The sequence below is a fragment of the Flavobacterium cerinum genome, assembly GCF_024496085.1.
Taxonomy (GTDB): domain Bacteria; phylum Bacteroidota; class Bacteroidia; order Flavobacteriales; family Flavobacteriaceae; genus Flavobacterium; species Flavobacterium cerinum_A.
Map to the genome: position 1 here is coordinate 2,939,962 of NZ_CP101751.1, position 115,343 is coordinate 3,055,304.

At 37.2% G+C, this 115,343-nt stretch carries 93 protein-coding genes, 1 pseudogene and 1 riboswitch (1 of these 95 running past the window's edge); of the genes and pseudogenes, 44 read left to right on the top strand and 50 right to left on the bottom strand.

The genetic code is table 11. The features are described 5' to 3' along the window. Nucleotides 1-102: 102 nt before the first annotated feature. Entirely contained in the window at nucleotides 103-792 is a 690-nt protein-coding gene (locus tag NOX80_RS13190) for an IclR family transcriptional regulator (protein WP_256550263.1), read from the bottom strand. 101 nt (nucleotides 793-893) lie between these two features. Here NOX80_RS13190 and NOX80_RS13195 point away from each other — a divergent pair, with 101 nt between their 5' ends. The 5 genes from NOX80_RS13195 to NOX80_RS13215 all read left to right on the top strand — a co-directional run bounded on the left by NOX80_RS13195 (nucleotide 894) and on the right by NOX80_RS13215 (nucleotide 6,394). Then, on the top strand, nucleotides 894-2,069 hold the full coding sequence (locus NOX80_RS13195; RefSeq protein ID WP_256550264.1) for an MFS transporter: 1,176 nt from the start codon (nucleotides 894-896) through the stop codon (nucleotides 2,067-2,069). 4 nt (nucleotides 2,070-2,073) lie between these two features. Next, nucleotides 2,074-2,796 (top strand): 3-ketoacyl-ACP reductase, encoded by a 723-nt coding sequence (locus NOX80_RS13200; protein ID WP_256550265.1) that lies wholly within the window; start codon nucleotides 2,074-2,076, stop codon nucleotides 2,794-2,796. A 138-nt stretch (nucleotides 2,797-2,934) separates the two neighbouring features. After that, nucleotides 2,935-3,801: a GRP family sugar transporter gene (locus tag NOX80_RS13205; protein WP_256550267.1), complete on the top strand. Its 867-nt coding sequence runs from the start codon at nucleotides 2,935-2,937 to the stop codon at nucleotides 3,799-3,801. Between the two features lie 60 nt (nucleotides 3,802-3,861). Next, the gene (locus NOX80_RS13210; protein WP_256550268.1) at nucleotides 3,862-5,784 is read left to right on the top strand and encodes a DUF294 nucleotidyltransferase-like domain-containing protein; all 1,923 of its coding nucleotides are present in this window, start codon (nucleotides 3,862-3,864) and stop codon (nucleotides 5,782-5,784) included. A gap of 4 nt (nucleotides 5,785-5,788) precedes the next feature. Then, nucleotides 5,789-6,394, top strand: coding sequence for a 3'-5' exonuclease (locus NOX80_RS13215; RefSeq protein WP_256550269.1), 606 nt, complete (start codon nucleotides 5,789-5,791; stop codon nucleotides 6,392-6,394). Nucleotides 6,395-6,427: 33 nt separating this feature from the next. On the opposite strand, the gene NOX80_RS13220 is transcribed toward NOX80_RS13215, so the two are convergent. The 12 genes from NOX80_RS13220 to NOX80_RS13275 all read right to left on the bottom strand — a co-directional run bounded on the left by NOX80_RS13220 (nucleotide 6,428) and on the right by NOX80_RS13275 (nucleotide 23,471). Then, nucleotides 6,428-9,802 carry an SMEK domain-containing protein gene (locus NOX80_RS13220; RefSeq protein WP_256550270.1) on the bottom strand — a complete coding sequence of 1,125 codons (3,375 nt, stop codon included), beginning with the start codon at nucleotides 9,800-9,802 and terminating at the stop codon, nucleotides 6,428-6,430. A gap of 1,449 nt (nucleotides 9,803-11,251) precedes the next feature. Next, a complete protein-coding gene (locus tag NOX80_RS13225) occupies nucleotides 11,252-11,911 on the bottom strand; it encodes an ATP-binding protein (protein WP_256550271.1) in 660 nt (219 codons plus the stop codon). A gap of 10 nt (nucleotides 11,912-11,921) precedes the next feature. Next, the gene (locus NOX80_RS13230; RefSeq protein ID WP_256550272.1) at nucleotides 11,922-12,377 is read right to left on the bottom strand and encodes a hypothetical protein; all 456 of its coding nucleotides are present in this window, start codon (nucleotides 12,375-12,377) and stop codon (nucleotides 11,922-11,924) included. Between the two features lie 253 nt (nucleotides 12,378-12,630). Beyond that, on the bottom strand, nucleotides 12,631-14,538 hold the full coding sequence (gene acs / locus NOX80_RS13235; RefSeq protein ID WP_256550273.1) for an acetate--CoA ligase: 1,908 nt from the start codon (nucleotides 14,536-14,538) through the stop codon (nucleotides 12,631-12,633). A 21-nt stretch (nucleotides 14,539-14,559) separates the two neighbouring features. Continuing rightward, nucleotides 14,560-16,455 carry an acetate--CoA ligase gene (locus tag NOX80_RS13240; protein ID WP_305880316.1) on the bottom strand — a complete coding sequence of 632 codons (1,896 nt, stop codon included), beginning with the start codon at nucleotides 16,453-16,455 and terminating at the stop codon, nucleotides 14,560-14,562. A gap of 22 nt (nucleotides 16,456-16,477) precedes the next feature. Beyond that, on the bottom strand, nucleotides 16,478-16,843 hold the full coding sequence (locus tag NOX80_RS13245) for a response regulator transcription factor (RefSeq protein WP_256550274.1): 366 nt from the start codon (nucleotides 16,841-16,843) through the stop codon (nucleotides 16,478-16,480). A gap of 1 nt (nucleotide 16,844) precedes the next feature. Further along, entirely contained in the window at nucleotides 16,845-19,544 is a 2,700-nt protein-coding gene (locus NOX80_RS13250) for an ATP-binding protein (RefSeq protein WP_256550275.1), read from the bottom strand. After that, nucleotides 19,537-19,731 carry a hypothetical protein gene (locus tag NOX80_RS13255; RefSeq protein WP_256550276.1) on the bottom strand — a complete coding sequence of 65 codons (195 nt, stop codon included), beginning with the start codon at nucleotides 19,729-19,731 and terminating at the stop codon, nucleotides 19,537-19,539. The genes NOX80_RS13250 and NOX80_RS13255 overlap by 8 nt, the downstream gene beginning before the upstream one ends. A gap of 73 nt (nucleotides 19,732-19,804) precedes the next feature. Next, complete coding sequence (locus NOX80_RS13260; protein ID WP_256550277.1) at nucleotides 19,805-20,029, bottom strand: DUF6814 family protein; 225 nt, start codon at nucleotides 20,027-20,029, stop codon at nucleotides 19,805-19,807. Between the two features lie 11 nt (nucleotides 20,030-20,040). Then, nucleotides 20,041-21,576, bottom strand: coding sequence for an MFS transporter (locus NOX80_RS13265; protein WP_256550278.1), 1,536 nt, complete (start codon nucleotides 21,574-21,576; stop codon nucleotides 20,041-20,043). A gap of 21 nt (nucleotides 21,577-21,597) precedes the next feature. Beyond that, nucleotides 21,598-22,947, bottom strand: a complete 1,350-nt coding sequence (locus tag NOX80_RS13270; RefSeq protein ID WP_256550279.1) for a porin — start codon at nucleotides 22,945-22,947, stop codon at nucleotides 21,598-21,600. Between the two features lie 104 nt (nucleotides 22,948-23,051). After that, nucleotides 23,052-23,471, bottom strand: coding sequence for an IS1/IS1595 family N-terminal zinc-binding domain-containing protein (locus tag NOX80_RS13275; RefSeq protein ID WP_256550280.1), 420 nt, complete (start codon nucleotides 23,469-23,471; stop codon nucleotides 23,052-23,054). A gap of 163 nt (nucleotides 23,472-23,634) precedes the next feature. Between NOX80_RS13275 and NOX80_RS13280 the strand changes: the two genes are divergently transcribed. The 16 genes from NOX80_RS13280 to NOX80_RS13355 all read left to right on the top strand — a co-directional run bounded on the left by NOX80_RS13280 (nucleotide 23,635) and on the right by NOX80_RS13355 (nucleotide 45,150). Continuing rightward, nucleotides 23,635-24,246, top strand: coding sequence for a hypothetical protein (locus NOX80_RS13280; protein ID WP_256550281.1), 612 nt, complete (start codon nucleotides 23,635-23,637; stop codon nucleotides 24,244-24,246). Nucleotides 24,247-24,396: 150 nt separating this feature from the next. Beyond that, the gene (locus NOX80_RS13285) at nucleotides 24,397-25,002 is read left to right on the top strand and encodes a flavin reductase family protein (protein ID WP_256550282.1); all 606 of its coding nucleotides are present in this window, start codon (nucleotides 24,397-24,399) and stop codon (nucleotides 25,000-25,002) included. A 3-nt stretch (nucleotides 25,003-25,005) separates the two neighbouring features. Further along, nucleotides 25,006-27,303 carry an oxidoreductase gene (locus NOX80_RS13290; protein ID WP_256550283.1) on the top strand — a complete coding sequence of 766 codons (2,298 nt, stop codon included), beginning with the start codon at nucleotides 25,006-25,008 and terminating at the stop codon, nucleotides 27,301-27,303. A 31-nt stretch (nucleotides 27,304-27,334) separates the two neighbouring features. Beyond that, nucleotides 27,335-28,939 carry an AMP-binding protein gene (locus tag NOX80_RS13295; protein ID WP_256550284.1) on the top strand — a complete coding sequence of 535 codons (1,605 nt, stop codon included), beginning with the start codon at nucleotides 27,335-27,337 and terminating at the stop codon, nucleotides 28,937-28,939. Nucleotides 28,940-28,943: 4 nt separating this feature from the next. Continuing rightward, the gene (locus NOX80_RS13300; protein ID WP_256550285.1) at nucleotides 28,944-30,527 is read left to right on the top strand and encodes an FMN-binding glutamate synthase family protein; all 1,584 of its coding nucleotides are present in this window, start codon (nucleotides 28,944-28,946) and stop codon (nucleotides 30,525-30,527) included. Nucleotides 30,528-30,540: 13 nt separating this feature from the next. Next, nucleotides 30,541-30,972, top strand: coding sequence for an acyl-CoA thioesterase (locus NOX80_RS13305; protein ID WP_256550286.1), 432 nt, complete (start codon nucleotides 30,541-30,543; stop codon nucleotides 30,970-30,972). Nucleotides 30,973-30,998: 26 nt separating this feature from the next. Further along, nucleotides 30,999-31,979: a carbon-nitrogen hydrolase family protein gene (locus NOX80_RS13310; protein WP_256550287.1), complete on the top strand. Its 981-nt coding sequence runs from the start codon at nucleotides 30,999-31,001 to the stop codon at nucleotides 31,977-31,979. Between the two features lie 2 nt (nucleotides 31,980-31,981). Next, on the top strand, nucleotides 31,982-33,091 hold the full coding sequence (locus NOX80_RS13315; protein WP_256550288.1) for a cupin domain-containing protein: 1,110 nt from the start codon (nucleotides 31,982-31,984) through the stop codon (nucleotides 33,089-33,091). 7 nt (nucleotides 33,092-33,098) lie between these two features. Beyond that, on the top strand, nucleotides 33,099-34,007 hold the full coding sequence (locus tag NOX80_RS13320; protein ID WP_256550289.1) for a fumarylacetoacetate hydrolase family protein: 909 nt from the start codon (nucleotides 33,099-33,101) through the stop codon (nucleotides 34,005-34,007). Between the two features lie 24 nt (nucleotides 34,008-34,031). Next, entirely contained in the window at nucleotides 34,032-34,781 is a 750-nt protein-coding gene (locus NOX80_RS13325; protein ID WP_305880317.1) for a maleate cis-trans isomerase family protein, read from the top strand. Between the two features lie 496 nt (nucleotides 34,782-35,277). Beyond that, on the top strand, nucleotides 35,278-37,479 hold the full coding sequence (locus NOX80_RS13330) for a tetratricopeptide repeat-containing hybrid sensor histidine kinase/response regulator (protein WP_256550290.1): 2,202 nt from the start codon (nucleotides 35,278-35,280) through the stop codon (nucleotides 37,477-37,479). A gap of 84 nt (nucleotides 37,480-37,563) precedes the next feature. Further along, the gene (locus NOX80_RS13335) at nucleotides 37,564-38,244 is read left to right on the top strand and encodes a response regulator transcription factor (RefSeq protein ID WP_256550291.1); all 681 of its coding nucleotides are present in this window, start codon (nucleotides 37,564-37,566) and stop codon (nucleotides 38,242-38,244) included. Between the two features lies 1 nt (nucleotide 38,245). Continuing rightward, a complete protein-coding gene (locus tag NOX80_RS13340) occupies nucleotides 38,246-39,607 on the top strand; it encodes a HAMP domain-containing sensor histidine kinase (RefSeq protein ID WP_256550292.1) in 1,362 nt (453 codons plus the stop codon). A 110-nt stretch (nucleotides 39,608-39,717) separates the two neighbouring features. Further along, entirely contained in the window at nucleotides 39,718-40,962 is a 1,245-nt protein-coding gene (locus tag NOX80_RS13345; RefSeq protein WP_256550293.1) for a TolC family protein, read from the top strand. Between the two features lies 1 nt (nucleotide 40,963). Next, nucleotides 40,964-42,046: an efflux RND transporter periplasmic adaptor subunit gene (locus tag NOX80_RS13350; protein ID WP_256550294.1), complete on the top strand. Its 1,083-nt coding sequence runs from the start codon at nucleotides 40,964-40,966 to the stop codon at nucleotides 42,044-42,046. A 2-nt stretch (nucleotides 42,047-42,048) separates the two neighbouring features. Further along, entirely contained in the window at nucleotides 42,049-45,150 is a 3,102-nt protein-coding gene (locus tag NOX80_RS13355; protein ID WP_256550295.1) for an efflux RND transporter permease subunit, read from the top strand. Nucleotides 45,151-45,209: 59 nt separating this feature from the next. Here NOX80_RS13355 and thiD read toward each other — a convergent pair whose 3' ends face one another. The 7 genes and pseudogenes from thiD to NOX80_RS13385 form a co-directional block, all read right to left on the bottom strand. Beyond that, complete coding sequence (gene thiD / locus NOX80_RS13360) at nucleotides 45,210-46,049, bottom strand: bifunctional hydroxymethylpyrimidine kinase/phosphomethylpyrimidine kinase (RefSeq protein WP_256550296.1); 840 nt, start codon at nucleotides 46,047-46,049, stop codon at nucleotides 45,210-45,212. 7 nt (nucleotides 46,050-46,056) lie between these two features. After that, nucleotides 46,057-46,305: a hypothetical protein gene (locus tag NOX80_RS18625; protein WP_371926038.1), complete on the bottom strand. Its 249-nt coding sequence runs from the start codon at nucleotides 46,303-46,305 to the stop codon at nucleotides 46,057-46,059. Nucleotides 46,306-46,325: 20 nt separating this feature from the next. Then, nucleotides 46,326-46,472 (bottom strand): hypothetical protein, encoded by a 147-nt coding sequence (locus NOX80_RS18630; protein WP_371926039.1) that lies wholly within the window; start codon nucleotides 46,470-46,472, stop codon nucleotides 46,326-46,328. Nucleotides 46,473-46,578: 106 nt separating this feature from the next. Continuing rightward, a pseudogene (locus NOX80_RS13370) lies at nucleotides 46,579-46,794 on the bottom strand (transposase); the annotation flags it as partial. A 117-nt stretch (nucleotides 46,795-46,911) separates the two neighbouring features. After that, complete coding sequence (locus tag NOX80_RS13375; RefSeq protein ID WP_256550298.1) at nucleotides 46,912-47,610, bottom strand: hypothetical protein; 699 nt, start codon at nucleotides 47,608-47,610, stop codon at nucleotides 46,912-46,914. 375 nt (nucleotides 47,611-47,985) lie between these two features. After that, nucleotides 47,986-48,294 (bottom strand): hypothetical protein, encoded by a 309-nt coding sequence (locus tag NOX80_RS13380; RefSeq protein ID WP_256550299.1) that lies wholly within the window; start codon nucleotides 48,292-48,294, stop codon nucleotides 47,986-47,988. Between the two features lie 54 nt (nucleotides 48,295-48,348). After that, the gene (locus tag NOX80_RS13385; protein WP_256550300.1) at nucleotides 48,349-49,410 is read right to left on the bottom strand and encodes a protein-glutamine glutaminase; all 1,062 of its coding nucleotides are present in this window, start codon (nucleotides 49,408-49,410) and stop codon (nucleotides 48,349-48,351) included. A gap of 196 nt (nucleotides 49,411-49,606) precedes the next feature. Between NOX80_RS13385 and NOX80_RS18635 the strand changes: the two genes are divergently transcribed. Further along, nucleotides 49,607-49,825 carry a helix-turn-helix domain-containing protein gene (locus NOX80_RS18635; protein ID WP_371926040.1) on the top strand — a complete coding sequence of 73 codons (219 nt, stop codon included), beginning with the start codon at nucleotides 49,607-49,609 and terminating at the stop codon, nucleotides 49,823-49,825. Between the two features lie 77 nt (nucleotides 49,826-49,902). Here the strand turns inward: NOX80_RS18635 and NOX80_RS13390 are convergent, their stop codons facing one another. Together NOX80_RS13390 and NOX80_RS13395 are read right to left on the bottom strand one after the other, a co-directional pair. Further along, entirely contained in the window at nucleotides 49,903-50,865 is a 963-nt protein-coding gene (locus NOX80_RS13390) for a protein-glutamine glutaminase (protein WP_256550301.1), read from the bottom strand. Nucleotides 50,866-51,145: 280 nt separating this feature from the next. Further along, on the bottom strand, nucleotides 51,146-51,730 hold the full coding sequence (locus NOX80_RS13395; RefSeq protein WP_256550302.1) for a hypothetical protein: 585 nt from the start codon (nucleotides 51,728-51,730) through the stop codon (nucleotides 51,146-51,148). Nucleotides 51,731-51,917: 187 nt separating this feature from the next. On the opposite strand from NOX80_RS13395, the gene NOX80_RS13400 reads away from it, so the two are divergent. Continuing rightward, nucleotides 51,918-52,316 (top strand): DUF6232 family protein, encoded by a 399-nt coding sequence (locus NOX80_RS13400; protein ID WP_256550303.1) that lies wholly within the window; start codon nucleotides 51,918-51,920, stop codon nucleotides 52,314-52,316. A 119-nt stretch (nucleotides 52,317-52,435) separates the two neighbouring features. Here the strand turns inward: NOX80_RS13400 and NOX80_RS13405 are convergent, their stop codons facing one another. From NOX80_RS13405 to NOX80_RS13415, 3 genes are all read right to left on the bottom strand, one after another. Next, a complete protein-coding gene (locus NOX80_RS13405; protein WP_256550304.1) occupies nucleotides 52,436-52,606 on the bottom strand; it encodes a hypothetical protein in 171 nt (56 codons plus the stop codon). 27 nt (nucleotides 52,607-52,633) lie between these two features. Continuing rightward, the gene (locus NOX80_RS13410) at nucleotides 52,634-53,173 is read right to left on the bottom strand and encodes a DUF6934 family protein (protein WP_256550305.1); all 540 of its coding nucleotides are present in this window, start codon (nucleotides 53,171-53,173) and stop codon (nucleotides 52,634-52,636) included. 128 nt (nucleotides 53,174-53,301) lie between these two features. Beyond that, complete coding sequence (locus NOX80_RS13415; RefSeq protein WP_256550306.1) at nucleotides 53,302-54,477, bottom strand: proline dehydrogenase family protein; 1,176 nt, start codon at nucleotides 54,475-54,477, stop codon at nucleotides 53,302-53,304. 96 nt (nucleotides 54,478-54,573) lie between these two features. On the opposite strand from NOX80_RS13415, the gene aroB reads away from it, so the two are divergent. The 4 genes from aroB to NOX80_RS13435 all read left to right on the top strand — a co-directional run bounded on the left by aroB (nucleotide 54,574) and on the right by NOX80_RS13435 (nucleotide 58,924). After that, nucleotides 54,574-55,641, top strand: a complete 1,068-nt coding sequence (gene aroB / locus NOX80_RS13420) for a 3-dehydroquinate synthase (RefSeq protein ID WP_256550307.1) — start codon at nucleotides 54,574-54,576, stop codon at nucleotides 55,639-55,641. Nucleotides 55,642-55,949: 308 nt separating this feature from the next. Next, nucleotides 55,950-57,356 carry an arginine decarboxylase gene (locus NOX80_RS13425; RefSeq protein WP_256550308.1) on the top strand — a complete coding sequence of 469 codons (1,407 nt, stop codon included), beginning with the start codon at nucleotides 55,950-55,952 and terminating at the stop codon, nucleotides 57,354-57,356. Between the two features lie 55 nt (nucleotides 57,357-57,411). Then, nucleotides 57,412-58,383 (top strand): deoxyhypusine synthase family protein, encoded by a 972-nt coding sequence (locus tag NOX80_RS13430; protein ID WP_136401406.1) that lies wholly within the window; start codon nucleotides 57,412-57,414, stop codon nucleotides 58,381-58,383. A gap of 97 nt (nucleotides 58,384-58,480) precedes the next feature. Further along, on the top strand, nucleotides 58,481-58,924 hold the full coding sequence (locus tag NOX80_RS13435; RefSeq protein ID WP_256550309.1) for a DNA primase: 444 nt from the start codon (nucleotides 58,481-58,483) through the stop codon (nucleotides 58,922-58,924). A 319-nt stretch (nucleotides 58,925-59,243) separates the two neighbouring features. Here the strand turns inward: NOX80_RS13435 and NOX80_RS13440 are convergent, their stop codons facing one another. The 3 genes from NOX80_RS13440 to NOX80_RS13450 form a co-directional block, all read right to left on the bottom strand. Further along, entirely contained in the window at nucleotides 59,244-61,271 is a 2,028-nt protein-coding gene (locus NOX80_RS13440; protein ID WP_256550310.1) for a hypothetical protein, read from the bottom strand. A 60-nt stretch (nucleotides 61,272-61,331) separates the two neighbouring features. After that, nucleotides 61,332-62,078, bottom strand: coding sequence for a 3-oxoacyl-[acyl-carrier-protein] reductase (fabG, locus tag NOX80_RS13445; RefSeq protein ID WP_256550311.1), 747 nt, complete (start codon nucleotides 62,076-62,078; stop codon nucleotides 61,332-61,334). 75 nt (nucleotides 62,079-62,153) lie between these two features. Then, complete coding sequence (locus NOX80_RS13450; protein ID WP_371926042.1) at nucleotides 62,154-63,476, bottom strand: Na+/H+ antiporter NhaC family protein; 1,323 nt, start codon at nucleotides 63,474-63,476, stop codon at nucleotides 62,154-62,156. A gap of 61 nt (nucleotides 63,477-63,537) precedes the next feature. Beyond that, nucleotides 63,538-63,633, bottom strand: a riboswitch (SAM-I-IV-variant riboswitch). 132 nt (nucleotides 63,634-63,765) lie between these two features. Between NOX80_RS13450 and NOX80_RS13455 the strand changes: the two genes are divergently transcribed. After that, nucleotides 63,766-64,302 carry a Crp/Fnr family transcriptional regulator gene (locus NOX80_RS13455; protein WP_256550312.1) on the top strand — a complete coding sequence of 179 codons (537 nt, stop codon included), beginning with the start codon at nucleotides 63,766-63,768 and terminating at the stop codon, nucleotides 64,300-64,302. A gap of 58 nt (nucleotides 64,303-64,360) precedes the next feature. After that, nucleotides 64,361-64,897: a DinB family protein gene (locus NOX80_RS13460; protein ID WP_256550313.1), complete on the top strand. Its 537-nt coding sequence runs from the start codon at nucleotides 64,361-64,363 to the stop codon at nucleotides 64,895-64,897. A 200-nt stretch (nucleotides 64,898-65,097) separates the two neighbouring features. On the opposite strand, the gene sucD is transcribed toward NOX80_RS13460, so the two are convergent. From sucD to NOX80_RS13500, 8 genes are all read right to left on the bottom strand, one after another. Beyond that, the gene (sucD, locus tag NOX80_RS13465; RefSeq protein ID WP_136401399.1) at nucleotides 65,098-65,970 is read right to left on the bottom strand and encodes a succinate--CoA ligase subunit alpha; all 873 of its coding nucleotides are present in this window, start codon (nucleotides 65,968-65,970) and stop codon (nucleotides 65,098-65,100) included. Between the two features lie 109 nt (nucleotides 65,971-66,079). Beyond that, nucleotides 66,080-66,439: a nuclear transport factor 2 family protein gene (locus NOX80_RS13470; protein ID WP_256550314.1), complete on the bottom strand. Its 360-nt coding sequence runs from the start codon at nucleotides 66,437-66,439 to the stop codon at nucleotides 66,080-66,082. Beyond that, the gene (locus tag NOX80_RS13475) at nucleotides 66,432-67,370 is read right to left on the bottom strand and encodes a UDP-3-O-(3-hydroxymyristoyl)glucosamine N-acyltransferase (RefSeq protein WP_256550315.1); all 939 of its coding nucleotides are present in this window, start codon (nucleotides 67,368-67,370) and stop codon (nucleotides 66,432-66,434) included. Before NOX80_RS13475 ends, NOX80_RS13470 begins: the two co-directional genes overlap by 8 nt. Nucleotides 67,371-67,425: 55 nt before the next feature. After that, a complete protein-coding gene (gene efp, locus NOX80_RS13480; protein WP_256550316.1) occupies nucleotides 67,426-67,992 on the bottom strand; it encodes an elongation factor P in 567 nt (188 codons plus the stop codon). Nucleotides 67,993-68,034: 42 nt separating this feature from the next. After that, nucleotides 68,035-68,820: an acyl-ACP--UDP-N-acetylglucosamine O-acyltransferase gene (gene lpxA, locus NOX80_RS13485; RefSeq protein WP_256550317.1), complete on the bottom strand. Its 786-nt coding sequence runs from the start codon at nucleotides 68,818-68,820 to the stop codon at nucleotides 68,035-68,037. Nucleotides 68,821-68,831: 11 nt separating this feature from the next. Beyond that, nucleotides 68,832-70,220 (bottom strand): bifunctional UDP-3-O-[3-hydroxymyristoyl] N-acetylglucosamine deacetylase/3-hydroxyacyl-ACP dehydratase, encoded by a 1,389-nt coding sequence (locus NOX80_RS13490; protein ID WP_256550318.1) that lies wholly within the window; start codon nucleotides 70,218-70,220, stop codon nucleotides 68,832-68,834. 19 nt (nucleotides 70,221-70,239) lie between these two features. Beyond that, nucleotides 70,240-71,262 carry a UDP-3-O-(3-hydroxymyristoyl)glucosamine N-acyltransferase gene (lpxD, locus tag NOX80_RS13495; protein WP_256550319.1) on the bottom strand — a complete coding sequence of 341 codons (1,023 nt, stop codon included), beginning with the start codon at nucleotides 71,260-71,262 and terminating at the stop codon, nucleotides 70,240-70,242. A gap of 24 nt (nucleotides 71,263-71,286) precedes the next feature. After that, on the bottom strand, nucleotides 71,287-72,528 hold the full coding sequence (locus NOX80_RS13500) for an HD domain-containing protein (protein ID WP_256550320.1): 1,242 nt from the start codon (nucleotides 72,526-72,528) through the stop codon (nucleotides 71,287-71,289). 273 nt (nucleotides 72,529-72,801) lie between these two features. Here NOX80_RS13500 and NOX80_RS13505 point away from each other — a divergent pair, with 273 nt between their 5' ends. Together NOX80_RS13505 and NOX80_RS13510 are read left to right on the top strand one after the other, a co-directional pair. Then, a complete protein-coding gene (locus NOX80_RS13505; protein WP_256550321.1) occupies nucleotides 72,802-73,923 on the top strand; it encodes a hypothetical protein in 1,122 nt (373 codons plus the stop codon). Between the two features lie 355 nt (nucleotides 73,924-74,278). Continuing rightward, a complete protein-coding gene (locus tag NOX80_RS13510) occupies nucleotides 74,279-74,917 on the top strand; it encodes a helix-turn-helix domain-containing protein (protein WP_256550322.1) in 639 nt (212 codons plus the stop codon). A 47-nt stretch (nucleotides 74,918-74,964) separates the two neighbouring features. Here the strand turns inward: NOX80_RS13510 and NOX80_RS13515 are convergent, their stop codons facing one another. The 3 genes from NOX80_RS13515 to NOX80_RS13525 are packed head-to-tail and all read right to left on the bottom strand — an operon-like array spanning nucleotide 74,965 to nucleotide 86,393. Then, nucleotides 74,965-76,902: an OmpA family protein gene (locus tag NOX80_RS13515; protein ID WP_256550323.1), complete on the bottom strand. Its 1,938-nt coding sequence runs from the start codon at nucleotides 76,900-76,902 to the stop codon at nucleotides 74,965-74,967. Nucleotides 76,903-76,913: 11 nt separating this feature from the next. After that, entirely contained in the window at nucleotides 76,914-77,843 is a 930-nt protein-coding gene (locus NOX80_RS13520; protein ID WP_256550324.1) for a PorP/SprF family type IX secretion system membrane protein, read from the bottom strand. Between the two features lie 48 nt (nucleotides 77,844-77,891). Continuing rightward, on the bottom strand, nucleotides 77,892-86,393 hold the full coding sequence (locus tag NOX80_RS13525; RefSeq protein ID WP_256550325.1) for an Ig-like domain-containing protein: 8,502 nt from the start codon (nucleotides 86,391-86,393) through the stop codon (nucleotides 77,892-77,894). Nucleotides 86,394-87,022: 629 nt separating this feature from the next. Between NOX80_RS13525 and NOX80_RS13530 the strand changes: the two genes are divergently transcribed. The 8 genes from NOX80_RS13530 (at nucleotide 87,023) to NOX80_RS13565 (ending at nucleotide 95,676) form a co-directional block, all read left to right on the top strand. Further along, nucleotides 87,023-87,781, top strand: a complete 759-nt coding sequence (locus NOX80_RS13530; RefSeq protein WP_256550326.1) for a Rossmann-like and DUF2520 domain-containing protein — start codon at nucleotides 87,023-87,025, stop codon at nucleotides 87,779-87,781. Continuing rightward, nucleotides 87,774-88,301: a KdsC family phosphatase gene (locus NOX80_RS13535; protein WP_256550327.1), complete on the top strand. Its 528-nt coding sequence runs from the start codon at nucleotides 87,774-87,776 to the stop codon at nucleotides 88,299-88,301. Before NOX80_RS13530 ends, NOX80_RS13535 begins: the two co-directional genes overlap by 8 nt. 17 nt (nucleotides 88,302-88,318) lie before the next feature. Then, complete coding sequence (locus NOX80_RS13540) at nucleotides 88,319-89,245, top strand: geranylgeranylglycerol-phosphate geranylgeranyltransferase (protein WP_371926047.1); 927 nt, start codon at nucleotides 88,319-88,321, stop codon at nucleotides 89,243-89,245. Next, nucleotides 89,238-89,825, top strand: a complete 588-nt coding sequence (locus tag NOX80_RS13545; RefSeq protein WP_256550328.1) for a Maf-like protein — start codon at nucleotides 89,238-89,240, stop codon at nucleotides 89,823-89,825. The genes NOX80_RS13540 and NOX80_RS13545 overlap by 8 nt, the downstream gene beginning before the upstream one ends. Nucleotides 89,826-89,837: 12 nt before the next feature. After that, nucleotides 89,838-90,365 (top strand): mechanosensitive ion channel domain-containing protein, encoded by a 528-nt coding sequence (locus NOX80_RS13550; protein WP_256550329.1) that lies wholly within the window; start codon nucleotides 89,838-89,840, stop codon nucleotides 90,363-90,365. A 152-nt stretch (nucleotides 90,366-90,517) separates the two neighbouring features. Beyond that, the gene (locus tag NOX80_RS13555; RefSeq protein ID WP_256550330.1) at nucleotides 90,518-91,174 is read left to right on the top strand and encodes a hypothetical protein; all 657 of its coding nucleotides are present in this window, start codon (nucleotides 90,518-90,520) and stop codon (nucleotides 91,172-91,174) included. A gap of 101 nt (nucleotides 91,175-91,275) precedes the next feature. Then, entirely contained in the window at nucleotides 91,276-93,774 is a 2,499-nt protein-coding gene (locus tag NOX80_RS13560; RefSeq protein WP_256550331.1) for a PIG-L family deacetylase, read from the top strand. Nucleotides 93,775-93,981: 207 nt separating this feature from the next. Further along, entirely contained in the window at nucleotides 93,982-95,676 is a 1,695-nt protein-coding gene (locus NOX80_RS13565) for a sodium:solute symporter family transporter (protein WP_256550332.1), read from the top strand. Nucleotides 95,677-95,754: 78 nt separating this feature from the next. On the opposite strand, the gene NOX80_RS13570 is transcribed toward NOX80_RS13565, so the two are convergent. The 3 genes from NOX80_RS13570 to NOX80_RS13580 all read right to left on the bottom strand — a co-directional run bounded on the left by NOX80_RS13570 (nucleotide 95,755) and on the right by NOX80_RS13580 (nucleotide 98,789). After that, entirely contained in the window at nucleotides 95,755-97,257 is a 1,503-nt protein-coding gene (locus NOX80_RS13570; RefSeq protein ID WP_256550333.1) for a hypothetical protein, read from the bottom strand. 140 nt (nucleotides 97,258-97,397) lie between these two features. Further along, nucleotides 97,398-98,378, bottom strand: coding sequence for a hypothetical protein (locus NOX80_RS13575; protein WP_256550334.1), 981 nt, complete (start codon nucleotides 98,376-98,378; stop codon nucleotides 97,398-97,400). A 3-nt stretch (nucleotides 98,379-98,381) separates the two neighbouring features. After that, a complete protein-coding gene (locus tag NOX80_RS13580) occupies nucleotides 98,382-98,789 on the bottom strand; it encodes a 5-fold beta-flower protein (protein ID WP_256550335.1) in 408 nt (135 codons plus the stop codon). Nucleotides 98,790-99,041: 252 nt separating this feature from the next. Here NOX80_RS13580 and NOX80_RS13585 point away from each other — a divergent pair, with 252 nt between their 5' ends. Further along, a complete protein-coding gene (locus NOX80_RS13585; RefSeq protein ID WP_256550336.1) occupies nucleotides 99,042-99,806 on the top strand; it encodes a cyclase family protein in 765 nt (254 codons plus the stop codon). Nucleotides 99,807-99,862: 56 nt separating this feature from the next. On the opposite strand, the gene NOX80_RS13590 is transcribed toward NOX80_RS13585, so the two are convergent. Next, nucleotides 99,863-103,165 (bottom strand): T9SS type B sorting domain-containing protein, encoded by a 3,303-nt coding sequence (locus NOX80_RS13590; protein WP_256550337.1) that lies wholly within the window; start codon nucleotides 103,163-103,165, stop codon nucleotides 99,863-99,865. Nucleotides 103,166-103,358: 193 nt separating this feature from the next. Between NOX80_RS13590 and NOX80_RS13595 the strand changes: the two genes are divergently transcribed. Continuing rightward, nucleotides 103,359-103,568, top strand: coding sequence for a hypothetical protein (locus tag NOX80_RS13595; protein WP_256550338.1), 210 nt, complete (start codon nucleotides 103,359-103,361; stop codon nucleotides 103,566-103,568). Here NOX80_RS13595 and NOX80_RS13600 read toward each other — a convergent pair whose 3' ends face one another. The 6 genes from NOX80_RS13600 to NOX80_RS13625 all read right to left on the bottom strand — a co-directional run bounded on the left by NOX80_RS13600 (nucleotide 103,569) and on the right by NOX80_RS13625 (nucleotide 109,396). Next, nucleotides 103,569-104,627: an o-succinylbenzoate synthase gene (locus NOX80_RS13600; RefSeq protein ID WP_256550339.1), complete on the bottom strand. Its 1,059-nt coding sequence runs from the start codon at nucleotides 104,625-104,627 to the stop codon at nucleotides 103,569-103,571. A 115-nt stretch (nucleotides 104,628-104,742) separates the two neighbouring features. Next, on the bottom strand, nucleotides 104,743-105,420 hold the full coding sequence (locus NOX80_RS13605; protein WP_256550340.1) for a metal-dependent hydrolase: 678 nt from the start codon (nucleotides 105,418-105,420) through the stop codon (nucleotides 104,743-104,745). A 10-nt stretch (nucleotides 105,421-105,430) separates the two neighbouring features. After that, entirely contained in the window at nucleotides 105,431-106,339 is a 909-nt protein-coding gene (locus NOX80_RS13610) for a 1,4-dihydroxy-2-naphthoate polyprenyltransferase (protein ID WP_256550341.1), read from the bottom strand. Nucleotides 106,340-106,370: 31 nt separating this feature from the next. After that, on the bottom strand, nucleotides 106,371-107,852 hold the full coding sequence (locus NOX80_RS13615; RefSeq protein WP_256550342.1) for a PH domain-containing protein: 1,482 nt from the start codon (nucleotides 107,850-107,852) through the stop codon (nucleotides 106,371-106,373). Next, on the bottom strand, nucleotides 107,842-108,423 hold the full coding sequence (locus NOX80_RS13620; protein WP_256550343.1) for a PH domain-containing protein: 582 nt from the start codon (nucleotides 108,421-108,423) through the stop codon (nucleotides 107,842-107,844). Before NOX80_RS13620 ends, NOX80_RS13615 begins: the two co-directional genes overlap by 11 nt. A gap of 133 nt (nucleotides 108,424-108,556) precedes the next feature. Continuing rightward, nucleotides 108,557-109,396 (bottom strand): 1,4-dihydroxy-2-naphthoyl-CoA synthase, encoded by an 840-nt coding sequence (locus NOX80_RS13625; RefSeq protein ID WP_256550344.1) that lies wholly within the window; start codon nucleotides 109,394-109,396, stop codon nucleotides 108,557-108,559. A 70-nt stretch (nucleotides 109,397-109,466) separates the two neighbouring features. On the opposite strand from NOX80_RS13625, the gene NOX80_RS13630 reads away from it, so the two are divergent. Both NOX80_RS13630 and NOX80_RS13635 read left to right on the top strand, forming a co-directional pair. Continuing rightward, nucleotides 109,467-110,585: a C1 family peptidase gene (locus tag NOX80_RS13630; RefSeq protein WP_256550345.1), complete on the top strand. Its 1,119-nt coding sequence runs from the start codon at nucleotides 109,467-109,469 to the stop codon at nucleotides 110,583-110,585. A 171-nt stretch (nucleotides 110,586-110,756) separates the two neighbouring features. Then, nucleotides 110,757-111,947, top strand: a complete 1,191-nt coding sequence (locus tag NOX80_RS13635; protein WP_256550346.1) for a serine hydrolase domain-containing protein — start codon at nucleotides 110,757-110,759, stop codon at nucleotides 111,945-111,947. Between the two features lie 34 nt (nucleotides 111,948-111,981). Here NOX80_RS13635 and ygiD read toward each other — a convergent pair whose 3' ends face one another. Beyond that, nucleotides 111,982-112,860 (bottom strand): 4,5-DOPA dioxygenase extradiol, encoded by an 879-nt coding sequence (gene ygiD / locus NOX80_RS13640; RefSeq protein ID WP_371926048.1) that lies wholly within the window; start codon nucleotides 112,858-112,860, stop codon nucleotides 111,982-111,984. Between the two features lie 293 nt (nucleotides 112,861-113,153). On the opposite strand from ygiD, the gene NOX80_RS13645 reads away from it, so the two are divergent. After that, on the top strand, nucleotides 113,154-115,343 hold the 5' portion of the coding sequence (locus NOX80_RS13645; protein WP_256550348.1) for a TonB-dependent receptor. It continues 540 nt past the right edge of the window; the window shows 2,190 of its 2,730 coding nt (coding positions 1-2,190); its start codon is at nucleotides 113,154-113,156; its stop codon lies off the right edge, out of view.

Sequence of the window (115,343 nt, forward strand, 5' to 3'; positions counted from 1 at the left end):
CATATTCTAAATTCTTCAAATAATTCCATAATAAATAATAAGACTCACTAAAATAACACTTTTACCTAACAAAAGAATGCTAATAGTCTCATTCCCTAAATTTTACTTCAAACTATTCATAATTTCTATCGCTTTTATCATTTCGGGTAATCGGTAGCGAAAAGCCGGTCCCGAGACACATAACACTGCTACTACCCGATTTCCCTGATAATACGGAATTGCAGCGCAGTTTAGATCCGGTTCGTATTCTTCTAAATCTAAGGCATACCCGTTTTTTAAAATTTCACTTAATTCCAATTGCAGCTTTTTTTGTACCGGTTCATCCAGGTTTTTTAACAGCGTGTTTTGCAGATGTTCCGAATGCGCCATAAATACTTTCCCGATCGCAGTTCGTGTCATTTCGTAATCCTTGTTTAACTCTAACGAGATTTTTACCGAACGCTCCGGCTCGGATATCAGTTCATGACGGAAATAAGTCCCCATTTGTACGGATAAATAGGATGTTTCATTCGTCAGTTCCGTTATTTTTTCCAATGTCGGGCGCAATGTGTTTTTTAAAACCGATACAGATACCGGCGGCGGATACAAACATTGCATCTTTGTGGTCACCCGGTAACGCGGACTCAATTCGTCTTGTTCCACATAGCCCAGCTCTTTTAGCGTGTGAAGTAAATTGTGTACCGTTGTATTTTGTAACTCCAATGCATTCGCAATATCATTAAGCCGTACCAGGTTTCCGTTCTGTGTGATGTATTCCAGTATGTCGAATGCTTTTTTTACCGATTGTATCATAAAATTCAATAATGATGAATAAAAAGGCTTTTTAAATTTAATTTCACTTATAAGTTTCAAAATTAGCAGATTTTTGTATCCCAAACAACTGTTTTAATTATATGCAAAAAGGACTTATTGCGCTGGCTATCGGAGCGTTTACTATCGGAATGACGGAATTTGTAATGATGGGAATTCTCCCTGATCTCGCCGCTTCGTTAAAAATTACCATTCCGGAAGCCGGGCATTTTATATCGGCGTATGCGCTGGGTGTCGTAGTCGGCGCCCCGTTTTTAACCGTTTTTCTTCAAAATAAACCGCCAAAAACGGCTTTGATCATTCTGGCTGCCTGGATTATGGTTTTTAATAGCTTATCGGCTGTAGCCAATGATTATTGGTCTTTATTGATCATGCGATTTTTATCGGGATTGCCACACGGTACTTTCTTTGGGATCGGGGCTGTAGTAGCCGGAAAACTGGCCAAAGAAGGCAAAACAGCGCAAGCAATTGCCGTAATGTTTTCAGGATTGACAATCGCTAATGTAATTGGTGTTCCTTTAGGGACTTATATCGGACATTATATTAATTGGCGTATTACGTTTTGTATCGTCGGTGTAATCGGATTAGCAACAATCGTGAGTATTATTTATTGGCTTCCGAAATTTCAGGCGAATGAAAATTCCAGCTTTAAAAAGGATTTGGCTATTTTTAAACGTGTCGATTTATGGTTGGTATTATTAATTGCGATCATCGGTACAGGAGGATTTTTTAGCTGGTATAGTTATATTGCACCTTTATTTACTGAAGTGTCCAAATTTGATGCCGGTATGGTAACCTATTTAATGGTCGTGGCCGGATTGGGAATGACCTTCGGAAATTTCCTCGGCGGAAAATTATCGGATACCTACTCCCCGCTTTTTGCAACAATCGGTTTGTTAATCGGAATGTGTTTGGTATTGATGTTGCTGACATTTGTAGCAGATAATCAAATCACGGTAACAATCATGACTTTTGTAATCGGTGCAGTGGCTTTTGCGATTGTTGCTCCGGTTCAGATTATGATGATGCAATCGGCTAAAGGAGCTGAAATTCTGGGATCATCGATTAGTCCGGCAGCAATGAACGCCGGAAACGCATTAGGTGCTTATCTGGCGGGAATTCCGCTTACGATGGGTTACGATTATACATCACCCGACTGGGTTGGTTTTGGATTAGCTTTTATTGGAATTCTGATCGCAATGGTATTATTTTTTCATCGAAAACAAAAAGAAAACACTTTAATCACGTGTAAAGTATAAAAATATGGAACAATTAAAAGGAAAAACCGCTCTGATTACCGGTGCGGGAAAAGGATTAGGTAAAGCGGTTGCATTGGCTTTTGCAGCTGAAGGTATTAATTTGGCTTTACTGGCCAGAACCGAATCGGATCTGGTAGCATTGATGGCAGAAATCAATAAAGATTATCCGGATGTTACTGTAGCTTACGAAACGGCTGATGTATCGGATTTTAATTCGGTTTCAACGTCGATTGCCAATCTGAAAAATAAAATCGGTGCAATTGATATCTTAATCAACAATGCCGGTATCGGAAAATTCGGCAAATTCATGGATTATGAAGTGAGCGAATGGGAAAACATCATTAAAGTTAATCTTTTAGGCGCTTATTATGTGATTCGTGCGGTTTTACCGGAAATGTTAGAACGTCAGACCGGCGATATCGTAAATGTAGCATCAAGTGCGGGCTTACGAGCATCGGCTTTAACCAGTGCTTATAGTGCTTCTAAATTCGGTTTAAACGGATTATCAGAAGCTTTGATGCAGGAAGTTCGTAAATCGAATATCCGTGTCTTTACAATGAACCCAAGTACAATTGCTACTGATTTATCGGTAAACCTAAACCTAACTGACGGTAATCCGGAAAGTGTATTACAACCGGAAGATTTTGCCGAATTATTAGTATCCCATTTAAAACTTAACCGTAGAGCTTTTGTTAAGGATGTAGGACTTTGGTCGACCAATCCATAGTATAATCTACTCTAATATAACCTACGCTAATTCTAAAAATCCTGTACTTCTTTTACAGGATTTTTTTATCCGGATGAATGATTTCCCAAATAAGATTATAGTGTACCTTTACCGTTATTTTTAATTTTAAATTGTAAAATGCTTTTCTTACTCTTCAGTATACTTTGCAGTGTTTCCGTCGGAATCCTCTTTAAAATAGCCAAACGTTATCCCGTTTCTTTTCAGCAAATCATCAATTATAATTATGTAATCGCCATACTCCTTTGTTATAGTGCCTATCAGCCGGATATAAAAGTAGTCAATTCAAATGCACCCTGGATCGTTTATGGCGCACTGTCAGTATTATTGCCTACGGTTTTTCTGGTATTGGCCGCTTCCGTTCAGCATATCGGTATTGTTAAAACGGATATAGCACAGCGTTTTTCATTGATCATTTCTATCATGGCGGCTTTTTTGGTTTTTCATGAAACGATAAGTCCGATAAAATGGTTAGGACTGGCGATCGGTTTAATCGCAATTTTTCTGATTCTGTACCGAAAAGAAAGCAATCCGAATGATCAAAATAATTGGAAGTATCCGGTTGTTGTATTGTTAGGCTTCGGAATTATTGATATTTGCTTTAAATTAATAGCGACACATAACGAAATTCCGTATACTACTTCCCTGTTTCTGGTTTTCTGCGGTGCGCTTGTAATTGCGACTGTTATTACTGTTTTCCGGTTAATTTCCAAAAAAGAAAAACTAAACGGTGTCAGTCTTTTGTTCGGCGTTATATTGGGATTATTAAATTTCGGAAATATTCTCTTTTACCTGAAAGCCCACAAAGCGCTGAGCGATAATCCTTCAACGGTTTTTGCATCGATGAATTTTGGTGTTATTATTTTAGGCACCCTGATTGGCATTCTTGTTTTCAAAGAAAAAGTATCCCGTTTGAACTATTTGGGAATATTTTTGGCTGTTTTGGCCATAATTGTCATCACTATCTCTCAGTTATACACCTTTTAAGTCTACTTTATATTTTGAAGTTCTGTAAAATTTAGTATTTTTAAGAATTAATTTCCGATTATGAAAAACCCCATTGCAGAAAGAATTGCGGATTTTTTAAAGCATTATCCACCTTTTACCAGTTTAAATTACCAGGAATTAGTTACAATTTCTGAACATATCAGTGTAAAATATCTGGAAAAGCATCAAATCCTGTTTAAAGTCGGTGATGTTACTCATACCGATTTTTATGTGGTAGCAAACGGCGCAATTGGTCTTTCTGTAATTTCGGATGCGGAAGAATTTCTGATCGATAAATGTGACGAAGGTGATATTCTGGGTTTACGTCCGTTTTTTGCTAAGAACAATTATCTGATGACAGCAAAAGCACGTGAAGAAAGTATCGTATATGCGATTCCGATTAGCGTTTTCCAACCTTATGTTCAGAATAACATTAATGTTCAGAATTTCCTGTTGGAGAGTTTTGCTTCCAATACCCGTAATCCGTATGATAAAGATCATAGAGGAAAATTAATATCGGAAAATATCATTTTTGATGAGCAAAGTGCTACGGATATCCAGTATTTCCAACCGATAAAATATACTAAAAACCCGATTACAGCGAGTTCCAGCGATATTATTAAATACATTGCACAAACGATGTCGAATAGTCAGATCGGAAGTGTTATTATACACGATAACCAATTACCGATCGGGATTATAACGGATAAAGACCTTCGTTCCAAAATTGCTACCGGTTTGTTCCCGATTGATACACAAGCTGATAAAATAATGTCGTCACCGGTAATTACCGTACCGGAAAACATTTCAATTGCCGAAGCACAAATGATGTTGTTAAAACACAATGTAGGTCATTTATGTGTGACGCGTGACGGAACTCCGAAAAGTCCGGTATCCGGGATTATAACCGAACATGATATTGTAGCGGCTCAGGCCAATAATCCGGGGATTTTATTAAAGTTGACACGTCGGGCGACCCGTTCAAAAGAATTAAAAGTGGTTCGGGATAAATTAACCGATCTGATTCAAAATTCAATCGATAAAAATATTCCGATTACTCATATTACCAGTGTGGCTGCCGAGATAAATATTGCGCTAACGAAAAGAGCTATTGATCTGGCTATCGATAAAATGGAAACGCCTCCGCCTACCCGATTTGCCTGGTTTAATCTGGGAAGTCAAGGTCGAAAAGAACAACTGTTATTGACGGATATCGACAATATTCTGATCTTTGAAGATGTGGAAGCGGAACGCTATGACGATGTTAAACAATACTTTTTACAGTTGGCTGAAAAAGTAATTGAAACACTGGAGAAAGTCGGATATGAACCTTGTCCGCAAAACCTAATGGCTAACAATGAACTTTGGTGTAAATCTCTGACTGACTGGATAAAACAATACAATACCTGGATTAATACTCCAGGTGAAAAAGGGATTAATCTTAGTACTATTTTCTTTGATTATGATTTAATTTACGGTGATGTTTCGTTCGAAAATTCATTGACAGAAAGTATTTTCAACAGTGCTGATAACAATCAATTGTTCTATGCTTTTTTAGGAACGAATGCAATAAAAAAACCGGCACCGTTAGGTTTCTTCCGACAGTTTCTTTTGGAACAGGACGAGGAACATAAAGATGCTTTCGACATAAAAAACCGGGCGATTATGCCTTTGGTTGATGCCGCAAGAGTATTAACAATTAGTCGTGGTATTAAAGGAATAACCAATACCTACCAACGTTATAAGAAACTGGCGGATATTGAACCGCAAAATGCCGATTTATATCTGGAATGCGCAGAAGCTTTTAATACATTGACCTGGTTCCGCACCGATGAAGGTTTACAAAACAGCTCAAACGGAAGTTACATCAATATGCAGGAACTTTCAAAAGTGGATAAAGTAAAATTAAAAAACTGCTTCCAACCGATTAATGATATACAGGATTTAATTAAAAATCGTTTTCAACTGACCTATTTCACTTAATATTATGGTATTAGACTGGCTTACGGGTAAAGATATCCCGCAATTCTGGAAACAATATATGGCCCATTTTGACAAAGAAGAACAAAATGGTACCAAACGCTATGTTATTTTCGATACCGAAACAACCGGTTTGGACTGGAAAGATGATGTGATTCTTTCTATCGGTGCTATTTCGGTGATCAATGATGAAATAAAAGTGGGCGATTTTTTTGAAGTATTCCTAAAACAAGAAGTTTTTAATCCTGAAAATGCGATTCTAACCGGGATCTTAAAAGAAGGCAAAGAAGAAAAAATTATTGAAGCGGAAGCTATTATCCGTTTTATCGATTTTATAAAAGACGCCACTCTTGTCGGTCACAACATCAATTTTGATGTAGAGATGATCAATCAAGCTTTAAAGCGCTTGAATCTCGGAAAACTAAAAAACATCATGTTGGACGTTGATGTCATGTACCAGAAATTTAAAAACCTTCCGGAAGACAAACATCATAGTCTCGATGAATTGTGTGATCTCTTTAAAATAAAGAAAAGTGACCGTCATACCGCATCCGGAGACGCTTATATTACGGCATTATTGTTTTTAAAACTAAAACGAAAATTAAAGTTGTAATCTGAATTATAAAACACAATTTAACTTTATAAATCAAGCATTTACGCTAATCATCAGTTCGTTTATTTCTCTTATACTTTTATTCAATTCAGGAAAAATAATACTTTGATTTAAAAACTTCAAAATCTTATTTTTCATGTCACTATTTAATAGTACTTCCTCTTTATTATAGGAAACAATAATCTTATTATCTAATAAGATTTCATTAAGATCTGTAATCGTTAAGTTCATTTTTCTTTCAAAATGAATACTATTAGCCATAATTTTATAATTCAATTTATTACCTTTCAAAAACGATCTGAAATACTTTTTGAGTTGATTTGTAACCGATTCACCTCCATTTTCCTTTAAAGAGATTATTGAATACAGAGAATTATCGTTGGATAGAATTCTATCATCAAAATTCTTTTTACTCAAAGTCGTCTTATTCAGATCAATTCCCCTGTAAGTTACATTACTAATATTACAGTTATGATCAAAAAATGTTGATTCGGCAAAAGTGCAGTTTAAAAAGTTTTGGTAATTTTCAATATGGCAATTTCTAAAATACATATCCGTAAAGTCGATTAATAATTGCGATGTCGTCAATACATCAATAAAATAGAAATCCTTTATGGTTACAATACTTGTCTTATTTTGCTCTTCATCATCACTAAACAGAAATTTGATGATTTCGGCATTGGTCACTTTTTCTTTATTAATGGAAAGTAAGAAGACGACCAGATTACTAATTGCCATTTTTTTCTGGAAAACATTCCCCTGATTCTTGTCCTCTTTTTTATAATTATTGATTTCAAGAATTACTTTTTTTATTTTCGCTTTGTAAAAATCAACCTGGTTGCTAGTCGCTTTCAGTTTATTTCTTAATCCGTTAAAAATAAGTGAATTATATTTAAAATCATTAGAAAGCATATGGATGAATGCATCCGACAGAAAAAAGGATTCTTCCAATATTATTTCTAAATAAATCGCATTATATTTAAATAGCGAATTATAAAAATCAAAACGGAAAATATAATTATTATTTCTGTCCAGTCCGAAAAAAGGATTGTCCCGAAGACTATTTTTTACTTTTTCTGATTTTAAATCGATATTTATTCTTCTTAAAAAAGTAATAAAATCGGTATCGTTAAAGTTCCCGTTTTTCTCAATAGCGATAAGACACAATAATTTTATATAATCATCTACAGGAGGAACAAAACCATTACTTTCTTTTTTAGCGATCTCGCGTTGACAAATTTTATAAATTAAATAGTCGTTGCTGTTTTCCTTTAATAAAATTTTCGAATCAAATAAATACTCAATCTGCTGATAATCAAAATCATTTTCAACAATCAAGGCAATAATTTCCAGTACAAATGGTGAATAGGTAAAAATTTCATTACCGATATCTTCATAAAACTCACCCAATACTTTCTTACATTCTGCAACTTTTTTCAGATTATATCCCGATTGATATTCAAAATGCTTTTCAAAGTACTGCTGTGCTAAAGCTTGATCAAATTTTAATAAATGAAATATTCTGTAGTTTTTTTCAAAATCATCATCATCACTAAGAAGCTCTTTCATATAAATGTCTCTGCAATTTATAATTAGCTTCCCTCTTCCTATTTGTTCCTTTAAAGTATTGAAATCTTCAATAAAATCTTTTAGATTAAAATTAGGTAACGTTGAAATAATTTCATCAATCCCATCTATAATGACCGTTATGTTACCTAATGCAAAATTTGACTTTATCGTTGTCAAATCAATTTTACCGGCTTGCTCATTACATATTTCAAATATTGTATTTAAGTCAAAATTCCAGTTATCAATCCGTTCCCGATTCTTGATTTCTGTAATATAGGATTGAGCATCAAGAAAAAAGACAATATTTTTATCAAAGTCCTGAATAATATCATCATGAATTTTTTGACAGACTGTTGTTTTTCCATCACCTCCGGCTCCGATAATAAAGGCTACAGAACAATTAGAATCATTTTTTAGCCAATCAAGTATATCATTAATTCGCTCTTTACTTCCATTGATCTCAAATAATGGATCAATAAAGAAATCAGTACTTAATTGTTGTGTTTGTTGTATCGTTGCCAAACTATTATCATATAAATACTCATCCAGATACTGAACCGTATTATTAGGGAATTTATCCTTAATATATTTGATTCTTAATTCGGTTATCTGATTATAATCTTTAGGTATTAGTATTATTAAATTATTCAGATATTTACTATTCTTATACTTTTTATTAAAGTCATCTATTACCTCATTTCTTTTATATTCATGACTGAAAATCAGATAATTTAAGCCGACATTAATATCTTCTTTTTTAAAATTGTAAAAGCAATAATGTTTTTCTTCTTCCAGAATATTAATCGAGAAAACCGGATATAACTTTATTAATGTATCTTTTATATCATCAAAATTATACTTGGAAGATGGTTTTTCTACAAAAATAGCATTGATCAGATCTTCAATTTTTTTAGGATTCTCAATACTTAATGTTTTAGGATTTTTAAACCTTTTATCATCGATTCTATTTAAAAACGGTGAAAAAGTAACCAGCTGAAAAGTATTACCCTGGTCACAGCAACTTAAAAAAAGCGGGCATATAGCATCCGATGCATTAATATTTTTCCTTATATAACTGTTAGAGACAATAAAAATATATTTCGAAATAAAATCTTTTTTCTGATCCGGAAGCAGCATTATTAAATAATCATAATAACGGGATCTTTCATTTTTAAAATTTTCATAAATCTTTTTAGAACTTACAACGACATTAATACCGGATTTAATAATCGTTTCAATGAGTACAACCGCATTATCAAAATCTTCATCATCAAAAGAAACGCCGATGCAATCCAGGCCGGAAAGTTTACTTTGTGGGATATTATATAAAAACTCGTCTATGATTTTTTTTACCTCTAATGCTTTTCCGATATCCTGCTGATTTGCTATTACCCGGTAAATATCATTTATATCAATAAGGCAATCCTCTAAATCAACCGTAAATTTGCCTTTTGTCAGGGTATTTATCTTTTCTTTGAATGGAGCACTTAACTTCTTCTTGTTTTTCAAAAAAAGAAAATATAATTGATCAAAATCCTGATCCATTCCTTTATCGATAATCTGATTGATCGTATGCTCTATCTTTTCATTAGAGAATGTCGCTGTAATTTGCACAAAAACTCTTTTGTCTTTATCCAAACCATCAATTGCAGGGAAATTTTTAGAAATTAAATTGGTATTGACTAAATCATAATCAAATAAAACATTAAGTATCTTTAAGAAAATCGTTTCTATCTGAACATTAATACTATTTTCATTATTTGAATTTTCAATTTCAATTTTATTTTTTAGTGTGCCTAAACCGGTACTGATCCGATCAAGAAGTCCTCTTGTATTCATAAAACAGCATTATTTTTACATCTTTTCATACTATCCTGTGATAACAAATTATCATTTGTTATAAAATTAGTAGTAAAAAAGTTACGTAAAAATAAGTTATACACTCCTATAAACAATACGTATTTTCACTAATTTTTAACTTACTTTTTTTTAAATCTTCCGGAACTATCACTTTTACTATACAAATAAAAAAAGTAATTATCTTATTTTAAGAGAATCCGACAATGCGCTTTTGTAACCTGTTTTTGCTTTTAAAGATTAGATAATACGATAACACGGATTTGTAATCCGTGTTTGCGATTACAAACGAGTTACCACTTTTGATAAGAAATTGAGAAAAAAAATTCAGGGGACACTTATAATACGTTCGATAACGCGGATTTGCAATCCGTGTTTACAATTACATAAGGTCTTATTGTTTTCAAAAATTAAAGATCAGACCGAAGCGGGACGACTCGTAAAAAATTCCGGATTTCGGTATAGTTTTGAAGGTTATACTGACTAACTTTTATTTTAATCTTCGGATTGCTTTTATCGGTTATAACAAAGTAGCGGAGTGAAAAATAGCGCGGTAACTTTACATACTCCCTACTACATACGACATTGCTTTGATGTATAAAACAAGACTTTCTAAAGACTCTTTTTATTTTTATCACATCACCGGTTATTTCAACTTTTAGCTTACATCGAAAAAAGGATGGTAACATAATTAAAGTTGAAATAAAATAACCGGTATAGATTAATACGGTTAAAAATACATTCTCCAGTATTTCAAGCTTAAAATTATATTCCTGTTCGCTGTTCCTCATTATCTTACTAAATATGATCATTGTTTACTTTCAAAAATGAAAAAAGACACGATCGGCAACAAGGAAATGATTGAAAAGTACAGAAAAAAGGATTTTTTTAGCTGATAAAACCCATTTTTAATCCGTGTATACTTTACACTACAAAAAAAGAGTTGTGTTGTTAGAAGTAATTTTTTAATCCGGAATTACAAAGAAAAATAATTCCGAATCTGATTATAATTTCGAATATAATATTCCGATATTTTTATCTTGGTTTTCGGATTACTTTTATCTTCTATTACAAAATATTTATTTGGCATAGAATATTGTGAAAAGCTTTCTTTTTCGCTTGAACAAATAATATTTTTTTTAGAGATTATTCTGCTTTTAAAAAATAAGATTACAAACCGAACCTCTTTATCCGTTACGGTTAAGCGTACAAAATGATTCGCTATAAAATAAGGTACTAAAAAACAACATATTAATAAAATAAGGCTAATCATAGTATCCAATAGATTACTTTTTATCACTAACGGCGACAAAAATTGGCCATTATGAATAATTTCCCAAGCGTATTTTAGTGTAAAAAGTACTAGAATCAAATACCAAGCAACCGGTATAATGATTCTATAACTATATTTTGATTTGAGCATACTATTTATTAATTAGTATTTTGAGAATCATATATTGCTATACCAACAGAAATCCCTGTTGCGATGAGTCCTATTGGCCCCGGAATAAAACCTGCGGCTCCTAATAATGTCAATCCTAAATTTGTCCAATCTTCGTTGGTAATCTCACCATCAGAAAATGCAACTATAGTACTAATCCCTTGTAAAACAGTACCAACAGCCGCAATTTTACCTAAAGGATCTTTTAAAATATACTTAGCATCTGTAGTCAATTCTCCTCCTAAAGAGCTAACTAACTTTTCAACAGCAACAGCATTTAATCCTTTTATTCCATTAACCAACTCCAGACCATCCATTTTTTCCTTTAATAAGCTGTTATTGTATTGAGTAAAAAATGAATAGTTTTGAATTACGAACGATGGTAATCCATCTGAATTCCCATTGCCAAATCCGGGATTTGTCGATCCGTTTATCGAAATTGCCCCTGTCGGACAAATTTCAACACATTCCCAACAACTATGGCAAATGATATGATTGATAGCTATATTAGCACCAATATAAAAATAATCCTGTTCCCAACCTCCTGAAATATATTTTCTTCCTACTTTAATTGCATTAACATCGCAAACAGGTTCACATAATGTACATTCAGTACATAAATCACTATTAACTTTTATAAATCGACTCATTCAAACTCTACTATAATGTATATTGAACTATTTCAAAATTTTTGTACAATACATTATATTCCGAAATACATACAAGTTTATGTTTAGTATTATTTTCAGATATTTTAACTTCAGCTGGTCTATTATATTCTATAATCGAATGTGTATCAGTATATCTTTTAACTCTTAAATTTGGATTATTAATCATGTTTTGGGTTACACATGCTGTATTAATAATATGTCCAACTACTATTATTGATCGAGATGTTCCGAGGGTATTTTTATAATATAATTTATTATTTACCTTTTTTTCATTATTACTACTAACTATAAAAATTTTATTTTTTCTAATACTTTTAGTTATTAATTCAAAGTCAGTACTATCTATATTATAATCCGAATCCGTAGAACATGATACATAGGTTCCTCCAATTCCGATTAAAACAGAACTCAAGACTGTTTTTTTTATAAATTTTCGTCTATTCATTAATTTGTCTTTTTATAAGCCACACAAAATACAACTTCACCTGTTTTAAATAAATATAACAAAAAGTTATAAAAAACACAAATAAATAACAAAAAATCATTGAGAATACAATCAAACAACAATACTTAGAAGTCAAAGCATCAAAATTGTACTATCTTAAATACCTCAAAAAAAAGAGTTGCTCCTTTTGAAACAACTCCTTTTGATTCTATATTTTTAAAAAGATTATATATTATAAATCGATAATTGAAATTTATAATCTTTCATTTTTGATTTCTTCTACGATTTCAGGATTCAATAAGGTTGTAATATCTCCGAAGTTAGAGAAATCTCCTTCTGCAATTTTACGTAAAATTCTACGCATAATTTTTCCGGAACGGGTTTTCGGTAATCCCGATACAAACTGAATTTTATCCAATTTCGCAATCGGACCAATATGACTGGCCACATGCTCATTGATTTCTTTTCTTAAATTGTCACGATCACGATATTCTCCTATTTCTTTCAAAATAATAAAACCGTATAACGCATTGCCTTTAATATCATGCGGGAAACCTACAATTGCCGATTCTGCTACAGCCGGATGTTCGTTAATTGCATCTTCAATCGGCGCCGTACCCAGATTATGTCCGGATACAATTACCACATCATCAACCCGACCTGTAATACGGTAATATCCAACTTCATCGCGTAAAGCTCCGTCACCGGTAAAATATTTACCCGGGAAAGCTGAGAAATACGTTTCTTTATACCGTTGATGATCACCCCAAATAGTTCGGGCAATTGACGGCCACGGAAACTTGATACACAAGCTACCCACAACCTGATTTCCTTCAATTTCATTTCGCTTTTCATCCATCAATACCGGTTGAATTCCCGGTAATGGTAAAGTCGCATATGTCGGCTTGGTTGGTGTTACAAACGGAACCGGTGAAATCATAATACCTCCGGTTTCGGTTTGCCACCAGGTATCTACAATCGGACATTTTTTCTTTCCGACATGATCATTATACCAGTGCCATGCTTCCTCATTAATCGGCTCTCCTACCGATCCGATTACTTTTAAACTTGACAGATCATGTTTATCAACCCATTCCGTGCTTTCTTTAGCCAAAGAACGAATAGCCGTCGGTGCCGTGTAAAACTGACTCACTTTGTGTTTGTCGATTACTTCCCAAAAACGTCCGAAATCCGGATAAGAAGGAACACCTTCAAAAATAACCGTTGTCGCTCCGTTTAAAAGCGGTCCGTATAATATATAGGAATGGCCGGTAATCCAACCGATATCGGCTGTACACCAGTAAATATCATTTTCCTCGTAATTAAAAATATTTTTAAACGTATACGCGGTATAAACCATATATCCGGCTGTTGTATGCAACATTCCTTTCGGTTTTCCGGTTGAACCGGACGTATATAAAATAAACAACGGATCTTCTGCATCCATGATTTCCGCTACGTTATTCGGAATTGCTTCATCCAATAACGGTTGTAGCCATAAATCACGTCCTTCTTTCATTTTTACTTCGGTATTCGTTCTTTTGGCAACCAAAACCGTAGTTACCGTAGGACATTTTTCCAAAGCTTCATCTACAATCGACTTTAGATCAATGGTTTTGTTCCCTCTGTAAGCTCCGTCTGAAGTAATCACCATTTTGCATTCGCAATCGATGATACGGGATGCAATAGCAGATGCCGAAAAACCGGCAAATACCACCGAGTGAATCGCTCCGATTCGGGCACAAGCTAAAACTGCTACGGCCAGTTCCGGAATCATCGGCAGATAAATACAAATACGATCTCCTTTTTTAATGCCTTGTTCGCGTAATACATTCGCCATTTTGGCTACACGATCATACAACTCATTATAGGTGATATACTGCGCCGCTTCTTTCGGATCATTCGGTTCAAAAATAATCGCATTTTTGTTTCCTCTTTTGGCCAAATGACGGTCAATACAGTTTTTCGTAATGTTTACTTTGGCATTCGTAAACCATTTAATATCGGCTTCTGCCATATCAAATTCCATTACTTTATCCCATGTCTGGTACCATGTAAAATTTTCTTCTGCAACTTTTCCCCAGAATTTACGAGGCTCCCGGATTGATTTTTTATAATGTTTGAAGTATTCTTCTAAGTTGTTTATTTTATAATAACTCATGACTTGTTAATTTTTTCATATTCATTTAAATACCCCGATACCATAGTTTTTAAAGGCTTCGGTTACTTCCCCTATAATAGTTTCATCGTCGATAGTGGACGGGATCTGGTATTTTTCACCATCAACAATATTTCGCAGTAATTTACGAAGGATTTTTCCGGAACGGGTTTTCGGTAAACGCTGTACAATCACAACATTTCGCAATGAAGCTACAGCTCCGATTTTTTCCCGTACCAATTGAACGACTTCGTATTCCAACTGAAAGTGTTCGGTATCATCACCTGATTTAATTACAGCCAATGCCAACGGAATCTGACCTTTTAAAGCATCGTTGATTCCAATAACGGCACATTCGGCCACGGCATTGTGTGACGCTACAATTTCTTCCATTTCGGCAGTTGAAAGACGATGTCCGGCTACATTAATCACATCGTCCACACGACCTGTGATGTAAATATAATCATCTTTGTCTTTATACCCGCCGTCACCGGAGAAATAATACCCCGGGAAACGCGTTAAATATCCGGCTTTAAAGCGGATTTCATCTTCCCATAAACCCAACATGGTTCCCGGTGGCAAAGGTAGTTTTATTACCACATATCCTTCTTCGTTTGGCGGTAATTCTTTCCCGTTTTCATCAAAAATAACGATTTGATAACCGGTAACTGCTTTCCCTGCTGAACCCGGTTTTACTGGAAGATATTCCACTCCCATCATATTTGCAATCATCGGCCAACCGGATTCGGTCTGCCACCAATGATCAATAACCGGAACCGGTACGTGATCGCGATACCATTCCAAAGTCGCCACATCACAACGTTCTCCGGCTAAAAACTGAATTCTCAGATTACTCAGGTCGTAGTTTTTGATAAACAGACCTTCCGGATCTTCTTTTTTAATCGCCCGAATGGCAGTTGGCGCTGTAAACATTACACTCACTTTATGATCGGCCATAACCCGCCAATACGTACTCGCATCCGGAGTTCGGATCGGTTTTCCTTCAAAAATAACAGTTGTATTGCGATTTAATAACGGTCCGTATAAAATATAACTATGTCCGACAGCCCATCCCATATCGGATGCCGCCCAAAACGTTTCGCCTTCTTTTACATCATAAATATGCTGCATTGAAAATTTAAGTGCGGTGGCATAACCTCCTGTATCTCTTACAATTCCTTTTGGCTTTCCGGTTGTCCCTGATGTGTATAAAATATACAACGGATGCGTCGACTGTAAGGGCACACAAGGCACTTCTTCCGACTGGCTGACTAATTTTTCATAATCAACATCATATTCCTGAAACGGGATTTTAGCTCCCAGTTTACGATTAAAGATGATCACTTTTTCCGGTTTATATGCTGCCATAGCTATAGCTTCATCAACTAACGGTTTATAAGCAATTAGTCGGTCGACTTCAATTCCGGAAGATGCGGTAATAATGGCTTTTGGTCGGGAATCATCAATTCGAATTGCTAATTCATGTGGTGCAAATCCGCCGAAAACAACAGAATGTGTAACACCTAAACGCGCACAGGCCAACATGGCAAAAGCAACCTGCGGGATCATCGGCATATAAATTACAGCGGTATCCCCTTTTGTTATACCTAAAGAAGTTAAACCGCCGGCCAGTTTAGCGACTTCCGTTTTTACCTCATTAAAAGTATATTTTCGGATCGTTTGGGTTACCGGCGAATCATAGATAAAAGCGATTTGATCACCATAACCGTCCTGAATGTGTTTATCGATCGTCAGGTAACAAATATTAAGCTCTCCGTCTGCAAACCATTGCGGATAGCCGTTTTGATCCTCAGAAAGTATTGTCTTCGGAGGAATATACCATTCCAAAGCATTCGTCTGTTCCTTCCAGAAACCTTCCGGATCGACTATACTTCTTTTATAAAATGCATCATAACTCATAGTTGTTATTTGTTGTTTGTTTTTAATCCGTTAGCAGTTCATTGGTTTGCTCTACCAGTTTTTTAACCGAGAAGGGTTTTGTCATGTACAAATCGGCCCCAAGAGAAAGTCCTTTTTCAATGTCTTTTTCTTTGTTTTTAGCCGACAAAAACACCACTTTACAATGTTGTAAACGCTCGTCTTTTTTAATTTGTTCCAACGTGGCATATCCGTCAACCATAGGCATCATCACGTCCAAGATAATAATGTCAGGCAGTTGAACTTTCAGTATATCCAAAGCTTCCTGACCGTCGCGGGCTATAAAAACCTCATAATTATTCTTTTTAAACGTGTATTCCAGCGACATTACGATATTCGGCTCGTCATCGACAATTAAAATTTTCCGCATTTTATTCATTTTCTGTAGTATTATGTTTGGGCAATGTAAAATAGAAAACGGCTCCGTTATCATTATTTTCCGCCCATATTTTCCCTTTATGATGTTCGATAATCTGTTTACAGATCGCTAATCCCAATCCGCTACCCACCGGTTTTTTAATATTTTGGTTGGTTGACTGATAAAATTTATCAAAAATCGCATCCAGATCTTCAGGTGCGATACCTTTTCCGTTATCTTTTACACTAGTTTGGATTTCATTTCCGGTATCGGTTATCGTTATCGCAATCTGACCGTTTTTTTCCGGACAAAATTTAACTGCATTCGAAACCAGATTCGTTACCACCTGAATAATCCGTTCTTCGTCATACCAGGCTTCAGCTGTTGTTTCAGTTAAAAAATGAACGGCAATATTTTTATTTCGTATCAGTTGTTGTAACGGTTCCAATGCTGTTACTATTGTATGATCAAGACTATTTTTTACCAGTTGGATCTGCTGTTTTCCGGTTTCAAATTTTTCCAGGTCTAAAATCTTATTGATCAACCTATTTAAACGATCCGATTCGGATATAATATTCTTTAAAAATTGTTTGCGTAAATCCTCCGGAATATCATCATCTTCATATAAAATCTCGCTGGATGCTTTGATTGCGGTAATCGGTGTGCGTAATTCATGTGTAACCGTATCGAGAAATTCATCTTTCTGAGCATCTTTTAAAACCAATTGATCATTAGCATCTTGTAATTGCGCCGTAATCTGTTTGAGTTCATTTGAGGTTTCCGTCAGCTTTTTATTAATGATAATATTTTCTCTGGATTCTTCCAGAATATGCAGTACTTCCTGAAGGGATACTTTTTCCTCTTTTACCACACTGGAAATTAGGATTCTGGCCGAAGCTGTCCCGATATGTCCTGTAAGTAGATTTTCAGCAAATTTCACTAGTCGGGCATCCGCCTGTTCCTGATTTTTATCAACATTATACTTCAAATTAAAAATAGTAAGCGCTCTTTTAGTTCGTTCTTCTCCTAAAAAACGCTTTAATACTTTTTCAATATCACGCGTATACGCAGTTCCTTTCCATACAAAAGCATTTTCGTGTAGCGTACTGTATTTATAGATATCAATAAACATTTCGGCATAATTCCGTTCGCGGTAATTTCCTTTAAAGCTTACGGAAACCGACAAATAAATCATGGTATTAAATAACAAACTCCAGAAAAGCGCATGCGGAATCGGTGTCAGATAATCCAGTCCGAAAAGCTGAAACGGCTTTAAAAGCGTAATTGCGAAAGGTCCTTCTGCTATAAAACTATCCGTACTGTTACTGATTCCCATAGCATACGGAATCAATAATGTGTAAATACAAATCAGAAAGCCGACAATCATTCCTGAGATTGCTCCCAATCGAGATCCGCGACGCCACAACAGCGCACCGAAAAAAGCCGGTGCCAATTGCGCCATAATCACAAAAGAAACGAGTCCGATTGAAAACAGATTGTAATCCAATACATAAAAACGATAAATCAGATAAGCTACAATGATCAATAAAAAGATACACACTTTACGAATATTCACAATTCGTTTACTGTTTACATCCTGTGCTTCGCTTTGTAATGTTCCCAGAAAACCATACGGAATCAACAGGTTGTTACTCAGCATTATTGACAGACCAATGGAAGCCACTACAATCATCGATATCGAAGCGGAAAAACCACCCAGAAAGACCAGAACGGTTATAGTAGTATTGTCAAAATATTGCGGAATTAAAAGCGAATAGGTATCTGCATTACCAGTATTATCCGGGAAAAGGATATTTCCGCCCCAGGCAATCGGATATACAAAAACATTAAACAATAATAAATACAGCGGAAATAGCCAGATAGCAGTTTTGATATGACTTTCTCGGTTATTTTCGACTACAGCCATCTGAAACTGACGCGGTAGCAAAAACATCGCAAACAACGATAACAAACATAAGAAAAACCAATTTAAAGCTTGCGGAACACCACCTATCGTGTTTTTTTCACGGAATCCGTTGATCAGACTGGCTTTGCTATAAATATCATCAAAACCGTCAAATACAAAATAGGTTACATAGACACCAACAAGTATAAAGAAAAACAATTTTAAAACCGATTCCATAGCAACGGCTGTTACAATTCCTTTTCTTTTTTCGGAGGCATCTACATAACGGGTACCATAATAGGAAGCAAAAAGGGCCAATGCAATGGCGACATATGTTGTTGTATCATTAAAAACATTTGAGCTTAATGATGTTTGTGTTACGATAGTAAATGTTTCGGCAATTGCTTTGAGTTGCAGTGCGATATACGGTATAATTCCGATTACACTGATAACCGTAACCAATGCGCCGAGAAAACGACTGTTTCCGTAGCGTAGGGAAATAAAATCGGCCAGACTGGAAATTTTATTGACTCTGGAAATCCGAATAATCTTTCTTAGAATCACCATCCAGGCCGGAATCACAATTACCGGACCGAGGTAAACGGTCAGATAACTTAACCCTGAATGTGCCGCTACTCCTATACTTCCGTAATACGTCCACGCCGAACAGTATACTGCGAGTGAAAAAGTATAGACATACGGATTATTAGTCCACTTGCTGTTTGCTTTTTTTTCAGCCCAATGGGCCACAAAAAACAAAATGCTCAGATAAAGCAATAATATGATCAGTAAACTTAAACTATTCATAATAGCGCTTAACAACTAATAATGAAACCAATATTGAAAATATCCATACGGAAAAAAAGTAAAAATAGATAACCGGCATTCCTAAGACAGCATCTGCTTTATCAAACAGCAATACCAACGGCAAATTAAAAGCCAGTAAAAGCGTTAAGGATAAGATGATTAATTTCTGTTCGTGTCGTTTTTTCATTGCAATCTCAAACTAAAGGTTCCGGCTCCCCGAAAGAAACCGGATTCCCATTAGTAACCAGGTAGTTATAAGGTTATTTTTCAGTATCGTATTCTCCAATCAGGGCATAATAACCAAAAGTTCCGAGACCCAAAACAATCAAAGGGGTCAGTATAAACAGGATAATGATTCCAAAAACGAGATCGTCCTGTTTTCCCGTTGTAAACTTTGGCAAGCCGAATATAAAGATACAAAAATAGGCAGCAGCCAATGCTAATAATAGCCAAACAATTCCGAGAATTCTTTTTATTTTGTCCATAAATATCCTTGTTATTCGTTAGTATTTTGATTTTTTCCGTTAATATAAAATATTCCTATCACAAAGCTGATCGCCGCAATGATAATCGGATACCATAATCCTTCCAGATAAAAGGTCGGGTTTCCGTTATCTTTAGCCACTGTAACCAGGTAGGTTGAAATAGCCGGCAATAGTCCTCCGAAAATTCCGTTTCCGACATGGTACGGTAATGACATCGAAGTATAGCGAATCTTAACCGGGAACATTTCCACCAAAAAGGCTGCAATCGGACCGTAAACCATCGTCACAAAGATCACCTGAATAAAAACCAGGAAGATCAGCATCCATCGGTCGGAACTATTGATATGCACCGTTGTTTTCGTATCGGTTTTCGCTTTGCCTTCTACTAAAATCGGCTTACCGTCTTCCAGATGTACGGTTTTAATTTGCTCCCATTTTGTCCCGTCTGTAAATTCTTTTGTTGTTGTATAAACCGAATCAATTGTTTGATGTGTATTTTCTTTAGTGATAGCCAACACTTTTGTTTTTTCCACTATCTCCGTTTTCAGACTGACATCGGTGGTTTCATACATCGTCTTATAAATCGGACGGTATAAAAATATAGCCAGCAACATCCCTGTCATCATAATACTTTTTCGTCCTACTTTATCACTTAGCCAACCAAACACAACGAAAAACGGTGTTCCGACTAATAATGCGATTCCCAATAAGGTATCAACCTGAGTCGAGTCGACATTCATAACCGTTTTCAGGAAGTTCATTGCATAAAACTGTCCGGTATACCAAACAACACCCTGACCCATTGCCGCACCAAATAATGCCAGTAACACAAACTTCAGATTATATCGGTTTCCGAAACTTTCTTTTAACGGATTCGTACTGGTTTTTCCTTCTGCTTTCGCTTTGGCAAATACCGGTGATTCGTGCATGTTTTTACGGATCAGATACGAAACCAATACCATCAATATCGATACCCAAAACGGTACTCGCCATCCCCATTCGTCGAATGCAGCATCCGATAAAGTTGTTTTTGTCAACAAGATGACCATTAAAGATACAAATAGTCCGGCAGTTGCGGTGGTTTGTATCCACGAAGTCCAATATCCTCTTTGTCCGACCGGCGCGTGTTCGGCAACATAAGTGGCCGCACCGCCATATTCACCGCCTAAAGCTAATCCTTGTAATAATCGAAGAACAAGTACTAATAGCGGCGCCAAAAAGCCAATCGTTTCATAACTCGGAATACATCCGATTAAAAAGGTAGCTCCTCCCATTAAAAGTAAGGTTACCATAAATGTATATTTTCTTCCGATGATATCACCTAAACGTCCGAAAAACAAGGCTCCGAACGGGCGAACTACAAATCCGGCTGCAAAAGTTGCCAGGGTTGATAAAAAAGCCGCTGTGGGATTATCGGCCGGGAAGAATTTAGTGGAAATCACAACGGCCAAACTTCCGAAAATATAGAAGTCATACCATTCGATTAGTGTTCCTACAGATGAAGCGGTAATTACGCTCCAGATTCCTTTTGTTCCTTTATTACTCATAAATGTTTTAGCAGTGTTGGTTTATAAATAGATTTGCAACTGTACCAGAAAATCCCCTTTCATCCCATCGACGTTATCTTTAGCGATATAGACCGGTCGTGTTGAATATTGTGTAGTGATTTTTGCATGGTGTCCGTCAAGAAAAAAGTTGGCACCGATGTCAAACTGGGAACTGGATTTTTCAAGTGCTTCAAATTTTTTATAGGTATACGCTCCAAACGGTTGAATTCGGACGGTTGGTTTTTCTGCTTTACAAGGCAATAAAAAACCGGCCTGTGTATACCATATTGTTCCGGTACCGATCATCGGTTGGGTATTACCGGCTCCTGCCAGTGCTCTGTCGCCTGTAAATCCGGGATCAGCGACACCGACATTCATGATTCCTATATTTCGAAGGTAGTTGGGACCAAAATCATAATTATAAAGTACGGAATAAGCCGTAAGTGCCATTTTCTTTTCTTTTACGCCCAATGGCATATCAAGGAAGGCATCGGCAGCAAATAGCTTCATATCGTGTTTTTCGACAATACCGTTAACCGACGTTCGGGTAGCTTCCGGAGCGGTATAAAATCCGGCGCCCAGATTAAAGACTTTTTTAGTACCCAGATAAGAACCTACTTTATACGGTAGTAAATTTGATTCCTGTTCTAAGAATTGATATTCAAAATATCCGGCTTTCGACCATCGGGTATTACCGCTGTTATCTACTGCTACAGCATTATCCGCATTGGTCACATCAACAGGCGTTGAATTAGTCGCAAAAGGTTTATTAATACTCATACGATATTCTAACTTCCCGTATTTTCCTTTAGCAAAAATCCCGACTTGTCTTGCAAACTGATCGGCATTGTCAATTAACGGCCAGTTAAAAATAGGAGCATCAATAGTTAAAAAGTTTAAGGTCGATGCCATTGTCATTCGGGATAATCCCATGTAGTAATGCAATCCTCCTCCAATCGACAGGCTGAATTTTTTATCCGCTTCCGGTAAAACGACAGCATATTCATTCCAGGCATCGTGAAAGAACATTCCCGGCTTTTTTGTCGATCCCGCCGGACTGGTAAACGTTTGATTGTTAATTCCAAAATGGGTTACAATCATATACCTTTTGGAGATTTGGGCATAAGCCAGCATTCGTAAACGACGGTTACCAATATCCGTATTATTGGTGGCCGGTTCATCGGCTATCATCGTTCCGGGATTCATTTCAGAAGAGCGAAACCAGATTTGATTCCAGGCTATAAAACGCATGTATTTTGAGCCGTCTTCGTTGAAATTTACTTTTAATCCCGAACCATAATCCGTCGAACCCTGGGAATAGCCTTCCGCTGATAAAAACAGCAATCCGGCCAGTAAAAAGATTCGTTTCATAATGTACAGTAATTTGGTTGTTTTTTGTTTATTTTGCTTCACCAAATTCTAAAATTGAAACGGAACAAAAATTTTTGTATATATATTTTTGTAAAGCACTATAGCTAATCTTTAAAACGCTCCCATTTTATCAGCATAAACTTATCGCCCAACTCGGTAATAATCATTCCTGCTCCCGACAATTGTTCTTTGTTTTTCAGGTATTCAATCAGCTCCAAATGACTAAAAATCTTATATGTCGGATGATAGTCTCCCTGATTTAACCGTTTAACTCTAAATTCTTTTACCCAATTGCCTACCGTAACGTGGGAAACCCCCAAAATACGCTCTATTTCGCGATAACTCAACCCTTCCAGATAGAGCTGTAATGCTTTGGTAACATAGTAATCATCGATCTTTTTACCCAATTTGTTAACGGTAAAATAATAATTGCATTTTTTACATAAGTACCTCTGTTTTTGATTAATAACACCACTTTTAACAATTGCGTTGTTTTTGCATTTCGGACAGGCTAAAATCTCCATGTATAATTATTTTGCATAAATATATTATTTTAGCAAATATACACCTAATGATTATTTATTTTTTTAAAGAAAAATTTACATTTAACACATATTTAAAGATATATATTTGAATTTAAATCAATAAATATCCTGTTTTAAAATTTCAGCCCACAACTATCTCAATATGAATTCTTTCTTAAAATCTTTATTCCTGATTCCGTTTTTATTGCTATCCTGTCAACAACACATAAAAAAATCAAATGATCAATCTTTAAAAACAGTCGACAGCACTAAAACAACTTCCTTTGACTCAATCGAGGCTGCTATTGAAACCGAAAAGCTTTTCTATACCACTATTATCCGTCTGCATCCGAATGATAGCGCTTTTATCTATATAGATGCTGATTATGTCGATGACAAAACCGCTAAATTGCTATTCCAAAACACTGATTATCTGACACCGGAAAATCGAGAAGCTTTCTATCAAAAAATCATAGCGTCATTACCAAAAGAAGACCTGCATATACATGACTTGATCTGGTCTTTAAAAGAAGTTCGCGGACAAATAAGCGGAAATGGCGGATTCCATACGTTGTTAACCTGGATGACGCAAAAACCAACTAAAGCAGATCCGTTTTATTATATCGAGGTACGCCGACTCTATCCGGAACGTTTAGGCACTTGTACCGCTATCGGATTCGTTAAGATTAAAGCAAAAACCAACGAAATCTTTGTTATGGACGAAGAAGGCATCTATTACCCGTTAACCAAGTGGCGTCAACTTAAAAAGTTATAACAAAGCATACTAACTTTGTTATACTTTTTCCTTTAAAAATACACAATCCTCAAAGAATAAAGAATATAAATACATAGTGTCTATTTTTATCTTTTTAAAAATATCAATTACAAAAAAAAAGGTTTAATTTGCGATAAAACAAACAACACTATGCATTTTGACCCGTCTATATTAGACCAATCGGCAGTTTACAAACTACTGACCGGGACTGTTATTCCCCGTCCTATCGGATGGATTTCCTCGATAAGCAAAGAAGGCAATATAAATCTGGCTCCGTTTTCTTTTTTTAATGCAGTTGGAGAAGATCCGCCTCATGTTATGTTTTCCACAGTACGTCCAAACGATTCCAATAAAGATACCTTAAATAATGTATTGGAAACCGGTGAATTTGTAGTCAACCTGGTTACAGAAGATCTGGTTGAAAAAATGAATCTGACTTCCGCCAGTTTACCTCCGGATCAAAATGAATTCGAACTGGCAGAACTAACTCAGGCACCTTGCTTAATTGTAAAAGCACCGCGTGTATTGGAAAGTCCGGTTGCCATGGAATGTAAAGTTGTACATCATTATTCCCTTGAAGATCACAAACACGGCGGCGCAACAATTGTTATCGGGCGAGTTGTTATGTTTCATATTGATGAAACCATATTATCCGACAACTACCGTATCAACATGGAGACTTATAAACCCGTTGCGCGTCTGGCCGGATCAAATTATTCAAAATTAGGAGAGATTTTCTCCATTAAAAGAGCTTAAAAAATGAAGATTACAGTTATAGGTGGCGGGCCCGGCGGTTTATATTTTTCTATTTTAACCAAAAAGGCACTACCCGATTGTCAGATTGATTTATACGAACGCAACAAAGCAGATGACAGTTTCGGTTTTGGTGTCGTTTTTTCTGATGAAACATTAAGTGAATTCCTTACTAAGGATCCTAAATCATATGAATTAATCCGCAGTCGTTTTGCTTATTGGGACGATCTTGATGTTGCCCGCGATGGAGATGTCGTACGTATTACCGGAAACGGATTTTGCGGTTGTTCCCGAAAAACATTATTGGAATTATTACAGCAACGCTGTCGCGAAGAAGGTGTAAACCTCCATTTTGAAACCAATATTACTGATCTTAATCAATTTCAGGATAGCGATGTAATAGTTGTATCGGATGGAATTAACAGTGTTTTCCGCGATCAGATGACTTCCGATTTCGGCACTGAAAAAGTATTGAAAAACAACCGTTTTGTCTGGATGGGTTCAACAAGACCTCTGGATGCATTTACTTATTTTTTCCGATCTACACCATACGGAACCTTTGTCGCACACACCTATCAATATGAAGCCGGTCGCAGTACCTGGATTTTTGAATGTTCGGATGCAACCTGGCAAAAAGCCGGTTTTCAAGAAACGGATGAAGCCGATACCATTCAAAAACTGGAAGCAATATTTAAAGATGAATTAGACGGCCATACTCTGATTTCAAACCGTTCGCACTGGCGTCAGTTTCCTGCCATTACAAATGCCAACTGGCATAAAGACAATATTGTTTTATTGGGCGATGCCAAAGCAACCGCACACTACTCTATCGGTTCCGGAACAAAACTGGCAATGGAATGCGCTATCGCATTATCAGAAGCAGTTAGCAAACATCCGAATGATACAAAATCTGCATTTGATCAATATGAGAAAGTACGTCGTAACCGGGTCGAAATGATTCAGCACGCCGCTAATGTTTCTCTGGATTGGTTTGAACATATGGACCGACACATGCAACATGATTTTATGCAATTTGCATTCGGTGTTATGACCCGTTCTAAAAAAGTAACTTTTGAAAACATGGCACTTCGGGATACCTCTTTTACACAAAAAGTATTGACCGATTTTAATATTCGCAATAAAAACCTACCGGAAACTCCGGCTGCATTTACGCCTTTTCAACTGCGGGAAATGACGCTGAAAAACCGAATCGTAATGAGTCCGATGGGCCAATATTCCGCTGAAAACGGATTGGTTTCCGACTGGCATTTTATGCATTACGGAGCACGTGCTACAGGTGGTGTCGGCTTGATTTTAACCGAAATGACTGCTATTTCCGAAACCGGACGTATCACTTTAGGTTGTCCCGGAATATATACTGAAGAACAAATAGTTAACTGGAAAAGAATTACTGATTTTATCCATCAGAATACCGCCTCTAAAATCGGAATTCAACTAGGCCATTCCGGACGGAAAGGCGCCGTAAAAAAACCGTGGGAAGGTAATCATGAACCGATTGAAAATCCATGGGATTTAATTGCTGCTTCTGCGATTCCTTTTAATGAAAAAGCCGCAACACCAAAAGCAATTGATTTGCAGGATATGGAACAACTGATCAATGAATTTGCCCAAGCAGCCCGAAATGCTGATAAAGCCGGTTTTGACATGATCGAATTACAAGCGCATCACGGTTTCTTATTGGCTTCCTTTTTATCACCATTAACTAATAAAAGACAGGATAGTTTTGGCGGAAGCATTGAAAATCGTTTAAAATTCCCATTATTAGTGTTTACAGCTATACGCAATGCTTTTCCGATCGAAAAACCGATATCGGTACGCATTTCGGCATCCGACTGGGCCGAAAACGGAATCACAGAAGAAGATTGCATTTTGATTTCCCGCGCTTTTAAAAATGCCGGTGCTGACATCATTAATGTTTCTACCGGAAATACGGTTAGTACACAACAGCCATTAATCGGCCGAATGTGGCAAACTCCTTTTTCAGATACGATTCGCAACACTGTAGCAATACCAACAATTACAACGGGTTATATTCAAGATATTGATCAAATCAACACAATCCTTTTAAACGGTCGCGCTGATTTAGTGGCTTTAGGTCGTCCTTTATTACTGGATCCGAATTTTGTACGAAACGCACAGGCTTACGAACAATTTAAAACAGACGACATTCCGCAACCGTATCAAGCCGGTATATCCCACCTTTATCCGCTAAAAGGCTCCGAACGCAAAGCCGTTGAAGGAATGAAAAAGCTATTAAAACCGGAAAGTCATAAAAAAAACTAACGCAACACTACCAACGTTTAACTACCCCAGAATGAACCATTATCTCGATAATTTCGCACATGAAAATCTTCCGGCAACAAAATGGCAACCGGAATATCATTTTAATCATCCGGACTTTGACTTTCCTGAAGACCTGAATTGTGTCGAACAACTATTGGATCTTCATATTAAAGAAGGACGCGGCCATCATATCGCAATCCGTACATTCGACGCTATCTGGACCTACCAGGATTTATATGATAAAGCGAATCAGATTGCCAATTTTCTTATTGCCGATACCGGATTTGTAAGCGGAAACCGGGTTTTAATTCGCTCTGCAAATAATCCCATGTTTGTTGCTTGTTGGTTTGCCATACTAAAAGCCGGCGGAATTGTTGTTGCTACAATGCCTTTGTTACGCGAAAAAGAACTATCCGTTATGGTCGAAAGCGCCCGGATTAGTCATGTTTTCTGCGATTATCGTTTAAAAGACGAAATGGAACTGGTACAAGAACCGGATCTTAAAAAAGTGATTTATTTTGATGGTTCCGAACAAAGTGAACAGGAACTTGAACTAGCGATATCCGGAAAATCCAAAACGTTTGACAACTATCCTACCCGATCCGATTCGGTATCCCTGATCGGTTTTACTTCCGGCACAACCGGAAAACCTAAAATGACAGCTCATTTTCACCGGGATGTGCTATTAATCTGCGAAGCTTTTCCTAAATATTCATTGCAACCCAAACCGGAAGATCTTTTTACCGGAAGCCCGCCATTAGGCTTTACTTTTGGTTTAGGCGGACTGGTATTGTTTCCGTTTTATTACGGAGCTGCTACTTTTTTAATTGAAAAACCAACACCTGAATTACTACTACAAGCTATTCAGGAACACAAAATAACAGTATGCTTTACCGCACCGACGGCCTGGCGTATTCTGACCACAAAAGTTAAAGATTACGACATTTCTTCGTTACGAAAGTGTATATCTGCCGGAGAAACATTACCTTTAAAGGTCTGGGAAGACTGGTACAATGCTACCGGGCTCAAGATCATTGACGGTATTGGTGCTACAGAAATGCTTCATATTTTCATTTCGTCTAACGAAACAAATATGAAAAAAGGCGCAACAGGTTTACCGATTCACGGTTATGAAGCCAAAATTGTGGACAAAAAAGGAAACGAACTAGGAATCAATGAACCCGGAAGACTTGCTGTCAGAGGAATTACCGGTTGTCGCTATTTAAATCGAATCGACAAACAAAAAGAGTACGTTCAAAACGGGTGGAATCTGACCGGTGATATTTTTAGAAAAGATGAAGAAGGTTATTTCTGGTTTGTCGCCCGCGGAGACGATATGATTATTTCCTCCGGGTATAATATTGCCGCAATTGAAGTAGAAAATGTATTGCTCACACACCCGGAAATTGCAGAATGTGCTGTTGTCGGACTTCCGGATGAAGAACGCGGCATGCTTGTCTGTTCTTATATTGTTTTAAAAGACAAAACTAAAGCCGGCCCTGATTTTGGAAAATCCATTCAAAATTGGTTTAAAGAAGTTGCCGCACCGTATAAATATCCGAGAGAAGTTCGTTTTATGGAAAGTTTACCCAAAACCGAAACCGGAAAAATACAACGTTATAAACTAAAACAGTAATATTATGAGAAAAGCATTTGTGGTTTTTAGCATAACCGTTTTATCCATTACGGCTATACTAATTTATGTCAATTGGAAATTCAGTTTTTTACTACTGATTTTTATCCCGTTGGTTTTAATGGGATTGCACGATATGTATCAATCCAAACAAACCATAAAGCGAAATTTTCCATTATTAGGTCGTATGCGGTATCTTTTAGAGTCAATCGGACCTGAAATGCGTCAGTATTTTATTGAAACAGATACCGATGGTAAACCTTTTAACCGTTTACAGCGTAGTTTAGTCTACCAACGCAGTAAAAAAGAAACCGATTCCATGCCTTTCGGAACACAGTTAAATGTATACGAACCCGGCTATAAATGGATCAATCACAGTATTAAAGCCATTCCTTTTTCTGAAGTTGATTCCGATCCAAAAATCAAAATCGGATCTTCTCAATGCGAAAAGCCACATATGGCCAGCTTGTTTAACATTAGTGCGATGAGCTACGGCTCATTAAGCAAAAACGCAATTCTGGCATTAAACTCCGGTGCCAAACAAGGCGGATTTTACCATAATACCGGCGAAGGAGGCCTTTCTCCTTACCATCTTCAAAACGGCGGTGATATTGTATGGAATATCGGAACCGGATATTTTAGCTGTCGCGACAATAACGGTCGGTTTTCATACGAAGAATTCACCAAAAGAGCCACGCTGGACAATGTCAAAATGATTGAAATCAAATTCTCTCAGGGCGCTAAACCCGGTCACGGCGGAATTTTACCGAAACAAAAAGTGACCGATGAAATTGCTGCAATTCGTTTAGTTCAGAAAGGACAGGATATTATTTCACCGCCAAGACATTCTGCTTTCAGCACTCCTTTAGAATTAATGGATTTCATTAAAACACTTCGAAAAGGTTCCGGCGGAAAACCAATCGGGATGAAAATCTGTATCGGTAATAAATCGGAATTTATTGCAATCTGTAAAGCGATGGTCGAAACTAAAACCTATTTTGATTTTATAACAGTCGACGGTGGCGAAGGCGGAACCGGAGCAGCTCCTCAGGAATATTCCGATCACGTTGGTATGCCGTTGCGCGAAGCATTAGCTTTTGTGTATGACTGTTTAAATGGTTTTGCTATCAAAAATGAAATCAAAATTATTGCCAGCGGTAAAGTTGTAACCGGTTTTGATATAATAAAATGCCTTTCAATCGGTGCCGATGTCTGTAATTCGGCACGCGGAATGATGTTCGCTCTTGGTTGTATTCAGGCATTGGAATGTCATGCCAACACGTGTCCGACCGGAGTTGCCACTCAGGATCCGAAACTTGTAAAAGGACTTGTTCCGGAAGAAAAAAGTGTACGCGTAGCCCGTTTTCAACATGAAACCGTAAAAAGCGCCATGGAGTTAATGGCTTCAGCCGGAATCGAACATCCGGACGATGTAGATCGTACCGTAATCAGTGCCCGGGTAAGCGGTACCAAAATAGAAACCTATTATGAAATGTATCCTGAGATCGAAAAAGGCTGTTTATTGAACGAAAATACTGTTCCTGCACCCTTTTTATTTTTCTGGAAAAAAGCCAAAGCCGAAAGTTTTTAATCTTATATAAAAAATGAACCAAATCTTTATAAAAACTGAAAAAGTACGTTTCCAGCATGTTGATTATGCCGGTATTGTTTTTTATCCCCGTTTTCTTGAAATGCTAAACTGCCTTGTAGAAGACTGGTTTGAAGAAGCTTTAGAACGTCCTTTTTTCAAAATGCATGAAACCAACGGCATTCCTACAGTTGACCTAAAAGTACAATTTAAAAAAGCCGCCCGACTTGGTGAAATACTAACCAAAAAATTATGGGTAAAAAATATAGGCGGTGCTTCCCTGCTTTGCGGTTTCCGTTTTGAAGATGAAAACGAAAATACCTGTCTCGAAGGAGAAGTAACTCTTGTAAATGTGGCTTTTAATCCCGACCGCGATAGTATCAAGGCCGAAGCTTTTGACGATACAATGAAACACAAAATAAACCAATACCTGCTGGTTACCTTGTAGCCGTAGTGTTTAACCTGATAAACAAAATGGAATTCTCAAAATTCAAAGCGGCAACTGTCCAAACGGCACCGGTTTTTCTGAATGTAGAAAAAACGGTCGATAAGACAATCAATATTATCAAAGAAGCCGCCGCCAACGGAGCCGAACTAATCGCTTTCCCCGAAGTATTTATTGCCGGATATCCGTATTGGAACTGGATCATGACGCCGGTTCAAGGAAGCAAATGGTACGAAAGACTTTATAAAAATGCTGTTGCTGCCGATGATCCGGAAATAAAACGAATCGAACAGGCCGCTCGCGAAAACAATATACATGTCGTAATCGGTATTAACGAACGCGGCACAAGTTACGGTGAAATTTACAACACTAATCTTATTATAGACAATACCGGACAATTGATCGGAAAACACCGAAAATTGGTTCCTACCTGGGCCGAAAAACTGACCTGGACTTCCGGTGACGGTTCTTCATTAAAAGTATACCCGACAAAAGTAGGTCCGATCGGAACTTTGGCGTGTGGCGAAAACACCAATACACTGGCTCGTTTCACTTTATTATCACAAGGAGAACTGATTCATATTGCCAATTATATTTCATTACCGGTCGCACCACCCGATTATAATATGGCAGAGGCTATTAAAATACGGGCAGCAGCGCACTCTTTTGAAGGAAAACTATTCACTATTGTGTCCTGTTCTACGATTTCGCAGGAAATCATGGATATTTTAAAAGAAGATGTTCCGGATGCTGAAACACTTTTAACCCGTAAGAACTCCGCTTTTTCCGGTTTTATCGGTCCGAATGGTGCTGTAATCGGCGAACCGATCATTGATGATGAAGGAATCTCTTACGCAGAAATCGACTTATCCAAATGCATTCAACCTAAACAAATGCACGATATATTAGGGCATTACAATCGATTTGACATTTTTGATCTTAGAGTCAACATCGCTCCGACCCGAAAAATTACTTTTATTAATTCACACGAAGAGTTTAACGCAAAATAATCATGAAAGAACCATTTAATGATGATGTAATCGGAAGAGCCCGTGTAAAAGACACACCGGAACTCGAAGCCTATTATAAAGAACTGGAAACACTTGGTGCCGGAGCTTTGTGGACCGTTGCCAACGATATTGAACCCTGGGAACCGCGAACTTCATCCGTTCCGATGCTTTGGAAATATGAAAATTTGCGTGAACTGGTTTTAAAATCGTCTGAGCTGGTAACGCCTGAACAAGCCGGACGTCGTGTTGTTTATCTTGTAAATGACAAACGAAAAGACGTTAGTGCTGCTGTAGGATGGTTGTATACCGGTATTCAGGTAACACGTCCCGGAGAAAGCACTTCAGCCCATCGTCATAAAGCTTCAGCCCTTCGTTTTATCATGGAAGGTTCCGGTGGTTATACTGTAGTCGACGGTAATAAAATCATGCTTGAGGTTAACGATTTTGTTATTACACCTAACTCAACCTGGCACGAACACGGAGTAGAAGAAAACGGAAAAACCTGTATCTGGCAGGACGGACTGGATATTCCGTTAGTCAATGCTCTTGAAGCCAACGATTATGCTGTATTTGACGGTAAACAGCCGTTAGAAGCACCACTTAATTATTCTCCGCTAACTTATGGAGGAGCCGGTTTAATTCCGGCGGATAAAGTTTGGGATAAACCCTATTCTCCGCTTTTTAAATATTCCTGGAAATCCGTTTACCCGGCTTTACTGGAAGCAGCAAAAGTAAATGAAGGTTCCCCTTATGACGGCATCATCATGGATTATACCAATCCGCTTACCGGCGGTCCTGTAATGCAAACTATGGGCGCTTCCATGCAGTTATTACGTGCCGGCGAACACACCAAAGCCCATAAACATACCGGATCTATAGTATATCAATGTGCTAAAGGTCATGGTTACTCCGTAATCGGTGGCAAACGCTACGATTGGAAAGAACGGGATATTTTCTGTGTTCCGTCTTGGGTGTATCACGAACATGTTAATCTTTCCGAAACGGAAGACGCCTGCTTATTTTCATTTAATGATTTACCAGTAATCAAATCATTGGGATTGTATCAGGAAAAAGCATATTTAGAAAACAACGGTTACCAAAAAATAAATTAATACAATAATGAAACTTGCTACCTACAGAATTAATCATACCACTCCCCGTTTAGGTGTTGTAAAGGACAATCATATGGTTGACCTTGAAGATGTGGCTAAAATTAAAAATATAACCCTTCCGGAAACAATGCTGGATCTTATTGACGCCGGACTGGAAGAAGTTGACCGAATCCAACACATTCTGGACAGCCTTACAGCAGAAGAAAAAAGCAACTGTTATTATCCGCTATCCAATGTTACGTTTCTGGCACCGATCCCGAAACCTCGTAAAAACATTATCGGAATCGGACTTAATTATACCGAACACGTTGCCGAAAGTGCGCGTACACTGGATACTTCCAATGAATTGCCGCAACAACCGGTTATCTTCTCAAAACCGCCTACTGCCGTAATCGGAACAGATGATTATATTATTCATAATCCGAAATTGACGCAACAATTGGACTGGGAAGTGGAATTAGCTGTTATCATCGGAAAAAAAGGAAAATATGTTCCGAAAGAAGAAGCATTGGATTATGTTTTCGGTTATACGGTAATTAACGATATCAGCGCGCGGGATTGTCGTCGTTCCGGACAATGGATCGTTTCAAAAGGACAAGATACTTTTGCTCCTATGGGCCCTGTTTTGGTTACAAAAGATGAAATTCCGGATCCGTATAATCTTGATCTTTCTCTTAAATTAAACGGTGTTGAAAAACAAAACTCGAATACCAAATTTATGTTGTTTAACATCAACGAACTGATCGAAGATTTAAGTATCGTTTTCACATTGGAACCGGGTGATATTATTGCAACCGGAACACCGGCCGGTGTAGGTGCCGGAAGAACACCACAGGAATGGATGTGGGACGGAGATATAGTTGAAGCAACTGTTGACAAGATCGGAACTATAACCAATACAATCAAATCTTTATAAAATAAAAAGAATACAAAATAACCCATGAAAAAATATAGAATCGGCCAGATTGTTCCCAGCTCAAATGTCACAATGGAGACTGAAATTCCGGCTATTTTTCGTTCCAGAGAAACCGTACTTCCGGAACGTTTTACCTTTCATTCCAGTCGGATGCGAATGAAAAAAGTAACCAAAGAAGAACTGGAAGCCATGGATGCCATGAGTCTAAAATGTGCACAGGAATTATCTGATGCTCATGTCGATGTAATGGGCTATGCCTGCCTTGTAGCCATCATGAGTATGGGACGTGGTTATCACTGCGTATCTGAAGTTAACCTCCATCAGGAAACGATTAAAAATGACTTCCCTACTCCAATTGTAACCAGCGCCGGCGCCTTAATTAACGGGTTAAAAGTTTTAGGAGCCAAAAAAGTAGCGGTTATCACACCTTATATGCGTCCGTTAACCGATTTAGTTGTCGATTATATTGAGCATCAAGGTTTTGAAGTTGTTGATTCCATTGCTTTAGAAATCCCTGACAACCTTGAAGTGGCAGCACAGGATCCGATGAATCTTCTGGACATCTACAAGCGATTAAACTTAGAAGGTGTAGACGTTTTAGTTGCTTCTGCCTGCGTACAAATGCCTTCTCTGGAAGCCATCGATCTGATCCAAAAGGAAATTGGAATTCCGGTTACTTCAGCGGCAGTCTGCACGACCTATGAGATGATGAAAAAATTAGGTTTGGAAGCAAAAGCTCCGATCGGAGGCGCATTATTAAGCGGTAAATATTAACATCCTCAATAACATTTCGTTAAAATCCTGTAAAAAATACAGGATTTTTTTTTGTCCTCTTCATTTTTAATTATTTCCCACTTAAAAAAAGGGGACATTTTGCTCTAAAAAAGATGCTTTTTTAATTTATTATTTTAAATATCAGTCGAATAAAGAAGATAAAAAATCATTTTATGTCAGCTATAATTGCTTTATTCTCTACATATTGACACATAAACAAATAATCACAAATCAAATAACTAACTTAATTAAAATAAAACTGTTAATTTTTTTTAAATAATAGAAGTTCAACATAAACATTTAAAAACTTTTTAACAAAAAACAATTTTAGTCTTAAAAAAAGTGAGAAAACTTTAATTCTCACATAATGAGAACAATTTAATTCTCAAAACATTCTCTTTATAGTATTTTTGTACTAATATTGTTATGCCAAATAATTACAATTTTAATACAGCCCGGATCCGTGTAATTATAACAGTAGTTTTTCAAGTAATCAATGACTAATAAGCCATTACGTACATTTTTATTAGTATTGTTGTCTTCTCAGTTTGTTTATGCCCAAACAGAAGAGATGACCCGAAAAGAGATTTCTAAAATGATTGCTAAAGCCAGCGGTCATATGCTAAATCTGGAATGTGAAAAATCACTTATTGCCGCTAAAAACGCATTGAATGAGGCCTACCGGATTAACGATAAATCACTGATTGCCAAAGCCTACAATATCATCGGCTTAAACCACGAAGAATTTTCCGATTTTAAAAAAGCCATTCAGTATTATGAAAAAGGCCTGCGTTATGCTAATCAAACCGACAACGATACGATAAAAGACTGGCTTCACAACAATCTCGGCAGTGCTTACTGTTTTCATAAACTCGACTTCAATAAAGGCATTCAACATTATAAAATCGGATTACACTACTCTGAAAAACTAAAAGACAGTAGTGAAATTATTTATACCCGGTTAAACATTGCCAGTGCGTATTTTGAAACCAAAAAATACAACGAAGGCATTAAATATCTGACCGGACTGGAGAAATACATACAAAATAAAGGCGAACTGGAAGCTCAGATTTCACTCAATTCCTTGCTTGGCTCCTATTATACTCATTCCAATAACTTTGAAAAAGCAGAAGCTTTCTACAAAGAAGCTTTAGACCTTTGCAAAAAAAACAAAGTCGAGTTTCTTCAAACCAACGCCTGTGATCTTTATAAAGATTTTGCCCAATACTATTTTAAGATTAAGGACTTCGAGAATGCGTATTTTTACCTTGACAAATACACTACTACTAAAGATCAGATTTATAATGAGGAGCGTATCAGCGAGGTAAAAAAGGCCGGAAGCCAAATTGAACTGGACGAATATAAAAGGCTGGTAACGCGAATTGAAAACGAAAAACAGCTTCAAGCCAGAAGTTTACAACAGTCCCGTATTATTGTGGTATTATTTATTATCACCCTGCTATTTTTATTGCTATTTCTTTTCTCTTTATACAAGAACAACGAAATCCGGAAAAAGATCAATAATGAGCTTAAAATTGCGAATAAGCAATTAAAAGACGCTAAAGATCAGGCCGAGGAAGTTTCGCAACTTAAATCACAGTTTATATCTACTATTAGCCACGAATTGCGGACTCCCCTATACGGTGTTGTCGGAATTACGGATATTATTACCGATGAACACAAAGAACTTTCAGAAAGCTCTTATCTGAAATCGTTGAAGTTTTCAGCTAAATACCTGTTGTCTTTAGTTAATGATATTTTACAGGTTTATAAAATTGACGAGAATAAGATCAAACTTGAAAATTCAGCTTTTAATATCATCGAAGATTTACACCAGGTTACAGATAGTCTGATGTTTTTGGCCGAAAAAAATAAAAACCGACTCATACTGGAAGTTGACGAGGACATTCCAACATTGTTAATCGGTGATCGTGTACGTTTATCGCAGATTTTTATGAATCTGATCGGTAATGCTTTAAAATTCACACAAAAAGGACGGGTTAAAATTACCGCTCAAATTGAAAAAGTGGAAGGAACGGTTTTCTATATCAGATTTGAAGTGATCGATAACGGTATCGGTATTGCCGAAGAAGATCAGGAAAAGGTGTTTGAAAAATTCGTTCAGATCGAACGTAAAGAAGACGATTATCAAGGAACCGGATTAGGCCTTCCGATTGTAAAACAGCTTGTAAACCTTTTTAACGGAGAAATCACGATTAAGAGTAAAGAAAACGTGGGTACAACCATGACGGTCATTATCGGATTTGATTCTGATCCGGAGGAAATTAAAAAGTACACAGATAATCTCGAAGTCGAATATTTACTGGAAAACAATTATCGTGTTTTAGTGGTCGAAGACAATAAAATCAACCAGATTGTAACCAAAAAGATTCTGGATGATAATAATTTTACCAATGTTATTGTCGACAATGGTTTTGATGCTCTTGATTTATTACAAAAAGAGACTTTTGACATTGTGCTGATGGATATAAACATGCCGGCTATCAACGGTTTTGAAACCACCAAACGTATTCGCGAACAAGGCAATATGATCCCGGTAATCGCTTTAACCGCTTTCGACAAACAGGAGATATCCGAACAAGTATATGCTGCTTCGATGAACGGTATTATTATCAAACCGTTTGAACCGAAACAGCTTTGTAAAATGATTGTCAATCTTTGCGAAAACAAAGTTTAAGCCGATTATTCCGAAAGCATTATTTTCTAAAATCACATAACTTTCCTACTTTTACTATTCTGTTATATAATAGCCTCTCTTCAAATGATTAAAACACTGCTCCTGGAAGACGATTTAGTACTCTCAAAAGAAATCAGTGACTTCTTAAAAACAAAAGACATTGAGTGTGATTGCGTATTCGATGGTGAAGTCTTTTTCCGACAAATTCGTTCCGAGCAATACAATATCTATTTATTGGATATCAACGTACCGAAAATCAACGGATTGGATGTTTGCAGCACTATCCGGGAAACCGATCCGACAACCCCTATTCTGATGATCAGTGCATATGGTGATCTTAACGATAAAATGGACGCCTTTAAGTTGGGAGCCGATGATTATCTGGTTAAACCTTTTCACCTTGAAGAATTACTGATACGCGTTTTAGCACTTCTAAGACGCAGTACAACTCCGCAAAATGAAGAAAAACTGATTACCATCGACGATCTTGAAATAGCGCCGAATTCCATGACGGTAAAACGTGCCGGTACAACAATCGAACTAACGCAAAAAGAATATCAGTTATTACTCTTATTGGCTAAAGCGAAAGGAAGAACACTATCCAAACAAACAATATCAGAGCAAATATGGGACGCTCACTTTGATACAAATCTGAATACTATTGAGGTGTACATTAACTTTCTGAGAAAAAAAATCGATAAGAATTACGAAAACAAACTGATACATACGCGTCCGGGTTTCGGGTATTATCTAAAAGACGAATAAGATGACTTTAAAGAGACGTATAGCTGTAAATGTCAGTATTGCCTTTTCTGTGATTTACGGAATATCAGCTATATTCATCTATATTTCATTTTCGACTTTCCGTAAGGAAGAATTTATGGAAAGGTTGGAAGAAAAAGCGTTAACCACTACTAAACTATTACTTGAAGTAAAAGACGTAGATACTCAGATTTTAAAGCTTATAGATCGAAATACAATTAATAAGTTATACAACGAAAAAACACTTATTTTCGACAGTAACTATAAGTTAATTTACAGTAGTATCGATGATGCTTCCGTTAAATGGGACGTCAACTTTCTTCAAAAAATCAAAAAGCACAAAAGGGTTTATACGATCGAAAAAGAGAAAGATGTACTGGGCGTTTTTCATATTTACAACAATACGGATTATTATATCATAATTGCGGCCGAGGACAAATCCGGTATGAGTAAACTGGAATTCTTATACCAGATCTTGATTCTGTCTTTTATCCTCGGAACTACATTGGTATGGCTTACCACCTATTTTCTGATCCGGAAATTATTGGAACCGCTGGATAATTTCCAAAAAATTATTACCAGTATTTCAATCAACAAATTAAATACACAGGTAATTGAATCCTCTAAGTCAGACGAAATCAGTTTATTAGCCAAAGCTTTCAACCAGATGTTACTTCGTATCGAACGCTCCTATCTGGCGCAGAAAGAATTTACGTCGAATGCATCGCATGAACTGCGAACACCTATCAGTAGGTTAACGTTACAATTGGAAAATCTGATTCAGCAAGGAGGTCATAGCGAACACACCTTGAATTACCTGAACAATATGAGCAAAGATGTGAATCAGATTTCTGATTTGATCAATTCACTTCTACTCTTGGCACAAATCAACGCATCCAGTTTCGGATCGACCTTCCAACAAGTACGTGTCGATGAGATTATCTTTCAGGTTTATGAAAAAACGATTAAGAATTTCCCTGATTTTCAAATGAATTTTGAAATCGGAACCACAGAATCGGATCTGGAAGTCAAAGGAATAACATCCTTACTTGAAATTGTTTTCGCCAATCTTTTTAAAAATGCTTATTTGTATTCATACGATCGCAAGATCAATGTGATCATAGAAGATAGTGCTCAGCATGACATCCAAATTAAATTGATCAATAAAGGTGAAAAACTTTCACCGGAAGAAGAAAATAAAATTTTCAATTCTTTTGTTCGCGGTACTAAAAATCAAAAAATTCAGGGTTCCGGATTGGGTTTACGTATTGCCAAACGCATTCTCGATCTGCATAAGGCAAAATTAGCGTATCATTATGATGATGCTGCGGAACAACACGAATTCATTATTATTTTTCCTTCCTAAAATCCGTAAAAAGAACCTTAAAATCATTTTTAAGTTTTTTTTAAGGTCGGCTTTAAGGCGCTTTTAAGGTTACTGCCAACATCTTTGTAAAGAATTAAATTCTTTTATAGATGAAAATAACGCCATTTATACTATCACTTCTGTTTTTTCAGCTCACGTTTTCACAAAAAAACGTTACACTGAAAGAGTGTGAAGATGCCATGCAAAAAAACAATTTCCAATTATTAGCTGAGCAATACAATATCTCAGCTGCACAAGCTGCCGTAATCCAGGCTAAAATTTGGGATCATCCTAATCTGTCATTGGCTTTTAACGCCATAAATCCGGATGAAAAACGGTATTTTGATGTAGGCAAAAACGGTCAGAAAGCAGTCGCCGTAGATCAACTTATTCATATTGGCGGAAAGAAACGTAACGAAATTAAATTGGCTAAATCCAATGTGGCGTTAGCAGAACTGCAATTTGAAGAATTAATGCAGAATCTGAAACACGAATTACGCCAAAGCTTCTACGCTATCTTTTTCGATCAGCGAAAAATTGCCAGTATCGAATCGCAAACCACGCAAATTGAAAATCTTTTACAATCTTATGAAGTACAGGCCGATAAAGGAAATGTTCCGTTAAAGGATGTAGTACGTTTGCAATCGCTATTATTAAATCTTAAAAACGATCGGATTGCCATTCAGAAAGAGATCACCGAAAACAAACAAAATCTGAATATTTTAACCGGAATCGACGAAGAATTAAGTCCGATGGCCGATGAGAATGAGTTGATTCTAAACTTTAATAGTCCGAAATACAACGAAGGAGAATTGTTTAACATCGCCAAAGAAAAAAATCCGGACTATCTAACAGCTATGAAACAGGTTGAAAATCAGGAATTGGCCGTTAAGCTACAAAAATCGTTATCCGTCCCGGATATCACTGCCGGACTTGCTTACGATCAGGTTGGCGGCGCCTTTAAAAATGAAGTCAACTTTACATTGGGAATTCCGCTTCCGCTCTGGAACCGCAATAAAGGAAACATTAAAATTGCTGAAGCCGAATTAAGTCAGTCAAAAGTAAATAAAGATCAAAAAACATTAGAACTGAAAAGTCAGGTAAACAGTGCTTTATCGATTTGGAAAGAGCAAAAAAAGCAATACACTTCCCTATCCAAAAGTATCAACGAAAACCTGGACGCTGTGTATCAGGGCGTATTGAAGAACTTCCAACGTCGTAATATTTCGCTACTGGAATTTACCGATTTTATGGAAAGCTATAATCAAAGTACGCTACAACTGAATGAAATGCGAAAACAACTGATCCTATCCGGAGAACAAATCAATCACATCACCAATACAACCATCTTCTAATATGAAATATCCAATAATAACCTGTCTGTCGCTATTGGCTTTAATTTCCTGCCAGGACAAAGAAAAAAAAGCGGAAATAAAGGAAACTTTTGTGTTGAGTAATAAAATGTTACAAACCACTAAAACCGCTCCCGTAACATTAGAACCGCTGCGTAACGAACTGAATTATTACGGAAAAATCACAACCGATAACAACAAAACGATCGAGGTATTCCCGGTTGTTGGCGGTAGCGTTGCTAAGGTATATGTGGAATTGGGTGATTATGTCAAAAAGGGACAATTATTAGCTACTATAAGAAGTACGGAAGTAGCTGATTTTGAAAAAGAACTGGACGATGCTAAAAACGATGTAATCGTAGCCAAAAACAACCTTAAAGTTGCTCAGGAATTATTCGAAGGAAAATTAAATGCGGAAAGAGATGTTCTGGAAGCCAAAAGTAATTATGACAAGGCTAAATCGCAATTACAGCGTATTCAGGAAACCTATAAAATTTACAATATCAAATCGGGTGCTATTTATGAAGTCCGTTCTCCGTTAAGCGGTTTTATCATTCAGAAGGACATCAACGAAAATATGTTACTGCGAAACGACCGAAGTGATAATATTTTTGATATCGCCGAAATAAACGATGTTTGGGCTATAGCCAATGTTACCGAAAGCGATATTAATCAGATCAAATTAGGCGAAAATGCCGCGGTTACCACATTGAGTTACCCGGATAAAGTTTTTAACGGTAAAGTGGATAAAATATTTAATATTATCGATCCGGATACGAAAGCAATGAAAGTGCTTATTAAACTGAACAATCCGGAATATGTATTAAAACCGGAAATGCGGGCTTCTATCAAAATTTCCTATATGGAGAGTGATAAAAAAATGTTGGCTGTTCCGACATCCGCTGTCATCTTCGACAAAAGCAAAAATTTCGTAGTAATCTATAAAGACCGTAACAACATCGAAGCGCGTCAGGTTGAAGTTTTCCGCCAGGTTGGTGCTATCACTTATATTTCAAGCGGTATAAACGAAGGCGAAAAAGTAATGACACAAAACCAGTTGTTAGTATACGGTGCCCTAAATGAATAGTTATGAATAAATTTATCCGAAATATTATTGCTTTTTCCCTCAAGAATAAAGCATTCACGTTTTTTTGGGTTGGAATTCTGGCAATTTCAGGGTTTATCGCCTTTAAAAACATGCCGATCGAAGCCTTTCCCGATGTAACCAATACGCAAATTATTATTGTGACCGAATGGAACGGACGAAGTGCTGAAGAAATTGAGCGTTTTGTGACCACGCCTATCGAGATTGCAATGAACTCCGTACAAAAAAAGACCAGTGTGCGAAGTATTACGATGTTTGGTTTGTCGGTGATTAAAATTATTTTCGAAGATGATGTCGATGACTTTTTTGCCCGTCAGCAGGTCAATAACCAATTGCGTACCGTTTCTTTACCCGATGGCGTTGATCCGGACGTACAGCCTCCTTATGGACCAACCGGTGAGGTTTTCCGTTATGTTTTAAAAAGTAAGGATCGGGATACACGTGATTTGTTAACCTATCAGAATTGGGTAATCGACCGTCAGTTACGTGCTGTTCCGGGTGTGGCAGATGTAGTTGCCTTTGGCGGACAGGAAAAAACATATGAAATCAGTGTTGATCCGGGTCGTTTATCAAAATACAATATTACCCCGTTGGAAGTATTCGATGCGGTTAATAAAAGTAACCTGAATGTAGGTGGTGACGTAATTGAAAAGAACGGACAGGCCTATGTAGTCCGTGGTGTAGGATTACTGAGTTCAATAGACGATATTCAGAATATTATCGTAGCCGATGCCGGAGGAAATCCGGTTCTGGTAAAAAATCTTGCCGATGTAGCAGAAAGCTCTTATCCTCGTGTCGGACAGGTCGGACTGGATAAAAACAATGATGTCGTTGAAGGAATTGTAGTGATGCGTAAAGGTGAAAATCCTAAAGAAGTTTTAACTGCAATTAAGGAAAAAGTCAACGAAATCAATGAAACGGTATTACCGAAAGACATCAAAATGGTGACTTTTTACGATCGTGACGACCTGATGAACTTTACGACTGCCACAGTAATGCACAATCTTTTCGAAGGGATTATTTTCGTAACGGTAATTGTATTTCTATTTATGGCCGATTGGCGAACGACATTGACCGTTGCTATCATTATACCGCTGTCCCTACTCTTCGCCTTCCTGTGTTTAAAACTGAAAGGAATGAGTGCCAATTTATTATCGTTAGGTGCAGTTGACTTCGGAATTATTATAGACGGAGCCGTTGTAATGGTCGAAGGAATCTTTGTGACACTCGATCACCTCGCTCATAAAAAGGGCATGAAAGCCTATAATAAGCTCGCCATCGGTAGTGTGATCAAAAAAACCGGAACGGAAATGGGGAAAGCTATTTTCTTTTCCAAATTAATTATCATTACAGCATTGATTCCGATTTTCTCCTTTCAGAAAGTCGAAGGAAAAATGTTTGCGCCACTTGCTTATACATTAGGTTTTGCCTTATTGGGTGCTTTAATTTTCACCTTAACATTGGTGCCGGTATTATCCCATATCTTATTAAATAAAAACGTTAAAGAAAAAAATAATCCGTTTGTCAATTTCTGGAACAGAATCGTTGAAAAATCCTTTAATTTCACATTCAAACACAAACAAAAAACCCTTTTTGTCTCCATTGCTTTTATGGTTCTGACCTTTGGTTCTGCCAAATTCCTCGGAACGGAATTCTTGCCTCAGTTAAACGAAGGTGCCTTGTGGGTAACTGCCGAAATGCCAATTAGTACTTCTCTTCCGGAGAGTAATAAAATATCGGCCGAAATCCGTACCATATTGGGAAGTTTTCCGGAAGTGGAACAGGTACTTTCGCAAACCGGGCGTAGTAACGACGGAACAGATCCGAATGGTTTTGGTTTTGCACAGTTCCAGGTAGATTTGTATCCTAAAAAAGAATGGAAAAGATCGATTTCTCAGGAACAATTAATTGAGGAAATGGATGCTAAGCTAAAGCAAATTCAAGGAATTACCTACAATTATTCCCAACCGGTTATTGACAACGTTGCAGAAGCCGTTGCCGGTTTTAAAGCATCAAATGCCGTAAAAATATATGGTGAAGATCTGAACAAACTGGATGATCTGGCTGCCAAAGTATTAGCACAAATTAAAGACATCGACGGAATAAAGGATGTGGGTATTCTTCGAAATGTGGGACAACCGGAAGTCAGCGTGATTTTAGATCGTGAAAAAATGGCTGCTTACGGTGTTACATTGGCCGATGCTCAGGCTGTATTGGAAATGGCTTTCGGAGGAAAAACCGCGACTCAGAAATATGAAGGTGAAAAGAAATTCGATGTCCGTGTTCGTTATACCAAAGAATATCGTAAAGATGAAAGCGATTTGGCTCAACTTAAAGTACCGACGATAGACGGAGTAAAAATTCCGTTAAAGGAGATTGCTACTGTGAAAAAGGTAACCGGTCCGGCATTTATTTACCGTGACAATACCAAGCGTTTTATCGCTGTAAAATTTTCTGTTCGTGATCGTGACTTAGGTAGTACCATTGCAGAAGCACAAGCGGTTGTAAACAAAAATGTGGAATTACCAAACGGATATCATTTCGGGTGGACCGGTGAATTTGAAAACCAGGTTCGGGCTACACAACGTTTAAGTCAGGTAGTTCCGATCAGTTTAGTAGGTATTTTCGTCTTACTGTTTATCATGTTCGGTAATATAAAAGATTCGCTTTTGGTTCTGGCCAATGTACCGTTTGCTGTAATCGGCGGTATTATAGCCTTACACCTTACAGGCATTAATTTCGGAATATCAGCCGGTGTCGGATTCATTGCCTTATTCGGGATTTGTATTCAGAACGGAGTCATTCTTATATCGGAGTTCCATAAGAATCTGAAGGAAAAAATGGATCTGAATACGTCCATTATGGAAGCTGTTAAAATCAGAACACGTCCTGTAGTAATGACCGCCTTAATGGCTTCAATCGGATTGTTACCCGCAGCGACTTCAACCGGAATCGGTTCGGAGTCACAAAAACCGCTGGCCATTGTTATCATCGGTGGACTAATTACTGCCACTGTATTAACATTACTGGTATTCCCAATTATTTTCTGGGTATTTAATCGTAAAAAGCATCAGCCAATCGACTGATTGTAAATAGCTTTTTATTTTTTATTTGTTATTTTGGTTATTTGGGAGAAGCCTCGTTGTTATAGCGGGGCTTTTCTTTTTAACAATTGTTGTGGTGCAAAAAAATGATTTAACGGACCATTCCCCTTCCCTATAGCTACATCTGCTCCTTCTTTTATTGCCTCATGTACATACTGTTGCGCCAGATTTACAGCATCCGGTATTTTTTTCCCCTGCGCCAAATAAGCCGCTATGGCCGATGATAAAGTACAACCGGAACCATGCCTATTATTTGTCTCTATTTTTTCGGAAGTATATTCCGCAATAATTCCTTTTTGATCGAATAAAATTGAGGTCAATTCTTTAGTCGGTAAATGTCCGCCTTTTAACAGGAGATGCTGACATCCTTTTTCCATGATCTTTGTCCCCAATAAACGCATTTCATCGACACTACCGATTGGTGCTCCGGTTAATACGGCTGCTTCATCTAAATTGGGTGTAATAATCGTTGATAAGGGAAATAATGTATTTACAATTTCATTTATGGTATCTTCTTTAATCAAGCGATGTCCGCTTGTGGCCACCATAACCGGATCAAATACGACCGGAATTTCGGGATATTCTTGTAGCATTTCGGCTATAATCCGCACCAGCTCCAAACTATGTACCATTCCGATTTTAATGGCATCCGGGCGTATATCTTCCATTATGGTTTGCAATTGCATTTGTACAATCTCCGTCGGAATCGTATGGATTGCTTTTACGCCACAGGTATTTTGAACCGGAAGTGCCGTTAATACCGATGTAGCATAACATCCCAATGCACTAATTGTCTTGATATCGGCCTGAATTCCGGCTCCACCGCTACCGTCGAAACCTGCTATGGTTAATACTACCGGGTAAATATGTTCTTTTTTCATGATTTTACTATTGCTCCATTTTTTCGGAAATTTTCCCGAAACTGGATATTAGCATGGATACACAGCAAAAAGACTTGTCTCTGCTATGGGTTTCTGTAGCTTTTTTAAATAAATCAAACATCCATTGCCTTCTGCTTTCAGGTTCTGTTTGTATAGCTTCTAAAATATTTTTGCTTTTAAATTTTTTAAAATCTCTTATCAGATCTGATAATTTGCCATCTTTCGATTGCACTATTAAATGAATGTGATTACTCATGATTACATAACCATACAATATCATTCCCTTTCTTTTATACAATAATCTAAAGAAGAAACTACGATATCTTTATAAACCCTTCTTGTGAAAACATCTATCCAATCTACTACCGTACAAGTAATAAAATGCGGTTTTTCCTGATCTTTTATAGTATAGCCTTCTTTCATTAAGTATTATTTTCTTCTCAAAGTTGGGAGACTCTCAGAAACGGGATAAATTTAAGAAAAATTGTTTAGGTTGATATTGCTCAAAGTCAGGAGACTTTGCGCAGCGGGCGGATTTTATCTTTTTGGTTCCGTGCCCGTTTCTGTAATTCCCTGTGGCAGATTTTTGATGCTTCTCATTATCCAAATGAGCGTCCAATTCTGCATCAAGCATATGCTCTACAGCCCTTTTATGCATTTCTTTGAAGAAAGAAGTTAAGTCTTCTCCATTTTTAAAGGACTTGTAAAAATCCTTGTTGTTTAATAAGTCTTCTTTGTCGATCATAACTATATAGGTTAAAAATAATAAAAAGTTATTTCCGAAAATTATTTTTGAGCTTTAGAGGGCTCAAAAATTTTTCAGAATAACTTTTTAACTTACACAGTTAGTGAGACACTACCATTATTTTCTTCCTAATTTTTGCAAAACATCCTCGTATTTTTTTTGATGGTACAACCAATCCTTATCCGGGAATAATAATGGAAGGGTTTTAACAGCTATGCGCATATCTTCTAAAACTTCATCCAGCCGAGGTATTTCTTTTACAATATCTATATAAAAATATTGCCACCCTTTAAAGCCGTAATTCTCAAACAACAACTCCATGTATTTGTGGTAGTCAAAATCAAGTTTTACATACCAATCTTTGTTGAAAAACGCAATTGGTGGCGGAAAATCGCCTTCTTGCTTTATAAAACACCCCCTCATATTGGCATCTACACCTCGAGGTAAGCGCTCAAACCATCCCAATTTCTGAGAATAATCACCATCGCCTTTTATGTTGACTGCATCCTTAAAATCATCTGACGGATGCATTAATGCATCTGTGATGCCATTAAACACAAAACCCGCTCTTAACATAGTTTCATTTCTTAGCTGCAACAAACTATTCCAATTGACAAGAACAGCTAAATTAAAGTATTCCAAATCTTTGTCGGAAATTTTAATGTTTTCCTGCTCTAATTCTTTTTTTCTTCTTTCTAAAAATCTTTCGGAAGGTGGTTCGCAGTCATAATAATTAGTCTCGCTTAATTCGCCTAATTCAATATTTGGATTACTTCGTAAATCTTTTAGGCATTGCAGGTACTTATTTGTTATCATTTAATTTCTAAATTACTTGTTGAAATAAAATACAATACGAAAGGATTCGTGTGGCAGCGGTTCAAAGAGACTTGCTGTCTTGCTGTTTTTTAAGCTGATCATTATTAGATGCCACTAATAATAAAAAATATATTTACAGATAAAGTTCCGAGATTTAGTTGGTTATTTGTTACTTGTTCCATGAATTCCGGATATCCAGATAAAGGATAAGAATGTGACAAAATTACCGTTGAGGAGAATAGTAATCTTAAAAAGTCGAAATTATTTTCTCTTTCCAATTTATTTCATTCAAATTAAGTCCGAAATAACTGAATATTTTAGAATTTAACAAATATTAAAACCAAAATTCCTTTGTTTCACTCTATATATACAGAATTACTTTTTTATGATCATGATCACTTCTCTAATTTGATTTGTACCGTTTTCAATTCCGATTTTTACCGGTTTTTGTTCGCGATAACTCTTTGAAAGCTTATTTAAAAGTTGAGGGAAATTTTCCGTTTTTGAAGATAAATAAAAAACCTGTGCGCTAATACCAAGCGCGATTCTGTAGTTTTCGGCATTTTCTTCATCCTTATTTATAGCATTAACAACAATTTTATCATACCAGATAATACTTTTGGTAGACTTTGAGCAGGAAAAGCACAAGATTATTAACAGTAATATAAAAATTCTATTTTTCATTTTTCAAATATAAAAAAGAGATCCCTTTAAAAAAGGGATCTTTTAAAAAATCAGTTAAAAAGAACAAAAAGACACGTCCGGTGCGGGCGTAGGTGTACAATCTTTATATCTCATAAAAACATTTAGCACACAATCTGTATTTCGATATTCATCATCATACATAAAGAGTTTTCCTTTCGGACCTCTGTAATATGTATCCCCGGAAGTATTCGCATATGAGACAATATTAGTTTCTCCACAGTTGGAATTGGTGCATGCCGCTCTCCAATCAGTTTCTGTAACAGGACCATCTTTAAATAACGAAGGGTCAATAATTCGTTTTTGGATTTCTCCTGAATCATCTTTATAACTAACCAAAACAGCAACATGATAGCACCAATTTACACAACAGGCTTTATCAAGACTTTGTGCTCTTAAATTACCGTAGACAAATTGTTTCTCACAGTCATATCCATTCTCTGTTAAGATTTGCCTCATTTTATGCGCCCGGGCATAACAGCCATCAACAGGATAGCGAAACGGAATGCATTCTTGTGTAAATGAATGAAATATCCAACAGGACTCATTTCTAATTCGTTCATACATTAGTTTCAATGTATTCAAATCCGGTAGTACAGTTTGTAAATTATTTGCTACTCCTACTCTTTTAGTCTTAAATCTTGCGTTGAAAGACTCTTGTTCAGCTGCAGAAACTTTGTCTACTTTTATAATCTCATTAGTTCCTTCCTTTAAATAAACATTCAGCACCAAACCTTTAGACATCGCATTCTTTACTAATTCAAAATAGCCATTCGTTTCTTCCGTCAATACCATTGTAAAAAACTGAGCATGTAATTTAAATGTAATTTTTAAATCATTTCCTACTTTGGTAACTTTAAGAACACTACCTTTAAAAGAAGGCTGTCCATTCCTTGCCGATTCCTGTGTCGGAAAATTCTTTTCTGAATCGATATTTGAAAAAGAATCCGTGTTTGAACAGTCTGTAAATAAAACAGCCAACATTACTACTATAACTACTATTTTCAGATTAACAGCTTTATGATTTTGCTTTTTTCGTTTTAAATCAGGTATATTCTCTACACTAACTTGGCTTTGATATGATTTTATTTTTAACATAAAAATACTTTCATTTTGTTTATAATTTATTTGAGATTAAGGCCGAATCAGAAAAACCTTAACTTTTCATTTCCCAAATCTATTTGTATTAAATTATACACATTATGCATAATCATTTCTTATTCTACTCTTAAGAAAATTAAATTTATTAATATTACTAATCCCTCTCATTATTAAACATTTACAACGCTTCACAATGATTAGCAGGGCTCTTACTAAAATCAGATTATCAAGACTTGAAAAGAATTATTCTCAAGAATATATAGCTTCAAGATTAAGCATATCTCAAAGTTATTATGGACGTATTGAAAACGGTAAAAAAGAAATTACACTTAAATGTTTATTACAAATACTCGAAATTTTAGAAATAGATTTGGTTACTTTTTTTAGTCAGATTAAAGGTATATCACCTTAAAACTATATATATAACAATCTAATTTACAACGCCTTTTATTCAAAATATGGGTTCTTTTTAAAGGATAAGGTTTTCTTTCAGAATCCACAGTGCGATACATCCGGAGCCGGTGAAGGATAACATCCTACGAGGTTTTTAAATGTTTCCAATACACAATTTGTATTTTTATATTGCTCATCAAATAAATAATAATCACCGGCTTCATTTCGGTAATATACATTTCCAGGCACAGTCGAAAATGATGAAATATAGCTCGTTCCACAAGATGAAGCCGTACAAGCAGCTCTCCACATTTCTGCACTTATAGGAGCATCCTTGAATAACGATGGATCAATAATCAGTTTTTTGATTAAACCTCCCGTTGAATCTTGATATCTTATTTGTACAGCAACATGGTACCCCCATTCAACACAACAATCTTTCACTTCATCTTTAGCTCTTAAATGACCATAAACAAACTGTTTTTCACAATAATAGTTATTACTCTCTATTATTTTCCGCATTTTATGCGCTCTTGCATAACAACCGTCAACCGGATATCGGAATGTAATACAGGTATCCGTTACAGTTAAATCTTCTGAACAGGATTCACTTTTGATTTTAGCAAACAATTGATCTAAGGCTTCATTTCCAACTACAACTCCTATCTCTAAAGGAGGTAATGACAGCTCCGGATTTTTTTCAGGATGAAAAGAGTTAAAATAACTCGTATCACTACCGGTAAGATTTTCAATCTTTACGATTTCATTTGTTTGAGGTCGTAACAAAAAACGTAAAGGTTCTTTTTCAGCTATTGCGTGTTCAATTTGATTGATATAAGCCGAATTTTCAGCATTTTTTTTGATTTTAAAGAGCTGATGTGATAAAATAAATGAGACTTTAAAATAATCCCCATCATCTATTATTTTATCCGGAATATACCGATATATTATCCGACTTTCAAGATTAACAACCTGATCTTTTATCAAATCTTCTTTTCTATTGCAACCAATTACACTTAATAATAGCATTGCTAATACAACCACAATTTTTTTCTTCATAATTATTTAATTTATTGATATCCGTGTCCAGAAACAATCCTGCTTCCTAAACAGCTCTAAATCTTAAATACCTGAATTACTATTGGTTAAAAAAGTCCTTTTAATAAAACAAGAACTTTTGGTATCACTAAATTCTAATTACTTTACTCCATATCCTAAAACTAATAGTATTAAATTATTCACTATATGTATAATTTAGGATTCTATATGAAATACAAAAGCTACTCCGTTGGGAATAGCTTTTGGTTGATTTTTTACAGTATTTCAGTCAGACTTGTCTTTATTTTGCCATAAAATCATTTGCCTCAAAAAATACAGTCCGGATTTCTTTTTCAAACTTCTTATAATCGAGGTCATCTGCATCCGGATTATTAAGGGATATAAACCGGATTATTCCGCCATCAACATTTTTATAAAAATCAAAAACCTGGAATTTTTCAAAAGTATAGCGGGATAAAAGCTGATCTTCCGTTTGCTTATAACTCACAGATGCATAGTTATCTTTTATATCTTCAATTGACATCCCTTTATAATAGAATCCAAAAATAGTAGCAAAAGTCGGCTGATTACTATACATAAACAGAAATTGTTCTGTGTATTTTTTAGGATTCTTATAAAGCAGAATCTGCTTCATTTCCGAATTTTTAAAAAAGATGTATTCTTTATCCACCCTATTGTATACATAATCACCATAGGTATAAAAATTCATTTTCTGCTTCCCTCCATCAAACGTCAATTGAAATTTATTAAACCGATCATTTTGGTCGGAGGCCACTTTTTTTTGTCCGCCCTGATAATAATAATTGGCACATCCGGATAACAGGAATAAAAATGTGACATATAAAATTTTTAATAATCCTTTCATAAGTTTTATGATCAAGTAAAATGTAGCGGTAAAGCTACATAATTGTATCGATATTTTATTATTTTCATACATTACAAGTTTCAAAATTCTGCCAGTATAAAAAAAAGTTTATCTTTTCTTATGGCTTTTCACAATAAGATCTAGTGTTATTTCTCTTCTTTTAACCTTTCAAAAGCATTTAATTATTATGGAAGAAAATAAAAAGGAAAAAAAGACCAACGAAAAAGTCTTTTACCGAGATCTAACAGTTAAGGTTACACAATTTCGCTACATAACTGATAATAAAACTTATGTGATAAAAAACATTTCATTTGTTACAATTAATAAGATTATTGGATGTCGATTTTGTGCTAGGTTTGTAATAATTACAGGTTTTATCGCACTTTTTATCCCAAATGATTTTCAATTAATTATTGGTGCAATTTTAATTGTCTTAGGTGTTATATGGCATATCTGTATCAAGGATTTATTTACTGTATGTATTGGAACAAATGGAGCAAGAATAAACAGCATTACTTCTAGCGATGAAAATTATATCAAAAAGATTGTTGATGCCGTAAACCAAGCGATTATTCATAGAGGTTAATTTTATAACAATGTGTAATTTTACACTGAGATATTTTGCTACAATCAGGTAGCCATAAAAAAACTGCTTAGCGTTTTCTAAGCAGTTTTTTATAAAATATAGTAATCCTTTTCTTTATTTTAAAGCGGAAGTCTTTTTACCCTGCTTAATACTTTTTTAGCTGACTTAATTTTACCGGCAAATAGTTCCTGATCTTTAATAGAAGCGGCAACCAAAGCAAACTGCTCCTGTGCCGTAGCAGACATCGGAATGACATCAAAATGCTTTACTTTTAATTTTTGAGTTGTCATAGTGTTAAAAATTAATGTATTACAAAGTTAACCGTTTTTCTTGTAAACCAAAATGCTTTCATAATGGTTATTAGGTAAATACCGGACAAATTCGTCCCTTTTACTTTCATATCCGAAAAAAATATAGTCCATACTTAATTCTTCAAAATTTTTATCAATGTAATACCGGTATGTTTTAATTCTTCTTTGATAATTTTTACAATGCGCATTACATTTCTTTTTACAAGTGGGTAAACAACGTATAATAAATTCATCATGACTATCACTGCCACTGACAATTAAAACGGCTTCTTTATTTGCTTCAAAAAACAGCGGAACGGAGCTTAAAACAGTATTGAATACTCTGTAAATATCTCCGTTATTACTATTTACATCATCTATTATTCTGTCTAAAGTTCCGTCGTAATCTCCGAAGCCAAAATTATAGACTATCTTGTTCCCCATAGAAGCTACTGGCGTATATTCTATTGCTTTGATTATTGTACTTTTCCCAACACTTTCAAAAAGGTATTGTACTTTTATTTCGCCTGCCGTTTGCTGGATTCCATATACTGATAAACCATTCAATTTTATTTTTTTTATTTAAATAAAATTACGTCTTTATCAGATGTTTTATCGCAAGCGCCAGAGCCAAAACAATACACATTTAACCCAATCAACACTCCATAAAAAAGCCCCGCATGCGGGGCTTTTTATTAATTATCTTCTGTTTTTCGACGTTTTCTTTCGTTTTTCAAAAGTGTTAATTCTCTGCTGGTTTGTCCGGCAACCGAAGTATTTTCTTCTGCACGTCGGATTAAGTACGGCATAACATCACGTACCGGTCCGAACGGTAAATACTTCGATACGTTAAAATCATGAGCGGCTAAATTATAACTGATATTATCACTCATTCCGTATAGTTGTCCGAAAAACACTCTTGAATCATGTTTTGGAATATTGTGTTCTTCCATCAACTGCATCAAACGGTATGAGCTGTTTTCATTGTGTGTTCCGGCAAAAATCGCCATCATATCAATATTTTCAATCATATATTGAATAGCACTATCATAATTGATATCCGTAGCTTCTTTCGAAACACAAATCGGTGATTTATAACCTTTCTCTTCTGCCCGTTTGTTCTCTTTTTCCATATAAGCACCACGAACGATTTTCATTCCGATATGAAAACCTTCCGCTTTTGCTTCCGAATGTAGTTTTTTCAGGTAATCCAAACGATCCCAACGATACATTTGAAGTGTATTATAAATAATCGCTTTTTGCTTGTTGTATTTACGCATCATATCGGCTACCAAATCATCAGCAGCATCCTGCATCCAACTTTCTTCACCGTCAATTAATAAAGCGACATCTTTTTCGTAAGCCGTACGACAAACTTTTTCAAAACGAGCCACTACTCTGTCCCATTCCGTTTGTTCTTCCGGTGTTAATTGTTTTTTCTCACCCAGTTTTTCATATAAGAAAAAACGACCTAAACCGGTTGGCTTGAATACTGCAAAAGGGATTGCTTCTCTTTCTTTAGCAAATTCAATCGTTTTTAACGTCATCTCCAAAGCCGCATCAAACTGTGCTTCATCTTCTTTTCCTTCAACCGAATAATCTAAAACTGATGTTACCCCTTTGGTAAACATTTTATCTACTACTTTCAGACAGTCATCCTCACTAACGCCTCCACAAAAATGATCAAATACAGTGGCCCGTATTAATCCTTCTACCGGTAAATGTGCCTTTAATGCAAAATTAGTCACCGCAGTTCCTATTTTCACCAAAGGTTCATTGTCAATCATTTTAAAAAGAAAATAAGCTCTGTCAAGCTCCGTATCGCTTTTTAGTGCAAAAGCAACCTGTGTGTTGTTAAATATTTTTTCCATTATGTATTGAAAATAGATATGCAAATATAACTACAGTTTAAGAATATATCATAAAAAATCACGATTTTTGCGGGTAGATTATCAATACTTCAAACGATGCAAACAATTCAGGCTAACGGATATTCCATCTTTTTTAACGAAAACTGTTATACATATTTAAGTGAAACACTTCAATCGGATGTTTATTCTAAAATTTTTATCATAGTTGACAGTGAAACAGCTAATTACTGTTTGCCCGACTTTTTAGCCAATTTGGCCACGGAAGTCCCTATTGAAATCATTGAATTTGATGCCGGTGAGGTATTTAAAAACATCGAAACCTGTACCCAAATATGGCAGGCTTTGACCGAATTAGGCGCCGATCGTAAAAGTATCATTATTAATGTAGGCGGCGGTGTTGTAACCGATCTTGGCGGATTTGTCGCTTGTACCTATAAAAGAGGAATTGATTTTATCAATGTACCGACTACCCTTTTGGCTATGGTTGACGCTTCTGTAGGCGGTAAAAACGGTGTCGATCTCGGGAATCTTAAAAACCAGATCGGTGTTATTCAAAATCCGAAAGCGGTATTGGTCGATACTCATTATTTAGGAACACTTCCGCAAAATCAAATGCGATCCGGACTAGCCGAAATGCTAAAACACGGATTGATACAAGATTATGACTATTGGAGACAATTTAGCGACCTTTCCAACCTTAATACAGATGACTTGAATGCGCTAATTCATCAATCAGTTATTATTAAGAATAATGTAGTAACACAGGATCCTACCGAAAAAGGACTGCGTAAAGCGTTAAATTTCGGTCATACATTAGGACATGCCATTGAGAGCTATTGTCTCGAAAATGAAAATAAAACAACTTTATTACATGGTGAAGCAATTGCAGCCGGCATGATTCTGGAAAGCTTTTTATCACTTAAAAAAGGATTTTTAACCGATGCCGAATATCACGAAATTAAATATGTGATTACTGATATTTATCCTACGGTTTCTTTTACCGAAAATGACATTAACAGCATCATCGATTTACTGATTCACGATAAGAAAAATGAATTCGGAAAAGTGAAGTTTGTCCTTTTAAATGAAATCGGTGCGGTAAAAACAGATCAGGACATCGAAAACGGCCTGATTTTTAAGGCTTTTGAAGATTATAAAAACTAAGATTTTTTTAATAAAAATTGTTTTTAAATACGAGGTATTATTTTTTACATTTGTCGCGATGAAAAATAGTCAGAATCCCCACATTCCAAACTGCGGAAACACGCGGAAAAACAGATCCTTGTCAAAAATGCAACGGATTGTTTTTTCGATTAAAAGTGTACGCAATTTTGACATTTTCCTTTTTACCAATCCGCTGCATGAAAAATTGCAGATAATGTATGCTAATATTAGAGTTTGAAAATCGCGTTATACTAAGGAATACTTTTTAAAAGAATTTATTATTATAACCTATAAAGCGATTTATCAAAATGAACACAAAATATTACGACCTTATCAATCAAACTTTCTACTTCCCTCAGGAAGAGTTTACATTAAATAAAGACAACCTTCAGTTTCACAATATCGATCTGATGAAACTGGTTGAACAATATGGTACACCGTTAAAGTTTACCTATTTACCTCAAATTTCCAACAATATCAATAAGGCTAAAGGATGGTTCCGTAAAGCCATGGAAAAACACAAATACGAAGGAAAGTACTACTATTGTTATTGTACCAAAAGTTCCCACTTCGAATTTGTAATGAACGAAGCGTTTAAAAACAATATCCATATCGAAACTTCTTCTGCTTTTGATGTGAATATTGTGGAGAACCTTATGGAACAAGGTAAAATCAATAAAAACACTTATGTTGTATGTAACGGTTTCAAACGTGAACAGTATATCGACAATATTGCACGTTTAATCAATAACGGACATACAAAAACAATCCCTGTAATCGACAACTTTGAAGAATTAGATTTATTACAGGAAAAAATCAACGGGAAATTTAAAATCGGAATCCGTATTGCTGCTGAAGAAGAGCCGAAATTTGAGTTCTATACTTCCCGTTTAGGAATCGGATACAAAAACATCGTACCGTTTTACAGAAAACAAATTCAGGAAAATAAGAATGTGGAGCTGAAAATGTTACACTTCTTTATCAATACCGGTATTCGCGACACGGCTTATTACTGGAATGAGCTTTTAAAATGTATGAAAGTATACATCGCCCTTAAAAAAGAATGTCCGACATTGGATAGTCTTAATATCGGCGGCGGTTTCCCGATTAAAAACTCATTGGCTTTCGAATATGATTATGAATACATGATCAGCGAAATCTTAAACCAGATTAAAATTGCCTGTGACGATGCTGATGTTCCGGTACCGCATATCTTTACCGAATTCGGTTCGTTTACTGTTGGTGAATCCGGTGGTGCTATCTATCAGGTTTTATACCAAAAACAACAAAATGACCGTGAAAAGTGGAATATGATCGATTCTTCTTTTATTACGACTTTACCGGATACCTGGGCAATCAACAAACGTTTTGTTATGATGGCCGTAAACCGTTGGAATGATACCTATGAAAGAGTTCTTTTGGGAGGTTTAACATGTGATAGTGACGATTATTACAACTCGGAACAACACATGAATGCCGTTTACCTTCCGAAGTACAATAAAGAAAAACCATTATATATCGGTTTCTTTAATACCGGTGCTTATCAGGAAACTATCGGTGGTTTCGGAGGATTACATCACTGTCTGATTCCGCAACCGAAACATATCCTTATTGATCGCGATGAAAACGGTATTGTTGCAACAGAAGTATTTTCGGAACAACAAACTGCCGATGAGGTTTTAAAGATCTTAGGTTACGAGAAAAAAGAAAAATAAATTCAGTATGTTTGGCTTTCTATTAAAGCAAACAATAATTTTAAATAAGTAAGAAATGAGTAAAGGACCAATCAGTCAGTTTATTGAAAAGTATTATTTACATTTCAACTCTGCGACGGTAGTTGATGCGGCTAAAGCCTACGAAGCTCAATTACAGAACGGTGCAAAAATGATGGTGACATTAGCCGGAGCCATGAGTACAGCAGAATTAGGAAAGATTTTTGCTGAAATGATCCGTCAAGATAAAGTACAAATCATCTCCTGTACAGGTGCCAACCTGGAAGAAGATATCATGAACCTTGTTGCACACTCACACTATGAGCGTGTTCCCAACTATCGTGATCTGACACCACAGGAAGAATGGGATTTATTGGAAAGAGGTTTAAACCGAGTAACGGATACTTGTATTCCGGAACATGAAGCTTTCCGTCGTTTACAAAAACACATCCACAAAATCTGGAAAGATGCTGAAGATGCAGGTGAGCGTTATTTCCCACATGAATTTATGTATAAAATGTTACTTTCAGGATGTCTGGAGGAATATTACGAAATTGATTTAAAAGATAGCTGGATGTATGCAGCAGCAGAAAAAAACCTACCTATCGTAGTTCCGGGATGGGAAGATAGTACAATGGGTAACATTTTCGCTTCATACGTAATCAAAGGTGAGTTAAAAGCTACAACTATGAAATCAGGTATTGAATACATGACTTTCCTAGCTGATTGGTATACTAAAAATAGTGATAAAGGAGTTGGATTCTTCCAAATCGGTGGTGGTATTGCAGGTGACTTCCCTATTTGTGTAGTTCCGATGTTATATCAGGATATGGAAATGCACGATGTGCCTTTCTGGAGTTATTTCTGTCAGATATCTGATTCTACTACAAGTTACGGTTCGTATTCCGGTGCTGTTCCAAATGAAAAAATCACTTGGGGTAAATTGGATATCAACACACCAAAATTTGTAATTGAGTCGGATGCAACTATTGTAGCACCACTTATTTTTGCTTATCTATTGGATATGTAATTTTTAATGTTTACCCTAAAAAAAACAAGCTTTTTTATTTGAAAATAAGATTTAGGATATTACATTTGAAACAACAACAAGCATTAAAAAACAACGAATGAAAAGAGTAATTGTAGATTACGCTAAGTTAACTAATGAAATCTTAACTCTCTTAGTTGAGAAATTTCCGGACGGATATGATGATTCAGATGTCATCCGTTTTAAAAACGCTAAGAATGAAACAGTTGAAGCAGTTGAAGTACGAACTGAAGACACTATTTACTTAGTAAAAGTGAGCACTAAACTTGCTGACAGAATTGAAAACTTTGATGATGATGACGAAGATATCTCAGGAGAAGACTCTTTAGATATCAAAGGACTTGACATTGAAGACGGTGAAGATGACGATGTTAAAAAAGCAAAAGCAGCTAAACCAAAAAAATCGAATGACGACGAAGAAGATGATGAAGATGATGAAGACGGTGACGATGATGATTATGATGACGACGATGAAGACCGTGATTATGACGAGGAAGATGATGATGAAGACGATGAAGAGTAACATTACAGTTACACAATAAAAACCCATTATAAAGAATCCTGATTTGAAAAAGTCAGGATTTTTTATTTTCCCTTTTGTTAAATTCCTCCGCTGGCGCGAGCGCCAATAAAAAAGAGCAGAAAAGATAAATCCCACGAAAAAGATGGTGCTTATTTTACAGGCATTGCTACCGTATTTCGGATAGACCTTTTGAGATATAGACAGTGACATGGACACGAGTGTGACGCTCGCACCTGAGGTATTTAAGCCAATACAATTAGATTGATTCGCCTATTTAGAAATTAAAAGATTCTGGTTTTATTTTATAAAGAAGTGTAAATTACAACAGACCGTTGTATTTGCGGATAAACCATTCTAAGGCAAGACTTACTATCAAGATGATCAATAGACCTTTCCAATCAATTAACGGCGACTGAGTAATCACAGCTTTTTGTACCGGAATATATTGTGGATTTTCAGCTAAAGCCTTTATTAGAGCATCAACCTGATTCGGATGATACATTTTTCCGTTAGTATTAGCAGCCAATTGTGTTAATCGCGCTACATCCGGATTGACAAATTGTTTTTCAATTTCAAAATCCAGAACTTCAAAATTACCGCTATAAGAAGTTTTTGATTCATTTTCTTTTACAACAAAGCTGTACTGCCCGGCCGCCAAACCATCAAGGTTTACTTTATACTCACTATTTCCTTTTAAGAAATCGTAATTCTTAACAGCATTGGTCGCTTTATTTTTCACTTGTATCGTCAGACGCGCATTTTCATCAAACTCATAATTCTTATTAAAATACTGCGCCGTAATTTCGATTGTTTCACCCGAATTATAAAAACTTTCATGCTGAACAACCAACGATTTTTTCAAGGCATTCGATGCCAGAAATTGTATCGTTTTATCAATAAAGATATCAAACTGTTCAAATGATTTTGTTTTCAAATGACTTTCAACACGCCATTTCCAAATATTTTCACCGAAAAGATAAGCACTCCTTTTTGCTCCGTTTTCAGCAAATACCATTAGCGGATTACCGGATTTTATATTTCGGATTCTGGATTGTAGCAAAACATTGGCATTACCGGTAACCGTTATTGTTCCGAACGGATTTTGTAAAGGAGGCATTTGCTCAAAGCCAATATTATCCAATGCAAAGGCATTAAATTGCGGATTAAAATCGGCTAAAAAATCTTCTTTCTGACTACCAACCCGAAACTGAACAGCTGACTGATATTGATTCAGTAAATTAAAATCGGTTTGTAATCCGGTGATAATCCAACTGTTTAACTGTGCGTTTTTATTTTGTTCCAACAGCTTTTTAAAGTCGGCATTGGGCTGATACAAAACCAACACATTGTAATCATTTAAATTGCTGATTTCATTAGGATTAACAATTGTTACTTTACGTTGTTGATTCGATTCAACTGCCCGTTTTATAGCGCCTAAATCCGGATGATTTAACGAAGCAACTAAAGCAATTTCCGAACGCTGATCAATAACTTCAACCGCAAAGTTTTTGGTATTATTGTATTTGTTTTTCTCGTTTTCTGCCGATGTGATTACAGCCTTATACGTTTGTACTCCTACTTTATCAGCATTTAATAATATCGAAACAGACTGCGCTTTTTTATTAGGTCCGAAGTTTACATTTTGCTTATAAACCGTTCCGTTTCCTTGCTGAATACTAAAAACAGCTGAAACATTTTTTGTTCCGCTATATTGTAAAAAAACTTCAACCGGGAATTTATTTTTCAGGAATGCATATTTATTCACATTCAACTGATTGATTTTCAAGTCTAAAAAGGTAGTAGTATCACCTAAAATCAGCGGATAAACCGTTGTATTTTGCTGAAAACTAAAGACATAATCATTTCCTATCGTCTGATTTCCATCCGTTAACAATACAACCGGGTAATTCTGATTCCGATAAAATTGTTTTAAATTCTGAGCAACCAGATCAATATGCGTTTGCTTTCCGCTAAAATCCGGTTGTTTCCCTGTATTAAAACCGGCATCAAAAGAATAAAGCTGAACATCATATTTTTCTTTTAAAGCACTATTGGTTGCTATTTTTTGAGAAAGAGTCAATGCCGGATTTTCCTGTTTTAATTCCTTTATAGACTGGGAATTATCTACAATGATCGGCAAAGGTGTTTTAATATCCTGATAGGTCTTTCGTGATATAACAGGATTGATCAGCAACACTAATATTGATAATATAGTCAGAAAACGTAAAAAAGTCAGAAACAGATAGATTTTCGATCTGTTTCCGACTTTATATAAGTATTGATAAAACGCTAAACCGAAAGCTATAACAGCGGCTAATATCAGCAATACAATCGTAGATACAGTCATTATAATTTCAGTGTATTAATCTTTTAATTTTAAGCGCTTTACTATTATTTATCTAAATTATTATGTTAACATTCCTCCGTCAACATTCAACACCTGACCGGTTACATAAGCACTCATGTCTGATGCCAAGAAAACGCAAGCATTTGCTACATCTTCAGGAGATCCGCCTCTTTTCAACGGAATATTTTCGCGCCATCCTTTTACTACATCTTCATTCAGTTTTGCTGTCATTTCCGTTTCAATAAAGCCCGGAGCAATTACGTTACAACGAATATTACGAGAACCTAATTCTAATGCAACAGATTTAGAAAAACCGATAACTCCCGCTTTTGAAGCCGCATAGTTTGTTTGACCTGCATTTCCTTTTACTCCTACTACTGAACTCATGTTAATGATAGAACCGGCACGGTTTTTCAACATAATTCGCTGAACGGCTTTCGTCATATTAAAAACCGATTTTAAATTTACGTCAATAACGCTGTCGAAATCTTCTTCCGAAATACGCATTAAAAGGTTATCTTTTGTTATTCCCGCATTATTGATCAGGATATCCACGTTTCCGAATTCTGCAATTACGTCATCAACCAATTTTTGCGCTTCATTAAAATCAGCTGCATTTGACTGATAGCCTTTTGCTTTTACGCCCAAAGCCGATAATTCGTTTTCCAAAGCTTTCGCTGCTTCGGCAGAAGCACTATAAGTAAAAGCTACATTAGCACCTTGTTTAGCAAATACTTCAGCAATTCCTCTTCCGATTCCTCTACTCGCTCCTGTGATGATTGCGGTTTTTCCTTCCAGTAATTTCATATTTAAGATTAAGTTTGTTTATTTGAAATAAGTAACAAATATAACAATTCGGTTTTTAATCCGTTCCTTATGTTGCTAAACTTTAAAGAATTTATTAGCTAATCGGTCCCAGAACCTACTGTAGATCGCAATCAGTGTAAACAGAAACAGAAATAATACATACCAGGCGTTTCCGATCAAATCCAAAAAGCCTAGTTTTCCTCCGGCAAAACTCAGCAATAGTAATACTTGTGCGCCATATGGTAATATTCCCTGAACTACACATGAAAAGATATCCAGTATTGTTGCTGTCTTACGGGAACTCAAATGATATTCATCGTTAATCTCTTTTGCAATGCTTCCGGTAATCACAATCGACACTGTATTATTGGCAATGGCCAGATTTACAAAACTAACCAACGCACCGATACCCAATTGCGCTGATCTTTTACTTTTAATCCGGGCTTTTACCGTACGCAACACATAATGAATTCCTCCTGCCTGTTCTACCAATGCGGCCAATCCGCCGGTTAACATCGATAACAGAAAGATATCCGTCATACTAAGAAATCCGTCGTAAATGATTTTTGTAAAATCAAGTAACGGAAAATCATTCCCCAGTAAACCAATAATTCCGGCAACTACAATTCCGGTCAAAAGCGTGACAAAAACATTCAATCCGGCTACAGCCAAAACAATCACCAATAGATAAGGTAAAAGACTAATCCATTCGTAATTCCCTTTTTCGATGACAACCGCTGTCGTTTCGCCGCTAAATCCGAAAAACAATAACACTAAAACGGTAATAATAGCTGCCGGCAAGGCAATAAACAGGTTTACTTTAAATTTATCTTTCATTTCACAACCTAATGACTGTGTTGCTGCGATCGTGGTATCGGAAATAATGGACAAGTTGTCTCCTAACATGGCACCACCTAATAATGATCCGCAAATTAAAGGTAATGAAGCTCCGCTTTTATCGGCCAGACTTACAGCAATTGGTCCTAATGCTACAATTGCTCCTACAGAAGTTCCGGTTGCTGTTGATAAAAATGAAGCAATCAGAAAGATGCCCAACGGAAAATATTCGGCATTAATATGATTAATTCCAAGATTCACGACTGATTCAACACCTCCCATTGCTTTGGTTACACTGGCAAAAGCACCGGCCAATAGATAAATAAGACACATGGTCATAATTTTACTATCACCACAACCTTTAATCAGAGTATCCACTTTATCTGACACAGATGGTTTGAACAACAAAAATGCCGCGATAATACCGGTTATAACGGCTACCGGTGACGGAAAGGCATAAAAGTCATCCAACAGGATACCGGCTCCTAAAAAAGTAATAATAAATACGAAGAACGGCAGTAAAGCCAAGGCACTGCCTTTTGTTTTTGATTTTTTCATCATCGATTGCTTAAAAAATTAAAGCTCACGTGACAAGCAAAACCGAACCAGAAAGTAAGTGTGTAAAAACAACATTTTTTCCAACAGGATTGGCTTATCGTTTTAGCACCTTGCTTGTTGTTGCAGGTTGCTATCTCTTATGAGATTCGTGATAACTGTGGCAAATATAGTTCTTTTTTTATTATTTTATCACTAAAATCAATCGGATCGTGATTTTTAATCATTCCGCAACCGTTTTAACAACTTTATACAGGAATTGACAGTATATTCATTTTTTAGTACTTTAGCTTCTATGTCACCAATCGATCAACTTAACACGCTTCTTACTCAAAATCACCTTTGGGAAACTGAAACCGTTTACAAAAGGAATGCATATCTGATAACTAAAGGCAATCAGGATGCTTCCGTTTTTTTTATTGTTGACGGTAGTGTCCGGGTTTATACTATTGATAAAGAGGACGAAAATACGATACGATTTGGCTATAAAAACTCATTTGTCACCGCGATTGATTGTTTTTTTACGGATAATCCAACCCAATTTTACATTCAGGCTTTAAAAAAGACCACTGTTAAAGTTATTTCTAAAAAGATATTACTTGATTTTATTCAAAGTGATAAGCAATTACTCCAATTATGGAATACCATTTTAGGTCAATTGATCATTCAACAAATGGAACGGGAAAGGGATTTATTAATGACTTCTCCAGTTGATCGGTATAAAAGTGTTCTAAAACGCAGTCCACAGGTATTTCAGGAAATTCCGGATAAATATATTGCATCTTATCTGCGAATGACAGCCGAGACATTGTCAAGAATTAAAAAATCTTGATTCCGGTCAATTTTTTTGTGTCGGACAACCTCGAATTTTGCAGTAAATAATTCTAATTATGGAAACCAAACAAATACTGGACGAGCTGACCCGAATAACTTTATACAATATTGAAGTGGCTAATTCTTTTAAAAACCTGGACTTACAAAAACTAAACCGGCGATCATCAACAACCAGTTGGAGTATCTTAGAATGCATTGAACATCTGAATCGATATGGTGATTTTTATATTCCGGAATTAAATTATCGCATAACAAATGCCCGTTATACACAACCGACATTACAATACAAACCGGGTTTATTGGGCGGTTATTTTGCGAGAATGATGAAAGCTGAAAATCCGACTAAGATAAAATCTTTAAAAAACTATAATCCAATCGGTAGTCAACTGGATCATCAGGTGCTGACAATTTTCATTTCTCAACAGGAAGCTTTACTTCTTTGCCTTGATAAAGCCCGTCATATCAATCTGATAAAAAACAAAACGGCTATTAGTATCAGTAAATTAATCCGTTTGCAATTGGGCGATACTTTTTCATTCCTGATTTATCACAACGAACGTCATATCAAACAGGCGCTACGGGTTCATTCCTAAACCTGACAGGTTTCGAAATCAATAAAGTTAACAGGTATATCAGCAATGCGAAATCAAAAACCTGACAGGTTTATTAGCAATCTAGTAAAGACCTGTCAGGTTTATGTAGGTTTATTAGCAATCTAGTAAAGGCCGTCAGGTTTAATAAAAAAAGCTGACTTTGTAAGGCAGCTTTAATATTTATGATGATTCGGAATTAATTATCCTAATACTTCTTTTACTTTTTTACCGATTTCAGCAGGAGAATCAACTACGTGAATACCGTTTTCTCTCATGATACGTTTTTTAGCTTCAGCTGTATCATCAGCACCACCAACGATAGCACCGGCGTGTCCCATTGTTCTTCCTTTCGGAGCTGTTTCACCAGCGATAAATCCGATTACCGGTTTACGGTTACCGTCCGCTTTGATCCAACGTGCTGCATCAGCTTCTAATTGTCCGCCGATTTCACCGATCATGATGATACATTCTGTTTCAGGATCGTTCATTAATAATTCTACTGCTTCTTTAGTTGTTGTTCCGATGATCGGGTCACCACCAATTCCAATAGCAGTTGTGATACCTAGACCTTGTTTTACAACCTGATCAGCTGCTTCATAAGTTAATGTACCTGATTTAGAAACGATACCAACAGTTCCTTTTTTGAAAACAAATCCTGGCATGATACCTACTTTAGCTTCACCCGGAGTGATAACTCCCGGACAGTTAGGCCCTACCAAACGACAGTCTCTGTGTTTAATATAATCATAAGCTTTGATCATATCTGCAACCGGAATACCTTCAGTAATTGTAATAATTACTTTAATACCCGCATCAGCAGCTTCCATAATTGCATCCGCTGCAAAAGCCGGCGGAACGAAAATAATTGTTGTATCAGCACCGGCCTGGTCTACTGCATCTTTAACCGTGTTGAAAACCGGACGATCTAAATGCGTTGTACCTCCTTTACCCGGAGTAACACCACCTACAACATTACTTCCATATTCAATCATTTGTGTAGCATGGAATGTTCCTTCACTACCTGTAAATCCTTGAACAATTATTTTAGAATCTTTATTTACTAAAACACTCATGATATTTTTTTTATATTATTTTTAAAAACTGTGTTGCAAAAATAGGGTTTTGAACGTAATCGAAGAAAGTTTTTTCAAACTTTTATCGGCTATTTTTTATTTTTTTCGTCTAACTCAACTGGCTCATCTGATAAACCTTATAAAGCCTGTTATCCTTTAGTTCACAGATAACCATAAAATGGGCTAAAACGAGTTCTTCATTGGGATTTTCAATTGGCGATACATAATGGGTGTAATTCACTGATACCAGATGATTTTCTTCCAAAATATGACTGATTTCAATCCTTGAAGCGATATACGATTTACTTAATTCTGTTGCCAGTTCCAGTAAATCCTGTTTATCAAGTTGTAAAAAACCTTTGGAACTATGCCAGTTAAAGCTGATTTCATCATGCAAAAAATCTTCCATTAAAGTTTTATTTAAAGGACCATTCGATTGATAAAATGCTTTAACCAGTTCTTTACTCATTTTTATTAATTTGTGTTAGAATTTGCGGTATTTTTTTCACATAAGCCAACTGTTTCAATTTTTCCCTTGACTCTTCAGCCGGATAACCGAAATAGACTTTTCCTCCTTCTAACGATTTTGAAACTCCGGATTGTGCCAATACGACTGCTTTTTCTCCAATCGTAATACCACTTGTTGTCCCAACTTGTCCCCAAAGTGTTACTTCATCTTCAATAATCACACATCCGGCAATTCCGGTTTGTGCCGCTATAAGACATTTTTTACCGATTACGGTATCATGTCCGATATGCACCTGATTATCAATTTTAGCACCTTCACGAATAGTCGTATCACCGGTAACCCCTCTGTCAATAGTGCACAAAGCACCGATTCCGACATTGCTCTCGATTACTACGCGACCGCAGGAAACCAACTGATCAAAACCTTCCGGACGTTTTTTATAGTAAAATGCATCAGCTCCTAAAATACTTCCGGCATGAATAATAACATTATCGCCGATAACTGTGTCATCGTATAAAGTAACATTCGGATGAATCAGACAGTTTTTACCGATTACTACATTATTTCCGATAAAACAATTGGGTTGGATAATTGTTCCTTCACCAATAATTGCAGTATCTGAAATAGCAGCATTCGTTGCGCGAAACGGTTTAAAGTGACGGGATAATTTATTAAAATCACGGAACGGATCATCTGATAATAGTAAAGCTTTCCCTTCCGGGCAATCGACTTCTTTATTAATCAGAACAATGGTTGCCGCCGATTGTAATGCTTTATCGTAGTATTTCGGGTGATCTACAAAAACAATATCACCCGGTTCAACTACATGGATCTCGTTCATTCCCAAAACCGGAAAATCGGCATCACCTATATATTTACAATCGATTATTGCAGCGATTTCACTTAAAGTATATGCTTTTGTAAACTTCATAATAAGCTTAAGATAAAATTGGGCAATAAAACTATTGCCCAATGAAGATAAATTATTATTCTTTTACTCGTTCCATATAGGATCCGGTAGCGGTATCAATTTTAATTTTGTCACCTTCGTTGATAAACAAAGGAACGTTAATAGAAGCACCCGTTTCTACTTTTGCCGGTTTAGTAGCATTTGTAGCGGTATTTCCTTTAACTCCCGGTTCTGCATAAGTTACTTCTAAAACAACAGAAGCCGGCATATCAACTGATAATGGCAAATCAGTTTCTGTATTGATCTGAACCATTACGTTTTCACCTTCTTTTAATAAATCCGGAGCATCCAGAATGTCTTTATTTAATGCGATTTGTTCATACGTTTCAACATTCATAAAGTGAAAATCATTTCCTTCCGCATATAAAAACTGGAATTTATGTGTTTCTACCCGAACCACTTCAATTTTATGTCCTGCCGAAAATGTATTGTCCAATACTTTACCATTGGTTACACTTTTCAATTTCGTTCTTACAAATGCAGGTCCTTTTCCTGGTTTTACGTGTAAAAATTCAACAATTTTATAAATATCATTATTGAACTTGATACATAGTCCGTTTCTAATATCAGCTGTACTCGCCATTTTTATTTGTTTATTTTATTTAAAAATCTGTTTGCTTACTTATTAATATATACCGGTATATCCTTTCATTACTCCTCTTGAGGAATTTCGGATAAACAGGATAATTTCATCGCGCTCCGGTGTTGCTTCCATTTCTGCTTCAATTATACTTAAAGCCTGAGTTGTATTGTAGTTTTTCTGATATAAAATTCTGTAAATATCCTGTATTTCTCTGATTTTTTCAGTTGAAAAACCTCTTCTTCTCAATCCAACGGAATTAATTCCCACGTAAGATAACGGTTCTTTTGCCGCTTTTGTAAACGGAGGAACATCTTTACGCAACAGGGAACCTCCTGAAATCATAGCGTGCTCTCCGATATTGATAAACTGGTGAACAGCTGACAGACCTCCGATGATTGCAAAGTCGCCAACCGTTACGTGACCTCCTAAAAGTACACCGTTTACGATAATTACATTATCTCCGATATGACAATCGTGAGCGATATGCGCTGCTGCCATGATCAGACAGTTTTTACCTATTTTAGTAACTCCGGATGCTACCGTACCTCTATTAATCGTAACACATTCTCGAACAGTAGTGTTATCTCCGATTAATGCTAAAGAGTCTTCACCTCCGAATTTTAAATCCTGAGGTACCGCAGAAATAACGGATCCGGGGAAAATATTACAGTTTTTACCGATTCGGGCACCTTCCATAATGGTTACATTGGAACCTATCCAAGTCCCTTCCCCTATCTCAACATTATTATGGATCGTTGTAAAAGGTTCAATCACCACATTTTTCGCAATCTTTGCGCCCGGGTGTACGTATGCTAAGGGTTGATTCATACTTTGCTTGTTTAGTTCTTTCTCACGATTTGCGCCATCAATTCGGCTTCAGTGACTAATTTACCATTCGAATAGGCACTTGCCTGCATATGGCAGATTCCTCTTCGAATTGGTGACAACAGGTCTAATTTAAATACCAGAGTATCGCCCGGTAATACTTTATTTTTGAATTTTACATTATCAATTTTCATAAAGTAGGTCAGGTAATTCTCCGGATCCGGTACGGAACTCAAAATAAGAATACCTCCGGTTTGCGCCATCGCTTCCACGATTAATACGCCCGGCATTACTGGTGCTCCGGGAAAATGTCCTACGAAGAAATCTTCGTTCATGGTTACATTTTTCAATCCTACCACATGTGAATCCGACATTTCCAATATACGGTCTACCAACAAGAACGGCGGACGGTGTGGCAACATCGACATAATCTTTGTTACATCCATTAACGGTTCTTTATGAAGATCATATACCGGAACCTGATTGCGTTGTTCTGTTTTTATAATTTTAGACATTTTTTTAGCGAATTGCGTGTTTACAAAGTGTCCCGGTTTGTTTGCGATAACTTTCCCTTTGATTCGGGTTCCGATTAAAGCCAAATCACCGATCACATCCAATAATTTGTGTCGTGCGGCTTCATTCGGGTAATGCAACGTCAGGTTATCTAAAATCCCGTTTGGTTTTACCGAGATTTTTTCTTTTCCGAACGCTACTTTTAATCGCTCCATTGTTTCTTGTGAGATCTCTTTATCTACATAAACAATAGCATTATTCAGGTCACCACCTTTAATCAATCCGTGTTCTAAAAGACTTTCCAGTTCGTGTAGAAAACTAAATGTTCTACAATCTGCAATTTCTGTTTTAAACTCATTGATTGATTTCATGGTTGCATTTTGCGTTCCTAAAACTTTAGTTCCGAAATCAACCATTGTTGTTACCTGATACTCATCAGCCGGCATAACGATAATTTCGCTACCGGTTACTTCATCTGTATAAGAAATTACTTCTTTTACCACATATACATTTCGTTCTGCATTCTGCTCTTCAACACCTGCTTTTTCGATTGCTTCAACAAAATATTTGGATGAACCATCCATAATTGGCGGTTCTGACGCATCTAATTCAATAATAACGTTATCGATATCACATCCTACCAATGCGGCCAATACGTGTTCTGACGTTTGAATTTTAACGCCTTTCTTTTCCAGATTGGTTCCTCTTTGCGTGTTTATAACATAGTTGGCATCCGCTTCAATGATCGGTTGTCCTTCTAAGTCTACACGTACAAAGGTGTAACCATTATTTACAGGGGCCGGCTTAAAGGTCATTGTAACTTCCTGACCGGTATGCAGTCCTACTCCTTTTAATGAAATTTCGTTCTTAATGGTTGTTTGCTTAACCATGGCTTATTTTGATTTTATTTTATTGCTGTTTCTCTTTTTTTATGTCTTCTATATCTTTTACAATCTTCGGTAAATTTTTAAAGATGACATACGATTTGCTATAGTCACTGTAATTAAACGCCGGACTTCCCTGAATGGTTTCGGCATCTTTTACATTACGACCAACGCCGGACTGCGCCTGAATTTTAACGTTATTCCCGATTGTGATATGACCAACGATACCAACTTGTCCGCCAATCATACAGTTTTTACCAATCTTGGTTGATCCCGCTACTCCGGTTTGTGATGCGATGACGGTATTCTCACCGATTTCCACATTATGTGCAATCTGGATCTGATTATCCAGTTTTACTCCTTTTCTGATAATTGTTGAACCTAATGTGGCACGGTCGATTGTGGTACAAGCCCCGATATCTACATTATCTTCAATTATAACGTTTCCGATTTGCGGTACTTTATTATAAACTCCTTCTTCATTGGGTACAAAACCAAAACCGTCAGAACCGATAATCGATCCGGAATGGATCACACACTTTTTACCGATTTCCGTTTCAGAATACACCCGTACACCGGCAAATAATATCGTATCGTCTCCGATTATTACATTATCACCGACAAAGCTATTCGGATATATTTTTACGTTATTACCTATTTTTACATTAGCTCCTATATAACAGAAGCTTCCCAGATACAGGTTTTCACCATACGTCACATTCTCAGCAATAACCGACGGTTGCTCAATTCCGGACTTCATCAGCTTCACCTGATTATAGTATTCCAATAATTTAGAAAATGATTTATAGGCATCTTCTACTTTAATAAGTGTTGTAGAAAGTTCCTGTTCCGGCTCAAAAGTAGTATTAACGATTGTTATCGTTGCCTGAGTGGTATATATATGATTCAGATATTTCGGATTGGCCAAAAAAGTTAACGATCCCTCTGTACCTTCTTCTATTTTTGCTAATTTATAGACTTCGGCAGTGGGATTCCCAACAACTACTCCTTCTAAAATACCTGCAATTTGTTCAGCTGTAAATTTCATCCCGACAAAAATATAAAATTTAATTTAATCTAAACTTCCTAAAAGCACTTTTGGAAAACAGATATAATATTTGGTAACCGGTTTAGACAGGGCTTTCAAGTTCATCTGATCGGATGCTTCCACAACATCTTCAACGGTTCTATCCTTTTTTAGGATACGAATCGGTTCCCCTGCTTTATTGTAAGCCTGGTTTTTGATTTTCCCTTTAAAGACAAAATAATCGGCTTCTTTTTCCGTCATCGGATGTAAAGCCAACCACTTCTTTTTCAACACTTCCACTTCCGAACTCTCTACTTTTTCTGACACCATTCGAATTTTAAGCAAGTCGCGGTTGATAATCATCTTACTTAAAGAAGACAATACAAAATCATCGTGAAACTGCCAGGCTTTAATGGCACTCATAATGTCAAAATCGTCCAGTTGCGCAAACTTATCTAATATAGTATTATCAAAATTTTCCAGTGTTATTTTATGTATCATAAAAAACTGCAACGGTTTGCTACATTCCGGCACCTGATCTTTTTGAGCGAGTTCTTTTGCTCTTTTTAAAATCTTGGTCAGAATCAGTTCCGCAACGACACTGGTCTTATGCAAATAAGCCTGCCAATACATCAATCGGCGGGCGCCTAAAAATTTCTCTACAGAATAAATCCCCTTTTCTTCGATTACCAAGAGATCATTTTCTACATTCATCATCTGGATCAGTCGTTCGGAATTAATATTTCCTTCGGCTACTCCGCTATAAAAACTATCCCTTTTCAAATAATCCAAGCGATCCATGTCCAACTGACTCGAAATCAACTGCAACATAAACTGACGGTGATAATCTCCTTTAAACACCTGAATTGCCAAACTTAGTTTTCCTTCAAATTCTTCATTCAGACGATTCATAAACAACATTGAAATCTCCTCATGATGCACATCTTCCACAATACTGTGTTCCATCGCATGAGAAAATGGCCCGTGTCCGATATCGTGCAATAAAATCGCAATATACAACGCCGTTTCTTCCTCTTCGGAAATTGCAACCCCTTTAAAGCGCAGTACCTGTACCGCTTTTTGCATGATATGCATACAGCCTAACGCATGATGAAAACGGGTATGATGCGCTCCGGGATAAACCAGGTAAGACATCCCCATCTGCGAAATGCGACGCAAACGCTGAAAATAAGGATGCTGAATCAGGTCGTAAATTAAAGTATTAGGAATGGTTATAAAACCATATATAGGATCATTCAGGATTTTAAGCTTATTGATTTGGCTCACATTATTCAAATTAGATAAACAAATATAAAATAAAAAACAGGAAATTATTTTCAAAATAAAGCATATTTCACAGCTGACCTCAAGTGTCCTAAAAAAAGCTGCCGGAATATTTTCACAAAAAAATCTCATTTTGAGAATAGAAAAGTTAATTAATCTACTTTTTGAATTGTTTTTTTTCTTTAAATTAGTAGGATAAATTCACATTTTAAGAAATAAAATGAATTAAACCGTTTTTTCAAGGATCATATTACCCACTTTAAAATTTTGTAGAATATGAAATATCCTATCCTTTTTGCCCTCACATTAACCTGCGTCAACACCTATTCACAGATTGGTATCGGAACTTCAAATCCGCAATCCAGTCTGGATATTAGTATTTCAAATAGTGTAACCCCAAGAAACACTGACGGAATACTAATTCCGAGAGTTAATAATTTCCCGGCCTCATCCCCTACAGCAACCGGTCTATTAATCTACCTTGACGATACCGATAATAATGACCCGCAACCGGATGGTTTTTATTTCTGGAATAAGACCCGATGGAATTATGTTTCCGGTTGGAATTATTACGGTAATGAAGCAACTTCACCTTCCACTTCTGCCATTGGCGTTGCGCTTAACGGCGATTATCTCGGCACAAAAGACAACACCGATTTTGTTGTCGGGACCAACAATCTCGAGCGTCTTCGGGTTACAGCAGCCGGAAATGTCGGAATAGGAAAAACCAACCCTACCAAACGACTGGAAGTAAACGCAAATAATGACTATATAAAATTTGAAAATCTTGCTACAAAAACTACTTCCACCAAAACCTTTTTTATGGTTCGCGATGCGAATAACGAAGTCGGCTTATCCGAAGTTGAAAACGTAGCCGGTCAATTAATCCGAATCGGACTTAATACCGCTACATATGACAATACAGAGAAAGCCATTCGGTTTAAAGATAATAATGATGCAACCGAAATGGGAAGCAGCAACTTTATCAATACTGTTACCGGAAGTTCTTTTACCGAAGGCGGCAATTCAGCAACCGACAAAGATTTTATCAATTTACCACCGGGCACCTACAAGATCACATTAAAAGCTTCTTACACCAACGGAAGCAGTGGTTTATTAAGTCTTTCTACAACTAACAACCTTAATTTCCGCTTTTATGTAAACGGCACCGAATATTCCCGACAATACTCCAACTTTAATGCCACCGGGCTATTAAGCCTTGGTATTGCTGCCGATTTAGTTAAAAACGATTGTATTTTCAATGATTTCGTTACTCTTACTGCCGCATCTACCCCATTATATTTTTCCGTTCAGAACGATGGAAGCATTCCTTATACGATTACCGGAAAATCCGGCACCTCGTATCGCTCCATTATTCTCATTGAACGCTTACGTTAATCCGTACTCTCATTCTTTCTATACCATTCCTTTAAGATAAAATGTAAAGGAATGGTATTATTTTACATATTTTTCTTATAAAAAATCCCTCTTCGCGATTTTTAGTAAATAATTGTGAAAATTATGTTCCTAAAAACCAAAAAAGTAATTATTTTTGTTCTGTTGTAAAAATTACGGATAAACCGTAATTGAAATTCAAAATTTATTATATAAGTAACTAATTTCATTTTACAAACAATTCTAAAAAAACCGGCTTTGATTATAAAAAAGTTATTTAACAGACGATCATGGCATATTTTTTGACGAAAAAAGTTTAGGAACAGTTAATAAATTGATAATTATATAGAACCTGACAATGCAAGAGGGAAACATACAAACCGCGAAAAGTATTTTAACGCGTGTTAAAAAGGTCTTTAAAATAAAAACTGATGCACAACTAGCCGAGTTACTGAATATTAAGCCGAACACCATCTCCAGTTGGAAAAAGCGTAATACACTCGATTATGAATCCATTATCGCACAATGTAACAAAGCTAACATTGATCTGAATGAGATATTTCTAGGAAATGAGAACTTCAGCTTCAAGAAAAAAATTACACCGATTATTACGAAAGAAATGCTTTTTCAGTATACTACCGGTGAGTTAAACCTTGAAAGAAGTGATATTCCTACGATCAATATCCCTTTTTTACAACAAAAACGCTCAATGGTATTTCAGGTAAATACTTCTGAAATGGAACCGGATATCAAAGAGAATACATTTGTAATTTGTGAAGAAGCCAGTGCTTTTGATATTGCCAGTAACTCATATGCTGTTATTATCAGCAAAGAAAAAGGGTTATATATGTCGAAAGTGGCACAAAATGAAACCGACGAATCAATTTTAAACTTAATATCCAGAAAAGAGTCCATCTTTTCCGGAAGAAACGAGATCAAGAAAGACAAAATAGATGAGATTTGGAAAATAAAAGGTGTTCTTGATATCTTTAATTAAAAAAGGAGTTCCGCCTGGAACTCCTTTTTGTTTTTATCCGTTGTCTTTTATTTTTCGACAATAATAAAGTCGGAACGACGATTAACGGCATATTCTTCTTCCGTACATTTTACTCCGTTACGACATTTGTTTTTCGGTCGGGTTTCCCCGTAACCTATAGCACTTAATATTCGTTCCGGATCAATTCCGTTTTCGATAATATAACGTTGTGTCGCTTTGGCACGATTGTCAGACAATTTCAAATTATACGAATCCGTACCTCTCGAATCGGTATGCGACTCAATTTTGATTTTTACTTTCGGAAATGTTCGCATTACATAAACCACACGATCCAATTCTGTAACGGCTTGCGGTGTAATATCCCATTTGTTGTAATCAAAATAAATAGGATTAATATCGATTTTTTCGTTTTTACCGTCTTTAACCGTAAAATCTTCCAGTTTGGCCAATTCGAAATCAACCGAAAGTTTTGCTTCATTTTTATTTGTTGCGACAACCGGTTTGTTCTGATTCGCAAATCCGTCTTTTGAAGCTTCAAATTTATAAGTCGCACCACACGGAATTGTAATCTGGTATTTTCCATCGTCTCCGGAAGTCGTTTCCATTTTAAAATCACCGAAAGAATCGTACACTTTTATCGCTGCACCGGCAATTGGCAATTTTGTTTTGGCATTTAAAACAACACCAGACACAAACTGATTACATTCCGCTTTTGACTTGGTAAAGAAATAAATATCGTCATCACCTTTACCGCCATCGCGATTGGATGAAAAATAACCGTATTTCATTTCCGGATCAACAATATAAGAGAAATCATCTTTATTACTATTGATCGGTTCACCTAGATTTTTCGGTTCGTCAAAATCCAGTTTTCCGAAATGCTTACTTTCATAAACATCCAAACCACCTAAACCATAATGCCCGTCTGATGAAAAATACAGCATTCCCTTGTCGTAATACGGGAACATTTCACGTCCGATCGTATTGATTTTCGGTCCCAGATTTTGCGGTGTATTAATACTTCCGTCAGCAAAAACTTCCGCTACGTAAATATCCGTTTCTCCGTATCCTCCCGGCATATCCGACACAAAAAACAACCATTTCCCATCCGGGCTTAATGCCGGATGACCAACACTGTATTCATAGCTGTTAAAAAACATTTTTTCGATATTGATCACTTTTCCGTTTTCAATCGTACCGCGCATGATCTGGAAGTTATTTACCCCTTCCTTATCATTTTTCAATTTGTTTTTATTCTTTTTGGTCGCATTTGTCGTAAAATAAATCGTTTTTAAATCCGGCGTAAACGTTAACGTTGCATCGTGATAATTGGAATTGATTTCCTCATAAAACGGTTTTTCATTAAACAAAGCACCGGTGGACGCATTTCGATCTGCTACATAAAAGGACAAAAAGGGCTGTTCGTTCCAGGAATAAAGCCTTTTGATCAACTTACCTCCTTTTTTACTGGACGAATATACCAGCTGATTCCCGTAGAACGTACATCCGAAATCGGAATAAGACGTGTTAATTTCCAAAGGCATCACTTTATATAACGACGGCTTTTTTGACAAACTGTCATTATATTTCTGCTGGGCGTTAAAACTAGCAATCATATCCTGATTTCCCTTTCCTTTCAGATACTCTTTGGTAATCTTATTCGCGTCTTCATAATCCCGAACGCCGCGTAATGCCTGCGTATAACGTAACATATAGACTTCATTCAGATTTTGTCCCTGAACCGTATATAGTTTCTTATACCAGGTGAGCGCTTTTCGCATATCGTTCAGGTAATAATAGGTATCCCCGACGTTCATTAATGTTTGTATCGACGGATTCGGTTCTTTCTCCAGATATTCTTCATATGCTTTTGCTGCTTCGATATAGGACATTCCGTTAAACAGTTTGTCGGCATCCTTTAATTTTTGCTGCGCATATGTAAAATGGATACAAAATAACAGGCTGAAAAATAGTATTTTCTTCATATACTTCGGTATTAGAAAAATCGAGGTGATTTAATTGCTGATGATTTTGGCGGCAGTTGGAAACGCAGAATAATTTCATGCGTACCATCGTTGTATTTATTCAACTTAGTAGTCGAATAATCGAATGCATAACCGATAAAGAAATTATCCAGAAACTGCAATCCGGCCATCGCACTTACTGAGTCGTCCCAACGGTAGGATGCTCCCAGTGTCACTCTTTCCTGAATCAGGAAATTAGCGGAAAGATCGGCAGCCAACGGTGCTCCGCTAACTGCTTTTAACATCGCGGATGGTTTGAACTTCAGACCATCGGTCACATCAAACACATAACCCGCGATAAGATAGTAATGTAGTTTATCTGCCATCACCGATTCCTGAATATCATCATAATAATCTTGTTTGATAAAATTCGGAACGGAACCGCCTACATACCATTTTTCACCGTAGAGATAGACACCGGCTCCGATTAACGGCATGATTTTATTCGATATATTATTATTTAACAACACATCATTACCGTCCAAATATCGCCCTTTAGACCAATCGACATTTAAAACCCGGGCTCCCGCTTTTAATCCGAAAGCCAGTTTTGTTTTATATCCGAAGTTAAGCGTGTACGAAAAATTACCCGAAGCTGATGTTTCGGTAGAAGGACCGATTTTATCCGCAATTACGTTCAATCCCAAACCGATTTTATCGGATATCGGTGAATGAACTCCCAATGTTCCGGTTCTCGGTGCTCCTTCAATTCCTACCCATTGCGATCGTAGCAGTAAATTTGCTTCCAATACTCCGGGTGATCCTGTATATCCGGGATTAATTGTAATGGTATTATACATGTACTGCGTATATTCCGGATTTTGTTGTGCCTTTGCTTTTTGCGGTAGTAAAAATGCTCCTCCTAAAAAACATAAGGCCAGTAGTTTTATATTGATTCTCATATGTATACTATTTAAGTGATAAAAAACTTTGGAAAGGTTATATCATGATTATCTCATGATATAAACCCATCCGGTTTTAACAGTACTTGAATTGTCTCCCGTATCAAAAACATAGTAATATGTTCCTGTTGGTAAAACGGTTCCGTCGAATGTTCCGTTTACATTTGAAATACCTTTCCAGTCGTTTTGGTAGTATCGGGTTTTATAAACCAGATTACCGTAACGGTTGTATACTTCTAATGTATTGTTCGGAAAATGTTCTGCACATTTGATTGTGAATACATCATTCGCTCCGTCTTCATTTGGTGTAAACTCATTGTAAACCACTAAACATTTCGGTTCAACCGAAGCACTTGCGGTATTATTGTCTACATCAACATCTGTCGGTTCGGAACTCGCTATTGTTGCTGTATTTAAATAATCACCTGAGAATAATACTTTTACTGTAAGCTGTAACGTTGCTACTCCGTTTGCGTTTAGCGTCGGAATGGTCCAGATACCGGTATTGTTATTATAAGTACCGTTAGAAACCACCATACTCACAAATCCGTAACCACTTGGAATCGCCTCGTTAACAATAATATTCTGGAACTGTGCCTGACCGGTATTGGTTACTGTAATCGTAAAGACTACGTTATCATCAATAAACGGAGTCGGATTATCTACAGTTTTGGTAATCGTAATATCAGAACAGTTGATCACATTCAGGTTCATTGCCGCAGAATTGCTTGTACTACATCCGTTTGCATCGCTATAGGACACATTAACTGTGTTTGCTCCTATCTGATTCCACAATACCGTTATAGTATTGTCGGTTGCAGTACCGCCATTCACAATTTGTCCGCCGCCGGTTACTACCCAAACATAGTTTGACATTCCGGTGTTGGTTGTATAGGTAACCTGATCCTGAATACAAGCTGTTGGCGAACCTCCGCTAATTGTTGCTTGTGTTCCATTAAAGAACTGTACTGTTACAGCCAAACGAACCGAACTTTCACAACCTGTTGTCGGATCCACCAGCACACCATAATACGTCCCCGCTGTTAACGGTGTAGATGCTGCTATTGCCGTACCTCCGGTTGGCGTACTGTACCAGATCACTCCCGTTTCATTTACCTGAATAGACGCTACAGTCGGATTTGCTGTTTGACAGAAATCCTGAGTGGTATCATTCGTTGTTGGCGTCGGTGCGTCATTAACCTGTACTGCAACCGCTAAACGTACTGAACTTTCACAACCTGAAGCCGCATCCACTAAAACGCCGTAATACGTTCCGGTTACTAATGGTGTAGTTCCCGACACAACAGTACCTCCGGTTGGCGCATTATACCAGATCACTCCGGTTTCATTTACCTGAATAGACGCTACCGTCGGATTTGTTGATTTACAGAAGTCCTGAGTTGTATCATTTGTTGTTGGCGTCGGTGCATCGTTAACTTGTACCGAAACCGCTAAACGTACTGAACTTTCACAACCCGAAGCCGCATCAACCAATGCTCCGTAATACGTTGTTCCGCTTACTAATGGTGTTGTTGAAGTAACTACAGTTCCACCTGTTGGCGCATTGTACCAGATCACTCCGGTTTCATTTACCTGAATAGACGCTACCGTCGGATTTGTTGACTGACAAAAATCCTGAGTCGTATCATTTGTAGTTGGTGTCGGTGCATCATTAACCTGTACCGCAACCGCTAAACGTACTGAACTTTCACAACCTGATGTCGCATCCACTAAAACACCGTAATACGTTCCGGTTACTAACGGTGTTGTTGAAGTAACAACTGTTCCGCCGGTTGGTGCATTGTACCAGATCACTCCGGTTTCATTTACCTGAATCGAAGCTACTGTCGGATTTGTGGACTGACAGAAATCCTGAGTCGTATCATTTGTAGTTGGTGTCGGTGCATCGTTAACTTGTACCGCAACCGCTAAACGTACTGAACTTTCACAACCTGATGTCGGATCCACTAAAACGCCGTAATACGTTCCGGTTACCAAAGGTGTTGTTGAAGTAACAACTGTTCCTCCGGTTGGTGCATTGTACCAGATCACTCCGGTTTCATTTACCTGAATCGAAGCTACTGTCGGATTTGTTGACTGACAGAAATCCTGAGTCGTATCATTCGTAGTTGGCGTTGGTGCATCATTAATCTGAACAGCAACCGCTAAACGTACTGAACTTTCACAACCTGATGTCGCATCCACTAAAACACCGTAATACGTTCCGGTTACTAACGGTGTTGTTGAAGTAACAACTGTTCCGCCGGTTAGCGCATTGTACCAGATCACGCCGGTTTCATTTACCTGAATAGACGCTACCGTCGGATTTGTTGACTGACAAAAATCCTGAGTCGTATCATTTGTAGTTGGTGTCGGTGCATCATTAACCTGTACCGCAACCGCTAAACGTACTGAACTTTCACAACCTGATGTCGCATCCACTAAAACACCGTAATACGTTCCGGTTACTAACGGTGTTGTTGAAGTAACAACGGTGCCGCCGGTTGGCGCATTATACCAGATCACGCCGGTTTCATTTACCTGAATGGAAGCTACTGTCGGATTTGTTGACTGACAGAAATCCTGAGTCGTATCATTTGTAGTTGGTGTCGGTGCATCGTTAACTTGTACCGCAACCGCTAAACGTACTGAACTTTCACAACCTGATATCGGATCCACTAAAACGCCGTAATACGTTCCGGTTACCAAAGGTGTTGTTGAAGTAACAACTGTTCCTCCGGTTGGTGCATTGTACCAGATCACTCCGGTTTCATTTACCTGAATCGAAGCTACTGTCGGATTTGTTGACTGACAGAAATCCTGAGTCGTATCATTCGTAGTTGGCGTTGGTGCATCATTAATCTGAACAGCAACCGCTAAACGTACTGAACTTTCACAACCTGATGTCGCATCCACTAAAACACCGTAATACGTTCCGGTTACTAACGGTGTTGTTGAAGTAACAACTGTTCCGCCGGTTGGCGCATTATACCAGATCACGCCGGTTTCATTTACCTGAATGGAAGCTACTGTCGGATTTGTTGACTGACAGAAATCCTGAGTTGTATCATTTGTAGTTGGTGTCGGTGCGTCATTAACCTGTACCGCTACCGCTAAACGAACCGAACTTTCACAACCGGATGTCGCATCCACTAAAACACCGTAATACGTTCCGGTTACTAATGGTGTCGTTGAAGCAACAACAGTTCCACCGGTTGGCGCATTATACCAGATCACGCCGGTTTCATTTACCTGAATGGAAGCTACTGTCGGATTTGTTGACTGACAGAAATCCTGAGTTGTATCATTTGTAGTTGGTGTCGGTGCGTCATTAACCTGTACCGCTACCGCTAAACGAACCGAACTTTCACAACCGGATGTCGCATCCACTAAAACACCGTAATACGTTCCGGTTACTAATGGTGTCGTTGAAGTAACAACGGTTCCGCCGGTTGGCGCATTATACCAGATCACTCCGGTTTCATTTACCTGAATAGACGCTACAGTCGGATTTGTGGACTGACAGAAATCCTGAGTCGTATCATTTGTTGTTGGCGTCGGTGCATCATTAATCTGTACCGCAACCGCTAAACGTACTGAGCTTTCACAACCGGATGTCGCATCCACTAAAACACCGTAATACGTTCCGGTTACTAATGGTGTAGTTGAAGCAACTACAGTTCCACCGGTTGGTGCATTGTACCAGATCACTCCGGTTTCATTTACCTGAATAGACGCTACAGTCGGATTTGTTGACTGACAGAAGTCCTGAGTCGTATCATTTGTAGTTGGTGTCGGTGCGTCATTAACCTGTACCGCAACCGCTAAACGTACTGAGCTTTCACAACCGGATGTCGCATCCACTAAAACACCGTAATACGTTCCGGTTACTAATGGTGTAGTTGAAGCAACTACAGTTCCACCGGTTGGTGCATTGTACCAGATCACTCCGGTTTCATTTACCTGAATAGACGCTACAGTCGGATTTGTGGACTGACAGAAATCCTGAGTCGTATCATTTGTTGTTGGCGTCGGTGCATCATTAATCTGTACCGCAACCGCTAAACGTACTGAACTTTCACAACCGGAAGTCGCATCCACTAAAACGCCGTAATACGTTCCGGTTACTAATGGTGTAGTTCCTGTTACAACAGTTCCTCCGGTTGGCGCATTGTACCAGATCACTCCGGTTTCATTTACCTGAATAGACGCTACTGTCGGATTTGTTGACTGACAGAAATCCTGAGTCGTATCATTTGTTGTTGGCGTTGGTGCATCGTTAACCTGTACCGCAACCGCTAAACGTACTGAACTTTCACAACCTGAAACGGCATCAACCAAAACTCCGTAATACGTTCCGGTTACTAATGGTGTAGTTCCTGTTACAACAGTTCCGCCGGTTGGTGCATTATACCAGATCACTCCGGTTTCATTTACCTGAATCGAAGCTACAGTCGGATTATTTACCACACAGAAGTCCTGAGTTGTATCATTCGTTGTTGGCGTTGGTGCATCGCTCATTCTTACAACAACATCCTGTAACGTTCCCGGAAGATTTTGACAAGTTGTTTCGCTTGTAACCGCTACATAATAAGTATACGGACTATTTGTTGTCGTTAAGCCGCTAATCGTTAATGTTCCGTTTGCAGCAATACTGTACGTTACCCCGCTTACTGTTCCGTTTGTAATCGGTTGGGTGACATCATTTGTAAAATACCAGGTAAATACCGGATTTGTTAACGTTGTTGTAGGTTGAATCGTTACCGGAGCCGGATTAACCAAACAAGCCTGCACATCGCTTACTGTAATATCGGTTGCTATAGATGAAGGCAATATTGTAAAAGTAACCGATCTTCTTTCAGCCGGTAAAGTGGCACAAAACTGATCGGAACTAACACCTACATAATACGTATAGGTTCCCGGTGCTAACCCTGTCAACGCTAATGTAGCTGTTGATTGTCCGCTTATTACAGTCTGATTGGTTCCGTCAAAACTATACCAGTAATAAACCGGGTTTGTTACAGCCGGTGTACTGTTTAATTGTGCCGTTAATGAAACTGCTCCTGTCGGACTACAAATTGTAGTATTCGTTGCAGAATTAATTAAGATCCCGGTAACGGATGTTTGCGGTGAAGTCGGACGAACCGTTATCGTAATTGGTGTTCTGTCTAAAACTTCACATCCGCTTCTCACCGGTTGCAGGTAATACACATGGGTCCCCACAGCTAAACTATACGGAATCGTATAGGAAGTTCCGCTGGTTATCAGATTACCTCCGGTTTCTGCATCATACCAGTTAAAAGTTGTACAGTCAATCGGGGCAATACTGACCACATCGCCGTAACACACTTCAATAATACGATCACCACCGCTACCGACAACATCAACGGCAGCTTCTCTGGTTACCGAGTGAACTTGTAAACCATTTAATACACTGGCTACACCACCAAATCGGATACGAACGCGATCAAAAACCGGTGATTGTGCATTGGAAATCAGCAATGCTTCCGTTCCTCCGTTTAACAATTGTAATGTCAGTAAGCTTCCGTTACCATCCAAAAGCGGCCCTACAGGGTTATTCCCCATATAACGCTGAATGCTAAAACCAGCTATAAGTCCCAGATTTAATATCGTGCTCGGTCTGGAAATACGCACTTTAACAACATCGTTTTCCTGAGACGGTGATCTGAATTTTACCGTTAACTCCGAAGCAGCAAGAACACCAACACCAGTAGTCATTGTTGCAAATGTTGCATGATTATTATCAACTGCATTCCAGGCATTGGTAACTCCAACCGTACTGGTTAAAGCACCGATTCCTAAGTCAATATTACCATAGAATACATCTTCCACATCGCCCGGCTGACAAACTACCGGATCAGCAACTTTATGATAATACGCTTCATAAATTCGGGCACTTTGCGCAACACTTAATACAGATCCGATTACAATACGAATACCGTCATACGCTTTTGGTCCTGTATTATTAGAAGGCACAAATGTATATTCGAAATTATTTTCTCCCGGTAAAAGGTTTAGTAAAGTTCCCGATAATTGCTGTAAAGTTCCAATATCAATCGGGTTACCCAATCCGTCTCTTTTCGTTCCTATAATGGATACCGCTCCTAATAACGCTAAACCACTATATTCCGAACCTACTTTAACCGTTACCGGAGTTCCTGACGGAATTGTTGTATTCCATTGTATATTTTGCCAGGTTGTTCCTATTCCTAATAGTCCCAATCCGGTTGTAATGGTCGAAAAAGTCTGTGGATTACGATCAATCGCTAATGTTCCGTTCATAACACCTCCGGTAATAATCGAACCGGAAGTCTGTGTATCGGCATAAACACGATCTAAAAATACCGGACAATTCGCCGGATCCACAACGTTTACTGTAACAGAAAGGCTAACCGAACATAATCCGTTATTTGCAACAGCAGTAAAGGTATAATAACCGGCTGTAGTAAACGGACCGGCTACATTAGATGCTAAAGCAGTACCGCTCTGATTATACCAGGTTACTGTTCCATTTGAAGTCGATTGTAACGTAACCGAATCTCCCAGGTTAACCGTATATGTTGCTGGTGTTACTTGTAGTGTCGGTAACGGATTTACAGTTACCACTACAGGCAAACGATCTGATATACAAGCATCAGCCGGATTAAACGCTTCAATATAATAGGTTCCGCTTGTTGTAATATTTGCAGCTGCGGTAGCCGTAATCGGGTTGTTACTACTATCATAGAATGTATAGGTTGTTGCACCCGAAGTATCAAAATTAGTAATCGCATCTCTCAGGTTCACAAAACCACAACCCGAGATTATAGCCGATACCGTTAAAGGTGTCTTTACACCCAAACCAACCTGTACAGCAGCTAATGTATTTACTGCATTCTCACAGGCACCATTCACTTCTACAGCGATATAATAATTCCGCGGTGTATTGCTAGCATTTAATCCGCTAATGGCTAGTGTTCCGAGAATATTATTTTTAACATAGGTAAGTCCCGGATGTCCTGAAAAACCATTCGTAATTTCCTCCGTTTTGTTCTGATCCGTATAATATTTAAAAACGCCACCTGTTAAACTCGTGGTCGGTTCTAAAAGAGCCACTCCCGCACAGGATGCATTTACATTCGCACTAATCGTAATATCCGACGCAATCGGAAGTGCGTTTACAGTTATCGTAACCGGAACTCTTTCTGACAATCTCGCACAACCGATTTGACGGCTAGCCACATAATAAGTAGTCGTAGCGGTTACCGTTGGTGAATACGTTTGATTGTATGCTGTTACTGCTACAGAAGCTCCTGTCAGACTATTAAACCAAACCAATTCATTTGTAGATGCTGTTGTCGCAGATAAAGCAACCGATTGACTACCACAGACAGCCATATTAGCCGTTACTGCTGTAGGTTTAGCCGGTGATCGATAGACATCAAATATTTTAACCGTTTTGGTTACATTGAGTTGTACCAAAGACGAAATTGTTACCCGAACCCGGTCAAAAGCTTGTCCCGGACTAAATGCAACATCTGTTTTTGCACCGGAACTGAGTAACCCGAGGAGATCGAGATTAACTAAAGATCCTAATCCCGACGAATAGACGACACTTGTTCCTGATAAAGCTTCTATCTTAATTCCATCCGAAACACCCAGATTAAGCAAAGACGGATCGTCAAGTTGCAATACCAGATGAAACTGGTCGGTTGCTCCTGATGGTGTTTGAAAATACATGGTTTGACTAATGGTTCCAGCCACCGTCAATACACCCTGACTCACCTGAGAAAAAGTAGTATCACTATTATCTATTGCAAGATTCGGGTTACTTACTCCTGCTCCTCCTACTCCTAAAATATCAACTGTTCCTCCGGTACCGTCAAATGAAGTAGCAAAAGCCGGATTACAAATATCAGATCCTGAAAAATGGAACGCACTATAAACACGTAACGTATTAATGGTTCCCAGAAGCAACGTATTCGTGTAATCCTCAATTTCAATACTATTATAAGCGACACTTGGTGTAATTGCGATATAATAAAATCCGTTAGCACCATATACAAGACGTGCATTTTCATTTGCAAAACCATTGATAGATGAGGCAGTAAATACCGGTGTTGCATTTCCGGTTTCTTTAGCCCGAACCTCAAAATAGTGGTTTCCAAGCGCAATAGTTCCGGTCAGATTCGCCAATGCTCCTCCCAAACCACCTCCTAAGAGTGTATTTAAAAGCGTTGCATCCGTTTGAATCCGCACATAAGTTGTAGTTCCTGCCGGTACAGTAGACGGGAATCCCAATTCTATCCTACCGGTATACGAACCTAAGTTAATCGCAATACCTCCGTAGGATTCCAGTGTGGCATAATCGGTTGTACTAACCGAGACAGCATTACCCGGCGCAGCTACATGGCTGTTGTTCCCGAGCAGTTGATTCGCATATATATAACTCACCTGGGCATGGGAGTTAGTATGAACGAAAAAGAAAAATGCCAAAAAGAGCAGATAGAGCCTTTTAAAACATTTTTTCAGGGTAAAATTCCAATTCATAAGCAATAGTTTTAAATTAGGTTAATTCTACAGTATATACATAAGTAGCCTGACAGCTTATAAAGCTGCCGGAAAGCCTTTAATCTTACATTTATGCTGTTTTATCTAAGTGTTAAATCGAAACTTATTCAAACAAAATGGCGATTACTATAATTTTGGGATTTTTGCTGTACCGGATCAACAGATCATTCTCAAAAGACCTCTTTTACCTCTAAAAAGATTCGATACAAATGATATTCTTTACTTCAATAAATATTATTTTTTAACACTATTTAAATCAAATTCTAAAAAGCATAAAAACATATTATGTGAACTTTTATTTTTACTTCCATAAAAGTATTACACATTTTGAGAATACACAAGAAAAAATTAAATTTAAATACATAATGTTAAAAAAAGTCTTACATATTTCGGTAATTACCTGTAATATAATACAGTATAATTTTACAAATCTTAAAAATAACCTACAAAAAATAAGTAAAATTACGATATCAACATATTCACAAAATGTGAACTTTGTTTGAAAATAATCAAAAAATGCCAAAATGAAACAAAATGAGATATTTCTATATTTTTAAGAATACTACAACATCGCAGTTTAAAAGAAGTATTTTTATTATTTTAGCCCTATGATTAAAATCGCTATTATCGGCTCTGGTAATGTAGCCCAACACCTGATTACTGTTTTCCAAAAAACAGCGACTGTAAAACTGGTACAGGTTTTTGCCCGAAAAAAAGAGACCCTTAGTACTCTTGTTCCGGAAGCCTTAGTTACTTCCGATCTTTCGGGACTAAAAGAAGCTGATTTATACATTATTGCCGTATCTGACGATGCTATTTCTGATATCGCCGCACAACTAAATTTTACCAATAAATTAATAGTCCATACCTCAGGTAGTTCCGGTATGGAAGTTTTAGGTAATCAAAACAGAAAAGGTGTCTTTTATCCGTTACAGACTTTTTCAAAAACCAAGGCAGTCGATTTTAAGACGGTTCCCTTATGTTTAGAATGCGAAAACGAAGCCGACTACCAATTATTAGAAGCGGTTGCTAATGCTATATCCGATAAAGTTTACCGCATCAGTTCCGAACAAAGACAAAGTCTTCATGTAGCAGCTGTATTTTCCTGTAATTTTGTAAACCACCTGTATCAGATAGGTGATGAAATTTGTCGGGAAAACAATATCCCTTTTGAAATCCTTTTTCCGTTAATTCAGGAAACCGCGGATAAAATAAAAACATTGTCTCCGCAAGCCGCTCAAACCGGACCGGCAATCCGTAGAGATCAAAAAACAATCGAAAGACATCTGGCCTTTTTAAAGGATAATCCGGAACGAACAGAAATATATCAACTACTAACAGAATCCATACAAAAAAATAATGACTAAGAGTTACAAAGAATTAATGAACGACATCACTACTTTTATTTTTGATGTCGATGGCGTTTTAACTGATGGTACAATACATGTAACCCAAACCGGAGAAATGCTCCGTCATATGAATATCCGCGATGGTTATGCTATGAAGGCTGCCGTAGAAAACGGCTATACGGTTTGTATTATTTCCGGCGGTAGTAATGAAGGAGTTCGAATCCGACTTCGTAATTTAGGAATAACCGATATTTATCTTGGCGTACCCAACAAAGTAGAAACATTTGACGAGTTTACCGATATTTATAAGATCAACCCGGAGCAAGTACTTTATATGGGGGACGATATTCCGGACTATCACGTTATGAAATTAGTAGGCCTGGCAACCTGTCCGCAGGATGCAGCACCGGAAATCAAAGAAATCTGCAACTATATCTCCCATAAAAACGGAGGTAAAGGTGCTGTTCGCGATGTGATTGAACAGGTTATGAAAGTTCAGGGAAAATGGATGGAACATTTTGATGCTAAATACGATTAAAATCGAAGTACTATAATATGATGCCTTTTTTAAAATTAATTCGCTATCAGAATCTGGTAATGATTGCGCTGATGCAATTGTTATTTCACTATGGTTTTCTAAAACAGCAACCCGGATTAATTCCGGCTTTATCGGATTTTCAATATCTATTATTAATAATAGCCACTATCTGTATTGCAGCCGGTGGTTTTGTAATTAATAATATTATGGATCAGGAAACCGATCGGATTGCAAAACCGAATAATCTGGTTGTAGGGAAATTTATTTCGGAAGCAGCTGCGTACAATATCTATATCGGTTGCAACATTATTGGTGTCGGTATCGGGTTTTACTTGTCCAACTTAATCGGAAAAGCCGGTTTTTCAGCTTTGTTTATCATCATTGCCGCTACATTATATCTGTATGCAACCAGTTTAAAACAAAGCTTACTTATCGGAAATATTATTGTCGCCTTATTGCTTTCCGTTAGCGTTATCATAATCGGTATCTTTGATTTATACCCGATAATTAATGAAACGAATCAGGCACAACTAAGTGTTTTATTTCGTATCCTACTTGATTACGCCGTTTTTGCATTTATGATCAATTTTATCCGAGAGCTTGTCAAAGACATTGAAGATATGGACGGCGATTATAATGCCGGAATGAATACCTTACCTATTGCCATCGGAAAAGCCCGTGCCGCTAAAGTTGCTTTTGCACTGGCATTTATCCCGATTGCAAGTTTGCTTTATTACATCAACCAAAATCTTTTAGGATTACAATTTGTCTTGTTTTATTTACTGCTTTTTGTAATCGGTCCGCTACTCTATTTTCTGATCAAGATTTGGGGAGCGAAAAACAAAGCAGAGTTTCACCATCTAAGTCTTGTCTTAAAACTCGTATTACTATTCGGAATTCTTTCTATTGGAGTGATTACTTTTAATATGCACTATCATGCTTAATACCCTTTTTAAAAATCATAATATCATTCTGGCGTCCGGTTCTCCCCGACGCCAGAATTTCTTTAAAGAACTGGATCTTGAATTTGAAATCCGCTTAAAGGACGTTGAAGAGATTTACCCGGATACTTTACAAGCTGAAGAAATCACGGATTTTCTGGCCGAATTAAAAGCGAATGCCTTTGCAGGTGAATTAAATGACAATGATATTCTGGTGACCAGTGATACAATTGTATGGCATGAAGGTAAAGCTTTAGGAAAACCGAAAGATTATGACGATGCTTTTGAAACTTTGCGATCATTATCCGGTAAAACACACGAAGTCATTACTTCAGTTTGCCTGACAAGTACGACCAAACGAGAGACATTTCACGAGTTTACCAAAGTCACTTTTAACCCGCTACCGGACGAATATATCCGTTATTACCTGGATAACTATTCTCCTTTTGACAAAGCCGGCTCTTACGGTATCCAGGAATGGATCGGATTGGTTGCTATTGCGAAAATTGAAGGTTCCTATAATAATGTTGTCGGACTTCCTGTAGATAAAGTCTTTCAACATTTGCTTATCTTTGTAGGATAAAGCATTTCGATTATGATAAGTAATGAGTATACCGCCCAGATCATCAGTTCAATAATTACGTTACTATTTTTTGCCGTTATCCGCTATCTGGCTACTAAAATTGTAAGACGGTTTACCCAGCTTTCCCATACAATGGAGCGCCGTAGCAATCTGGTGATCAAATATATCAGTATCCTTATCGGTGCTTTAAGTGTCCTTTCCTTAACCGTTATATGGGGTGTAAAAGCAGACGATATTTTATTGGTTATTTCTTCAATGTTTGCCGTGATCGGTGTAGCCATGTTTGCACAATGGTCAATTCTGAGTAATATTACGGCCGGGATAATTCTGTTTTTTTCTTTTCCGTTTAAGATCGGTGATATTATCAAGATACATGACAAGGATTTCCCAATTGAAGCCGAAATTGAAGATATCACTACTTTTCATGCTTTGCTAAAAACAAAAGACGGTGAAAGAATAACGTATCCGAATAACCTTCTACTTCAAAAAGCCATTTCCATTATTACGCATCATATTGATGAAAAAGAATTTATGGACTAATTTTTTTTTAAATTACAAAACACTGAAAAACAGTATTTTATAAATTTTAAAACATTATATTTTTGCTTTCGATCCAAACTATTTTTTTTTGGCACAATACTTGGTTTTAGTTAAACAACCCAAATAAATTGTTTAATTAAAATTCGATTATCATGAAAGCTATAAAAATAGTAATGTTGGGAATCCTGTTATCCGTATCTGCTATGAATGCACAGGTTTCCGTTAATGTAAACATTGGAACACCACCGGCATGGGGTCCTGTAGGTTATACAGATGTCCGTTATTATTATTTACCGGATATTGAAATGTATTACGACATTAATACGGCAATGTTTATTTATTTCAGTGACGGCGGTTGGGTTCGTACAGCCTATTTACCAAGACGATACAGACATTATGATTTATACGGAGCTTATAAGGTTTGCTTACATGATTACGGACCGAATCCTTATCTTTACTATAAATCACACCGAATAAAATATTACAGAGGATATCGAGGTCCCGCTCAGGTTACTTACTATCCGCGACCAAGAGATGTTGACTATCGTGAAGTGAAAGTAAACCATTCTAACCGGGATTACGAATACCGCGACCGAAAAGAGGTTCGAAAATACAACGATTACCGAATGGATTACCGAACTGCAGATAATCAAAATAACGGTAAAAGCTTTGAAAAGGCTGAAGACCGCGGTAACGGAAGAAATTATGATCGTGGTAATGATCGCGGAAACGGAAGAGGTTATGAAAGAGGAAACGATCACGGCGGACGAGGTAACGACAACGGAAACGGCAGAGGTGGCCGACGATAATAAATCTAATAAAATCAAGGGCAAAGACAATTTTAACGTCTTTGCCTTTATTTTTAACAGTTAGGTACACTATATTTGAAAAGCCAACCTTAAAACGAATTATGACAAAAAAATTACCCTTATATTCTATATTATTTTTATTCTTATTTCAATCTACTTTTGCGCAGCAACCTAAAAAACCAACCGCTTCTGAAATTTACAATCAGATTGAAAAATTAAATTTTTTAGGCTCTGCACTTTATATTGCAGCGCATCCGGACGATGAAAATACACGTCTGATTTCATTTCTGGCCAACAATACCAAAGCCCGTACCGGATATTTATCACTTACCCGCGGTGACGGCGGACAAAATCTTATCGGAACCGAATTACGGGAACTTTTAGGCGTAATCCGTACACAGGAGCTGATCGAAGCCCGAAAAACCGATGGCGGCGAACAGTTTTTTTCACGCGCCAATGACTTCGGCTATTCGAAAGTCCCTACCGAAACACTGGAAATCTGGGATAAAGAAAAAGTAATGAGCGATATGGCCTGGATCATCCGTAATTTCCAGCCAGATATTATCATCAATAGATTTGATCATCGTTCGCCGGGAACAACACATGGGCATCATACATCGTCAGCGATGCTTTCTCAGGACTTATTTACTTTGGCCAATGATCCTAATTTTGAACCTTCTCAATTAAAATTTGTAAAACCCTGGCAGCCGAAACGTTTATTTTTTAATGTTTCCTGGTGGTTTTTTGGCGGAAAAGACAAATTTGAAAAAGCCGATAAATCGAAATACGTTAACCTAAGAACCGGCGTCTACTACCCTTCACTTGGTAAATCAAATCAGGAAATTGCAGCATTAAGTCGGAGTAAGCATCAATCCCAGGGATTCGGTTCTACCGGAGTTCGCGGTGAGGATATGGAATACCTGGAATTAATCAAAGGATCATCAATTACAGATCAGCAGAATCTTTTTGAAGGTATTGACACATCCTGGAAGCGCGTAAAAGGCGGTGCTCAAATCGGCGAAACAATCGATTTTATTTTAAAATGTTTCGATTTTAAAAATCCGTCAGCTTCTGTATACGACCTGGTAAAAGTTTATCGTCAGATCGAAGAATTAGAAGATCCGCATTGGAAAAAAATAAAACTGGAGGAAGTCAAAAATATTATTGCGAACTGTTCCGGTCTTTATATTGAAGCCGTGGCCGAAGAACAATCGGTTACACCCGGTGGTACTCTTAAAGTAAAATGGGAAGCGATTAACCGAAGCCCGGTTGAAATGAAATTACTGACTTTACAAACCATCCCTCAAAATGAAACGCTGGAACAAAGTTATCCGTTAAAAAACAATCTGTTTGAAAGCGAAACCATTACACTAAAAGTGCCGAAAGATGTCCCTTACACATCGCCGTATTGGCTCAATGAAAAAGGAACAACGGGTATGTATACGGTTAACGAACAACAAAAAATCGGAATTCCGGATATTATCCGAAACCTTAAAATAACCTTTACTGTTTTAGTCGAAGGAACAGCTATTCCGTTTACCCGTGAAATTATCTTCAAATACAACGATCCGGTAAAAGGAGAAGTGTACCGTCCTTTAGATATTGTACCGCAGGTTACAACCGAAATTCAGAATAAAGTACAATTATTTAAAGACCGGAAAAAGCAATCGGTTACGATGAAAGTAAAAGCCGGAAAAGATGATTGCAGCGGAACTTTACAATTAGAATTACCATCCGGATGGATTGTATCTCCGGAATATATCCCGTTTCAACTACACAAAAAAGGAAGCGAGAAAACAGTAACTTTCGAAGTTACACCACCGGATTATGCTACTGAAGCTACAGCAAAAGCTATTGCAACTATAGAAGGTGAACGTTTTGATCATCAACAGATTCTAATCGACTATCCGCATATTGCCTTACAACAGGTTTTATTGCCGGCTGAAGCCAAATTTACCAAAGCTGACATTGAAACAAAAGGAAAGAATATTGCTTATATTATGGGTGCCGGTGATCAGGTTCCGCAAAGTCTGCAACAGATGGGTTATACCGTTACATTACTAAAACCGGAAAAAATTACCAGTAGCCAACTGGAAAAATTTGATGCTGTAATTGTTGGAATCCGCGCTTATAATGTGGTAGAAGCTTTACAATTCAAACAGCCGCTTTTATTTGAATATGTGCGAAACGGCGGTACTATGATTGTACAATACAATACAACCGGTGCGCTTATCACACAAGATATCGCTCCCTATTCACTGGAAATATCATCTGACCGGGTTACTGAGGAAGATGCAACTGTAACTTTCCTTGATCCTAAAAATAAGGTATTGAACTATCCGAATAAAATTACCCAAAATGATTTTAAAGGTTGGGTACAGGAACAAGGTTTATATTATCCGGATAAATGGGCCAATGAATTTACACCTGTATTACAAGCCAATGACAAAGGAGAAACACCTAAAAAAGGAGCTTTACTGGTCGCGCAATACGGAAAAGGATATTATATCTATACCGGATTAAGCTTTTTCAGGGAATTACCGGAAGGTGTTTCCGGTGCTTTCCGCTTAATGGCCAATTTAATTGCCGTTGGGAAATAAGTTCTGAAAAGTTAATATTCAAAAAATAACACCTCTTTTTTGTATTTTCGAAAAGGGTTTCATTAACCGGTCTTCGTATCGGTTTTAAAACATATCAAAATGATTGACAAACCAACTTCCTGGAGAAAAAGCTATACGCTGGTATTGATCCTGAATGCTTTCTATATACTGTTGTTTTATTTCTTAATGCAAATGTTCACGTAAGCCATGCAGAGTATCGACTGGATTGTATTATCGGTAACCTTATTATTTATTGTAATCTATGGTGCGTTAAAGACCAAAGGAAGTAAAAACGTTGAAGAATTTATCCTCGGAAATAACGAAACGCCCTGGTGGACTGTAGGTTTATCCGTTATGGCTACTCAGGCCAGTGCCATTACTTTTCTTTCTACTCCGGGTCAGGCGTATCACGACGGAATGGGATTTGTTCAGTTTTATTTCGGATTGCCTATTGCAATGGTGGTTATCTGTATTACGTTTATTCCCATTTATCACCGTTTAAAGGTTTTTACGGCCTATGAATTTCTGGAACAGCGTTTTGATGTTAAAACCCGTTCGCTTGCCGCTCTGCTTTTCCTTTTCCAAAGAGGATTGGGTACCGGTCTTACCATTTATGCACCGGCTATTATCTTATCGTCTTTATTAGGCTGGAATCTGACATTGATGAATATCATTATCGGAGTATTGATTATTGTCTATACGTTTTCAGGTGGTACAAAAGCTGTTAACGTAACGCAAAAGCAACAGATGTTTGTGATCATGACAGGAATGTTTATCACTTTTGTTCTTATTTTAAGTTATTTACCGGACGAGCTGAGTTTTAGCAACGCTTTAGGAATTGCCGGAGCCAACGGCAAAATGAATATTGTCGATTTTTCATTTGATCCGGAAAAACGCTATACGTTCTGGAGCGGTATTACCGGTGGTTTTTTCCTGGCACTCTCCTATTTCGGAACTGATCAGTCGCAGGTGGGACGTTATCTGACCGGAAAATCAATCAAGGAAAGTCAGATGGGATTAATCATGAACGGTCTCTTAAAAGTACCGATGCAGTTTTTTATCTTACTGACCGGTGTTATGGTTTTTGTATTTTTTCAGTTTCATTCGGCTCCTTTGCATTTTAATCCGAATAATATCAAAGTCATCAATCATTCCCCTTATAAGTCGGAGTATCATAAACTGGAACAACAACTAGATCAGGTACAGGAAGAGAAAAAGGAAATCAGTATGCTTTATGTAGGTCAGCTACAACAGGATTTCGACAATCCGATTTTACAGCAAAAAATGGTTTCACTTTCCGGTAAAGAAAAAGATTTACGCGAACAGGCAAAAGATCTGATTACTAAAGCTGATCCTAAAACTGAAACGAATGATAAAGATTATGTTTTTATCCACTTTATCCTGAACTATCTTCCGAAAGGGCTTATCGGACTCTTACTGGCCGTAATTTTATCCGCAGCAATGTCATCATCAGCATCCGGACTAAATGCACTGGCTTCTACAACAACAATCGATCTTTACAAACGAAATCTGAAAACCGAAAAAGACGAAAAACACTTTGTGAATGCAACACAATTCTTTACGCTTTTATGGGGATTAATCGCGATCCTTTTTGCCTGTGTAGGAACTTTATTTGAAAACCTTATTCAATTGGTGAACATTGTCGGATCTATCTTCTACGGAACGGTGTTAGGTATCTTCCTGATTGCTTTCTATATTAAATACATTAAGGCCAAAGCGGTTTTTTGGGGTGCCACCTTTAGTCAGTTGCTCATTTTCTATATCTATTATCTGGATGTGGTAAGTTTTCTATGGCTCAATATCATCGGAGCCGTATTAACCATTATATTCGCCTCCCTGATCGAAACCTATTTACGTATGACACAAAAAGCAACCGTATAATTTTTTACGAAATACGAAAAAGCCGCTCTTAACAGGAGCGGCTTTTTATTTGTTTTTCAGTATCGTAACGGATTCAAATTACGAACATTGGAACACCTGCGAGATCATTTGGTGTTTTTCCGAATAAAACAGATACAGTGTACCAAACATATTACTATGATCCAACTGCGCTACAAATTCCATTTTTTTTCCGTCAGGATCGCGTGGTGTTTCATTGCTTTGCACCCAATCCGGTTTGCCGAGCCTTAGCTTTCCTTCGGTCTTATTTTTCTTAACTTTTACTTCCTGTACAACGCGCTCAATGCCATTTTCGGTTTTAGTATCTATAAAATTAAAGATAACAGGATTAACATAGCCCAGACTCATAATCCTATCGGAAATTCTTTGCTGCTCAAAGTTGTCACACCAGAAATAACTTTCGTCCTTTACCATCATTATTGTCTGTTGCAAGGTATAGTGTCCTGAAAGGGTAAAATGATTTATACCATACCTATTTTCTTTTGTTACCTGTATCTCATGCCCCAGATGTTCAAAAGTATATTTGTGACCTCTTACTTCCGTGATGACTTTCTTATCACTCTTTCCGATGTAATGTAAAAACCAGATGTCTTTTTCTTCAGGACAGCAAAAAGTATATTCGACAGTATCAGGTAGATCGGCTTCTTTATTGCCTTTGAAATTTATCTCTTCATACTTTTCAATTTTACAGGTATTTTCAAGGAAACTCGCATTCAGGCTATAGAAATGGTAAAATGCATATCCAAGTATAATTTTTCTTTGAATGTCAATGTAATTTCCCTCTTTCTTCCCCTTATTATACCTTCCCACTGTACTAAAATTCCAATCCGTTTCATCCTCATTAAACTCTGTCGAAAATGGTATTTTACTGTAGGTAGCCCCAAGCTTCTTATCCGTTGCTACAAGTTGGTGTGGTGCCAATTCTTTTGATATCGTATATCCGCTACTGGTCTTTTTATATACCAACTTTTCGGTCATCTTTATCTCACGTGCCGGTTGGTGCCTTGTAGTCCCTTTTAAAAAACCATCGGAATCATAATCGTAGGTATAGCGTTCCGAGTCAAGCCATTCTTCGTTCCCCAGAAAATATTGTATTGTTTTAGTCACCGGCATCGGTATTCCGTTAATGGTAGCATAACTGTATACTACACGTCTGTTGGGCCTATATGAAAACGATCCGGTTTGTAGCAACAGACCTTCGTTATTATATCGGTCTACTTGCCAGTAATCCATCTCTTCAACCTTGTCCGCCGAAGTCTGCAAGTACTCACGCTTTATATCTGATTTATCATATTCTTCCACTTTCTTTAACTTAAGCGGGGCAAGTAGCTGATATTTGCCCTCTTCCAGTCGGAAGTCCATACGGCTTACATTTACATTCTGGAGCATAAAAGTGAAGGGCAATCCTTCCCATTTTTCGTCAACTATTCCACCGTCCAGTTTTACTATCGGAATTAGCTTTTTATTGAATTCCTTTGCATCGATAAGACAATCTGTAAGTTTAGGAAAACCCTCTATTTTCGACTTCTGTTTTGAGTGAGAAAGTTTAAGTTTTTTTTTCATTTATATCTACTTATCATATTATCAGCTTTACCTGTGTAACGCTTTTTTCATAGGAATATCCCTGATCGAATTTTTACGTAAAAATTCACTCCTGATTTTTATTAAAAATGCTGTCCTTTTTAAGAGGACAGCATTTAGAATTATTCTATTAGTAAACTTAAACGTTTTTTAAGCGACTCCGACAATCCTTCCCTATGATTATCTTTGGCATATTCCTTTCCTTTTTCTTTATAGGTTAAAGCAATTACCGAATCAATGTCAGTAGGCTCGTTTTTTTGAAGTAATGCTACAAGACTACTGTAATTCTGGGTTTTCACCATTCTTTTCAGTTTAGAATGTGCTGCCTTTTTCTTTGAAAAATGCAATTCCTTAGAACGGCATTCCACCGAGAAGAACGTAGCAAGTGCATACTCCATATAAATAACGAAATCACACTCGTGTGGCGTTTCATACGAAGCACTGTGATCATCACCAAAAGCAATTGTAGGATTACCGTTTTCAAGTATCATACAGGCATCATGGTAATAATTAAACCCGTCAATATAATGGAGTAAACCTCCATTGCTTTGTACATACTCGCCCAGATCCGTTTCCTGCGGATCACCAAGCAAATAAAAACCTTGTTGAGTTGCCAGACTTTCTGCCGGAAGGATTGAGATCCAACCTTCTTTAAAGTCGTCTTCATCTCGGGCTATTGGAATTTCTCCGTCAGGATCATCTATGATTTCAGCTTTCGGAAAAATAACCGAATGCCATGCTATATGAAGACCATTACTCCGTTTGTAAAATTCCCTAATATACGGATTAAAAGCAAAAGGAGCCTCCGGTGCCAAAGCATCATAATATTCGAAGTTATCCACCTGCGTTTCAAATACTTTTTCTTCAGCATAAGCTAACGCTTCCTCGGTCGCTCCGGGATATTTAATATAGTGAACCTGACTTACCAAATCGTGATTGCGCAATTCTTCAATCGCTTTTTCCAGTCGGTTAAAATAGCTTTCAGCCCATTCCCGGGCTTTTTTATTCCTCTTTTTGCTTGGTCGCTTTTTTGGAAGTATCGCTTTTTTAATTAAGTTCCAGAAATAAGCAATATCGCGTCTTCGCCCAAAATGAGAAGCCAAAATTTAATATTTAAAGAAAAAGAATACTACCGCAGCCCATTCTTTTTTTACCCCTTTTGCATATCCTAAAGTACCATGGCTACTGCCTTCTACCGTTCCGTCGCTTTTTACATAACCGATGGTTCCATGGCTACTATTCTCTACTGTACCGTCACTTTTTACATAACCTACAGTACCATGGCTCTTGTTTTCGATAGTACCGTCACTCTTAATGTAACCGATAGTACCATGACTTTTGTTTTCAATAGTACCGTCGCTTTTAATGTAACCTATAGTACCACCGCTGCTGTTTTCAATAGTTCCGTTACTACTAATTCTGGCTATCGTACTACGACTGCTTGATTCGATGGTTTGTGCCTGGGTAAGTGTACCGCATAATGCTAAAGCTGCAACAAGTAATATTTTTTTCATAATGATATTGGTTAAATTTTTATTGGTTTATTAATAAAGTGATCCAAATATAAAACAAAAAATAATCTCTGTATCGGGAAATTATCAAACGTAACGTTTTAGGATAAAAGCGTAGCCAAATTACAGTTATTCGTTTTTTGGCTGGCCAATATTGACTGATAACTGGCATCACTTTGTTTAAAAAAAAACACAACATAAATGACTCAAAAAGCATATTTTTACAACAATCATTATTAATATAAAGTATACTCCATGAAGATTATCGATTTATCCAAGCCTATTCAATATAATAAAGAAGATCCCTGGTTTATGAAAGTCAGGATTAAACACAAGCTACATAAAAAATCAAAATTACTAATTCGCTTTTTAGGTTTACCGTCCCGGCTTTTTCCGGAAAATTTTTCAGGATGGGCAGATGATACAATTCAATCGATGGGTGTTCACTCCACTACCCATATCGATGCTCCGTGGCATTATGCACCAACCTGCGAAGGAAAACCCGCCAAAACAATTGATCAGGTTCCTTTGGAATGGTGCTACGGAAAAGGAATTGTAATCGATATGAAACACAAAAAAGATTTTGATCCGATTACAAAAGCTGATATTCAAGATTTTTTAAGCCAACAAAAGCTAACAATTGAACCCGGAATGATCGTTCTGATTAAAACGGGTCGGGATATTTATAACGGAACTAAAAAGTTTCATGAAATCGGAACCGGAATGAGTGCCGAAGCTACCCGATGGCTTATTGACCAAGGTATAAAAGTAATGGGAATCGATCAATGGGGGTGGGATTTACCGTTGCATTACTTGATTCAACAAGCCAAAAAACAAAATAATAAAGAATTGTTTTGGGAAGCTCATTTGGTTGGATATGAAAAAGAATACTGTCATATTGAACAGTTAGTCAATCTGGATGCACTACCCTATACCGGATTTGACATTGCTGTTTTCCCGCTGAAGATTGTCGGCGGATCGGCTGCTCCGGCTCGGGTGGTTGCTCTTTTTAAAGATTAATCGCTAATAGCTAAAAAATAAAGGGCCGTCATTCAACTGACAGCCCTTTATTTTAATTATCGTTTCATACTAAAATGTCCTTTTACCACTCTTCCGTCCGGTAAGGTCAAAACATACCAATAATCGGTTGACGGTAACGGTTCCCTGTTATAAACACCGTCCCATCCGCCGGAAGCTTTCATTTGGTATAACATCTTTCCGTAACGGTCAAAAATAGTTACAATAGCATCTTTATACGGACTGATTGTTGCCCCTTTAATACGCCATAAATCATTGAATCCGTCACCGTTAGGTGTAAAGAATTTTGGAATACCCAATACCGCTATCTGTTTTTTAGCGATACCACAGCCGTTATAATCTTTTACATATACCATGTGTACACCAGCTTCTACATTTTCAAAAAAGTTGCTATCCTGATAAGGTCCTTCTTCTGTATCTAAAGCGTAAACATAATGATCACTAGTTCCTGTTACATAAACCGTAACAGTGTTATTATCCGATAAGTCTTGAACATCTACACCGGTAATCATAGCTTTGTCGGATGCAATTACCGTGATCGTACGCGTCGCTGAACATCCGTATAATTTATCGGTTACCTTAACCGTATAAATTGCGGCTGTATTTACAGTCAATGTCGGTGTAGTCGCTCCGTTTGACCATAGAAAATCATAACGATTTGTATCTGTAATTCCAGCTGACAACAGTAATGTCGCTCCTTTACATAAAATTGGGGCAAAATCGTTTGCTACAACCGGAAGCGGTCGCACATTTAGTTTTACTTCGTGTAATCCGTTACAATCGTTATTACTCTCAATACGGGCATAAATAACCTGAGCATTCGGTGTTGTATTGGTAAAGGTTGTATTTAATTCATTTTGTTCCAGTAAAGCATCCGTAAGTGTCGCATAATAGCTAACGTCTGTACCCGGTGCTTCCAATCCTGAATCAGTTAATGTAAAAGCAGCATAAGGCGTATCCGAACAAGTATTCAGATCAATACGTCGCGTTGGTGTTAAGGTTACCTGTAAATCCAGCGTTGTAGTTGTAAAACAACCTGTAGTTGTATCCGTTACTCTTACTGATATTGTCTGCGGATTACTTGTATTGGTAAAATTAACGGATAGCGGACTCGCATTATTGGTCGCATCGGTATTATTACTGAAGAAAGAAGTCACTAAATTGGTATTACCGTTTGTAAGTACTCCGTTAGCTTCATTCAGATTAAACGTTGTAAACCCGTCCGGATTTAATCCGAAGTCACATTGTACCAAAGTTGCCGGTACAGCAACCGGTAATGCATTTACTTTTAAATGAAAACTACCCGTTGCAAAACAATTGGGATTGGATTTGTTTTCGATTCGTATAAATATTTCCTGATCACCCGGTACCGTATTGGTATAATTATCCGGTAACAGATTTGATTTTGTATCGGCATCCGTCTGGCTTGCGTGGAAACTCACATCAAAATCGGCCGGACTTTGCGTTCCTAATATTCCCGGTACTTTTGTCGGTAAATTAAACGTCTGTATTCCGTTAGCTGAGTTATCATCACAAAGTATATAATCACTTGTAAGTACAATCACCGGTTTAGGGGTAACTTTTACGTCAAAGTTTGTAACTGCAAAACACGCCGGATTGTTTCGGTTTTGTACTCTTGCATACATCGTAAAATCAGCCGTAGCATTCGAAAAAGCACCGGCATTTACTACATCCGTATTATTGGTTGCATTGGCCAGGGAAGTAAAATAACGTACTTCAAAAACAGCCGGATCCTGTCCGTTTAGAATCGCATTATCCTGTTGTTGTAAGTTGATATTCATTAAACCGTTACTATCCGTATCACACAACTCTAATTTAGTAGGCTGATGTGCCACCGGAACTTCATAAATCGTAATATTCTGTGTCGTTGTAGCCGGATTTCCGTTTATTGTTACGGTTACCGAAACCTGATAATTACCTGCTGCTGCATAAACGTGAGTGGGTTCAGTTGTATTTGATATAGGAGAACCATCGCCAAAATCCCAGGCAATGGTCGTCGTAGAAGGCTGATTGATAAATGAAGGTGGTAGTATAAACGAAGTTGTATCGCCCAAACAAGTATGCATCACCTGGAAACTCGGATAAAAAACGGAAGTAATAAATGGCGGTAATCCTAAAGTGGACATACCATATGCTAATGTTACACCACTCGGATTAAAATCACATTGCATTCCGGATTCTTCCGGACTGTTAATAACACCCAACGTAATAGCGCTCGCATTGGCAAAATAGATTTTTTTATCCGGCCCCAACTGTAAAGCTCCTGTATTGTTAGTATAACCGATAATCGTTCCGGAAGTCGGTATATCATTAAATTCAAGATCAAACTGCATGATTAAATAGGAAGTTCCATCCCGCATATTCGAATACAATTTCTTTGATTCAGCCGAAAACTCAATTCCGTACGGATTTACCATTCCTTTTAAAAGCAGCGCATTACTCACTATACCCGTATTTTTATCGAAATCATACAAATATACCGAACCGTCATTGGACGATTGTCCGGTTTGAGATCCGTTTTGTGAATGTGCAATCGCTAATTTTTCTCCGTTCGGGGACGCTTTTAAATATCCGATGGCATTACGTCGGTATCCTGCAGTTGTAATAAGCGGATCGATATACGTTACCACCGGTGTTTGCGAAACTCCGGCTGAAGTTACCCTGAAAGCAAAAAAACGATCTACGAACTGCGTGATTACCCAATATCCGCCGGAATTATCCCGTACCGCCGTAATCTTTTCGGAACATTTATATTTGATTTCTTCTCCGTTCGGATCCGTATTATAGGTAATAAGATGTCTGTTTCGATAGGTAACATTCCCGATACTTCCGTTATTTCCGACAACAGAAAGGTCAACAGTCGAATAGTTAAAGCCGTTATTAAAACCATCGTCTTCTTCCAACGTTGCAGCCGTATTACGAGCCGGATAGGTTGCTGCATTTTCATGATGCGGTTCATCTACCGTAAAAATATAGTAGATATTCGGGTCACCCGGTTTCGGAATAATAATCCCGGATTGTGTACTTGACGGATCACCAAATAATCCGCGTCCGTTAAAGTAGTCACCATTCGGCATTTTTACGTGATTCCGATCCCAAACCGTTCGTCCGTCGGTATAAAATAATAAATCACCATTGGCATTGGAAATCGAGCTACACCCTTCAGTCGTATAAATTTGTCCGTTAGGGATGGACGTTACAGTACCATTGGCATCAAAATGCAAACCGGCACCGTTCCCAAAAAACCAGTTATTTGCTTCTCCCTGTCCGTAAGCGCAAAATCCGGAAAGAAGCAGAAAAAGAATATATTTTTTGATCATATTTTAAGAAAAAAACAGACAAATATAGACAATAAAAGGACAAGAAATGGTTAAATTAAAAAATAATGATTGCCGTAGCAGCAGTATATTTTTTTTAAATTACGTATTTACCCGTACCAAAAAACCGGATTTTTCCCCTACCCTGGCATTAATGTATCATTTAATTTTGCTCCTATAAGAAAAACCCAACCTTATGAAAACACGATCGCTTTCCGTTATATTCCTAATCATGGCTATTTATTCCTTTACGCAGTTGTATTTTTACTTCGACGATCTGGATTTTACGCATCAATTATTTAAAACATTGATCATCGTTATTACTGTCGTTATTGCCGTGATTATGGTCGGTTCTTATCTTAACTTCTATTTCTTTAAGAGAAGACGTTATATCAATAGAAAGTAATTAGAATTGTAAACCTGTAGTATTCCAACTTTCTTCTGATCGATAGTCTAGGTTTCCGTTAGTGACCGCCAACGGGCAATCAAAATTGTTCGTGTATAAACCTCCGGTTCCTAATCCCTGAGGCATTTTATTGTTCAGTGTATAAGTCCACTGCGCAATCGCATTTAGTCCGATATTACTTTCCAATGCCGATGTAATCCACCAACCGATATTGTATTTTTCGGCCAGTGTAATCCATTCTTTTGTACCTCGAAAACCGCCAACCAGACTTGGTTTTAAGATAATATATTGCGGTTGTATTTTTTGCAGTAGTGCTTCTTTTTCCGTTGGCGTAAAAATCCCTATTAATTCTTCATCCAAAGCAATCGGCATCGGACTTTTACGACATAAATCGGCCATTACCGTTTCATTTCCCTGTCGAATCGGTTGTTCGATACTATGTAATGTAAATGCGGCCAGTTTTTCCAGTTTTTCCAATGCTTCTTCTCCTGAGAAAGCTCCATTGGCATCCACTCGTATTTCAATAGTTTCGGCATCAAAATTTTTCCGGATAAATGCCAGTAAATCGAGTTCCTTCTGAAAATCGATAGCGCCTATTTTAAGTTTGATACAGGTAAATCCCTGTTCTAGTTTTTCTTCGATTTGTTGTTTCATGAAGTCTTCTTCTCCCATCCATACCAAACCGTTTATCGGAATACTTTTTACCGAATTCGTAAAATCAGACGGAAACAACAAAAACGGATCAGCTGATTCCAGCGAACGGAAAGCTGTTTCCAATCCGAACTGAATAGAAGGAAATTCGATGGTCGCTTCCCAAAGCCGGTCGGGGCCTAAATGTATGTTCTCGCAAACCCAACGTAGTTTTTCTTCATAATCCGGTCGGTCGTCGATGCTTAATCCTCTTAAGATACCGCACTCTCCTATTCCGGTTTTACCGTCCTTTTGAAGTTGTATGAACCAGGTTTCTTTTGTCGTCAAAACACCTCTGGAAGTTCCGGACGGTCTTTTAAACGTTAATACATATTTTTGATACGTTGCTTTTACTACTGAATCCGACATAATTCAACTTCTTTTAAACTAAAAATAAGATTTACAGTTGGCCTAAATTTCCTTCTATAAATCTTACTTCTATATTGCTAAACTCTTTTCTCTTTTCTCTTTTCTCTTTCTTCTCTTAAAGATCAATCGAAGCTCCTATCTCCAACAGCATCAGATCTTTTCCTTTGTTAAAAAATTTACGGATCGCTTCCTCATGATCAATTTCGATATAACCAAACGTATCAAAATGATAGCCCAATACTTTGTCGCATTCCACAAAATCAGAAGCAATGATAGCATCGTCTACATCCATTGTAAAATTACTTCCGATCGGTAAAATAGCTAAATCCAGTTGGGTACGCATCGGAATCAGTTTCATATCCATTGTCAAAGCGGTATCACCGGCGATATAAATATTTTTATGTTCCCCTTCGATCACAAAACCTCCGGGTTGACCGCCATAACTACCGTCACCGAATGAACTGGTATGAATGGCATTTACATATTTTACGGTTCCGAAATCAAATTTCCAGCTTCCTCCGTGATTCATGGGATGATATTGCAATCCTTTTTCTCCGTAATGAGAAGCTATTTCGTAATTCGAAACAATTACGGCATTGGTTCTGCGTGCAATGGTTTCTACATCCAACGTATGATCGTTGTGCGCATGTGTTACTAAAATATAATCGGCTTTAATCGTATTGATATCAATATGTGACGCTTTCGGATTTCCTGAAATAAAAGGGTCCACTAAAAGGTGTTTTCCGCTGATTTCTATTCCCAGACAGGCATGCCCGTAAAATGTAATTTTCATAGTTCGTTGTTTAAAAAGTGAGTACTACTGATAATAAAACAGCAAAAAGAAAAGTGCTTAATGCTACTTTTTTCAATTCCGGATCCAGTGCTTTCGGATCCTGATTGGTAATAACGGTTTTCAAATGTTTCAGTAATGGAATATATGCCAGTACAAATAAGTATTGTTTCCATTCAAATCCGGACCAAAATGCAAATATAAGTCCCAAAAGCATTGCCGAAACAACAATGGCAATATGATAACGTTTTGCATTTTGCGCACCGATTTTCACCACCAGTGTATTTTTTCCTGCTTTACTATCGGATTCCCGATCCCGCATATTGTTTAGATTCAACACCGCAACACTTAATAAGCCTACGCTAACAGCCGGTAAAAGAAGTTTACTATCTAATGATTGTGCAAACAGGAAATTCGTTCCGAGTACGCTTACCAATCCGAAAAAGATAAAGACAAAAAGATCGCCTAATCCTCTATATCCGTAAGCTGATTTTCCAACGGTATATTTAATCGCTGCCGTAATAGCCGCTAAACCTAACACAAAGAAAAATAACGAAAAACCGAAATTATCACTTCCGAAAGAAGCATAAATCAGCGAAACGGCAATAATTAAAGTTGCAACGGATACGATAATTATTCCTTTTTTCATTTGTTCCGGTGTAATCGCGCCACTTTGAAGTGCTCGTTGCGGACCGACACGGTCTTTATTATCCGTTCCTTTTACACCATCTCCATAATCATTGGCAAAATTCGACAACACCTGTAATCCTAAAGTCGTCAGAAAAGCCAAACCAAATATAATCCAGTAGTTATGGTTATCTGAATATTGTTTATAAGCATAAAAACTTCCTACTAATATTCCGGAAATGGATAACGGAAGGGTTCTTAATCGTGCGGCTTCAAGCCAAACTTTAGCACTCATATATTTGCTGTTCTTTTTTTAATTTATTGGATTACATCCAGTTTTTCGGTGTTGTTTCGACCTGATAAAGCCAGACATTCACCAATTCTTTAATTTTTGTAAAATCTCCCAGATGAAAGGAAATTGTTCCTCCGGCTGTATAAAGCGTTATACTTCCGATATTGGCACTTTTATGCCAAAATAACTGACTTGTTGCAATAGCTTGTATTTTATGCGGTTCGATAATCTGATGTTCGATATCCCAAACGCCTTTTCTGCAAATGATAAATTCATCGGTTACAAACAAACGATTATTCCGGAAACCAAAATACAGTAATAAGCCGGTAAACGTTATATATAACGGTACAAAAATAAGGTATTCCTGTATAGGTAGAATACTAAAATGATAGAATAAAAACAAAATGATAAGCGGTACCACCTGGTATATCACGATTCCTACGATCAGTCTTCTGATATTGGGGCGCAACATCACTCCTTCTTCCGGGATTTTATGAAATAATAACGTCAGTATTTTGTCCCGTTCTTCAGTATTACAGCCGGGAATGTGGATGGCTTGTTTGTCGTTTTCTTCCTGATCGGCATTTCCGGAAGCCTGGCGGATTTTCAGATTTAACGTATCCATCTTTTTTTGCAGAAAATTCCGACTGGTGGAAACGATCTGTACTTTTTCCGGTCGGATGATGGTATTTTTCGTGTTTAACAAACCATATGACAACAATAGCGATCTGTTTTGTTTTGTGATTTTGAAATCGAAATATTTAATAATCGTTCGTACAAGATTCAACAGTAAGAATAAACTCAGAAAGATTATAATAATGATCGATATTGAAAACATGGCCAGTCTTTCATCAATATAATTATTCACCTGAGAATCATCGATTTCATTGGCGCGCATAAAACTTTGTGCGTTTTCGTAAACTGTTCCGACAAAAGCCAGCAACAGCGCAAAACTCCGCATATAATTCGAAGTCAGTCCAATTTTAACTAAGCTCGAAAAGCTAATTTTAATAAAAGGTGCTTCCTGATCCGTATTATCTGTTAGCTTTTGATCATTTTTTTCTCCTTCCAGTAAACGGATTTTCAGCGCTTGGGCCAATTCGTGTGAAACAGCGCGAATTACAGCTTCTTTTTTCTGCGTTCCGGCGGTATCAATATCAAGAGCATATACTCCGATTACTTTTTGTACAAATGACTGATTAATTGTTACTTGTTGGATTTTATCCAATTTGATCGCAATTCTTGTTTTATTCAGTACGCCTTTCTGAATGATAAACTCATCGTTTTTATCGTCAATATAAAACGTGAAATTCTGATATTGCAAATACGCTACAATAGCCACCAATACTAAAAGGCTACCCGTTCCCAATACTACATAGGCTTTATTGAGTTCGTTAAACTTAAAAAGCCAGATTACAAGAATTGGCCATAAACCCCGAATCAGGCGTTGGAAAGTATCGGTAAACATAACCAATACGCCCACAAGGGATTGTCGTTGCGGCTGATTAAAGTTCATCTTCCGAAGATATTTCCGTTGTATTATCCGGGTTTTCTGTCGTTGTGATTTTCGTTTCCGAAATCAGTTTCGCCATTACCAGCTCTTTGATTTTTTCCGCTTCCTCTTTTCGGATTCCCGCTATACGAATGTCACTTCCGCTTCCGCCGGCTGTAAAAATTTCGATAGCCGCCAGATCCAGTTTTCGGGAAATAAACCCCTGATGTAAAGCAACATGCTGTACCCTATTATATGGAATTATCGTTATTGTAGTCGCAATGACTCCGCTTTTATACAATACATCATGCTGTCTGAAAGCATATCCTTTTTTTTGAAATGACAACAATCCGAATAAAACGGTCAGTATAATTATGATTAAAATCCCTGAACCGGCGATTAACGGTTCATTTTCGATTCTGCTATCCGGAGTCATCAAAACAAAAATCCCGTAAATCCCGATAAGGATAAGCGCAAAAACGGCACAATTAAAAAACATAATTTTTTTATAGTCATCCTGTAAAGATTGAAACGTTACCGTTTCAAATTGGGGAAGTTCCCGGGTATCGATACTTGTATTCGTAAAAGGCTCCATAGTAAAGGTATTGCTTCAGTTATTTCAAAAATAGGAATTTGTATCCAACTATCTTATAGTGTTGGCTTCGTAATTATTCCAAAAAAAAGTAGGATTAAATCCTACTCTTCTCTTCTATATGTTTACCCTACTACTATGGCAACCATTTCTTTTCGAAATTTGGTTTCCGTTTTTCAAGGAAAGCATTTCTTCCTTCTACAGCTTCGTCTGTCATATAAGCCAAACGTGTCGCTTCACCGGCAAATACCTGTTGCCCGACCATTCCGTCGTCCGTCAGGTTCATTGCGAATTTCAGCATTTTAATAGAAGTCGGGGATTTTGCCAGAATTTCCTGTGCCCATTCGTAAGCTGTATCTTCCAGTTCAGCATGAGGAATTACAGCATTCACCATTCCCATTTCAAAGGCTTCCTGAGCGGAATAATTACGTCCCAAAAAGAAAATTTCTCTTGCTTTTTTCTGTCCGACCATCTTAGCCAGATACGCAGATCCGTAACCGCCGTCAAAACTGGTCACATCAGCATCCGTTTGTTTAAAAATAGCGTGTTCTTTACTTGCCAGCGTCATGTCGCAAACTACGTGTAAACTATGTCCGCCACCAACAGCCCATCCCGGTACTACAGCAATCACCACTTTAGGCATAAAGCGAATCAATCGTTGTACTTCCAGAATATTCAGGCGGTGCATACCATCATCACCCACATATCCCTGATGTCCTCTGGCTTTTTGATCACCACCGCTGCAAAACGAATACACACCGTCTTTAGAGGAAGGACCTTCAGCTGAAAGTAATACTACTCCAATTGATATATCTTCCTGCGCATCATAAAAAGCCTGATATAATTCACTTGTTGTTTTTGGTCGGAATGCATTACGTACATCCGGTCTGTTAAACGCAATTCGGGCCACCCCATTGCATTTTTTATAGGTTATATCTTCGAATTCCCGAGCCGTTTGCCAGTCTATCGTATTCATATTTTTAATTTTTAGCGTAAAAATAAAGCATTTTTTGCATTATCTTGCACTTCCAAAAAATTATAATACAATGAAAAAAATTTTTGTTTCAGCAGCCTTCCTGGGTTTCCTTTTTTCAGCTCAGGCACAAAAATATGAGTTTCAAACCGTTACCGATCTGGAAGCCTTACCGGTAATCAGTCAGGGTAATACCGGAACCTGCTGGAGTTTTTCTACATCTTCATTCCTGGAATCGGAAGTAATCCGTTTAACCGGAAAGAAAATAGATTTATCCGAAATGTATCAGGTTCGTAATACGTATCCTAAAAAAGCGGAGAATTATGTGATGCGTCAAGGAAAAGCGCAATTTGGTGAAGGCGGATTGGCTCATGATGTCATCAATAGTGTTGCAGATTACGGCTTGGTTCCGAATGCCGCATTTACCGGTCTTAACGGTACAGCAGAAACCCATAATCACGCTGAAATGGTTGCGGTAATGGAAAGTATGTTAAAAGCATATGCCGAAAATCCCGGGAAAAAATTATCTCCGAACTGGAAGAAAGCGATTGATGCTATGTTAGACATCTATATCGGGAAAAATGTAACGGAATTTACCTACGAAGGAAAAAAATACACGCCGAAAAGCTTTTTGGCGATGACTAAAATAACGCCGAAAGACTACGTTACCATTACTTCTTTTACTCACGCTCCTAATTACGGAACTTTTATTCTAAATGTGCCGGATAATTTTTCAAACGGTAGTTTTTACAACCTTCCGCTGGAAGAATATATCGCCAATATTGACAATGCATTGGCTAACGGTTTTACTGTAGAATTAGACTGTGACGTTAGTGAACCGACTTTTTCAGGAAAATACGGTGTAGCGGTTATCCCGAATGACGATGCCGACAATAAAACGATATTAACCGAAATCAAACCGGAAAAAGCGATCACACCGGAATACCGTCAGGCGGAATTCGAAAATTTAGCTACTCAGGATGATCACCTGATGCATATCGTCGGAAAGGTAAAAGACCAGAAAGGAAATGTTTACTATAAGGTAAAAAATTCATGGGGTACCGATCCGAACCGCGTTGCTAATGGCGGTTATGTTTATATGAGTGTTCCGTATATGAAACTAAAATCGATTTCGGTATTGGTACACAAAGATGCATTACAAAAAGATACGCGTAAAAAACTGGGATTATAAATCGCTCACTAGTATATAAAGTAAAGGACCATCGTAAAATGGTCCTTTTTTATTATCATCCGGGTTGATCCGACTAAATTTTAACAGAAATAATTGCCTCTATCAATTTTAAAAACAAACTGTGTTATTTATATTTGCCTTTTACTAAATTTTTACCCTGGAACGCACCCGATGAAACTGACAAAATACGTACCCTTATTTTCCATATTATTATTAATAGCCTGCAATAAAAAAGATAATTCCCGAGATTCTGACAATAACCCTAACGATACCGCTTTATTAGCCGGTGATTTTTCTATTAAATTACCCAAAATTTCACCGCAATTTGCATCCGACAATAAAGCTTATGTAGAACGTTTTTACAACAAACATTATAATGCCGGTGATTATAGCGGTGGTTTTTTAGTTGCTAAAAACGGACAGATTATCTATGAAAATTACAGCGGTTATGCCTATAAAGAAAAAGGAGATAAAATAACCGAAGATACTCCTATCCATATCGCATCCGTTAGTAAAATGATCACAGCTGTAGCTGTAATGAAACTGGCAGATGAAGGAAAAATAAAATTTGATCAGCCGGTTAAAAATTATCTTCCGGAGTTTCCCTATGAAAAAACAACCGTACGTATGTTGTTAAATCACCGTAGCGGATTACGAAACTATGCCTATTTTACAGCTGATAAAGGCGTTTGGGATAAGAAAAAAACACTGACCAATCAGGATGTACTTACAATTCTGGCAACTAAAAATGTTGGTTTGGAATCACAACCGGGAACCCGATTCGGCTATTGTAACACCAATTATGCCTTATTAGCCCTGATTATTGAAAAAGTAACCGGAAAAACGTACCCGACGGTTATGAAAGAAATGATTTTCGAACCACTGGGAATGACACATACTTTTGTTTTTGACGATTTAAAAAAGAAAGACGAAGTGAGTCAGTCGTATAAAGGCAATTACTTACGTCTTGCTTTTGAATTTCTGGATCAGGTGTATGGCGACAAAAACATTTACTCCACACCACGCGACCTGTTAAAATTTGACATTGCCACATATAACGATGACTTTTTAAGCAAAGAAATGAAAGCCGAAATGTTTAAAGGTTATAGCTACGAACGCAAAGGAACCCGAAATTACGGATTAGGCGTTCGGATGTTGGAATTTGAAACCGGACAAAAATACTTTTTCCACAACGGTTGGTGGCATGGAAATACTTCTTCTTTAGTCACCTTACGAAAAGACACGGTTTCCATCATTGCAATTTCGAATAAATTCACCAAGAAAACCTATCAGACTAAAAAACTGGCGCCTCATTTCGGCGATTATCCGTTTAAATTCAGTAAAGAAGAAAGTGAAGAATAAAAAAAACTCCGGTTGATCAACCGGAGTTTTTTTTTTAACCGATCTTAACGGATGTCATCGTTAGCGAACCGCCTACCGCTTTATCATTAAAAAATGATGTTACATCTTTATTATCCTGCAATCCTAATGTATACAACAACGGATAATAATGATCCGGCGTTGGGATAGCCAGTTTTGCGGCTTTATTCAGTTTTTCATAATCGATTAAAGCTTTATGATCCGCATCTGCAATTTTATCTTTAAAAAGCGTATTCATTTCCACTGCCCAGTCATAACCGTATTCCGGTTCAGCCAGTTTGTCCCAGGCTACCATTCGTAAGTTATGCACCATGTTTCCGCTTCCTATAATCAATACTCCTTTTTTACGCAGACTCGCTAATTGTTTCGCCAGGTCATAATGATATTGCGGCGGTTTATTATAGTCAATACTTAACTGCAATACCGGAATATCCGCATCCGGATACATATGTCGGACTACCGTCCAGGTTCCGTGATCCAATCCCCAATCATGATCCAATCCGACTTGGGTCGATGTGACCAGATCGGCTGTGACTTTAGCTAATTCCGGATTACCCGGTGCCGGATATTGTACGTCAAATAAAGCTTGTGGAAATCCGCCGAAATCATGAATCGTTTTCGGATGATTCATCGCTGTAATATGCGTACCTCTGGTTAACCAATGCGCCGAGATTACCAATACTGCTTTAGGCTTTGGAATTTCTTTTCCCATTTTAGCCCATGTTTGCGAAAACACATTATCTTCTATTCCATTCATCGGAGAACCATGACCGATAAATAAAACCGGAAGCTTTATATCTTCTTCTTCTAATTCTTTTGTCCAATTGTAAAACGGATATAATGTTGCCATACCTGCTCCTCCTATTATAGTTTTAATAAAATCCAATCTATTCATTACTATACAATATTTGTATATACAAATATAATATTTATCTCATTAGTCGCTTATAAAATTATGATTTTTAACAATTTAAATCAGAATACATAAAACACAAAAAAATAAAACCAAAATTAAACTCCTATATTTTTAAACTATTAGCATATAAATCCAAAAAAAGAAACAGAAAGTTCGATTTTAGCTGTTAATTATTTAAAAAAACAGGATAAATCACAAAAAACAACTATTTGGTATTAGTCTAAATAAAATAATGGTAGTATTTTTGCGGTTAGAAAAAATCCCCCTTAAACGTGAGATTCTTATATATCTTTCTTTTACTCGCCTTTAATACGGTAATCGCTCAAAAACAGATCAACGGACAAGTGTTCGATCGTGATACTCAAAAACCGTTACCGAATGTATTTGTAGTCAATCCTGAAACTAACGATTGGGCTATTACAGATGATAATGGTTTATTTCAGTTGCGTATGCCTTCATCAAAAGAAGTGAGCATTAGCTTTAAATTGTTAGGCAAACAGGAAATCACACACAACTATAAAAAAGAGGATCTTACCAATAAAATTGTAGTTTATCTTCAAAATCAGAATTTACGATTGGATGAAGTTGTGGTTACGGCACGTAAAGGAAAAAAATTCTCCGAGATCACAATTGGTAAAGAAGTAATCGAACAGGTTCAGGCCTTTTCCCTTAATGAAGTACTGGAACAGTTACCCGGACAAGCCATTACCAATTTTACCTTAAACGAATTTAAACCAATCGCTTTCCGTACGGTGCGCCCATCTTCCGTAGTCAATACCGGTTTCGGTAATAAATCATTCGGTACCGCCATTGTTGTTGATGGTATTCCAATTTCAAATAACGAAAACATGCAATCCTACGGCGGAAATTACGGTGCCCCCTTCTCCCCGAACACACTGGGATTTGGTGATCCGGCTACATCTTCCGGTTTTAACGGTTATTTTTCCAATGCCAATTTCGGAGCAGATTTACGAGAAATTCCGGTTGACAATATTGAAAAAGTAGAAGTCGTACAAGGAGTTCCGTCGGCAAAATACGGGGATTTAACTTCCGGGTTGATCAAAATTGAACAAAAAGCCGGAAAATCACCTTATCGCCTTTATACTTCATTACGTGACGGAACAACAGAATACGGTATAGCTAAAGGTTTTAAAGTAAATGATAAAATCGGTTTTGTAAATCTTTCGGTAAATTATTTAAAATCCAACGGAGAACCGCGTGTTTCCTATAATCAATACGAGCGTATCACCACGAATTTAATGTGGAGCTGGGCCAGTAAAAACAAAAACATCCGTAACTCCTTTTCAGTCGATTATGGTTTTAACAACGATAATGTAAACTACGAAGAAGAAGATACCGACAATAAAATTGTAAAAAACAAAAAGAAAGATCTTTCCGTTTCCAATCGTTTTAAATGGAAATTTAAAGACAGTAGCTTTTTCGATAATCTGGATGTAAACGCTAACTTCAGATATAGTGATCAACTAACTTACGAATCAAAGTTTGTCAATATTGGCGGTAGTATTGTCGGAACCAGTACACAGGAAGGTGTTTATTCCGGAACCTATACATTACCGAGTTATACTTCAGTTAAAGCCGTAGAAGGTATTCCGATCTCTTCTTTTATCTCGGCTGATTTATACAAAACATTTAATACCGGTGACTGGTCGCATTCCTTGTTATTCGGTACCTCTTTCCGAACCAGTGACAATAAAGGACGTGGTCGTTTGGGTAGTCCCGAAACAATGATCAGTACTTTTGCTTCGACAAACGGTGGTTCCGGACAAGGATTCCGTCCTTATAATTACGGTGAAAACATCCGGGCTGAATATCAGTTTTCATTATACGCCGAAGACAACATCACCCGAAACTGGGAAAACAGCACTTTTTATATGAATACCGGTTTGCGTTTTGACAACCAATTTGGATTTACAACACTTACTCCGCGTATCAACAGTTATTATCAATACGACAATTTTAAAATTCGCGGTGGTTTTGGAATTACCTCAAAAGCGCCTTCTTTAAATCAGATTTATACCGGTCCGCGTTACTACGACGCTGTATTGGGTGATTACCGTTATCCGGGCTATTACAATTTGGGAATCGTTCAGACCTTTATTGATTATGCCAATAACAAAGGCCTGAAACCGACAAAAAGTATGCGTTCAGAATTAGGATTAGATTATAAATTACCTTTCGGAAATCTGAATTTTACCGGTTTTTACAATCATATGTATGACGGAATCACCAATGAAGGAATTCCAAGTTTCCGGGATATGGCAGTTCTTGACGTTCAATATAACGGAACGCAGACACCAACTTACCAGGTAACCGGTTACACTCCTTTCTACTATTTACAAAGTCGTTTGGTTAACAAATTCGAATCGAAAGACCGGGGATTGGAGTTTTTTATGAGTTTTGATAAAACGCCTTTTAAAAACATCACATTCGATATTCAGGGA

Bases quoted from the DNA above. Each gene is read 5' to 3' on its own strand.
- NOX80_RS13190 (WP_256550263.1), bottom strand. From the start codon at position 792: ATGATACAATCGGTAAAAAAAGCATTCGACATACTGGAATACATCACA.
- NOX80_RS13195 (WP_256550264.1), top strand. From the start codon at position 894: ATGCAAAAAGGACTTATTGCGCTGGCTATCGGAGCGTTTACTATCGGA.
- NOX80_RS13200 (WP_256550265.1), top strand. From the start codon at position 2,074: ATGGAACAATTAAAAGGAAAAACCGCTCTGATTACCGGTGCGGGAAAA.
- NOX80_RS13205 (WP_256550267.1), top strand. From the start codon at position 2,935: ATGCTTTTCTTACTCTTCAGTATACTTTGCAGTGTTTCCGTCGGAATC.
- NOX80_RS13210 (WP_256550268.1), top strand. From the start codon at position 3,862: ATGAAAAACCCCATTGCAGAAAGAATTGCGGATTTTTTAAAGCATTAT.
- NOX80_RS13215 (WP_256550269.1), top strand. From the start codon at position 5,789: ATGGTATTAGACTGGCTTACGGGTAAAGATATCCCGCAATTCTGGAAA.
- NOX80_RS13220 (WP_256550270.1), bottom strand. From the start codon at position 9,802: ATGAATACAAGAGGACTTCTTGATCGGATCAGTACCGGTTTAGGCACA.
- NOX80_RS13225 (WP_256550271.1), bottom strand. From the start codon at position 11,911: ATGAGTCGATTTATAAAAGTTAATAGTGATTTATGTACTGAATGTACA.
- NOX80_RS13230 (WP_256550272.1), bottom strand. From the start codon at position 12,377: ATGAATAGACGAAAATTTATAAAAAAAACAGTCTTGAGTTCTGTTTTA.
- acs (WP_256550273.1), bottom strand. From the start codon at position 14,538: ATGAGTTATTATAAAATAAACAACTTAGAAGAATACTTCAAACATTAT.
- NOX80_RS13240 (WP_305880316.1), bottom strand. From the start codon at position 16,455: ATGAGTTATGATGCATTTTATAAAAGAAGTATAGTCGATCCGGAAGGT.
- NOX80_RS13245 (WP_256550274.1), bottom strand. From the start codon at position 16,843: ATGCGGAAAATTTTAATTGTCGATGACGAGCCGAATATCGTAATGTCG.
- NOX80_RS13250 (WP_256550275.1), bottom strand. From the start codon at position 19,544: ATGAATAGTTTAAGTTTACTGATCATATTATTGCTTTATCTGAGCATT.
- NOX80_RS13255 (WP_256550276.1), bottom strand. From the start codon at position 19,731: ATGAAAAAACGACACGAACAGAAATTAATCATCTTATCCTTAACGCTT.
- NOX80_RS13260 (WP_256550277.1), bottom strand. From the start codon at position 20,029: ATGGACAAAATAAAAAGAATTCTCGGAATTGTTTGGCTATTATTAGCA.
- NOX80_RS13265 (WP_256550278.1), bottom strand. From the start codon at position 21,576: ATGAGTAATAAAGGAACAAAAGGAATCTGGAGCGTAATTACCGCTTCA.
- NOX80_RS13270 (WP_256550279.1), bottom strand. From the start codon at position 22,947: ATGAAACGAATCTTTTTACTGGCCGGATTGCTGTTTTTATCAGCGGAA.
- NOX80_RS13275 (WP_256550280.1), bottom strand. From the start codon at position 23,471: ATGGAGATTTTAGCCTGTCCGAAATGCAAAAACAACGCAATTGTTAAA.
- NOX80_RS13280 (WP_256550281.1), top strand. From the start codon at position 23,635: ATGAATTCTTTCTTAAAATCTTTATTCCTGATTCCGTTTTTATTGCTA.
- NOX80_RS13285 (WP_256550282.1), top strand. From the start codon at position 24,397: ATGCATTTTGACCCGTCTATATTAGACCAATCGGCAGTTTACAAACTA.
- NOX80_RS13290 (WP_256550283.1), top strand. From the start codon at position 25,006: ATGAAGATTACAGTTATAGGTGGCGGGCCCGGCGGTTTATATTTTTCT.
- NOX80_RS13295 (WP_256550284.1), top strand. From the start codon at position 27,335: ATGAACCATTATCTCGATAATTTCGCACATGAAAATCTTCCGGCAACA.
- NOX80_RS13300 (WP_256550285.1), top strand. From the start codon at position 28,944: ATGAGAAAAGCATTTGTGGTTTTTAGCATAACCGTTTTATCCATTACG.
- NOX80_RS13305 (WP_256550286.1), top strand. From the start codon at position 30,541: ATGAACCAAATCTTTATAAAAACTGAAAAAGTACGTTTCCAGCATGTT.
- NOX80_RS13310 (WP_256550287.1), top strand. From the start codon at position 30,999: ATGGAATTCTCAAAATTCAAAGCGGCAACTGTCCAAACGGCACCGGTT.
- NOX80_RS13315 (WP_256550288.1), top strand. From the start codon at position 31,982: ATGAAAGAACCATTTAATGATGATGTAATCGGAAGAGCCCGTGTAAAA.
- NOX80_RS13320 (WP_256550289.1), top strand. From the start codon at position 33,099: ATGAAACTTGCTACCTACAGAATTAATCATACCACTCCCCGTTTAGGT.
- NOX80_RS13325 (WP_305880317.1), top strand. From the start codon at position 34,032: ATGAAAAAATATAGAATCGGCCAGATTGTTCCCAGCTCAAATGTCACA.
- NOX80_RS13330 (WP_256550290.1), top strand. From the start codon at position 35,278: ATGACTAATAAGCCATTACGTACATTTTTATTAGTATTGTTGTCTTCT.
- NOX80_RS13335 (WP_256550291.1), top strand. From the start codon at position 37,564: ATGATTAAAACACTGCTCCTGGAAGACGATTTAGTACTCTCAAAAGAA.
- NOX80_RS13340 (WP_256550292.1), top strand. From the start codon at position 38,246: ATGACTTTAAAGAGACGTATAGCTGTAAATGTCAGTATTGCCTTTTCT.
- NOX80_RS13345 (WP_256550293.1), top strand. From the start codon at position 39,718: ATGAAAATAACGCCATTTATACTATCACTTCTGTTTTTTCAGCTCACG.
- NOX80_RS13350 (WP_256550294.1), top strand. From the start codon at position 40,964: ATGAAATATCCAATAATAACCTGTCTGTCGCTATTGGCTTTAATTTCC.
- NOX80_RS13355 (WP_256550295.1), top strand. From the start codon at position 42,049: ATGAATAAATTTATCCGAAATATTATTGCTTTTTCCCTCAAGAATAAA.
- thiD (WP_256550296.1), bottom strand. From the start codon at position 46,049: ATGAAAAAAGAACATATTTACCCGGTAGTATTAACCATAGCAGGTTTC.
- NOX80_RS18625 (WP_371926038.1), bottom strand. From the start codon at position 46,305: ATGAGTAATCACATTCATTTAATAGTGCAATCGAAAGATGGCAAATTA.
- NOX80_RS18630 (WP_371926039.1), bottom strand. From the start codon at position 46,472: ATGAAAGAAGGCTATACTATAAAAGATCAGGAAAAACCGCATTTTATT.
- NOX80_RS13375 (WP_256550298.1), bottom strand. From the start codon at position 47,610: ATGATAACAAATAAGTACCTGCAATGCCTAAAAGATTTACGAAGTAAT.
- NOX80_RS13380 (WP_256550299.1), bottom strand. From the start codon at position 48,294: ATGAAAAATAGAATTTTTATATTACTGTTAATAATCTTGTGCTTTTCC.
- NOX80_RS13385 (WP_256550300.1), bottom strand. From the start codon at position 49,410: ATGTTAAAAATAAAATCATATCAAAGCCAAGTTAGTGTAGAGAATATA.
- NOX80_RS18635 (WP_371926040.1), top strand. From the start codon at position 49,607: ATGATTAGCAGGGCTCTTACTAAAATCAGATTATCAAGACTTGAAAAG.
- NOX80_RS13390 (WP_256550301.1), bottom strand. From the start codon at position 50,865: ATGAAGAAAAAAATTGTGGTTGTATTAGCAATGCTATTATTAAGTGTA.
- NOX80_RS13395 (WP_256550302.1), bottom strand. From the start codon at position 51,730: ATGAAAGGATTATTAAAAATTTTATATGTCACATTTTTATTCCTGTTA.
- NOX80_RS13400 (WP_256550303.1), top strand. From the start codon at position 51,918: ATGGAAGAAAATAAAAAGGAAAAAAAGACCAACGAAAAAGTCTTTTAC.
- NOX80_RS13405 (WP_256550304.1), bottom strand. From the start codon at position 52,606: ATGACAACTCAAAAATTAAAAGTAAAGCATTTTGATGTCATTCCGATG.
- NOX80_RS13415 (WP_256550306.1), bottom strand. From the start codon at position 54,477: ATGGAAAAAATATTTAACAACACACAGGTTGCTTTTGCACTAAAAAGC.
- aroB (WP_256550307.1), top strand. From the start codon at position 54,574: ATGCAAACAATTCAGGCTAACGGATATTCCATCTTTTTTAACGAAAAC.
- NOX80_RS13425 (WP_256550308.1), top strand. From the start codon at position 55,950: ATGAACACAAAATATTACGACCTTATCAATCAAACTTTCTACTTCCCT.
- NOX80_RS13430 (WP_136401406.1), top strand. From the start codon at position 57,412: ATGAGTAAAGGACCAATCAGTCAGTTTATTGAAAAGTATTATTTACAT.
- NOX80_RS13435 (WP_256550309.1), top strand. From the start codon at position 58,481: ATGAAAAGAGTAATTGTAGATTACGCTAAGTTAACTAATGAAATCTTA.
- NOX80_RS13440 (WP_256550310.1), bottom strand. From the start codon at position 61,271: ATGACTGTATCTACGATTGTATTGCTGATATTAGCCGCTGTTATAGCT.
- fabG (WP_256550311.1), bottom strand. From the start codon at position 62,078: ATGAAATTACTGGAAGGAAAAACCGCAATCATCACAGGAGCGAGTAGA.
- NOX80_RS13450 (WP_371926042.1), bottom strand. From the start codon at position 63,476: ATGATGAAAAAATCAAAAACAAAAGGCAGTGCCTTGGCTTTACTGCCG.
- NOX80_RS13455 (WP_256550312.1), top strand. From the start codon at position 63,766: ATGTCACCAATCGATCAACTTAACACGCTTCTTACTCAAAATCACCTT.
- NOX80_RS13460 (WP_256550313.1), top strand. From the start codon at position 64,361: ATGGAAACCAAACAAATACTGGACGAGCTGACCCGAATAACTTTATAC.
- sucD (WP_136401399.1), bottom strand. From the start codon at position 65,970: ATGAGTGTTTTAGTAAATAAAGATTCTAAAATAATTGTTCAAGGATTT.
- NOX80_RS13470 (WP_256550314.1), bottom strand. From the start codon at position 66,439: ATGAGTAAAGAACTGGTTAAAGCATTTTATCAATCGAATGGTCCTTTA.
- NOX80_RS13475 (WP_256550315.1), bottom strand. From the start codon at position 67,370: ATGAAGTTTACAAAAGCATATACTTTAAGTGAAATCGCTGCAATAATC.
- efp (WP_256550316.1), bottom strand. From the start codon at position 67,992: ATGGCGAGTACAGCTGATATTAGAAACGGACTATGTATCAAGTTCAAT.
- lpxA (WP_256550317.1), bottom strand. From the start codon at position 68,820: ATGAATCAACCCTTAGCATACGTACACCCGGGCGCAAAGATTGCGAAA.
- NOX80_RS13490 (WP_256550318.1), bottom strand. From the start codon at position 70,220: ATGGTTAAGCAAACAACCATTAAGAACGAAATTTCATTAAAAGGAGTA.
- lpxD (WP_256550319.1), bottom strand. From the start codon at position 71,262: ATGAAATTTACAGCTGAACAAATTGCAGGTATTTTAGAAGGAGTAGTT.
- NOX80_RS13505 (WP_256550321.1), top strand. From the start codon at position 72,802: ATGAAATATCCTATCCTTTTTGCCCTCACATTAACCTGCGTCAACACC.
- NOX80_RS13510 (WP_256550322.1), top strand. From the start codon at position 74,279: ATGCAAGAGGGAAACATACAAACCGCGAAAAGTATTTTAACGCGTGTT.
- NOX80_RS13515 (WP_256550323.1), bottom strand. From the start codon at position 76,902: ATGAAGAAAATACTATTTTTCAGCCTGTTATTTTGTATCCATTTTACA.
- NOX80_RS13520 (WP_256550324.1), bottom strand. From the start codon at position 77,843: ATGAGAATCAATATAAAACTACTGGCCTTATGTTTTTTAGGAGGAGCA.
- NOX80_RS13525 (WP_256550325.1), bottom strand. From the start codon at position 86,393: ATGAATTGGAATTTTACCCTGAAAAAATGTTTTAAAAGGCTCTATCTG.
- NOX80_RS13530 (WP_256550326.1), top strand. From the start codon at position 87,023: ATGATTAAAATCGCTATTATCGGCTCTGGTAATGTAGCCCAACACCTG.
- NOX80_RS13535 (WP_256550327.1), top strand. From the start codon at position 87,774: ATGACTAAGAGTTACAAAGAATTAATGAACGACATCACTACTTTTATT.
- NOX80_RS13540 (WP_371926047.1), top strand. From the start codon at position 88,319: ATGATGCCTTTTTTAAAATTAATTCGCTATCAGAATCTGGTAATGATT.
- NOX80_RS13545 (WP_256550328.1), top strand. From the start codon at position 89,238: ATGCTTAATACCCTTTTTAAAAATCATAATATCATTCTGGCGTCCGGT.
- NOX80_RS13550 (WP_256550329.1), top strand. From the start codon at position 89,838: ATGATAAGTAATGAGTATACCGCCCAGATCATCAGTTCAATAATTACG.
- NOX80_RS13555 (WP_256550330.1), top strand. From the start codon at position 90,518: ATGAAAGCTATAAAAATAGTAATGTTGGGAATCCTGTTATCCGTATCT.
- NOX80_RS13560 (WP_256550331.1), top strand. From the start codon at position 91,276: ATGACAAAAAAATTACCCTTATATTCTATATTATTTTTATTCTTATTT.
- NOX80_RS13565 (WP_256550332.1), top strand. From the start codon at position 93,982: ATGCAGAGTATCGACTGGATTGTATTATCGGTAACCTTATTATTTATT.
- NOX80_RS13570 (WP_256550333.1), bottom strand. From the start codon at position 97,257: ATGAAAAAAAAACTTAAACTTTCTCACTCAAAACAGAAGTCGAAAATA.
- NOX80_RS13580 (WP_256550335.1), bottom strand. From the start codon at position 98,789: ATGAAAAAAATATTACTTGTTGCAGCTTTAGCATTATGCGGTACACTT.
- NOX80_RS13585 (WP_256550336.1), top strand. From the start codon at position 99,042: ATGAAGATTATCGATTTATCCAAGCCTATTCAATATAATAAAGAAGAT.
- NOX80_RS13590 (WP_256550337.1), bottom strand. From the start codon at position 103,165: ATGATCAAAAAATATATTCTTTTTCTGCTTCTTTCCGGATTTTGCGCT.
- NOX80_RS13595 (WP_256550338.1), top strand. From the start codon at position 103,359: ATGAAAACACGATCGCTTTCCGTTATATTCCTAATCATGGCTATTTAT.
- NOX80_RS13600 (WP_256550339.1), bottom strand. From the start codon at position 104,627: ATGTCGGATTCAGTAGTAAAAGCAACGTATCAAAAATATGTATTAACG.
- NOX80_RS13605 (WP_256550340.1), bottom strand. From the start codon at position 105,420: ATGAAAATTACATTTTACGGGCATGCCTGTCTGGGAATAGAAATCAGC.
- NOX80_RS13610 (WP_256550341.1), bottom strand. From the start codon at position 106,339: ATGAGTGCTAAAGTTTGGCTTGAAGCCGCACGATTAAGAACCCTTCCG.
- NOX80_RS13615 (WP_256550342.1), bottom strand. From the start codon at position 107,852: ATGAACTTTAATCAGCCGCAACGACAATCCCTTGTGGGCGTATTGGTT.
- NOX80_RS13620 (WP_256550343.1), bottom strand. From the start codon at position 108,423: ATGGAGCCTTTTACGAATACAAGTATCGATACCCGGGAACTTCCCCAA.
- NOX80_RS13625 (WP_256550344.1), bottom strand. From the start codon at position 109,396: ATGAATACGATAGACTGGCAAACGGCTCGGGAATTCGAAGATATAACC.
- NOX80_RS13630 (WP_256550345.1), top strand. From the start codon at position 109,467: ATGAAAAAAATTTTTGTTTCAGCAGCCTTCCTGGGTTTCCTTTTTTCA.
- NOX80_RS13635 (WP_256550346.1), top strand. From the start codon at position 110,757: ATGAAACTGACAAAATACGTACCCTTATTTTCCATATTATTATTAATA.
- ygiD (WP_371926048.1), bottom strand. From the start codon at position 112,860: ATGAATAGATTGGATTTTATTAAAACTATAATAGGAGGAGCAGGTATG.